Source organism: Acinetobacter modestus (assembly GCF_014636095.1).
In the GTDB taxonomy this organism is placed as follows: domain Bacteria; phylum Pseudomonadota; class Gammaproteobacteria; order Pseudomonadales; family Moraxellaceae; genus Acinetobacter; species Acinetobacter modestus.
In genome coordinates this window covers 115,344-230,686 of record NZ_BMDV01000004.1, presented here as the reverse complement: position 1 = coordinate 230,686, position 115,343 = coordinate 115,344, and the positions used below count along the sequence as shown (strand labels likewise).

Annotated in this window: 105 protein-coding genes, 6 tRNA genes, 1 pseudogene and 1 riboswitch (1 of these 113 only partly in view); of the genes and pseudogenes, 61 read left to right on the top strand and 51 right to left on the bottom strand. The window is 38.5% G+C overall.

Going from position 1 to position 115,343, the window contains the following annotated elements; translation table 11 throughout:
• Positions 1 to 30: 30 nt before the first annotated feature.
• The 3 genes from IEV17_RS11260 to IEV17_RS11250 all read right to left on the bottom strand — a co-directional run bounded on the left by IEV17_RS11260 (position 31) and on the right by IEV17_RS11250 (position 3,371).
• Entirely contained in the window at positions 31 to 612 is a 582-nt protein-coding gene (locus tag IEV17_RS11260; protein WP_034602056.1) for a L,D-transpeptidase family protein, read from the bottom strand.
• A 10-nt stretch (positions 613 to 622) separates the two neighbouring features.
• Positions 623 to 2,065, bottom strand: coding sequence for a protein adenylyltransferase SelO (locus IEV17_RS11255; RefSeq protein WP_004664795.1), 1,443 nt, complete (start codon positions 2,063 to 2,065; stop codon positions 623 to 625).
• A gap of 136 nt (positions 2,066 to 2,201) precedes the next feature.
• Positions 2,202 to 3,371 carry an acyl-CoA desaturase gene (locus IEV17_RS11250; protein WP_004664794.1) on the bottom strand — a complete coding sequence of 390 codons (1,170 nt, stop codon included), beginning with the start codon at positions 3,369 to 3,371 and terminating at the stop codon, positions 2,202 to 2,204.
• 211 nt (positions 3,372 to 3,582) lie between these two features.
• Between IEV17_RS11250 and IEV17_RS11245 the strand changes: the two genes are divergently transcribed.
• Positions 3,583 to 4,110: an META domain-containing protein gene (locus tag IEV17_RS11245; protein ID WP_004664793.1), complete on the top strand. Its 528-nt coding sequence runs from the start codon at positions 3,583 to 3,585 to the stop codon at positions 4,108 to 4,110.
• A gap of 29 nt (positions 4,111 to 4,139) precedes the next feature.
• Here the strand turns inward: IEV17_RS11245 and IEV17_RS11240 are convergent, their stop codons facing one another.
• The 3 genes from IEV17_RS11240 to IEV17_RS11230 form a co-directional block, all read right to left on the bottom strand.
• Positions 4,140 to 4,859 (bottom strand): glycerophosphodiester phosphodiesterase, encoded by a 720-nt coding sequence (locus IEV17_RS11240; protein WP_004664792.1) that lies wholly within the window; start codon positions 4,857 to 4,859, stop codon positions 4,140 to 4,142.
• Between the two features lie 21 nt (positions 4,860 to 4,880).
• Positions 4,881 to 5,468, bottom strand: a complete 588-nt coding sequence (locus tag IEV17_RS11235; RefSeq protein WP_004664789.1) for a cob(I)yrinic acid a,c-diamide adenosyltransferase — start codon at positions 5,466 to 5,468, stop codon at positions 4,881 to 4,883.
• 94 nt (positions 5,469 to 5,562) lie between these two features.
• Entirely contained in the window at positions 5,563 to 7,422 is a 1,860-nt protein-coding gene (locus IEV17_RS11230; RefSeq protein ID WP_004664787.1) for a TonB-dependent receptor plug domain-containing protein, read from the bottom strand.
• Between the two features lie 37 nt (positions 7,423 to 7,459).
• Positions 7,460 to 7,672, bottom strand: a riboswitch (cobalamin riboswitch).
• 117 nt (positions 7,673 to 7,789) lie between these two features.
• On the opposite strand from IEV17_RS11230, the gene IEV17_RS11225 reads away from it, so the two are divergent.
• The 5 genes from IEV17_RS11225 (at position 7,790) to IEV17_RS11205 (ending at position 12,459) form a co-directional block, all read left to right on the top strand.
• Positions 7,790 to 8,449, top strand: coding sequence for a phosphoribosylanthranilate isomerase (locus IEV17_RS11225; protein WP_004664783.1), 660 nt, complete (start codon positions 7,790 to 7,792; stop codon positions 8,447 to 8,449).
• The gene (trpB, locus tag IEV17_RS11220; protein WP_004664781.1) at positions 8,430 to 9,674 is read left to right on the top strand and encodes a tryptophan synthase subunit beta; all 1,245 of its coding nucleotides are present in this window, start codon (positions 8,430 to 8,432) and stop codon (positions 9,672 to 9,674) included. Before IEV17_RS11225 ends, trpB begins: the two co-directional genes overlap by 20 nt.
• A gap of 246 nt (positions 9,675 to 9,920) precedes the next feature.
• Positions 9,921 to 10,946: a GGDEF domain-containing protein gene (locus IEV17_RS11215; protein WP_227554471.1), complete on the top strand. Its 1,026-nt coding sequence runs from the start codon at positions 9,921 to 9,923 to the stop codon at positions 10,944 to 10,946.
• 19 nt (positions 10,947 to 10,965) lie between these two features.
• Positions 10,966 to 11,961: a DUF2804 domain-containing protein gene (locus IEV17_RS11210; RefSeq protein WP_004664778.1), complete on the top strand. Its 996-nt coding sequence runs from the start codon at positions 10,966 to 10,968 to the stop codon at positions 11,959 to 11,961.
• 60 nt (positions 11,962 to 12,021) lie between these two features.
• Positions 12,022 to 12,459 (top strand): DUF6985 domain-containing protein, encoded by a 438-nt coding sequence (locus tag IEV17_RS11205; protein ID WP_004664777.1) that lies wholly within the window; start codon positions 12,022 to 12,024, stop codon positions 12,457 to 12,459.
• A gap of 202 nt (positions 12,460 to 12,661) precedes the next feature.
• Here IEV17_RS11205 and IEV17_RS11200 read toward each other — a convergent pair whose 3' ends face one another.
• Entirely contained in the window at positions 12,662 to 13,537 is an 876-nt protein-coding gene (locus IEV17_RS11200; protein ID WP_004664775.1) for a metal-dependent hydrolase, read from the bottom strand.
• 118 nt (positions 13,538 to 13,655) lie between these two features.
• Between IEV17_RS11200 and IEV17_RS11195 the strand changes: the two genes are divergently transcribed.
• Entirely contained in the window at positions 13,656 to 14,678 is a 1,023-nt protein-coding gene (locus IEV17_RS11195; RefSeq protein ID WP_004664773.1) for an AraC family transcriptional regulator, read from the top strand.
• Between the two features lie 35 nt (positions 14,679 to 14,713).
• On the opposite strand, the gene IEV17_RS11190 is transcribed toward IEV17_RS11195, so the two are convergent.
• Positions 14,714 to 16,045: a Na+/H+ antiporter NhaC family protein gene (locus IEV17_RS11190; protein ID WP_004664770.1), complete on the bottom strand. Its 1,332-nt coding sequence runs from the start codon at positions 16,043 to 16,045 to the stop codon at positions 14,714 to 14,716.
• A gap of 275 nt (positions 16,046 to 16,320) precedes the next feature.
• Between IEV17_RS11190 and trpA the strand changes: the two genes are divergently transcribed.
• The 5 genes from trpA to IEV17_RS11165 all read left to right on the top strand — a co-directional run bounded on the left by trpA (position 16,321) and on the right by IEV17_RS11165 (position 21,421).
• Positions 16,321 to 17,124 carry a tryptophan synthase subunit alpha gene (trpA, locus tag IEV17_RS11185; RefSeq protein ID WP_004664768.1) on the top strand — a complete coding sequence of 268 codons (804 nt, stop codon included), beginning with the start codon at positions 16,321 to 16,323 and terminating at the stop codon, positions 17,122 to 17,124.
• Complete coding sequence (gene accD, locus IEV17_RS11180) at positions 17,121 to 18,017, top strand: acetyl-CoA carboxylase, carboxyltransferase subunit beta (RefSeq protein ID WP_004664767.1); 897 nt, start codon at positions 17,121 to 17,123, stop codon at positions 18,015 to 18,017. The genes trpA and accD overlap by 4 nt, the downstream gene beginning before the upstream one ends.
• Positions 18,014 to 19,300, top strand: coding sequence for a bifunctional tetrahydrofolate synthase/dihydrofolate synthase (gene folC / locus IEV17_RS11175; RefSeq protein WP_004664765.1), 1,287 nt, complete (start codon positions 18,014 to 18,016; stop codon positions 19,298 to 19,300). The genes accD and folC overlap by 4 nt, the downstream gene beginning before the upstream one ends.
• Positions 19,291 to 20,397: an SPOR domain-containing protein gene (locus IEV17_RS11170; protein WP_004664763.1), complete on the top strand. Its 1,107-nt coding sequence runs from the start codon at positions 19,291 to 19,293 to the stop codon at positions 20,395 to 20,397. Before folC ends, IEV17_RS11170 begins: the two co-directional genes overlap by 10 nt.
• An 88-nt stretch (positions 20,398 to 20,485) precedes the next feature.
• The gene (locus tag IEV17_RS11165) at positions 20,486 to 21,421 is read left to right on the top strand and encodes a DUF6929 family protein (RefSeq protein ID WP_004664759.1); all 936 of its coding nucleotides are present in this window, start codon (positions 20,486 to 20,488) and stop codon (positions 21,419 to 21,421) included.
• A gap of 153 nt (positions 21,422 to 21,574) precedes the next feature.
• Here IEV17_RS11165 and IEV17_RS11160 read toward each other — a convergent pair whose 3' ends face one another.
• From IEV17_RS11160 to IEV17_RS11150, 3 genes are all read right to left on the bottom strand, one after another.
• Entirely contained in the window at positions 21,575 to 22,162 is a 588-nt protein-coding gene (locus tag IEV17_RS11160) for a dual specificity protein phosphatase family protein (RefSeq protein WP_004664757.1), read from the bottom strand.
• A 1-nt stretch (position 22,163) separates the two neighbouring features.
• Entirely contained in the window at positions 22,164 to 22,973 is an 810-nt protein-coding gene (locus IEV17_RS11155; RefSeq protein WP_004664756.1) for an MBL fold metallo-hydrolase, read from the bottom strand.
• A gap of 300 nt (positions 22,974 to 23,273) precedes the next feature.
• Positions 23,274 to 23,909, bottom strand: a complete 636-nt coding sequence (locus IEV17_RS11150; RefSeq protein ID WP_004664755.1) for a peroxiredoxin — start codon at positions 23,907 to 23,909, stop codon at positions 23,274 to 23,276.
• 337 nt (positions 23,910 to 24,246) lie between these two features.
• Between IEV17_RS11150 and secA the strand changes: the two genes are divergently transcribed.
• Both secA and IEV17_RS11140 read left to right on the top strand, forming a co-directional pair.
• Complete coding sequence (secA, locus tag IEV17_RS11145; RefSeq protein WP_004664754.1) at positions 24,247 to 26,982, top strand: preprotein translocase subunit SecA; 2,736 nt, start codon at positions 24,247 to 24,249, stop codon at positions 26,980 to 26,982.
• A 144-nt stretch (positions 26,983 to 27,126) separates the two neighbouring features.
• Positions 27,127 to 27,501 (top strand): hypothetical protein, encoded by a 375-nt coding sequence (locus tag IEV17_RS11140; RefSeq protein WP_004664752.1) that lies wholly within the window; start codon positions 27,127 to 27,129, stop codon positions 27,499 to 27,501.
• A gap of 54 nt (positions 27,502 to 27,555) precedes the next feature.
• On the opposite strand, the gene lpxO is transcribed toward IEV17_RS11140, so the two are convergent.
• The 3 genes from lpxO to trhA all read right to left on the bottom strand — a co-directional run bounded on the left by lpxO (position 27,556) and on the right by trhA (position 30,629).
• Positions 27,556 to 28,461 (bottom strand): lipid A hydroxylase LpxO, encoded by a 906-nt coding sequence (lpxO, locus tag IEV17_RS11135; protein ID WP_004664749.1) that lies wholly within the window; start codon positions 28,459 to 28,461, stop codon positions 27,556 to 27,558.
• A 112-nt stretch (positions 28,462 to 28,573) separates the two neighbouring features.
• Complete coding sequence (locus tag IEV17_RS11130; protein WP_004664746.1) at positions 28,574 to 29,884, bottom strand: MFS transporter; 1,311 nt, start codon at positions 29,882 to 29,884, stop codon at positions 28,574 to 28,576.
• A gap of 103 nt (positions 29,885 to 29,987) precedes the next feature.
• A complete protein-coding gene (gene trhA / locus IEV17_RS11125) occupies positions 29,988 to 30,629 on the bottom strand; it encodes a PAQR family membrane homeostasis protein TrhA (RefSeq protein ID WP_034602052.1) in 642 nt (213 codons plus the stop codon).
• A 101-nt stretch (positions 30,630 to 30,730) separates the two neighbouring features.
• Between trhA and IEV17_RS11120 the strand changes: the two genes are divergently transcribed.
• A complete protein-coding gene (locus tag IEV17_RS11120; protein WP_004664742.1) occupies positions 30,731 to 31,948 on the top strand; it encodes a class I SAM-dependent methyltransferase in 1,218 nt (405 codons plus the stop codon).
• A 17-nt stretch (positions 31,949 to 31,965) separates the two neighbouring features.
• Positions 31,966 to 32,391: a GNAT family N-acetyltransferase gene (locus IEV17_RS11115; protein ID WP_004664741.1), complete on the top strand. Its 426-nt coding sequence runs from the start codon at positions 31,966 to 31,968 to the stop codon at positions 32,389 to 32,391.
• 70 nt (positions 32,392 to 32,461) lie between these two features.
• Here the strand turns inward: IEV17_RS11115 and IEV17_RS11110 are convergent, their stop codons facing one another.
• The 3 genes from IEV17_RS11110 to IEV17_RS11100 all read right to left on the bottom strand — a co-directional run bounded on the left by IEV17_RS11110 (position 32,462) and on the right by IEV17_RS11100 (position 34,114).
• Positions 32,462 to 32,701 carry a hypothetical protein gene (locus IEV17_RS11110; RefSeq protein ID WP_004664738.1) on the bottom strand — a complete coding sequence of 80 codons (240 nt, stop codon included), beginning with the start codon at positions 32,699 to 32,701 and terminating at the stop codon, positions 32,462 to 32,464.
• A 270-nt stretch (positions 32,702 to 32,971) separates the two neighbouring features.
• Positions 32,972 to 33,826, bottom strand: coding sequence for a patatin-like phospholipase family protein (locus tag IEV17_RS11105; protein ID WP_004664736.1), 855 nt, complete (start codon positions 33,824 to 33,826; stop codon positions 32,972 to 32,974).
• 66 nt (positions 33,827 to 33,892) lie between these two features.
• Positions 33,893 to 34,114, bottom strand: coding sequence for a hypothetical protein (locus IEV17_RS11100; protein WP_004664735.1), 222 nt, complete (start codon positions 34,112 to 34,114; stop codon positions 33,893 to 33,895).
• 267 nt (positions 34,115 to 34,381) lie between these two features.
• On the opposite strand from IEV17_RS11100, the gene IEV17_RS11095 reads away from it, so the two are divergent.
• A complete protein-coding gene (locus IEV17_RS11095; protein ID WP_004664733.1) occupies positions 34,382 to 34,669 on the top strand; it encodes a hypothetical protein in 288 nt (95 codons plus the stop codon).
• Between the two features lie 90 nt (positions 34,670 to 34,759).
• Here the strand turns inward: IEV17_RS11095 and IEV17_RS11090 are convergent, their stop codons facing one another.
• On the bottom strand, positions 34,760 to 36,895 hold the full coding sequence (locus IEV17_RS11090) for a 3-hydroxyacyl-CoA dehydrogenase NAD-binding domain-containing protein (protein ID WP_004664732.1): 2,136 nt from the start codon (positions 36,893 to 36,895) through the stop codon (positions 34,760 to 34,762).
• Between the two features lie 10 nt (positions 36,896 to 36,905).
• Positions 36,906 to 38,111 (bottom strand): acetyl-CoA C-acetyltransferase, encoded by a 1,206-nt coding sequence (locus tag IEV17_RS11085; RefSeq protein WP_004664730.1) that lies wholly within the window; start codon positions 38,109 to 38,111, stop codon positions 36,906 to 36,908.
• Positions 38,112 to 38,330: 219 nt separating this feature from the next.
• On the opposite strand from IEV17_RS11085, the gene IEV17_RS11080 reads away from it, so the two are divergent.
• Positions 38,331 to 39,428, top strand: a complete 1,098-nt coding sequence (locus IEV17_RS11080) for an agmatine deiminase family protein (RefSeq protein ID WP_004664729.1) — start codon at positions 38,331 to 38,333, stop codon at positions 39,426 to 39,428.
• An 83-nt stretch (positions 39,429 to 39,511) separates the two neighbouring features.
• On the opposite strand, the gene IEV17_RS11075 is transcribed toward IEV17_RS11080, so the two are convergent.
• Entirely contained in the window at positions 39,512 to 40,525 is a 1,014-nt protein-coding gene (locus IEV17_RS11075; RefSeq protein WP_004664725.1) for an AraC family transcriptional regulator, read from the bottom strand.
• Positions 40,526 to 40,738: 213 nt separating this feature from the next.
• Between IEV17_RS11075 and IEV17_RS11070 the strand changes: the two genes are divergently transcribed.
• The 7 genes from IEV17_RS11070 (at position 40,739) to IEV17_RS11040 (ending at position 49,842) form a co-directional block, all read left to right on the top strand.
• Positions 40,739 to 41,857, top strand: a complete 1,119-nt coding sequence (locus tag IEV17_RS11070; RefSeq protein WP_004664721.1) for a CaiB/BaiF CoA transferase family protein — start codon at positions 40,739 to 40,741, stop codon at positions 41,855 to 41,857.
• Between the two features lie 146 nt (positions 41,858 to 42,003).
• The gene (locus IEV17_RS11065; protein WP_171062477.1) at positions 42,004 to 43,224 is read left to right on the top strand and encodes a carbohydrate porin; all 1,221 of its coding nucleotides are present in this window, start codon (positions 42,004 to 42,006) and stop codon (positions 43,222 to 43,224) included.
• Positions 43,225 to 43,311: 87 nt separating this feature from the next.
• Positions 43,312 to 45,717, top strand: coding sequence for a glucose/quinate/shikimate family membrane-bound PQQ-dependent dehydrogenase (locus tag IEV17_RS11060; RefSeq protein ID WP_004664718.1), 2,406 nt, complete (start codon positions 43,312 to 43,314; stop codon positions 45,715 to 45,717).
• A gap of 173 nt (positions 45,718 to 45,890) precedes the next feature.
• The gene (locus tag IEV17_RS11055) at positions 45,891 to 47,534 is read left to right on the top strand and encodes a nitrite/sulfite reductase (protein ID WP_004664717.1); all 1,644 of its coding nucleotides are present in this window, start codon (positions 45,891 to 45,893) and stop codon (positions 47,532 to 47,534) included.
• Positions 47,527 to 48,012, top strand: coding sequence for a DUF934 domain-containing protein (locus IEV17_RS11050; RefSeq protein WP_004664714.1), 486 nt, complete (start codon positions 47,527 to 47,529; stop codon positions 48,010 to 48,012). Before IEV17_RS11055 ends, IEV17_RS11050 begins: the two co-directional genes overlap by 8 nt.
• Before the next feature lie 81 nt (positions 48,013 to 48,093).
• Complete coding sequence (locus IEV17_RS11045) at positions 48,094 to 48,447, top strand: DMT family transporter (RefSeq protein WP_004664712.1); 354 nt, start codon at positions 48,094 to 48,096, stop codon at positions 48,445 to 48,447.
• Between the two features lie 69 nt (positions 48,448 to 48,516).
• Positions 48,517 to 49,842 (top strand): hypothetical protein, encoded by a 1,326-nt coding sequence (locus tag IEV17_RS11040; protein WP_004664710.1) that lies wholly within the window; start codon positions 48,517 to 48,519, stop codon positions 49,840 to 49,842.
• 141 nt (positions 49,843 to 49,983) lie between these two features.
• On the opposite strand, the gene IEV17_RS11035 is transcribed toward IEV17_RS11040, so the two are convergent.
• The 3 genes from IEV17_RS11035 to IEV17_RS11025 form a co-directional block, all read right to left on the bottom strand.
• Positions 49,984 to 50,424 (bottom strand): VOC family protein, encoded by a 441-nt coding sequence (locus IEV17_RS11035; RefSeq protein ID WP_004664704.1) that lies wholly within the window; start codon positions 50,422 to 50,424, stop codon positions 49,984 to 49,986.
• 133 nt (positions 50,425 to 50,557) lie between these two features.
• Entirely contained in the window at positions 50,558 to 51,733 is a 1,176-nt protein-coding gene (locus IEV17_RS11030; protein WP_004664699.1) for a thiolase family protein, read from the bottom strand.
• 111 nt (positions 51,734 to 51,844) lie between these two features.
• Positions 51,845 to 52,357 carry a GspH/FimT family pseudopilin gene (locus IEV17_RS11025; RefSeq protein ID WP_004664697.1) on the bottom strand — a complete coding sequence of 171 codons (513 nt, stop codon included), beginning with the start codon at positions 52,355 to 52,357 and terminating at the stop codon, positions 51,845 to 51,847.
• 388 nt (positions 52,358 to 52,745) lie between these two features.
• On the opposite strand from IEV17_RS11025, the gene omp38 reads away from it, so the two are divergent.
• The gene (omp38, locus tag IEV17_RS11020; protein WP_004664695.1) at positions 52,746 to 53,804 is read left to right on the top strand and encodes an outer membrane protein Omp38; all 1,059 of its coding nucleotides are present in this window, start codon (positions 52,746 to 52,748) and stop codon (positions 53,802 to 53,804) included.
• A 146-nt stretch (positions 53,805 to 53,950) separates the two neighbouring features.
• Here the strand turns inward: omp38 and IEV17_RS11015 are convergent, their stop codons facing one another.
• The 5 genes from IEV17_RS11015 to IEV17_RS10995 all read right to left on the bottom strand — a co-directional run bounded on the left by IEV17_RS11015 (position 53,951) and on the right by IEV17_RS10995 (position 59,486).
• Positions 53,951 to 54,109 (bottom strand): hypothetical protein, encoded by a 159-nt coding sequence (locus IEV17_RS11015; protein WP_004664694.1) that lies wholly within the window; start codon positions 54,107 to 54,109, stop codon positions 53,951 to 53,953.
• Positions 54,110 to 54,113: 4 nt separating this feature from the next.
• Positions 54,114 to 55,319: an RtcB family protein gene (locus IEV17_RS11010; RefSeq protein ID WP_004664693.1), complete on the bottom strand. Its 1,206-nt coding sequence runs from the start codon at positions 55,317 to 55,319 to the stop codon at positions 54,114 to 54,116.
• A gap of 253 nt (positions 55,320 to 55,572) precedes the next feature.
• Complete coding sequence (locus IEV17_RS11005) at positions 55,573 to 57,030, bottom strand: amino acid permease (protein WP_004664692.1); 1,458 nt, start codon at positions 57,028 to 57,030, stop codon at positions 55,573 to 55,575.
• 18 nt (positions 57,031 to 57,048) lie between these two features.
• Positions 57,049 to 58,065, bottom strand: coding sequence for a methyltransferase (locus tag IEV17_RS11000; RefSeq protein ID WP_004664691.1), 1,017 nt, complete (start codon positions 58,063 to 58,065; stop codon positions 57,049 to 57,051).
• 62 nt (positions 58,066 to 58,127) lie between these two features.
• Entirely contained in the window at positions 58,128 to 59,486 is a 1,359-nt protein-coding gene (locus IEV17_RS10995; RefSeq protein ID WP_004664690.1) for a uracil-xanthine permease family protein, read from the bottom strand.
• Positions 59,487 to 59,662: 176 nt separating this feature from the next.
• Between IEV17_RS10995 and typA the strand changes: the two genes are divergently transcribed.
• The 3 genes from typA to IEV17_RS10980 all read left to right on the top strand — a co-directional run bounded on the left by typA (position 59,663) and on the right by IEV17_RS10980 (position 62,663).
• On the top strand, positions 59,663 to 61,498 hold the full coding sequence (typA, locus tag IEV17_RS10990) for a translational GTPase TypA (protein ID WP_004664688.1): 1,836 nt from the start codon (positions 59,663 to 59,665) through the stop codon (positions 61,496 to 61,498).
• Between the two features lie 245 nt (positions 61,499 to 61,743).
• Positions 61,744 to 62,172 (top strand): large conductance mechanosensitive channel protein MscL, encoded by a 429-nt coding sequence (mscL, locus tag IEV17_RS10985; protein WP_004664687.1) that lies wholly within the window; start codon positions 61,744 to 61,746, stop codon positions 62,170 to 62,172.
• A gap of 152 nt (positions 62,173 to 62,324) precedes the next feature.
• On the top strand, positions 62,325 to 62,663 hold the full coding sequence (locus IEV17_RS10980) for a gamma-glutamylcyclotransferase family protein (RefSeq protein WP_004664685.1): 339 nt from the start codon (positions 62,325 to 62,327) through the stop codon (positions 62,661 to 62,663).
• 41 nt (positions 62,664 to 62,704) lie between these two features.
• Here the strand turns inward: IEV17_RS10980 and IEV17_RS10975 are convergent, their stop codons facing one another.
• Both IEV17_RS10975 and mutM read right to left on the bottom strand, forming a co-directional pair.
• The gene (locus tag IEV17_RS10975; protein ID WP_004664683.1) at positions 62,705 to 62,995 is read right to left on the bottom strand and encodes a peptidylprolyl isomerase; all 291 of its coding nucleotides are present in this window, start codon (positions 62,993 to 62,995) and stop codon (positions 62,705 to 62,707) included.
• 33 nt (positions 62,996 to 63,028) lie between these two features.
• Entirely contained in the window at positions 63,029 to 63,850 is an 822-nt protein-coding gene (gene mutM, locus IEV17_RS10970; protein WP_004664682.1) for a bifunctional DNA-formamidopyrimidine glycosylase/DNA-(apurinic or apyrimidinic site) lyase, read from the bottom strand.
• Between the two features lie 206 nt (positions 63,851 to 64,056).
• Between mutM and IEV17_RS10965 the strand changes: the two genes are divergently transcribed.
• Positions 64,057 to 66,186 carry a TonB-dependent receptor domain-containing protein gene (locus tag IEV17_RS10965; RefSeq protein WP_004664681.1) on the top strand — a complete coding sequence of 710 codons (2,130 nt, stop codon included), beginning with the start codon at positions 64,057 to 64,059 and terminating at the stop codon, positions 66,184 to 66,186.
• Between the two features lie 45 nt (positions 66,187 to 66,231).
• On the opposite strand, the gene IEV17_RS10960 is transcribed toward IEV17_RS10965, so the two are convergent.
• From IEV17_RS10960 to ygfZ, 5 genes are all read right to left on the bottom strand, one after another.
• Positions 66,232 to 67,035 (bottom strand): tetratricopeptide repeat protein, encoded by an 804-nt coding sequence (locus IEV17_RS10960; RefSeq protein ID WP_004664680.1) that lies wholly within the window; start codon positions 67,033 to 67,035, stop codon positions 66,232 to 66,234.
• 216 nt (positions 67,036 to 67,251) lie between these two features.
• Positions 67,252 to 67,983 carry a DsbC family protein gene (locus IEV17_RS10955; protein WP_034602050.1) on the bottom strand — a complete coding sequence of 244 codons (732 nt, stop codon included), beginning with the start codon at positions 67,981 to 67,983 and terminating at the stop codon, positions 67,252 to 67,254.
• 74 nt (positions 67,984 to 68,057) lie between these two features.
• Positions 68,058 to 68,378, bottom strand: coding sequence for a low molecular weight protein tyrosine phosphatase family protein (locus tag IEV17_RS10950; RefSeq protein ID WP_004664677.1), 321 nt, complete (start codon positions 68,376 to 68,378; stop codon positions 68,058 to 68,060).
• A 12-nt stretch (positions 68,379 to 68,390) separates the two neighbouring features.
• Positions 68,391 to 69,083, bottom strand: a complete 693-nt coding sequence (locus IEV17_RS10945) for a DsbC family protein (protein ID WP_227554469.1) — start codon at positions 69,081 to 69,083, stop codon at positions 68,391 to 68,393.
• Between the two features lie 161 nt (positions 69,084 to 69,244).
• Positions 69,245 to 69,967 carry a CAF17-like 4Fe-4S cluster assembly/insertion protein YgfZ gene (gene ygfZ / locus IEV17_RS10940; RefSeq protein ID WP_004664674.1) on the bottom strand — a complete coding sequence of 241 codons (723 nt, stop codon included), beginning with the start codon at positions 69,965 to 69,967 and terminating at the stop codon, positions 69,245 to 69,247.
• Positions 69,968 to 70,146: 179 nt separating this feature from the next.
• Here ygfZ and IEV17_RS10935 point away from each other — a divergent pair, with 179 nt between their 5' ends.
• From IEV17_RS10935 to IEV17_RS10915, 5 genes are all read left to right on the top strand, one after another.
• The gene (locus tag IEV17_RS10935) at positions 70,147 to 70,599 is read left to right on the top strand and encodes an SRPBCC family protein (RefSeq protein ID WP_413772440.1); all 453 of its coding nucleotides are present in this window, start codon (positions 70,147 to 70,149) and stop codon (positions 70,597 to 70,599) included.
• A gap of 62 nt (positions 70,600 to 70,661) precedes the next feature.
• Positions 70,662 to 70,997: a DUF2004 domain-containing protein gene (locus tag IEV17_RS10930; protein ID WP_004664670.1), complete on the top strand. Its 336-nt coding sequence runs from the start codon at positions 70,662 to 70,664 to the stop codon at positions 70,995 to 70,997.
• A 29-nt stretch (positions 70,998 to 71,026) separates the two neighbouring features.
• On the top strand, positions 71,027 to 71,383 hold the full coding sequence (locus IEV17_RS10925; protein ID WP_004664668.1) for a DUF488 domain-containing protein: 357 nt from the start codon (positions 71,027 to 71,029) through the stop codon (positions 71,381 to 71,383).
• Between the two features lie 51 nt (positions 71,384 to 71,434).
• The gene (locus IEV17_RS10920; protein ID WP_004664666.1) at positions 71,435 to 71,779 is read left to right on the top strand and encodes a zinc ribbon domain-containing protein YjdM; all 345 of its coding nucleotides are present in this window, start codon (positions 71,435 to 71,437) and stop codon (positions 71,777 to 71,779) included.
• 147 nt (positions 71,780 to 71,926) lie between these two features.
• Positions 71,927 to 72,262: a YegP family protein gene (locus IEV17_RS10915; RefSeq protein ID WP_004664664.1), complete on the top strand. Its 336-nt coding sequence runs from the start codon at positions 71,927 to 71,929 to the stop codon at positions 72,260 to 72,262.
• Positions 72,263 to 72,316: 54 nt separating this feature from the next.
• Here IEV17_RS10915 and IEV17_RS10910 read toward each other — a convergent pair whose 3' ends face one another.
• Both IEV17_RS10910 and IEV17_RS10905 read right to left on the bottom strand, forming a co-directional pair.
• Entirely contained in the window at positions 72,317 to 74,032 is a 1,716-nt protein-coding gene (locus IEV17_RS10910; RefSeq protein WP_004664662.1) for a proline--tRNA ligase, read from the bottom strand.
• Positions 74,033 to 74,222: 190 nt separating this feature from the next.
• Positions 74,223 to 74,879, bottom strand: coding sequence for a hypothetical protein (locus IEV17_RS10905; RefSeq protein ID WP_004664660.1), 657 nt, complete (start codon positions 74,877 to 74,879; stop codon positions 74,223 to 74,225).
• 280 nt (positions 74,880 to 75,159) lie between these two features.
• On the opposite strand from IEV17_RS10905, the gene pilG reads away from it, so the two are divergent.
• From pilG to IEV17_RS10875, 6 genes are all read left to right on the top strand, one after another.
• On the top strand, positions 75,160 to 75,543 hold the full coding sequence (gene pilG, locus IEV17_RS10900) for a twitching motility response regulator PilG (protein WP_004652356.1): 384 nt from the start codon (positions 75,160 to 75,162) through the stop codon (positions 75,541 to 75,543).
• Positions 75,544 to 75,562: 19 nt separating this feature from the next.
• Positions 75,563 to 75,925: a response regulator gene (locus IEV17_RS10895; protein WP_004664659.1), complete on the top strand. Its 363-nt coding sequence runs from the start codon at positions 75,563 to 75,565 to the stop codon at positions 75,923 to 75,925.
• Between the two features lie 39 nt (positions 75,926 to 75,964).
• Complete coding sequence (locus IEV17_RS10890) at positions 75,965 to 76,501, top strand: chemotaxis protein CheW (RefSeq protein ID WP_004664657.1); 537 nt, start codon at positions 75,965 to 75,967, stop codon at positions 76,499 to 76,501.
• A 47-nt stretch (positions 76,502 to 76,548) separates the two neighbouring features.
• Positions 76,549 to 78,636 carry a methyl-accepting chemotaxis protein gene (locus IEV17_RS10885; RefSeq protein ID WP_004664655.1) on the top strand — a complete coding sequence of 696 codons (2,088 nt, stop codon included), beginning with the start codon at positions 76,549 to 76,551 and terminating at the stop codon, positions 78,634 to 78,636.
• A 156-nt stretch (positions 78,637 to 78,792) separates the two neighbouring features.
• Entirely contained in the window at positions 78,793 to 83,802 is a 5,010-nt protein-coding gene (locus IEV17_RS10880) for an Hpt domain-containing protein (protein ID WP_004664653.1), read from the top strand.
• Positions 83,803 to 83,813: 11 nt separating this feature from the next.
• Complete coding sequence (locus IEV17_RS10875) at positions 83,814 to 84,269, top strand: hypothetical protein (RefSeq protein WP_004664651.1); 456 nt, start codon at positions 83,814 to 83,816, stop codon at positions 84,267 to 84,269.
• A 50-nt stretch (positions 84,270 to 84,319) separates the two neighbouring features.
• On the opposite strand, the gene dapE is transcribed toward IEV17_RS10875, so the two are convergent.
• From dapE to IEV17_RS10860, 3 genes are all read right to left on the bottom strand, one after another.
• Positions 84,320 to 85,453: a succinyl-diaminopimelate desuccinylase gene (gene dapE / locus IEV17_RS10870; protein WP_004664650.1), complete on the bottom strand. Its 1,134-nt coding sequence runs from the start codon at positions 85,451 to 85,453 to the stop codon at positions 84,320 to 84,322.
• Positions 85,454 to 85,577: 124 nt separating this feature from the next.
• Positions 85,578 to 85,721, bottom strand: a complete 144-nt coding sequence (locus IEV17_RS10865) for an entericidin A/B family lipoprotein (RefSeq protein ID WP_017196706.1) — start codon at positions 85,719 to 85,721, stop codon at positions 85,578 to 85,580.
• A 100-nt stretch (positions 85,722 to 85,821) separates the two neighbouring features.
• Positions 85,822 to 86,703: a DUF1853 family protein gene (locus IEV17_RS10860; protein WP_004664646.1), complete on the bottom strand. Its 882-nt coding sequence runs from the start codon at positions 86,701 to 86,703 to the stop codon at positions 85,822 to 85,824.
• A gap of 100 nt (positions 86,704 to 86,803) precedes the next feature.
• On the opposite strand from IEV17_RS10860, the gene IEV17_RS10855 reads away from it, so the two are divergent.
• The 9 genes from IEV17_RS10855 (at position 86,804) to IEV17_RS10815 (ending at position 89,457) form a co-directional block, all read left to right on the top strand.
• On the top strand, positions 86,804 to 87,169 hold the full coding sequence (locus IEV17_RS10855) for a YbaN family protein (RefSeq protein ID WP_004664644.1): 366 nt from the start codon (positions 86,804 to 86,806) through the stop codon (positions 87,167 to 87,169).
• Between the two features lie 306 nt (positions 87,170 to 87,475).
• Positions 87,476 to 87,985, top strand: coding sequence for a cell wall-recycling L,D-carboxypeptidase ElsL (gene elsL, locus IEV17_RS10850; RefSeq protein WP_004664642.1), 510 nt, complete (start codon positions 87,476 to 87,478; stop codon positions 87,983 to 87,985).
• Positions 87,986 to 88,148: 163 nt separating this feature from the next.
• Positions 88,149 to 88,224, top strand: a tRNA-Val gene (locus IEV17_RS10845).
• 23 nt (positions 88,225 to 88,247) lie between these two features.
• Positions 88,248 to 88,324: transfer RNA gene (locus IEV17_RS10840), tRNA-Asp, on the top strand.
• Between the two features lie 45 nt (positions 88,325 to 88,369).
• Positions 88,370 to 88,446: transfer RNA gene (locus tag IEV17_RS10835), tRNA-Asp, on the top strand.
• Between the two features lie 103 nt (positions 88,447 to 88,549).
• Positions 88,550 to 88,625, top strand: a tRNA-Val gene (locus IEV17_RS10830).
• A 38-nt stretch (positions 88,626 to 88,663) separates the two neighbouring features.
• Positions 88,664 to 88,740: transfer RNA gene (locus IEV17_RS10825), tRNA-Asp, on the top strand.
• 82 nt (positions 88,741 to 88,822) lie between these two features.
• Positions 88,823 to 88,898 (top strand) — tRNA-Val (locus tag IEV17_RS10820).
• An 88-nt stretch (positions 88,899 to 88,986) separates the two neighbouring features.
• A complete protein-coding gene (locus tag IEV17_RS10815; protein WP_004664639.1) occupies positions 88,987 to 89,457 on the top strand; it encodes a DUF2750 domain-containing protein in 471 nt (156 codons plus the stop codon).
• A 32-nt stretch (positions 89,458 to 89,489) separates the two neighbouring features.
• On the opposite strand, the gene IEV17_RS10810 is transcribed toward IEV17_RS10815, so the two are convergent.
• The 4 genes from IEV17_RS10810 to yccS form a co-directional block, all read right to left on the bottom strand.
• A complete protein-coding gene (locus IEV17_RS10810) occupies positions 89,490 to 90,275 on the bottom strand; it encodes a YdcF family protein (RefSeq protein WP_004664637.1) in 786 nt (261 codons plus the stop codon).
• Positions 90,276 to 90,398: 123 nt separating this feature from the next.
• Entirely contained in the window at positions 90,399 to 92,936 is a 2,538-nt protein-coding gene (locus tag IEV17_RS10805) for a PepSY domain-containing protein (protein WP_004664635.1), read from the bottom strand.
• Positions 92,937 to 93,095: 159 nt separating this feature from the next.
• Positions 93,096 to 93,680, bottom strand: coding sequence for a YcxB family protein (locus IEV17_RS10800; RefSeq protein ID WP_004664633.1), 585 nt, complete (start codon positions 93,678 to 93,680; stop codon positions 93,096 to 93,098).
• 79 nt (positions 93,681 to 93,759) lie between these two features.
• On the bottom strand, positions 93,760 to 95,934 hold the full coding sequence (yccS, locus tag IEV17_RS10795; RefSeq protein ID WP_004664632.1) for a YccS family putative transporter: 2,175 nt from the start codon (positions 95,932 to 95,934) through the stop codon (positions 93,760 to 93,762).
• Positions 95,935 to 96,076: 142 nt separating this feature from the next.
• Here yccS and IEV17_RS10790 point away from each other — a divergent pair, with 142 nt between their 5' ends.
• A complete protein-coding gene (locus tag IEV17_RS10790; RefSeq protein WP_004664630.1) occupies positions 96,077 to 97,294 on the top strand; it encodes a multidrug effflux MFS transporter in 1,218 nt (405 codons plus the stop codon).
• A 21-nt stretch (positions 97,295 to 97,315) separates the two neighbouring features.
• On the opposite strand, the gene IEV17_RS10785 is transcribed toward IEV17_RS10790, so the two are convergent.
• Entirely contained in the window at positions 97,316 to 98,023 is a 708-nt protein-coding gene (locus tag IEV17_RS10785; protein ID WP_004664628.1) for a nitroreductase, read from the bottom strand.
• 421 nt (positions 98,024 to 98,444) lie between these two features.
• Between IEV17_RS10785 and IEV17_RS10780 the strand changes: the two genes are divergently transcribed.
• The 5 genes from IEV17_RS10780 to sbmA all read left to right on the top strand — a co-directional run bounded on the left by IEV17_RS10780 (position 98,445) and on the right by sbmA (position 105,348).
• The gene (locus IEV17_RS10780) at positions 98,445 to 99,791 is read left to right on the top strand and encodes a DcaP family trimeric outer membrane transporter (protein ID WP_004664626.1); all 1,347 of its coding nucleotides are present in this window, start codon (positions 98,445 to 98,447) and stop codon (positions 99,789 to 99,791) included.
• 181 nt (positions 99,792 to 99,972) lie between these two features.
• Positions 99,973 to 101,208 (top strand): sodium/glutamate symporter, encoded by a 1,236-nt coding sequence (gene gltS / locus IEV17_RS10775; RefSeq protein WP_004664624.1) that lies wholly within the window; start codon positions 99,973 to 99,975, stop codon positions 101,206 to 101,208.
• A gap of 94 nt (positions 101,209 to 101,302) precedes the next feature.
• Complete coding sequence (locus tag IEV17_RS10770) at positions 101,303 to 102,778, top strand: alanine/glycine:cation symporter family protein (RefSeq protein WP_004664622.1); 1,476 nt, start codon at positions 101,303 to 101,305, stop codon at positions 102,776 to 102,778.
• A gap of 163 nt (positions 102,779 to 102,941) precedes the next feature.
• Complete coding sequence (locus IEV17_RS10765; RefSeq protein WP_034602047.1) at positions 102,942 to 103,919, top strand: patatin-like phospholipase family protein; 978 nt, start codon at positions 102,942 to 102,944, stop codon at positions 103,917 to 103,919.
• Between the two features lie 229 nt (positions 103,920 to 104,148).
• Positions 104,149 to 105,348, top strand: a complete 1,200-nt coding sequence (sbmA, locus tag IEV17_RS10760) for a peptide antibiotic transporter SbmA (protein ID WP_004664618.1) — start codon at positions 104,149 to 104,151, stop codon at positions 105,346 to 105,348.
• 56 nt (positions 105,349 to 105,404) lie between these two features.
• Here sbmA and IEV17_RS10755 read toward each other — a convergent pair whose 3' ends face one another.
• Entirely contained in the window at positions 105,405 to 106,154 is a 750-nt protein-coding gene (locus IEV17_RS10755) for a DUF4850 domain-containing protein (protein WP_188363583.1), read from the bottom strand.
• Between the two features lie 125 nt (positions 106,155 to 106,279).
• On the opposite strand from IEV17_RS10755, the gene IEV17_RS10750 reads away from it, so the two are divergent.
• The 4 genes from IEV17_RS10750 (at position 106,280) to IEV17_RS10735 (ending at position 110,240) form a co-directional block, all read left to right on the top strand.
• Positions 106,280 to 107,353, top strand: coding sequence for a DUF1176 domain-containing protein (locus IEV17_RS10750; RefSeq protein WP_004664612.1), 1,074 nt, complete (start codon positions 106,280 to 106,282; stop codon positions 107,351 to 107,353).
• Positions 107,354 to 107,389: 36 nt separating this feature from the next.
• Entirely contained in the window at positions 107,390 to 108,160 is a 771-nt protein-coding gene (locus IEV17_RS10745) for a hypothetical protein (protein ID WP_004664610.1), read from the top strand.
• A 122-nt stretch (positions 108,161 to 108,282) separates the two neighbouring features.
• Positions 108,283 to 108,804: a hypothetical protein gene (locus IEV17_RS10740; RefSeq protein ID WP_004664608.1), complete on the top strand. Its 522-nt coding sequence runs from the start codon at positions 108,283 to 108,285 to the stop codon at positions 108,802 to 108,804.
• Positions 108,805 to 109,034: 230 nt separating this feature from the next.
• Positions 109,035 to 110,240 (top strand): toll/interleukin-1 receptor domain-containing protein, encoded by a 1,206-nt coding sequence (locus IEV17_RS10735; RefSeq protein WP_004664606.1) that lies wholly within the window; start codon positions 109,035 to 109,037, stop codon positions 110,238 to 110,240.
• Positions 110,241 to 110,293: 53 nt separating this feature from the next.
• On the opposite strand, the pseudogene IEV17_RS10730 reads toward IEV17_RS10735, so the two are convergent.
• Positions 110,294 to 110,398: pseudogene (locus IEV17_RS10730) on the bottom strand (hypothetical protein); the annotation flags it as partial.
• 14 nt (positions 110,399 to 110,412) lie between these two features.
• A complete protein-coding gene (locus tag IEV17_RS10725; protein ID WP_004664602.1) occupies positions 110,413 to 111,279 on the bottom strand; it encodes a metal-dependent hydrolase in 867 nt (288 codons plus the stop codon).
• 112 nt (positions 111,280 to 111,391) lie between these two features.
• Here IEV17_RS10725 and IEV17_RS10720 point away from each other — a divergent pair, with 112 nt between their 5' ends.
• A complete protein-coding gene (locus IEV17_RS10720) occupies positions 111,392 to 112,012 on the top strand; it encodes a TetR/AcrR family transcriptional regulator (protein ID WP_004664600.1) in 621 nt (206 codons plus the stop codon).
• Between the two features lie 42 nt (positions 112,013 to 112,054).
• Here IEV17_RS10720 and gatB read toward each other — a convergent pair whose 3' ends face one another.
• The 3 genes in view from gatB to gatC are tightly spaced (at most 53 nt apart) and all read right to left on the bottom strand, a layout consistent with a single transcriptional unit that may run on beyond the window.
• Complete coding sequence (gene gatB, locus IEV17_RS10715) at positions 112,055 to 113,524, bottom strand: Asp-tRNA(Asn)/Glu-tRNA(Gln) amidotransferase subunit GatB (protein ID WP_004664598.1); 1,470 nt, start codon at positions 113,522 to 113,524, stop codon at positions 112,055 to 112,057.
• Positions 113,524 to 115,002 (bottom strand): Asp-tRNA(Asn)/Glu-tRNA(Gln) amidotransferase subunit GatA, encoded by a 1,479-nt coding sequence (gene gatA, locus IEV17_RS10710; RefSeq protein ID WP_004664596.1) that lies wholly within the window; start codon positions 115,000 to 115,002, stop codon positions 113,524 to 113,526. The genes gatB and gatA overlap by 1 nt, the downstream gene beginning before the upstream one ends.
• Positions 115,003 to 115,055: 53 nt before the next feature.
• A protein-coding gene (gatC, locus tag IEV17_RS10705; protein ID WP_004664595.1) for an Asp-tRNA(Asn)/Glu-tRNA(Gln) amidotransferase subunit GatC crosses the window boundary here: on the bottom strand, positions 115,056 to 115,343 show its 3' portion. The gene runs 30 nt beyond the window's last position; 288 of the gene's 318 nt are visible here — the last part of the coding sequence; its start codon lies beyond the right edge, outside the window — the gene reads right to left on this strand; its stop codon occupies positions 115,056 to 115,058.

Genomic DNA, 115,343 nt, shown 5'->3' with positions numbered 1-115,343 from the left:
TCCACAGAAAATGTGGATAGTTTTAAAAAATTATGGATGAATATTGATCTTTATATAATTGGAGACGAGTGCCCATATTTCATCCATATCTGAATTAGTGACAGCAATACAGCCCAAAGTCCAATCTTTACGAGGCATATATGTCGCACTTGAAGGCAATGAAGCTGCCCATGTAGGCACTGTTCCATGAATCATAACGTCTCCACCTGTAGATTGATGCTGCTGTTTGGCGAAAGCAAGATCATTTTGATTTGGATAGGAAATATGCAAGGATTTATAGTAAGCACTTTGGGAATTACGCCAGTCGATTGAATAAGTCCCTTCAGGTGTTTTGCCATCACCTTCAAATTGTTTATGCCCGATTGGGTTAAAGCCTAAACGAATCGGATAACTTCGAATCACTTCATCTTGATGTTTCAATTGTAGAAGTCGTTGGCTTTTAAATACTTCAATTGAAGTCACGGGTTTAGTTTCATTGAGCTGTTGTATCACTTGTGCTGAAAGAGGTTCATGTGTTGGTGTGAATGTAGGCAGAAACTTTCCATACTGATAAAAAGCCAGCCCACTGAAAAGAATCAGTATTATAAATCCAACTACAAACCTGAGTTTCATCATTGATTTTCTACGATGAACAACTTACTGAAATTTCAGGCATATCACTTGGTAAAGGTGCAGTATCTTGTTCAGATTCCAAATCAGGCTGTTTTTGATAAGGCTGATTGAGGAGCTTAAATAAACGATCAACTTCACTAAAATCACCACGTTCAGCTTGTTCAATCGCTTTTTGTGCCATATGGTTGCGTAAAATATAATGAGGATTAGCGCCTTGCATAACTCGATCTAACTCGTTTGTATCTTGAGTTTTGCGAATCTCCTGATATTGATGTAGAAAAGCATCAAACTGACGTAGATCTAAGCAATCATCACGGAGTGTTTTATATTCCTTGTTCTGTAGGCGAATAAAACTTTGCGTATAGTCGAGTTGTTCCGTTTGCAAAATCCGCAAGAATGCAAAACTACAATCTAAACTGTCTTTATGGAAATGGGGGAGTCCCATCTTCTCGCAGAGTCCTTGACCATAATGATGTAAAAAGATTGGTTCAAATTGTTCTAAGCAAGTCGCTAAATCTTGTTTGAATTGTTCTTTATGCTCAGGCTTAGCTAAAGGAATAAGATTGTTCAACCATGTCCACAAATTCCAATGTCCAATACTCGGTTGGTTTTGATAGGTATAACGACCTTGGTAATCGGAGTGGTTATTAATCCAGTTTGGTCGAAAGCGTTCCATAAATCCATAAGGACCAAAATCTAAGGTTGAGCCTGTAATATTTAAATTATCGGTATTCATTACACCATGTGCAAAACCGACCAATTGCCATTTGGCGATCATGATTGCTGTACGTTCAATGACAGCTTTAGCGAAAGCCAGAACAGGGTTCTCAGCTTCTAGGCATTCCGGATAATGCCATTCGATACACTTTTGCGTAAATTCAGTTAAAAGTTCAGGTGCATATTGGTTGATCCACTCAAAATGCCCTAGGCGAATATGACATTCAGATGTGCGTAATAACATTGCACCAAGTTCAAGAGTTTCACGTTGTACACCTTGTGTAGATGTGGTGAAACCAACGGCATGGCTAGATGCTACGCCAAGAGCATTGAGTGCATGTCCAGCTAAGTATTCTCGAATAACTGAACGAAGCACGGCACGACCGTCCCCCATACGAGAGTAGGGGGTTGAACCAGCACCCTTGAGGTGTAGATCAATGGTTTGTCCATGTTGATTTAGAATTTGTCCAATCAATAAACCACGCCCATCACCTAATTGACCTGCCCATTGACCAAATTGATGACCTGCATACACCATCGCCAATGGAGTGAATTCAGCAAAAGTTTTTTGCCCACTACAAATCTCGACCCAATTGGCTTTGTCTTCATCACTCCATTGCAACTCATTTGCCAAAGCCTCATTGAAATGACCTGCTTTTGCACCACGTAAAGGACTTGGTTGTTGCTGATGATAGAGCTTTGAATTGAGAGATGAATAGCGAGGATTGAAATGCATAGGTCAATATCATGGCAAGAAGCTGAATGATGACTATAACAAAGATAGGTCTAAAATAGTGAATTGTGGTCATGAACTGAATATTTAAATAGGCATAAAAAATGGCCTCTAAAGAGACCATTTTATTGAGTGTTTTTTATTCTGAAACTGGTGCCTTTTTGATATTACGCACTAATGTTTCTAAACATTCACGATGATGTGCAAGTCGATGTTCAAGCAGTTGAAAATCGACTTTAAGCTTATGATCCATTTGATGGATTTTTTCAGCCATTGCTGCTTTTTTTGCTTGTAGCTCTTGCTCTTTTAACTTCGCCCAATCGTTTAGAGTTAATGTAAAAGCTTCATATTCTTGAGCAATACGTTGTTTCATCTGAGCAATATCAGTGTTCACATCGTGACCATAAATCGCGAGATCTTGTTCAGCATATTTAAACTTCATCGCAAGTTCTGCTTTTTGGATATTAAAGCTTGGGATACGACGTAAATTTTTTGCTAAGCCTAACTTTGCACTCGTCCAAATTAACCATTTTGTAGGGTCATATTGCCACCATTTAACGCCATTACGGTAATCGTATTGGAAAATATGGTGATAGTTATGATAGCCCTCACCCCAAGTGAGAATCGCTAAGATAAAATTATCACGTGCGGTATTTTCGTCAGTATAAGGGCGTTTACCCCACATATGACATAAAGAGTTAATGAAGAAGGTGACATGATGGCTAAGGAACAAACGAACTAAACCACCTAAAAGTAATACACCCCAGATATCACCAACCAACCAACCAACAGGCAACAAAATACCTGCATGGACAGCAATGACTAAAGGAACATAATATTTATCTTGGAACATGACTAATTTGTCATTTAACAAATCAGGTGCGTTTTTATAATTCGGTTCAGCAGCAGGGTAGTTACGTAACATCCAACCCATATGTGCATACCAGAATCCATTATTAATCGAATAAGGATCTTGATCGATATCATCAACATGACGGTGATGTGTACGGTGACCTGAAGCCCAAAATAAGATACTATTTTGAACCGCAAAGGTACCCATAATCATAAGAATGATTTTTAAAGGTAGGGTTGCTTCATAAGCACGGTGTGCCCATAAGCGATGATAGCCAGCAGTGATACCTAAACTGCTTACACCTAGTAAGACAAACATGCTAATCCATGCGCACATACTAAAGTCATGATAATAGGTATAAATTGGAATCGAAATGAGTGCAACAACTGGTAAAAATACCAATGCGAAAATTGCAATCCAATTAATGGGTGCTTTCTTGAGTGGGGCGGAAGTCATATCCGTCAGCGCTCCTAAAAACCTTGTTTACACAAGATATAAAAACCAAACGAGATAGCAAAACCAATCATGACGATATATTGCTATTTTATGCTCGATATTAGCATGCTCAGATTAGATAACACTAGTATTATTCTACAGTTGTACTGAAAGAACAGTAACAGAATTCGTTTGTTGAATTAATCAATAAATTAAAAGGCGAAATAAATCAATGTCAGAACAAATAAACGTGAAAAATAAAATTTATTCTTTGAATAAGTTTTTTCACAAAACTTTAATATTATCTTGTGCTTTGCTACTTACTGCATGCCAAAGTCAGCCGACACAGATCACTAAAAATAGCTTACATCCCAAACGTGTAAGTGAATTGCCTCCTATGCAAGTTCGTAAAAGCAACGATGGCATTCAAGATGTGAATTGGCAAATTATCATGATTCAAAATAAACGTGCTTTATTCTTCAATCAATACCCAAGTTTTATACTGAATTCAGTGACTAAAACCATTTCAGGTCATACGGGCTGCAATAATATTTATGGAAGTTATCAATATGATCTTAGCCAAAGGAAAATGAGTTTTGATGTGAGAGCGCAGCACTTTAGTTGTGATAAAGCATTAGCACAAGAAGCAGATCTGATGGATGCGATGCAGCGGATTGAACGTTTTCAAATTGAAGGGACGAATTTGTATTTATTAGATGCAAAAGGGCAGCGTTTAATTCAGGCGCAATCTAAAAAATAAAATTAGTTGTCGGAATAAATTCCATACTTTTATAAAGTTAGATGTTGCAACATGGTGCTCGGGAAATCAGTGATTAACCCTTGAATGCCCAATTGTTGTAGATGTTTGGCACGTTCAACGTCATTAACTGTCCAAACACTCACAGCAAGTTCAGCTTGCTGTGTAAACTGAATGATTTGATCGGTTGCCAGTTGATCTTTCCAACCAATTTGGTGGCACTCATACTGTTGAGCAAGCTCAATTGCGTATTCCCCAATTGGAATTTCAACCAACAGACCACGTTTAAAATGACTTTGGTGTTGTTGTAATGCCGCTAAAATTTTTACATCAAAACTCGTAATGGTGGCAGTTTGTTCAAAGCGGACTAAATCTTGGTGTAATTGTAGAATTAAACGCTCAGCCGCTGCTTCATCTGTAACTGCTTTAATTTCAACTTCAATATGTTCAAAAGCAGTTAAACAACCCATTACATGGGGCAGGCTAGGTGTGTATTCTTCAAATCTCCACGCCTGCCATTGATGGCGATGATCAAATTGCTGAGCTTCAGATAAATTACAGCTTTCAACATGATGTGATTTACCCGTAGTACGAACAAAATCATCATCATGAATCACAACCAATTGGTCATCTTTGAGTTGACGCACATCAAACTCAACTGCACGTACACCTAAATTATGTAGATAACGGAAGCCTCCTAAAGTATTTTCAGGAGCTTCACCACGTGCACCACGATGACCAATGATTCGCATTTTGATTTACCTTAAAAATAATTATGCTTGATCAATACTATCATTAATGTTTTTTTGCCAAAGCACTTCACTACCGCCTTCTGCACGTTGCAAAGCACGTGAGGCAACAAATAACCAGTCGGATAAACGATTCAAAAGCTGTAAAGCAGTAGCTTGAATATTTTGATCACGATTGTGAACTGACAATAACGCACGTTCTGCACGGCGACATACAGCACGAGCTTGATGTGCATAACTACATGCTAGGCTACCCGAAGGTAAGATAAACTCTTTGAGCATTGGCAGAGATTTATTCATGTGATCGATTTCTTTTTCGAGAAATTCGATACAAATCGGTTGGAGTAAATGATAGTTCGGAATACAAACCTCACCGCCTAAATCAAATAACCAATGTTGAATCAAGCTTAAACTTTTATCCCAATCAGCTTTATTTTCAATTTGAGATGCGCTGATTTGTGCTCTTAATACGCCAATCGTGGCATTGAGTTCATCTACATCACCTAGCGCATTAATTCGTAAGTCATCTTTAGCGACACGTGAACCATCCCCAAGCCCTGTTGTACCTGAGTCACCTGTACGTGTATAAATTTTACTTAAACGATGTCCCATGAAGCTGTCCTACAAATAAAAAGGGGATAATGTCGGTCAGAACATTACCCCGAAATTGGAGTTAAGAAAATATTTTATTGTCTAGATTGCACGATTAATAACGAAGAGTGACACCCACAGAAGCTTGGCGACCACCGTTGATGTAGTAACTACCACTACCAAAAGCGGTACGATATTGTTTATCGCCTACATTTTGAATATTGGTAAAGAGTTTAATGTTCGGGTTTACATTGTAATATGCATTAAAGTCGATACGTGTAAAACCTGGAATTTGTACGGTATCATATCCACTATTGTCACTATCACTTTTTGCAATCACTGTGGTTGAAATGCCATAAGTTGCATCAGCCCATCCTGCCGTGAGAGATGCGGATTGACGAGGACGACGACTTAAATCTTCGTTATTTTTTTTGTCTTTCGCACGAACATATTGATAACCTAAATTTAGGTAAAGATTATCACCTTGCCATTTAATATAACTTTCAGCACCTTCGATTTTAGCTTTAGCAATATTGATGTTTTGGTAGACAGGGAATGTTGTTTCCCCGTCACCATCACATACGGCAACACATTCAGATGAAATCAGATTTTTAACCTTGGTTTGATATATAGATAAACCTGTAGATAAACCATAGTTAAGTTTTTGATCCAGACCTACTTCATAAGAAATACTTTCTTCTGGTTTCAGGTCAGGATTTCCACCAAAAGCATACATATCATTTAAAGTTGGTGCTTTAAATGCTGAACCGATATTTGCATAAACACTGGTTAAAGGTAGCACTTGATAACGAGCAGATCCTTGAGCAACAGTATGTGTACCGAATTTTTCATTGTCTTCTACACGGATACCAACCTGAGTGTTTAATCCTGCTTGATCATATTTGTGTTGGATATAATAACCTGTTGAATCAATATCTTCTTGATATGGTGTGCCATAGGAGATCACATCACCATCAATATTTCGATGTGTTGCACCAACTAGAAGCTTTTGATTTGGTGTAAAGCCCCATTGACCATAGATTTCAGATTCTTGCGTTTTACTATGGACAAAATCTGTTGAATTATTTTGATCTATTTCATCTTTGAATTGAGAAAAACGGGCATGTAGAGCTAAATTCTCAAGAATATTTAAACGTCCTTTAATGTTAATGATTTCATTTTTAAAATCTTGAGAAACGAGTTTGCCAGAGCTATCGTAATCGCTATAACCTTGGTTCTCACTATAATCAACAGAAGCTGCGTACTGTTCTTTTTCTATACCAATTTTTGCACTATAGCCTTTTTGATCAAATGAGGCATCGGCTGCATTTTTTATATCTTTGACAGGTGTTCCATCAGTTTCAAGGCGTTGACCGCGAATCTGTGCATAGAAACCATTTTCAGCCAGATCTGCACCGACTACAGATTTATAAGTTTTATTTTCACCAATTTCACCTGTTACAAAAGCAGCGGTTTTCTCTGGTGTTTTAGAAATCAATTGAACTACACCTGAGATTGCATCAGTACCATATAAAACTGATGCAGGACCTTTTAATACTTCGATCTGCTTAATATCAGTTGTATCAATAAATGGTAATGATGCTGTACCAGAAGTATTTGAATTTAGACGGACGCCATCTCTTAAAACAAGCGTTTGGTTTGAATTACCGCCACGTAAGAAGATAGATGCAGCTTGTCCATAGCCACCGCTTTGTACCATATTGATCGAAGCATCTGTTTGAAGCAATTGCGGTAATGATGCAATTGGAGATTGCTCAAGAATTTTTGGTTCAATAATATTGATACGTGCTGGAACATTCTTTAATTTTTCTTCAGTACGAGATGCCGTCACAACAATCGTATCTAGCGTCACAGTTTTATCGCTTGATTGATCTTGAGCAAAAGTAGTTGAAGAAAACCCCATCGCAATAGCGATAGCACCAACTAAACGTGTCGGTTGAAAAATAGTAGACATGATGTCGCTCCAGACATTCACCCATCGTGAATGTTAAAGTGGAAATAAACAACAAGCAGGTCTCCGGACTTCACTATATCATCACAATGGTGATGCTATTAATCATCTTCCCACATCATTCAGATGCAGTGATTTGGCGTTTAGCTGAGATTAATAATTCGGTGTTACCGTTGCGAGGGCAGTGTTGGACTTACACCAACTTCCCTATAAGCAAAAGAATTTGCTTTAGACTTGTTGCGAGATGACGCGAAGTATAGAGTGTTAACGTTTTTTAAACAATTGCATTTGGAAATGAACTTTGACCAAAGTATGTCAAATTGCTTTACAATGTAAGAGTAGTAAATAGCCATCTCAAATTGGACATCAAATGCGCCAAACTCAACTCCGAACTCGTGCCAAAATTTGTGGGATCACGCGGACTCAAGATATTGATGCTGTTGTGCAAGCAGGAGCAGATGCGATTGGTTTTGTATTCTTTCCCCCAAGCCCACGTCATGTCAGTATTGAACAAGCGCAAATCTTGGCAAGCTCAGTACCCGCTTATGTTCAGTTGGTCGGTTTATTTGTAAATGCAAGCGCAGAAGAAATCCAAACAGTGCTTGATTCAGTTCCGTTGGATGTATTACAACTACATGGTGATGAAACACCTGAACAATGCCAACAAATTGCGTTGCATTGCAAACGCCGTTGGTACAAAGCCATTCAGGTTAAACCTGATTTAGATATTTTGACCGAAATTCAACGCTATCAAGCTGTGGGAGCCAGTGCGGTTCTACTTGATGCGTGGCATCCTGATTTAAAAGGTGGAACAGGCCACTGTTTCGATTGGAATAAATTTCCAAAACTTAATATTCCACTAATTTTGGCAGGGGGATTAACCCCTGAAAATGTGAGTGACGCTATTGATACTACAGCAGCTTTTGCTGTGGATGTCAGCGGAGGCGTAGAGTCCGCTAAAGGTATAAAAGACCAACAACTCATTGAAAAATTTATGCAAGGAGTCCAACGTGGATCAGCAAAACCTTAGTCAACAAAATCAGGCGATTGACTACACCCAGTTTCCAGATGCTCAGGGGCATTTTGGTATTCATGGTGGGCGTTTTGTGTCAGAAACGCTTATGGCTGCACTTGAAGACTTAGAAAGTCTTTATGGTCGTATGAAAAATGATGCTCAGTTTTTAGCAGAGTTTGACCGTGATCTTGCGTTCTATGTTGGTCGTCCAAGTCCACTTTATTATGCTGAACGATGGTCTCAGCACCTCGGCGGTGCGCAAATTTACCTGAAACGTGAAGACTTGAATCATACAGGTTCACATAAGGTCAACAACACCATTGGTCAGGCTTTATTGGCAAAGCTTTCAGGTAAGAAGCGCATCATCGCGGAAACAGGTGCAGGTCAACATGGTGTTGCGACCGCAACGATTGCTGCACGTTTAGGTATGGAATGTGTGGTGTACATGGGTGCTGAAGACGTAAAACGTCAAGCGATGAATGTATATCGTATGCGTTTGCTTGGAGCGACTGTAGTTCCTGTGCAAAGTGGTTCAAAAACATTAAAAGATGCTATGAACGAAGCAATGCGTGATTGGGTTACCAATGTTGATACGACTTATTATGTCATTGGTACGGTTGCAGGCCCACATCCATATCCACAACTCGTTCGTGATTTCCAATCAATCATTGGTCGTGAAGCACGTCAACAGATCCAAGCACAAGCAGGGCGTTTACCTGATGCCTTGGTTGCTTGTGTTGGCGGAGGCTCAAATGCAATGGGCTTGTTCTATCCATTCCTGAATGACCAAAATGTGAAAATGTACGGTGTTGAAGCCGCAGGTTATGGTATTGAAACAGGTAAGCACTCTGCACCATTAAATGCAGGGCATGTTGGTGTATTACATGGTAACCGTACTTATCTCATGTCGGATGAGCAAGGTCAGATCATTGAAACACATAGTATTTCAGCAGGTTTGGACTATCCAGGTGTTGGTCCAGAGCATAGTTTCTTAAAAGATATGCATCGTGTTGAATATGTGCCGATTAAAGATGATGAAGCCTTACAAGGTTTCCGTGATTTAACTCAGATTGAAGGCATCATTCCTGCACTTGAAAGTTCACATGCGATGGCATATGTCACTAAACTTGCTCCAACGATGTCGAAAGACCAAATCATTATTGCAACCGTTTCAGGTCGTGGCGATAAAGACTTAATGACTGTTGCAAAAATTGATGGTATTCCGATGGTCGACTTATAATATCGAATATTTGTATGATAGTATTTTATGAATAGTGTACCTAAACAACATTGATATTTATTATGTTGTTACAGGTTGTACATGGATGTATAACACGACAATAATCATACAGGATTACGGAGGATGAAATACTCCTTACCCATATATATAAGTAAAGCTTTTCTTGTCATTTTGGATTGGGATTTAGTTAAAAAATCCCAATCTATATTACTTTATGCTAGTTTTACTGCTGTGATCATCTATTTTATGCAAATAAAATATATGTATCATCCTTTAGCAAATACTGAGTTATTAACTAAATTTCTGTGGTTGTATCCTAGTATATTTGTTTTAAATGCATTTTTAATTCTGTTTGGCTTTTTTATTAAAAATAAGCCAAATACCCATATTTATTATGTATTATTTTTATCTGTTTATTACCCATTTTCATTGTTAGGCTTGCCGATTGGTGTTGGTTTGCTCAATATTCTCAATGGAATTATTTTTATGGGAATTGCCTTCACGGCATTATTGTTATTTCCTCGTTTTGTTGTCTATTTTGGTCTAATTTCTTACGTCATTGTATATTATCTTTTAGCAGGACTAACGGTTGCTGGGTATTTGGATTATGCAATTGCGTATAAACCTTATACCTTGATGCATAAAGATGTGCAAAATGCTCAGATCATTTATTCCATGTTTTATACAACATTATATGCAGCATTTACGATTACTTTATTTGATATTAGTGTAGAGCGTTGGCGCAGATATAATTCAAAAATACAAAAGCTAAGCTGTACCGATGAGTTGACAAGTTTGCTTAATCGTCGGGGGGTGAATCAAATTATTGATTTACAGATGCAACAGGCACAAATTACCCATCGAGAAACATCATTGATTATGGTGGATATTGATAATTTTAAAAATATTAATGATCAATATGGACATCATCAAGGAGATTTGGTTTTAAAACATGTCGCAAATATACTGCGGAAAAATTTACGAGCCAGTGATGTGATTGGACGTTATGGTGGTGAGGAATTTGTCATTTTATTACCATTTACCTCTATTGGAAATGCAGTGTTGGTCGCAGAGGTATGTCGTAAAGCATTAGAGCAAACCGCAGTTGAAGTGAAAGAAAATGAAATGCTTTATATCAAGGCGTGTTTTGGGGTAAGTAGTACAGCTTTTAGTGGGTTTGATTATACAGGCTTGTTTGAGCAAGCAGATAAGGCGTTGTACGAGGCGAAACACAATGGTAAAAATCAGGTCAGAACGGCATTTACGTTATAATTGAGTTGGGGATAATCTTGTGAAATTGATACAGAAAAATGGTCAGCCTCGTTATGGGCGTTTTGATCAGATACCTTCACAAATCAATTTGGATGACTATATTTATAAAACGCCTTATGGCCAAGTACTAAAAGGTTGGCGCAAGCAGCTTAAATATAAAAAATTTAAATTCTGTGGTTTACAACATGAGCATTACAGCATTGGTATTGCGATTGTCGATTTATCATGGGCGGGGCATGGTTTTTTCTATGTTTATGATCATCTTTCTAAAAAAGTAATCGAATGGAATGCGATTCAGCCATTGGCGTTGAAAACTCAACTTGATGAACAACCTTTATTTAGTCAAAGTTATTTTAAAAAATCAGCTTATCAATTTGATATGCAGCATGCCAATGGTGTGCGTTATATCCAAGTGACCAAACATGGTGAAGTACAACTGAAAGCACGTATTTTTTGTGCAGGTACGGATGCCTTAAGTTTATGTAGCCCAACAGGAATTAATGGTTGGACATATACACAAAAACAAACCACTTTGGCAGTAGAAGGCTTTTTCATTAGTCCAGATCAACAGCAGATCGAATTTAATTCTCACAGCCTAGCTGCACTCGATGATACCTGTGGTTTTTTACGACCTGAAACCGCTTGGTTTTGGTTGTCGTGTCAATTTCGAGATGCAAATGATCGCCGTATTGGCTTGAATTTAGCTTCAGGTGTGAATGAAAGTTTTGGTAATGAAAATGCGTTGTGGGTTGATGGACGCTTATATCCTTTAACTGATATTTTATTTGAGCAACAAAATGAAAATTGTTGGTCAATTCGTTCTTTAGACGAGCGATTGAATTTGCTAGTTGAAACAGGTTGGTGTCGTTTTGAAAATATTAACTTACGTTTGATCGGTAGTCAGTTTAATCAATGGCAAGCTAAAGTCAGTGGTACGATTGAACATGAAAATGTTGAACTGGTGTTATTAGATAATGAATATGGATTACTAGAACAACATTACGCGAAGTGGTGAAATTCACATATATGTTCTTAGCTTTTAGGGACGGATCAATAACAGTGATACGAGGGGAAAATGAACTTAATTAATGATCAAGTTTTTGCTACTTTGCATAATGAAGAATCGTTGTGGATGCGTGAATATAAAATAGAATTATTTAATCGATTAAATATAATTGGGTTAATAGTTTATACGTATGAAGATGATGGTAGTGATATCACTGATAATCAAAGGAAAACATACATACATTTTGAAGATAACAAGGAAAATGTTTTAAAAGATGTAGAACAAACTCTTATAAAATATTGTAGAGAAGATATTGGAATTGTAGAAACAGATCGTATAGAAAGTTTAATCACCTTAAAATATATAAAAATCATGCATACAGAAAATGGAGAAGATAGAAGAATAGGTTTTATTTTTGATACTTTATTTGATTCAGAGCTCGGTGTTGGTATTCTGGTGTCAAATGAGAAGGTAATTGAAGTTGGAGTTCAAGATATTGTACTGTAGTGATATTTCTAGTTTTTTAACCAAGATGAGTTGTAGAAAATAAATAAGACTAAAAGCTCGTTTGATAACTTTTAACTATTTTGTAATTCATGCTTGAATCAAAAAACAGTTATTTATAATTTAAGGCTTAAACTTCAAAAGTTAGATGAAAAGTGCCCAACTTTTGAAGTACAATTTAAATGGACTTCTTTTAAGAAGCGTATCAAAGCCCCGCTTGCCAAAAAGCTTCACCCGCAGCAATTGGGTCATTGGTTTTAGCCAAAGTATCAATCCAAACATCATATTGACGAATCACTGGATGTTGATTTGGATGGAAATCCTTTTTAAACCAGTCACTATATTGAGACCTTTTTGCAGTCAAAATACCATTGCGACCGAAGAACCACGGCAAACCTTTACGCGCCATATCAAAGCGTTGTCTTAAATTAAAACCGTCAGTTTTTAGCATTACATCCGTACGATACAAAGTAAAACCAAACATCATGAAGGTGGTGAAGAGTAGCGCAAAGCGTCGAGTTGCTTCAGGTACATCACCGACTTGCTTCATCACATCAAAAGCAACATCACGATGTTCCATTTCTTCAATCGCATGCCAAGCAAATAGCGCACGAACAAATGGATCTGCTTCAGCCAAAGTTTCCTTTTTACTATAAAAAGTATCTGCCATTAACGCGGTTAAATGCTCTGCTGCTGCGGTCATGGCAATATTGTATTGAGCTGAACGGTTTTTTAATTCAAATCTAAAAATCTTTTTCAACCGTGCAGTGAATTGATCTACAGGCATACCTTGCTCTTTCATGATCTGATTCATTTTGTCATGTGCAATACCATGCTGTGCTTCCTGACGGATAAAATCAGCCACACGTTCTTGCAAGTCAGGATCATTAATTTTGTCACGGAATAAACGCACACATTCAATAAAATAGCGTTCGCCATCAGGGAAGGTTAGGCTTAATGCATCAAACATACGAGTACGAAATGGATCACCACCAAACCAAAAACGTGGCGCCTGATCTAAATGGAAATCTAGTTTTGTTCTAACAACTGGCTCAACTTGATAGGAAACATGTGCATTCATTTTTTGCTATTCCTTGTCTTTTCTTCATGAACTCAGTATGGAAAAAGTCCGATGAAATGTTTTGACAGTTACAGCCAAGTTTTATACAAATAACGACAGATCAGGATGAGATCGGCATATGTCAGTTAAAATTATTATTGGATACCTGCGATTATTTAATCGTGTTTTACAACAAGAACAAATTGATTTGTCTAAAGTTGTTGCGCCTGAGCTTTGGCAAGCTTTTCTTACTTGCTTGGAAAATCCAGATGAGCATGATTTTGATGTTGAACGTTATGCATTGCTTTTGCAATCGGCACAAGCCTATTTCCCTCGACCGATTACATTAGTATTGGCTGAACATGCCAATTTGCAAGATTTGGGTTTAATGGGATATTTGGCTTCAACCAGTTTAGATCTGCAACAGGCGTTACAGCTTTTACAACGTTATTATTCTTTGGTTTTTAAACAGACCAATTTAGAACAACTGAATGTTCAGCAGTTTTCTGAATATATTCAAATTGTTTGGGGGGCATCTTATCGTGATTATCGGGAAATGTATGAGCTAAATCTGGCGCTGATCTTTAAAATTGCGCAGTCAATTGTGCAAGATGCCCTCGTTCCGCCACAAATGATTCAATTTGGTTACGCACCACATACAGCTTTATATCACTTTGAAAAATTTTATGGTTGTCCGATCCAAATTCAAGCTGGGCAATATGCAATTCGCTTTTCAAATCAAATTTTAAAAGCAAAAAGTATCGCGGCAGACCAACAATTAAACTATGTACTCTCTACTCAAGCTCAGCAATCCCTGAATAGCATTACTTCTTTTGAGATTCAGCAACAACAGTTCCGTCAAAAAGTACAAACGCATATTGAACAAGGACTTTTACAGCAAGAAGAACTACTGCTCAGTTATGTTGCTAAGCGTTTGCATTGTTCAGAACGAACATTGCAACGTCAACTCAAAACCTATCAGCTTAATTTTCAAGATATTTTAGATCAGTATCGTTTGGAACAAAGTAAATTATATTTGCAACAAGGGAAATCATTCTCTGAAATTGCTGAACGCTTGAATTATGCAGATCAAAGTGCGTTTGGGCGAGCGTTCAAACGCTGGACAGGAATTACACCCAAGCAGTTTTTGAAATCTCTTTAACTTTAAAGCAAACTAAAGAGATTTATGGATTGCTTTTAGCGTGTTTTTAAATGTGGATAATTAAAAACAATTGCAAGGATTGCGCACACTGCAAGAATCCAGCAATAGTAGATATTGCCAATCAGTTCAATCGGCGAAAGTTTGGCAATTGAACAAGCAAGCAGTAATTGAGCACCGTAGGGAATAATCCCTTGAATTACGCAAGAAAAAATATCAAGCAAAGCTGCGCTTCGCTTAGGGTCAACATCATATTCTTTCGCTACTTCACGTGCCATATCTCCTGATAAAATAATGGCAACGGTATTATTGGCGACAAATAAATTTGAGAATATGACCAGAAAACTAATGCCTAATTCACCTGCACGCTGTTTGCCAAATTTGAATAGACGCGTAATCGTATAAATACGTTGAATAAGCCATTGCAAACCGCCTTCTTTTTGCATCAGGGTAGACAAACCACCTAGCAACATGGAAAGTAATGCCACCTCAAACATGCCAACAAAGCCATCATAAATTGAGTTATTGAGTTTTAATAAATCAAATTCAGATTTTTCAATAAGACCAATCACACCTGACAAAATAACACCAATCATTAATACAGCAAGTACATGTAAGCGTGTAAAGGCAAGAAAAAAAACAGCTAAATAAGGCAAAATAAGCAATAAATCATAAGGTTTTGATGGAATTGACTCTGTTTGGTGACTCATCATTACATAAAGCATCAATGTAATGATTGCAGCAGGAAAGGCAATCCACACATTCACCCTAAATTTATCTCGAAGTTCAACATTTTGGCTACGTGTGGCAGCGATCGTTGTATCCGAAATCATAGATAAATTATCACCAAACATAGCGCCTCCCACCACAGCACCTATGGCATAGAGAGGTGCTATCTCTGTTGCTTGGGAAAAACCGAATGCAATTGGTGCACAAGCTGCAATGGTGCCCATAGACGTTCCCATTGCTGTTGCAATAAATGCAGCAATAATAAATAACATGGGTAACACAAATTCAGGCGAAATCAGCGAAAGTCCCAACTGTACTGTCGCATCGACACTGCCTATGGCACTGGAGACACTTGCAAAAGCACCTGCCAACATAAATACCATAAACATTAAAATCAAATTTGGATGACTAGCGCCTTGTAGGAATTCTTCAATCGCCGTATTTAGTTTCTGTTTATAAAGTAGTAATGCCAGAATAACAGCTGGAATCGCGGCAATAGGTGCTTTGACTTGATAGAATGCAAATTCTGTCCCGATCATTGAATGATAGAGACCACTCCCGAGAAAGATGATCAAAAATACCAATAGTGGTAGCAAAGCAAGGACATTGCTTTGTACTTTTTCCTGAGTGTGGGCAGACATAAAATAAAAAGAAAACTTAAAAATTGCGGGTAGTATAAAGGAGCTGAGCTCATTTCTAAAATCAGCCTCGATGAAGCTAAAATTAGGAAGCTTTGATCATTGAGAAAAAGCTGAAAATATAGATAAATGTAGCAGGGCAGTTGTAAGTAGTAACATTCACTGTTGCAATCACGTCAAACTCTGTTCAATGAACAAAAAATAGCGTTACAATGCAGTGTTCTTGTATGACTACAAACAACTCCTCAATTTATATAAATCAAGGAAAGCATAATCCTATGTCACGTCTTGCCACTCGTTTTGAACAGCTTAAATCTCAGCACCGTAAAGCGCTTGTTTCTTATGTTATGGCAGGAGATCCGCATCCACAAGTCACAGTTCCACTGCTTCATCAAATGGTTGAAGCAGGCGTTGATGTGGTTGAGTTGGGCTTGCCATTCTCAGACCCAATGGCGGATGGTCCAGTGATTGCCCTAGCTGCTGAACGTGCTTTAGCAGGTGGAACGAGCACACTCGATGCTTTGAATATGGTGAAAGAATTTCGCGAAAAAGATCAAACGACACCCGTTGTTTTAATGGGGTATTTAAACCCTGTTGAAGTGATTGGTTATGAAAAGTTTGTTGCTTATGCGAAAGATTGTGGTGTTGATGGTGTACTTTTGGTGGACTTACCGCCTGAAGAATCAAAGCAATTTGGCGATGTCTTAAAACAAAATGAGATGGATCAAATTTTCTTACTCGCACCAACATCAACAGATCAACGTATTCAGCATGTTGTAAATCAAGCTAGTGGCTTTGTTTACTATGTGTCGTTAAAAGGTGTGACAGGTGCAGCAACACTAGACACCTCTGAAGCAGCAGCTCGTATTGCGAAAATTAAGAGCATGACCAACGTTCCTGTTGGGGTTGGTTTTGGGATTAGTGATGCAGCTTCTGCAAAAGCAATGGGTCAAGTTGCTGATGCCGTAATCGTAGGAAGTGCTTTCGTTAAATCTTTTGCGACATTGCCAGCAGACGAAGCTGTGCAACAGACGGTGAATAAAGTGAAGGAGCTTCGAGCCGCGCTCGATGAGTTAGTATGAGTCAAGAGTTAACAGCAGGGAAGGTTCTGAACCCATCAACGCCTTGGACAGAGCGTCAAGTGCCCGGTATTCAAGTTGCGAATGAACAACAAACATTCAAAGCAACATTTACGGAACCAACCATTGAATGTCCTGAATGTCATGCCTTAGTAACACGTACGGCAATGTCATTTAATGCCTATGTATGCCCACAATGCGATGAGCATTTGCGTATGCGTGCACGTGATCGTTTGAATTGGTTCTTTGATCAAGTCAATGCAGAGTTAGGTCAAGAATTTAGCGCGAAAGATCCATTGAAGTTTGTGGATAGCAGACCTTATCCAGAGCGTATGCGTGAAGCACAAGATAAAACAGGTGAAACTGAAGCGTTAGTTGTAATGCAAGGTTCATTAAAAGGTTTGGACTTGGTGGCTTGTGCATTTGAGTTCGATTTTATGGGTGGTTCAATGGGGACCGTTGTTGGTGATCGTTTTATCCAAGCGGCAGAACGAGCAATTCAACTACATCAACCGTTAATTTGTTTTGCTGCTTCAGGCGGTGCTCGTATGCAAGAAGGTATGTTGTCTTTAATGCAAATGGCGCGTACCTCTGCTGCGATTCAAAAAATGAAAGAAGCTCGTGTTCCATATCTTGTTGTATTGACTCATCCCGTCTATGGGGGGGTAACCGCATCATTAGCGATGTTAGGTGATGTACATATTGCTGAACCGAAAGCGATGATTGGTTTTGCAGGTAAACGCGTCATTGAACAAACAGTTCGCGAGAAGTTAGAAGAACCGTTCCAACGTGCAGAATATTTGCTTGATCATGGTGTGGTCGATCAAATTGTTCATCGTCATGCATTACGTGATACTGTATATCGACTCGTAGCTAAACTGATGAATTTACCTTGAAACTGGACGCACCACATTCTACAGATACATTAACAACATGGCTCGATTATTGGGGCCATGTTCATGTTACAGGCATTGATTTAGGTTTAGAGCGCGTAATTCCCGTTGCTGAAAAGTTGGGAGTTATGCAACCTCAGGCAAAAGTTTTTACTGTGGCAGGAACGAATGGTAAAGGCTCAACAACAACGACACTCGCTGCAATTTTAAATGCACAAGGTTATAAAGTCGGGTTGTATCAATCACCACATATTTATCGTTTTAATGAGCGCGTAAAACTTGCTGGGATTGAAGTTGATGATCAAAGCTTAGTTGATGCATTTGTGTTGGTTGACCAAGCTCGTCGAGAATGTGGTTTATCATTGTCCTTTTTTGAAGCAACCACTTTGGCTGCTTTTCTTATTTTTAAACTAAAACAATGTGATGTTTGGGTACTTGAGGTTGGCTTAGGTGGTCGTCTGGATGTCGTGAATGTGATTGATCCTGATATTGCCGTGATTACCAATATTGGTTTAGATCATGTCGATTGGTTAGGTGACACGATAGAAAAAATCGCCTTTGAGAAAGCAGGGATTATTCGTCCGAATATTCCAGTGGTATTTGCTGGTCAACAACAATTACCTCAAGCGATTCAAGATAAAGTAGCTGAAACCCAAGCAAATCTATATGCGCTGAATCGAGATTATTTTTATCAACTCAATGATGACGGTCAAACATGGTCATTTGCATCGTCAGGTACAACGCTAAAATTGCCAATTGGTCAGCTTGCTTTAGACAATATTTCTACAGCTGTGGCTGCTGCTTTAGTGAGTGGCGTAGAGATTTCTCAAGCATCGATTGCCGCGGGTATTCAGCATGCACGTTTGCAAGGCCGTTTTGAAATACGACAAATTCAAGATAAAACCGTTATTTTTGATGCTGGACATAATCCACATGGCGTCGAATTTTTATTGAATCAGTTGCGAAAATTCTTAAAATACAATAAACAGTACACAGATGTTGTCGCAGTATTTTCAATGCTGGCAGATAAAGATATCTCGTCTGTCACCGATTTACTAAAAACAACAGTAAAAGATTGGTTTATTGCTAGTTTAAATGTACCTAGAGCAGCGCCATTGCATCAATTACATGATGCATTACAAGGTCAACAGGTATATGAGTACGGTAATATCCAGCAAGCCTTTGAAGATGTGCTGAAGCAAAGTAATAACAATCAGCTGATTTTAGTCTGTGGATCGTTTCATACCTTAGAAGCGGTTTGGGAGTATTTAGAACAATGTCAATGAATAACAAACAACGCTGGATGGGAGGCGTTGTTCTATTGGGTGGAGGTGTTTTATTGGCAGCATTACTCCTTAAAGGTAATGACGAAATAGGACATGACAAAACGCAAACGGCAATTACACACCCAATTCCTAAAACAGAACCTAAAACTCAAACAGCTCAATCGACCCAAGAAGGTGAAATGGTTTCGTTACAACCATTAGCCGTAGATGTTGAGACAGAAAAAAGATTGCTTGAAGAACAACGCCGTTCTCGTGAGAAAGCGGTTGCTGAACAAGAAGCACGTGCAGCTGATTTTCTAAAAATGCAACAAGAAGCTGAAGCTGCTGCTGCGCGTAAAGCAGCAGAAGAATACGCTGCGATTAATGCACGTCGTCTAGCTGAACAAGAAAGTTCTGATAACATTCCACCAGAGCTTGCTGAAGATGATAAAGCTAAGACACAACGAGCGACTGAAGAAAAAAATAAATTAGATGAAAAGAAAAAAGTAGAACAGCAAAAAGCAGATCAGCAGAAAAGCGATACGGATAAAAAGTTAGCGGAAGAAAAGCGCAAGGCTGAAGCCGAAAAAAAGTTGGCAGAAGAGAAGCGTAAGGCAGAAGCTGAAAAAAAGGCTGAAGAAGATAAACGTAAAGCTGACGCTGATAAAAAAGCGTTAGAAGAAAAGCGTAAAGCTGAGGCAGATAAGAAAGTTGCCGAAGATAAACGTAAAGCCGAAGCTGAGAAAAAAGCAGCTGAAGAGAAGCGTAAAACTGAAGCTGAGAAAAAATCGGCTGACGAGAAAAAGCGTAAAGCTGACGCTGAGAAAAAAGCCGAAGCTGAAAAGGCTCGTGATCTCATGGAAAATGGAGATAAAAAGTGGATGGTACAAGTGGCATTGGCTGCTAACCAAGCCAATGCAGATGCAGTTGTATCTAAATTGCGTGCCAAAGGCTATAAGGTTACAACAAGCCCGACTTCAAAAGGAATTCGTATCATGGTTGGGCCATCGAAGGATCGAGACGTTGCAGATGCCGCACGTAAAAAAATTACCTCTGATGAAAGTTTAAATATGAAATCAGCGTGGGTGATTGATTGGGTTCCACTTGATCAGCGATAACAAAAGATAAACGACTAGATCAAAGCTGGAAAGCGTCTGGTTTTGAACTTGTTACAAGTGTTCTATTTCTGCGGGCAGTGAGTACAATATGAGTAGCGGCTTTAAGATATTAGAACACTTTATATTTTCAGAGGATTCGAGTGTTAGTGCACTTTCTGGCGTGGCTTGTGTGGGAGATGATCTCTACTTGGTTGGAGATGATGTGGGTTACTTACTCAAAACCGATCGAAAAAATAACATCAATCGTGCGACTAATTTTGAAAAAATTCCATTATTTGAACAGCCTAAACATACGACACTAACGGTATTTAGTAAAAAAACTAAACCAGACTTTGAAGCGCTTAGCTGTATTCGCTTTGATGGACAGTCTCAGTTACTAGTGATGGGTTCAGGTTCTACAGAAAATCGAAAAAAAGCATTATTGTATAATCCAGCTGATCATCAGGTTCATGTTTTACTTGATACCCCGGATTATGATTTTTTAGAACATTGTTTGGCGTTGACTGGTGGCGCTGATCTCAATATAGAAGCAGTTTGTTCAAATCAAAACAATTTATACATTTTTCAACGTGGCAATATTAATCGTTTTCATGGTGTTTTAGTCTTTGATTTAATAAAACTTCAAAATGGGAAATCATTAGAAAGTGCGCTGAAAAATTCACTCAATCTGACATTACCAGAGCTTGAAGGGGCAGCAAGTGGTATTTCTGATGCTTGTTTTTTGTGGGATAAAAATCTAATTGTTGCAACTGCTGCGGTTGAGCAAACATTAAATACTTATGATGATGGCGCGGTGCTAGGCAGTTTTATTTTGGTGTTATCGCCAGAGGGAAAAATTTTATATACACATCTGATTCAGGATTCGAAAGGACAAACTCTTGCTATTAAAGTAGAAGGAATTACATGGCTAGAGTCGACCTCTGATGGTGAGGTATTTTTATTGGTCACGGATAGCGATGGTGGTGATTCTGAAGTTTTTAAAATATTACTTAGCAACTCTGTTTTTGCCAATTCTTCAGGTTAGTTCGTATTTCTTAACTTACCATTCAGCTTATAAAATTAGGTTTTTAAAGCCCAATAAAAAATGCATAAAACCCAAAAATTAAAGAAACAAATCTTACACGTCCAACATCTAGCTCTCTAAAAATTGGATTTAATCTAAAGCTCATCTCGCAAACTAAATAGCTGCTGGATTCGAAAGTTGTTGTTGAATCCATTTTACATTTTCAGGGGTGAAAAGATGGTCAATATTTTTCCAAATGATATGATAGCCGTATCCTCCTTGTTTCATTTCTTTAACCGCATCTTCAATTGCCCAATGCTCAAAAATAATTCGATACATAGCAATTGTGGCACCAGTTCGATCTGAGCCATGATAGCAATGCACTAAGATTTTCTGGTTTTGTTGTTTAGCAGTTTGAATAACACGCATTGCTTCTAACAAGTCTTTACGATTGATTGCCCAAGTATTGATTGGAATGTGTACCAGATTAAAAGGCTGATCTTTTAAAACTTTGGCATCTTCATTTCTAGCTCTCAAATTGATAATCGTATTAATTTGATGAGCTTCAAGGCTTGGGATCAAATCAATACTCGGCTGTTCGCTACGAAAAACATCTGAACTAATTTGATAAAAATTATGGGTGTTAGAAATAAGAGTTCCCCAATTTTGAGGACGTTGGTCTTTTTCTAAACTCGAATGCTGTATACACCCAGAAACATTAAGCGTTGATAAAAGAACAACGGTGATAAGTGCTTTTTTCATATTATTGATAACGATCAAATTCAACAGGATCATGCGCACAAATTAACTCAATACTCGGTTCATGTTGAGCGAGATATTGTAACTGTTTAAGGTTATGTAACCTTTGTCGATTATCTTCTGCCAACAAACGTTCAGTAAGATCTAAGGCTCTCAATTTGTTTTTTGGATTGAGTTCTAAATGGGTGTAATACGCATCACCACAGAATAAAATCCAGCCTTCAGATTTTTTAATTGCAATACCACAATGTCCAGCAGTATGACCAATCAATGGAATCATTAATATTTCATCTTGGAAAAAAGGAAGACCTTGAACCCTTTTTAAATTAAACCAAGCTTCACCATTTGTATGTTCAGCAAAATTCCAATGACGATGTTGTTTAAATTGTTCAGTTTTATAACGAAGTTTACCTTTGGCTGTTAATGTCTGTGTTGCATTAAACTCAGAAGCTAAAATATGCACAGTTGCATTAGGAAAATCTGAAATACCACCTGCATGATCAAAATCAAGATGTGTGACAAAGATATGTTGCACATCTTCAGGGCGTAAGCCTAATTTTTGAATTTGTTCGATAGCACTTAATTTGAGATTGGGCACAATCGAACCAAATTGAGTCAGTAATGACCCTAGACGTTGTTCAGTGTGCAAATAGTCCTGTGTACCTAAGCCTGTATCAATTAAAATCAGGCCTCGATCAGTTTCAATAAGTAGGCAATGACAAACTAGATGTGCTTTCCAGCCTTTTTGTCCAAATAGGGGAGCACAAACAGGGCAGAAGCTTCCACAATGGAGATGATGGATGTTATAAATCATCGTGATTGTTATTCTATTTTGAAGATAATTATTTTTATAACGTATCGATTAAAAAATACCAACAAGTTTTTATTTTGCGATTTAAAAAGCCTATCGGATCGATAGGCAATGAAGTTTATTATTCAGATTCAATAGTTTTTTACTGTTCGACTTATGTTCGTAAAAAGTATTGTTTGTTTTGTGTACGACGCACTTCGTTTGTCTTGCGCTGCGCTTGAAGCCTTTCGTCGGCTTCAATCTTTTAACTCACAGCATAGCTGTTTCGATTTGCGTTCGTAACGAGTGTTGCTCGTTTGATCCTCACTCAGGTTGTGGTGTTAGGCGTAGATAAGGTTTCACTGCGGTATAGCCTTGAGGAAAACGTTGTTTAATTTCCTCTTCATCTTTCAACGACGGTACAATTACGACATCTTCACCATGTTGCCAATTTGCAGGTGTTGCGACTTTATGTTTATCCGTTAGCTGTAATGAATCCACCACTCGTAATACTTCATTAAAGTTACGACCTGTTGAGGCTGGATAAGTAATAATCAAGCGGACTTTTTTATTCGGATCAATAATGACCAGTGAGCGAACAGTTAAAGTCTCACTCGCATTTGGGTGGATAAAACCATATAGTTCTGAAACTTTACGATCTTTATCTGCAATAATTGGAAAGTTGACCGTAGTATTTTGTGTTTCATTAATATCTTGAATCCAGCTTTTATGGGATTCAACATCGTCGACTGAAAGCGCAATTGCTTTGACGCCACGCTTTGTAAATTCATCTTTCAGTTTAGCGGTAAAGCCAAGCTCAGTGGTACAAACTGGGGTGAAATCCGCTGGATGTGAGAATAAAATGCCCCAGCTGTCGCCTAAAAATTGATAAAAATCAATATGACCATCGCTAGAGTCTTGTTGGAAATTCGGGGCGATATCACCTAAACGTAATGTCATTTAATTAGTCCTCAATACATTATTGATGTTTTATGTGTGTATTTAATATGCAGGAATCACTTTATAAATAAAATTATTGTTTTTTCATTTTGTTATGAGAATTTAAGATAATTGAATGTAGTGAAGCTAAAAAATTGATCATAAATTCACACGCAAAGCGATGTAAGTTAAATCCAAATTTGCTACATTAACGCTCTTTAGTTGTGTGATGTCAGAATCGCCTCGCAGTTTTTTTACCTGTTTGGATGCAAAGCCCTTGTAGTTCTTATTTCTGACTCCATAATAACAGCTAAGAAAAAATTACTTATTTAAACAAACAGGATTAGAGAGTTTATTCATGTTGGCAAGTCTGATCGGAGGTATCTTCGGTACAAAAAATGAGCGTGAGCTCAAACGCATGCGTAAAATTGTTGAACAAATTAATGCGCTTGAACCGACGATATCTGCTCTTAGCGATGCAGACCTCTCTGCAAAAACTCCAGAATTCAGACAGCGTTTTAGCAACGGTGAAAGTTTAGATAAATTGATGCCTGAAGCCTTTGCAGTCTGCCGTGAAGCAGCAAAACGGGTTATGGGTATGCGTCACTATGATGTGCAGTTGATTGGTGGTATTACCTTACATGAAGGTAAAATTGCTGAGATGCGTACAGGTGAAGGTAAAACCCTCATGGGTACTTTGGCTTGCTATCTCAACGCATTGAGTGGTCAAGGTGTTCATGTGATTACGGTGAATGATTACTTGGCACAACGTGATGCTGAGCTGAATCGCCCGTTATTTGAATTTTTAGGTCTCAGCATTGGCGTGATTTATTCAATGCAAATGCCAGCCGAAAAAGCTGAAGCTTATTTCGCCGATATTACTTACGGTACTAACAACGAATTTGGTTTCGATTATTTACGTGACAACATGGTGTTTTCTCTACAAGAGAAAAAACAACGTGGCTTAAGCTATGCAATCATCGATGAAGTTGACTCAATCCTGATTGATGAAGCACGCACACCACTCATCATTTCTGGACAAAGTGAAGATTCATCTCATTTGTATCAGTTGATTAATAGTATTCCGCCAACATTACGCCCACAGAAAGAAGAAAAAGTGGCTGATGGTGGACATTTCTGGGTAGATGAGAAACAACGTTCAGTTGAAATGACCGAAGTGGGTTACGAGACTGTTGAACAAGAATTAATTCGTATGGGATTGTTGGCTGAGGGTGAGAGTCTTTACTCTGCGACCAATTTGAATTTAGTTCACCATGTTACTGCTGCAATTCGTGCGCATTACTTATATCAAAAGAACGTACATTATATTATTGGCGTAAATCCACAGACTCAAAAAGAAGAAGTCATTATTGTGGATGAAAGTACTGGTCGTACTATGCCGGGTCGTCGTTGGTCTGAAGGTTTGCACCAAGCAGTTGAAGCCAAAGAGAACATGGAAATTCAACCAGAAAACCAAACTTTGGCAACCACTACTTTCCAAAATTATTTCCGACTTTATAAAAAGCTTTCAGGTATGACGGGTACAGCAGATACTGAAGCCGCGGAAATGAAAGAAATTTATGGTTTGGATGTAGTACTAATTCCAACGCATCGTCCAATGGTACGCCAAGATCATAACGATTTAATTTATTTAAATCGTAATGGTAAATACAATGCCATTATTGAAGAGATCAGTAATATTCGTCAAAAAGGTGTTGCGCCTATTTTGATTGGTACCGCAACGATTGAAGCGAGTGAAATATTATCTTCAAAACTGCTACAAGCAGGGATTCATCATGAAGTTTTGAACGCAAAACAACATGAGCGTGAAGCCGATATTATTGCGCAAGCCGGTAGCCCAAATGCGGTCACGATTGCAACCAACATGGCGGGTCGTGGTACGGATATTTTGCTCGGTGGTAACTGGAAAGCAAAGCTTGCCAAAATTGAAAATCATACCCCTGAAGACGAAGCTCGTTTACAAGCACAATGGGAAAAAGATCACGAAGATGTCTTAAGTTCTGGTGGTTTACATATCATCGGTTCTGAACGTCATGAATCTCGTCGTATTGATAACCAGCTCCGTGGTCGTGCAGGTCGTCAAGGTGATCCAGGTGTATCACGCTTCTATTTATCACTTGAAGATGATTTGATGCGTATCTTTGCGGGCGATCGTGTCGTTGCGATGATGCGTGCAATGGGCTTGCAAGAAAATGAAGCCATTGAGCACAAAATGGTGAGTCGTTCGATTGAAAATGCACAGCGCAAAGTTGAAGCACGTAACTTTGATATTCGTAAAAATCTATTGAAGTACGATGATGTAAATAATGAACAACGTAAAATTATTTATACTCAACGTGATGAAGTATTGGCTGAAAGCACTTTACAAGACTATATCGAAGAAATGCATCATGAAGTGATGAAAGGGGTGATTGCTAACTTTATTCCACCTGAATCAATTCATGATCAATGGGATATTCAAGGTCTAGAAAATGCACTACGTACAGATCTAGGTATTGAGCTTCCTGTTCAGCAATGGCTTGATCAAGATCGTCGTTTAGACGAGGAAGGCTTAGTTGCACGTATCTCTGACGAAGTAATTGCACGTTATCGTCAACGCCGTGAGCAAATGGGTGATGAGTCAGCTGCAATGCTTGAACGTCACTTTATGTTGAATTCACTTGATCGTCATTGGAAAGATCATTTAGCAGCGATGGATTATTTACGTCAAGGCATCCATTTACGTGGTTATGCTCAGAAAAATCCTGAGCAAGAGTATAAGAAAGAAGCGTTTAATTTGTTCGTGAATATGCTGGGTATTATTAAATCAGATGTTGTAACTGATCTATCCCGCGTTCACGTACCGACAGCAGAAGAGTTAGCTGAATTAGAAGCTCAACAACAACGTCAAGCTGAATCTATGCGTCTTTCTTTTGAACATGATGATGTTGATGGTTTAACAGGTGAAGTGACGATTTCTGAAGAGAGTGGTAGCTTATCTGGAAATGCAGTATTTCCAGTACCAGAAAGCCGTAATGCGCCATGCCCATGTGGTTCAGGTTTAAAGTATAAACAATGCCACGGTAAGATTTAAAATTTACCTTAGTTTATATTTAAGTAAAAAGCAGAGTATTCGCTCTGCTTTTTTACGAGAAGTAACTTGTGTCTAGAGCAACTTTGTAGTTTTATTATGAGAATTATCCTCCTTAATTGGATTTGCATTAAAAGCGGGAAGACAATGAAAAAGCCATTACAAATTTTAATTTTAGCGAATGTTGCATTATCTGGCGTTGCACTTGCAGACAACGTTCCTCAAACGACTACGGTCGATAAAGTGCTTGCAGCAAAAGGAGCGACTACTGCTGAGGCACAGGTTAAACGTGAAGTTACCACTGTGATTAGCCCACGTACTGGTATTCGTTATACTCTCGGTGACACAGGTAATCGTCCAATCGTATTACAAACTGTGGCAATTGCACCTGCAAACTCTGCCAATATTAATCGTATCGTTGCATCTAATCCTGCTTTATCAGCAAGAAGCCAAGAGAAAGCAAAAGTTGCTTTAATCGGTGAAGCGGCAGTGCAAACGGCGAGTGCTCAGCCACCCAAATAAATATTTAATGTCAAAAAAAGAGATGCTCAGCATCTCTTTTTTTATAAAAACTGATTATAAAAAGCTAGGTAAAAGTATTAGACCAATAATAATGCCGAATAATAACCATTTAGACACATAATACAAACGACGATTACGTTGTTTTAATTCACGACCATAGGCGTGTACAGCATAGCCATATTTGAAGATACGGTTAATGAAACCAGTTTTATCTTGATCATCATTGGGTGAACTTGCAGCAGACATCACGTTTCGTCCGAACCAATAATTTACTTTTTGTGCCCAATCCCATTTCATTGGACGTTCAATATCGCAGAATAAAATAATACGTGTTTCATCTGTTTGATTATGCGCCCAATGAACATAAGTTTCATCAAAAACAGTTGCTTCACCATCTCTCCAAGAATAACGCTCTTGATCAACTTCAATGAAACAGCCATCGCTATTCGGTGTGACTAAACCTAAGTGGTAGCGGACAGAACCTGCATATGGGTCACGATGTTTACCAAGATAACTACCAGATGGTAGTTCAGTAAACATGGCTGCTTTTACTGAAGGAATACTTTCCAACAGAGCGACTGTTTTAGGGCAGAGTTGTTGTGCTGATGGGTGGCTATCTTGATACCATTTCAGATAAAAGCGTTTCCAACCGCGTTTAAAAAAAGTATTAAAACCAGCATCATTATTTTTTTCAGAAGCTTTAATTTGATTTTGAAGTTGGATAGCTTCTTCTCGAATCACTTGCCAGTTATCTTGTAATGGTTTGAGTTCTGGGAACTGTGCCACATCAAAGAACGGTTGGTTTGGCAGTTTAGAGAAACCAGTCATAAACATGTTAACTGGGGCTAGGAATGTAGAATGGTCGAATAATTGTCGAGATGCTTTTAATCGTTCCTTGCCACGATAATAAGTGTATAGGAAGCTGAATAAAAATACGGCAACGATAATCACTGCGTACATAAATACAGTCGTCTAAAAAAAAGGAGTGAAATATTTTAGCACAAAAAATATTTCACAGAATGTTGTTGTCAGATCAACAGTAAATGGTTTGAAATGAAAATAACAGAGATGGCTAAATTTGGTTATTTACATCATCATTTTTGGTTTCACGAATCAGTAAGAATGCAATTAATGATAATGCAGAAGCTAAGCTTAGATATAAACCGACAGCACCTAAACCATAATTTTCTGCAAGCTGAGTTGCGATATATGGTGCAAATGAAGCACCAAAAATTCCAGCTAAATTAAAGGTTAATGCTGAACCTGTATAACGTACTGATGTTGGAAAAATCTCTGAAAGCACAGTTCCAATGGGTCCATAGGTCAACCCCATGATTGAAAGTCCAATACACAAGAATAAAAACACCAATATTGGGCTACCAGAACCAAGCAATGGAGCGAAACATAAGCCAAATAGTGCTGATAATACACAGACAGCGATTGATGTGGTTTTACGTCCAAACTTCTCTGCTAAGATCGCTGAGACAGGAATAAAGGCTGCAAAACACAAAGTTGCGGCTAGTTGAAGTTGTAAAAACTCCCCCCTTGCATAGCCTAACTTAGTCGTACCCCAGTTTAATGCAAATACAGTGGTTAAATAGAACACTACAAATGTACAAATTGCGGCAATTGTACCCAACACAAGCATAGGAAAATGCTTGGTCATCACTTCTTTAAAAGGTACATTCACTTCTTTTTGTTTATTCAATACCTTTTGAAATGCTGGTGTTTCATGTAATTTCAAACGGATATATAGCCCAACAAGCACTAAAATTGCACTTGCAACAAATGGAATACGCCATCCCCAAGTCATAAAATCTTGCTCGGACATAAAGGCATTCAGTAATAGAAATGAGCCTGTGGCAAGGATAAAGCCAATTGGTGCTCCCAATTGTGGAAACATCCCATACCAAGCACGTTTACCTTCAGGGGCATTTTCAGTAGCGAGTAGAACAGCACCGCTCCATTCACCGCCTAAGCCTAAACCTTGTCCTAAACGACATAATGCGAGCAGTAGTGGTGCTGCAAGACCGATTTGTGCATAGGTCGGCAAAAGACCAATACAAACCGTTGAGATTCCCATGGTAAGCAATGCCGCAACGAGCGTTGCTTTACGCCCAATTCGATCCCCTAAATGTCCAAAAATGGCTGCACCAATTGGACGAGCAATAAAAGCAATTGCAAAGGTTGCGAGTGATTTAAGTACTGCGGCACCATCACTACTTTCAGGGAAGAAGAGATGTGGAAAAATCAATACAGCTGCGGTTGCGTAGATATAAAAGTCGAAAAACTCAATCGTAGTACCAACGAGGCTGGCAAATAATACCCGTACTTTTGAGTTGCTAGCCACTGCTGTAGTGACTGTCGTAGTACTTGACGACATACATAACCTTAATTTTATTTATTCAAGATGCAGAGCGATCATGACCTTGAAAAGCCCTTTTGAATGCGGGGTTTACTTAACAAACTAGATGTAATGTATAGCTTTATAGTACATAACAATAGATCGCCAAAAAGTGTAAACCTGCCCCTAATAGCACAAAAACATGCCAAATTGCGTGGGTATATCTTACCTTTTTTAACGCATAAAACAATGTGCCAACGGTATAGGCAAGCCCACCTGCAATTAACAGTTGAATTGCTTCTTTTGAAAGGTAGCGTTGCATATCATCCATGACCAAAACTGCCAACCATCCCATCACAAGATAAGCGGCTAATGAAACTTTTTGAAAGCGATGAATAAAAACTAACTTAAATAGCGTGCCAATCAGTGCAATTACCCATAAAGCAATCAGTAAATAGTGGGCTTTAGCTGTCGGAATCGCGATACTCAGAAAGGGGGTATATGTACCTGCGATGAGATAATAAATCGCAGTATGGTCCAGTTTTTTATACCAATAGCGTTTACGCTCATCTTGAGCAAAATGATAAATCATTGAGCTACTCAGTAATAAGACTAAGCTAAAACCATATACCCATAAACTGCACCATTGTCCTAAAGGCAGATGTTGACCTTTAACAATGAGTAAGATAGAAGCAATCAGTGCTAATACAGCTCCAATACCATGACTATAAGCATTAATTCGTTCTTCTTTCGGGTCATAGCTCAACAGGGTATTTACGGTCATCAGATTTATTGTTTGCATAAAAATACAACTGTATCGTAATGCAATTTCCCTTTTAAAGTAAGACGCTTTAAAATTTAGTTTCTATTTGTCAGGTTTTCATTATGTTTGCGCCGAAATTTTCTTTTGAACAAGAACAGCAGTTTTTCTTGGATATCCAGCAATCTATTGAAAATAAAAGCTTTGATCGGCTGATACTCAGTCAATACAAAGGTGAGTTGGCAGAATTAGAAAAAATGACTTTTCGTATGATTGAATTACAAGGACAGGCAACACTGTCTTGTTTATATCATCACACCACTCAGGATGTGACTAAAAATTATACTTTAGTTGATGGGGTAGAAAAGATTGCTGAGTTACTGAATCTATCTAAACAAGCCAATTTATTCACTTTGAATCAAGATATTCAATTAAAGAAAAATAAAAAGAAAGCGATGTTAAATCGTCAGAAAAAGCAAACATCAGCACTTAAAGTTGAACAACAACAGCACAATCGTGAAAAGCAACGCTATGTACAGCAGCAAAGTCCTTTTTTAAGACATTTGGGCATTACTGATGAAAAAGGTCAGATTGTCCCAAGTATGGCGCGTAAGTGGAAGCAGATTAATAAATTTATTGAAATCTTTTCAAATGCCTATGAACAGATTGATGCATCTCAACAAGAATTAAATATTGTCGATTTTGGTTCAGGCAAAGGCTATTTAACTTTTGCATTGTATGATTATTTACAGTCACAACAAAAAACACCATTGATCACAGGAGTGGAATTGCGTTCAAACTTAGTTGAGTTTTGCCAGAATGTAGCTGATCAGGTAGGTTTCAATCATCTTGATTTCTTTGAAGGGGATGTACGTAGTTATCAGCCTGAAAAACTAGATGTGATGATTGCTTTACATGCTTGTGATATTGCCACTGACTTTGCTATTCATACGGGTATTCGTCTGAATGCTTCAATGATTATGTGTGCGCCTTGTTGTCATAAAGAACTTCGTCCACAATTACATAGTCCAGAAGTATTACAGCCAATGCTGCAATTTGGTATTCACGCGGGACAACAGGCTGAAATGCTGACGGATACCTTACGTGCTTTATTACTCAAAGCATATGGTTATGAAACTAAGGTGTTTGAGTTTGTTGCCTTAGAACATACCAGTAAAAATAAAATGATTTTGGCGACGAAACGTAAAGCACTTCAACAGCCTGATCCAAAAATCATGCAACAAATCCAAGCCTTAAAAACGATGTATGGTATTGAAAAACAGAGCCTAGAATTATTATTACAAGACCAAATGCCGATTGAAAATATTGGTTGTAAGTGTTGATCAGGTTTTAACGCCATATGTATAGAATCAAACAAGGACATTGGGATCAATTACAGCAAGATGCTAAATTGATCCGAACGCAGGTTTTTATTTGTGAACAAGGCATCACTGAAGCAGATGAGTGGGATGATCAAGATCTGATTTCTCAGCATTTTGTGATCTATGATCAAGACCAGCCAATCGCGACTGCACGTTTACTCGAAAATAATAGTGTAGGGCGGGTTGCTGTACTAAAAGCCTATCGGGGGCAAGGTCTTGGACAAATGATTATGCTAGAAATTATTAGCTATGCTCAAAAGCAACGTCGATCAGTACTGACATTATCCTCTCAAGTCCATGCGATCTCATTCTATGAAAAGCTAGGTTTTATTGTTCAAGGTAATTCATATGATGAGTGCGGAATTCCGCACATTGAAATGACGATGAGTCTAAATACTTTATAGATTAAAATCGTGTTGAGAGGGCTTACTCAACGGATCGTGATCAAGATTATCTAAGCATCATATTTTGATGCTACTTTTGTTCGTTATGCTCAATAACTTCTGATGCAGCAGAAGCATGTTCATGTTGAGCAAGTTCTTTCTCTTGTTGGGCTTTACGTTGTGCACCAGGCATGTAATCAGGTTCTTGAGACATTGCTAAATAAAAAAAGCTGAGAAATATGGTACTTAATACGCCCACAATAATGACAAACTTCCATCCTAATACCGTTTCTTCATTTGAGTTTTTTTGTGGTGATGGTTGATTGCTCATAATAAATTCCAAAAATTAAAATTTTAAGGTTGCAGCATTAATCAATAAAATTAATAAAACCTTAAATATTATATGGTTTTAAAGTTACTTTGGGGAATTTATTTATATTTTGTATTGGATTCAATGCGTAAGAGTCTGCAAAAGTCAGTTGAAAAAATCGCATTGTAGATATTAAAAATAGAAAAAAGCATAAATGATTGAATAATTGGGGATAGAAATAACCGAATTATTCAATCATGATTCATTCAAGATTTGGTCGTGTAGACAGACTCAGAGGTTCTTCCAATCCTCAATCGCTTTTAAACCCGTTTCTATACCCACATCGTAGCTATAGCGAATTTTTGCTTTGTTTTTAGAAAGTCGACCTGCCATGTTTTTTAAATCAGGGGGGCAAACTTCAAGAATTTGTTGTTTTGACGCTGAGCGAACAAATTGCACCGAATCATTGTAACGTTGAGTTCTATTGAGCAAGCTTTGTGCAAAACCACGTTTTTGTTTAAACACATATTTAGCGAGCAACTGATCACCTTTGCTGCTAGCTTTATAATAATTCTTTGGTCGTGTTCGTAATACCATAAGTTTCGAAACATCATGCTGCTGAGCAGCCCAATGTATTGGGAGGGCATCCGCAACACCGCCATCAAAGTAGGGTTCACCAAATACGTCAACTGCTTGACGTGTGAGTACGGGGATAGAACTAGATGCTCTTAATCCATCTAAAATATTGTCTTTAGATGCTCTGATATAAGTGGCTTCACCTGAAATCGCATGGGTGAGCACCATATAAAATTCAGGATGATTTTCAAATAGATGTGTCTGATTTAAAGGATATTCTTTTTCAACTACATCCCACATCCATTTTAAATCCAATAAATCACCGCCTTTAAAGAAGCGACCGTAATGGATAAATTCAGAGCGAAGGGAATGATCTAAATAGATTTGTAGAGTGCGACCTTGCTGCGCAGCTAAGTAATTTGCGACATTGGTTGAACCAGAAGAAACACCAACACAAAGGTCAAAAGGATTAAATTGTTGCTGTAAAAATGCATCTAAAACACCGCTGGTAAATGCACCGCGCATTCCACCGCCTTCAACAACCAGTGCCTGACGATTTTGGTGAAGCATTGAAAATCTCGAATAACATGATAAATCCCTGTTTAACACGGATTCATCATGATCGACAATAATATTTTAGTGATGATGTTCATGCTCAGCATGCATTGTTTCGGTTGTCATCGATGACTCTGACATTTCAGATTGAGCTGCTGCTTTCTTCTGATTCATTGGCATATAATCTGGTTCGTTGTTCATCGCCAAGTAAAAAATCACCATAAAAAGAAAACTTAAAATACAGGTGATAATGAGTGCTTTCCAACCCCAAGGAGAGGTTTCTGGACAGAGTTTTTCAGACATAGGATTTTTCCTAAAGAGAGAAAATAAATAGCCTTATAACATAAAAGTATAATCCACTCCGTGTGCAGATGTTAATAAGCAAATCAAAAATCGACTTTTGTCCAATATGGATTACAGGATTGGATTGTTAAAATAGCCATAGTATTCAATACAATGAACACAGATTCTTTCAAGGTAGATAAGAAGCTGAGTCTTTTTTTAAGGGCAATTATCTATTTTGAAGATCATAACAATATTGATGAAAAACAAAATATGATGGAGAAAAGAATGATTTTGGATTCAACGGATACGGATGTTTTTGCAGCTGTTACGCAGTTTTATGTGCGTTTAAGACGGGTAACGGGTCGTGTGGTTGATGTGCTTTATATGGTGGAAAATCAAGAATATGCACAGCATCTCATTGATTATGCTAAAACAATAGATGATACCGAGTTGCAAAGCCATGTGAATCATCTCACACGATCTTTTAATATCGTGAAAGCGCCAGTTGTAGTAGAACAACCTGAGCAAGTCGTGGAACGACCTGTGCCTCAAAGAGTTTGGTTCTTAGGTTAAACCTTAATTTTTAAAGGTCTAAAATAAATATTCCTCCCCCTTTGATCAAAGAGGGAGGGCATATAAACAGCTTAGTGTAAAAGCGTCATACTATTTAAATATTTCACCTGATTCAGCATGTTTTCTAAGTAATGCGGGTGCTATAAAGCGTTCTCCGTATTTAGCAGCTAATTCTTCTGAACGCTGTAGAGATTGCTTAACGCCGTTTTGATTGAGGAACTGAATCGCTCCACCTGTCCACGGTGCGAAACCGATTCCAAAAATCGAGCCGACATTAGCATCAATGACTGATTCCAGAACGCCTTCCTCATAGCAGCGTAAAGTATCGAGTGCTTGAACAAACAAGAAACGATCAATCATATCTTGTTCAGAAATATCATTGGCTTTTGTCCAACGGCTGAGCCCATCCCACAAATGTTTTTTGCCATTTTCTGGATATTCATAGAAGCCTGCACCCGCTGCTTTACCTTTACGATTCAGCTCGTGAATCATGGTGTGAACCACTTCATCTACAGGAGTTTTCGGTAAGTCTTTACCTTCAGCTTGTAGAGCTTTGCGTGTTTCGCTTGCAACATGCTCAGTCAGAGTCAAAGAAACTTCATCCTGAATTGCAAGAGGCCCCACAGGCATACCTGCTTTGAGTGCTGCCATTTCGATTTTCGCTGGGTGCACGCCTTCAGCAAGAAGACGCATACCTTCCTGAATGAATGTACCAAAGACACGACTAGTGAAGAAACCACGGCTGTCATTCACCACGATTGGTGTTTTCGCAATTTGTTGTACAAAGTCATAAGCCTTCGCCAATGTTTCAGCAGAAGTTTCTTTGCCTTTGATGATTTCTACCAATTGCATTTTGTCTACAGGGCTAAAGAAATGTAAGCCAATAAAGTTTTTGGCATCTTTACTTGCTGTGGCTAGACCTGTGATTGGCAGGGTAGACGTATTCGATGCAAATATTCCACCTTCAGCTAAATATTGTTCAGCTTCTTGAGTCACCTTGGCTTTGAGTTCTTGATTCTCAAATACTGCTTCAATAATTAAATCACAGCCTTGTAAATCAGCTGCATCAGCAGTAGCCGTAATAAGTGCTAACACTTGATCTCGTTTTTCGGCTGCCATACGACCCTGTGAAACACGTTTATCAAGTAGCTTTTGCGAGTAAGCTTTACCTTTCTCTGCATTTTCTACAGACACATCTTTGAGTACTACAGGAATGCCTTTGATTGCGGTTGAGTAGGCAATACCTGCACCCATCATACCTGCACCTAAAACACCGACTTTCTTCGCTTGCCATTTTGCAACATCAGCAGGGCGGCTTGCACCTGATTTAATTGCATTTAGACCATGCCAGAATGTACCGATCATGTTCTTCGACACTTGACCGACAGTTAGTTGTGTAAAGTAACGTGATTCAATACGAAGCGCGGTATCTACATCAACTTGAGCACCTTCAACTGCCGCAGCCATGATCGCTTCAGGCGCAGGGTAACAACCTTTTGTTTTGTCACGTAGCATAGCAGGAGCAATTGCAAGCACTTGCGCAACCGCAGGCGTTTTAGGATCGCCACCTGGAATCTTGTAGCCTTTCACATCATATGGTTGCTGTGATTTTGGATTAGCTTTGACCCATGCAATTGCTTTGTCTAACAGCTCTTGTTCATTCTCAGCCGTGTCATGTACTAAGCCGAGAGATTTTGCTTTATCAACTCCAAATTGCTTACCTTCCATCAAGAAAGGAAACGCATTTTGTAAGCCTAGCAAACGCACCATACGCACGATACCGCCACCGCCTGGCAGTAAGCCCAAAGTCACTTCAGGTAAACCAAATTTAGTTTTTGGATCATTGAGGGCAATACGATAATGACAACCTAAAGCGATTTCCCAACCACCACCAAGCGCTGTACCGTTTAAAGCGGCAACGACAGGTACACCTAAAGTTTCAATTGTGCGTAAGTCACCTTTGAGTTTTTCAATCATTTTGAAAAATTCAGTCGCATGTTCTGGTTGTACTTGAATCAGTTCATCTAAGTCACCGCCAGCAAAGAAGGTTTTCTTAGCTGAACGGAAAATAATACCTTTCAGATCAGTTTCAGCTTTCAGCTTTTGACTGACTTCATCTAAAGCATCACGGAACTCTGCATTCATGGTATTTGCAGATTGACCCGATGAATCCAGTGTAAGAATTACAATATTGTCAGCGTTTTTTTCGTATTTAATAGCGCTCATGTTGCTCTCCTTACACCAACTCGATAATGGTAGCGATACCCATACCACCACCGACACATAATGTTGCTAGACCGCGTTTTTTACCTTGACGCTCTAATTCATCCAATAGTGTTCCTAAAATCATGGCACCTGTTGCACCCAATGGATGTCCCATCGCAATTGCACCACCATTGACGTTGACTTTCTCAACAGGAACTTTCAGTTCTGTCATAAAACGCATCACCACAGCTGCAAAAGCTTCGTTGACTTCAAAGAGATCGATGTCCTCGATGCTCAAGCCTGCTTTTTCTAATGCTTTACGTGCAGCAGGGGCAGGGCCAGTCAACATAATGGTTGGATCTGCACCCACTAATGCAGTTGCAAGTACCTTGGCACGAGGTTTTAAACCTTGCTCTTTGACTGCTTTTTCAGAAGCCAATAACACCACCGCAGCACCATCGACGATACCTGATGAGTTACCTGCATGATGAACGTGATTAATTTTTTGCGCTTCAGGATACTTCTGTAAAGCAACAGCATCGAAGCCCATTTGACCCATCATTTCAAAGCTAGCATTCAGTTTTGCTAAACCTTCAATAGTGGTATTTCCTTTGATAAATTCATCTTTTTCTAAGATTGTTACACCTGCATGATCTTTCACAGGCACCACGGATTTATCGAAATAACCATTTGCTTGAGCAGCAGCGGCCTTTTGTTGTGAACCAACTGCAAAAGCATCTACATCTGCACGGCTATAACCATCTAAAGTTGCAATCAAGTCTGCACCAACACCTTGTGGCACAAAAGACGATTTTAAGTTGGTTTCAGGATCAAGTGCCCATGGTCCACCATCTGAACCCATCGGGATACGTGACATAGATTCTACGCCACCCGCAACTACAACATCTTCCCAACCTGAACGAACTTTTTGTGCTGCCAAGTTTACTGCTTCTAAACCAGAAGCACAGAAGCGGTTGATTTGGACGCCTGCAACATCATCATTCCAACCTGCAGCAATCGCAGCAGTTTTGGCAATATCCCCACCTTGATCACCAATTGGTGTCACACAACCGAGAACGATATCATCGACTTTAGACGTATCGAGTTGATGGCGTTGTTGTAATTCATTCAATAATGTTGTGAGTAAAGTAATTGGTTTTACTTCATGTAATGAGCCGTCTTTTTTTCCTTTTCCGCGTGGTGTGCGAATGGCATCAATAATATAGGCCTCGCTCATAGCTGTTCCTTGTATTGCCTTAAATTAAAAATCATTGTGCTTCGAGTGTACTCAATTTAAGTGCCAGTGCAATGATGATAAACATTGGCAAGTTTGATGTTTTTCGCCAATGGGAAAACTCGTTAATTCAATCGTTAATTTTGGTGTCGTTGTATATGTCTTACCGTGTCTTGAATTAGACTAAAGCAAAATGATGGATAGAATAATAGGCGAACATACATGATAAAACTAAAGCCTTACTATGTAGTGGCGGCATTGATCTTGTCACTTTTGGGATGTGATTCATCTGGGCGGGATGTTGAAAACAGAACAGCAAAGGAGGATAAAAACAAGATGAGTCAAACGTATTCTAATCAAGTTGCTGATGACAAAATGTTGTTGGTACTGTCTGCACCTTCAGTGCATGATCCGTATTACAAATCTGCTTTTCAACGGATTGTCGATTTCCAGATCGATTACGCCAAGTCCATTTTGGGCAATGATAATGTGGTGATTCTGGTTGATAAAGACACCAAACCGTATTTCATTGGCAAAGTGCCAGAAGACATTTTACTGGTGGGTGATGTCCATGATATCTGGATGCGTGATTTTACTACCGTTAATCCAATGCAGCCCGTGCAATTTACCTATACATGGGCATCTATGACCCAAAAGCAAAGTAAAGAAGTACAAAAAAGTTTTAGTCAGTTTGCTGATCGTTATCAAATTCAAAGAGCCAAAGCTGATTTGATGCTTGATGGGGGGAACTTTGTTGATGATTATGCGGGTCGAGTGATTACCACCACACGTTTTATGCAAGATAATGAGCTGAGTTATAGTGAAGCCAAACAGAAATTAAAAAATACATTGGGAGCGAGAGAGGTTGCTATCTTAGAGCCTGATGAAGAAGTATTGGCACATTCAGATGGCATGGTCAGTTGGGTAGATCAAAATACCTTGCTTGTGAATGACTATTCAAAAACACCATCATTTAGAACAACCGTAATGAATGAGTTGAAAGCTTCATTTCCAACTGCGAAAATTGTCGAAGTTCCTGTTGAATATAAAACCAATCCAAAAGGTGAGTGGGATGGCTTTGAATCGGCATGTGGCGTGAATCTCAATGCCACAGTCACGCATAACAATATTTATGTGCCAACCTTTAATATGGCACATGACCAAAAGGCATTAACAATCATCAAGCAAAATACTTTTAAGAAAGTCATTCGAATCAATGCTGAGAGTGTTTGTCCAATGGGTGGTAGTGTACGTTGCCTCACTTGGCAGGTGACGGGGGACAATGCTGTGAAACTTATTCAAGCCGCACGAGATCGCTAATAATAATAGATGTTTAGATTAAATTGAGTGATTGAAATTTCCAAGATAGCCTGAGCATGGTCAGACTAACTTGGAAATATGATTTATGAATGATGTCCGTGCAATTGACGATATAAACCAGGAGTAACACCTGTCCATTTCTTAAAGGCACGATGGAAGGTGCTGGTTTCGCTGAAGCCGACCTGTTGAGCTACGTCTTCAAGGGTAAGATTTGGTGTTAATAATAAATGGATTGCAGCATCACGACGTAAGGCATCTTTGACACCTTGATAGCTTTTACCTTCCGCAGCCAAACGACGACGCAATGTTTGAGGTGATAAATACAACATTGATGCAACATCATTCAAGGTTGGCATTTCTTCACCAATTTGGCTCTTCAATACATCTCGGATACGTGAAGTTAATGAGTTGGTATTTTTAAATTTCACCAATAATTGCGCAGGTGCCGCTTTCAAAAACTCTTCTAAGGTTTTGTCATCTTGGCGTATTGGTAAATCCAGATAATCAGCAGCAAAAGTGATTTCTGTACGCGGTGCATCGAATTGCATCACTGGTGCAAAAAATAGCGCATCATATTCATCGGCGTGGTTAGGGCGCTCATAGCCAAAATGAACACGTTCCAAAGGTAGTCGGCGTTCGATTAACCATGATGCAAGTCCATGCCAAATCATCAGCATACTTTCAGTAATGAAATGATCAGGGTCTAAGGCCTTAGGAATATGTGGAACTAAACGCGCTTCATGCTTGTCACGTTCCAAGCTTACCGACCATTCATCTCCAAACAGTTTATAGAATTGAGATGAGAGTTCGAGTGCCTGTCCTAGAGTCTTAGAATGGATAATCAATTGGCACATAATGGCAAATGTACCTAAACGACGAGGCTGTACATCAAAACCTACGTGTTCATCTTGAGTGACCATCCATAACATTTTGACAAAGCGAGTATATTGCTCAGGGGAGATTCGAGCTTTGGGTTGACGCAGCAGTTCTGCCTCAATTCCGACATGTGAAAGTAATGTTTCAACGTCCATGCCTAGGCGTTTAACACCTGTTAAAGCCGCATTCACGAAGTGGATGCTGATCGTATCACGGCTCATATTGAATCCTTCAGTTTCTTTACTGTTCACGATAATTGACCTAAATAACCGTCTAAAATATCAAATTGGGCAATTGACAAGAAAAATAATTGCTCATTCTGTACATGTTAAATTGCCGAAACTATCAAGGTAAATGGCTGAACATGACATTGTTTTTGTGTTTATCCGAACCTAGTATAAAAGAAAATTTGAACAAATCGAGTAAAAATTATTATGCCATCTGCTTTAAAAGGATTGAAAGTTCTAGATTTTTCTACTTTATTGCCTGGTCCATTTGCAAGTATGTATCTTGCGGATATGGGTGCAGAAGTGATCCATGTGGAATCTCCAACTCGTCCAGACTTAGTAAGGATTATGCCACCCTATGCCAATGGACAAGCCACAGCACACAGTTATCTGAATCGAAATAAACAGTCGATTGCGCTTGATTTAAAAGATTCAAGCAATATTGAACTGATCAAAACTAAAATTTCTGAATTTGATATTGTCTTGGAACAGTTCCGTCCCGATGTGATGCGCCGTTTAGGTTTGGACTATGAGACCTTAGCTGAGATTAATCCGCGTTTAATCTATTGCTCGATTACGGGATATGGTCAAACAGGAAGTTATAAAGATCGTGCTGGGCATGATATTAACTATCTCTCATTAGCGGGTGTTTCAGGTCACAGTGGCCGTCAGGATAGTGGGCCACCACCGCTTGGAATTCAAATTGCTGATGTGGCAGGTGGTTCTCTGCATGCAGTGATTGGTATTCTTGCCGCAGTGGTTGAACGTCACCGCAGTGGTCTTGGTCAATATATCGATATTTCCATGACGGATTGTGTGGCGAGTTTAAATAGCATGGCTGCTTCAGCGAGCTTGGCAGGTCAGACGCCACAAGCACCAGAACAAGGAATGTTAAATGGTGCGAGTTTTTATGATTATTATGAAACCAAAGATGGGCGTTATTTCTCTGTCGGAAGTTTAGAACCACAATTTATGGCGGGTTTATCAGCAGCTTTGGAATTGCCAATCTTAATGGCAAAAGGTGCTTCATTTGACCCTGAAGACCGCCAAGCAGTCAAACAAGCATTGCAAGAAAAGTTTAAGAGCCAAAATTTTGCGGAATGGCAACAGCTTTTTCACCACTTAGATATTTGTGTCGAACCTGTTCTCAGTCTTGATGAAGCATTGGTTTCACCAATTGCTGAACAACGTGGCTGGGTTGTGGATGTACCATTGTCAGAGAATTCTGAGCAAACAGAAGCACAATTGGCATGTCCAATTAAATTCTCTCGTTCACAAATTAAATATGCCTTTATTGGTCAAGGTTTAGGTGAGGGAAAGTGGTAGACAATATGTGAGATTCATCACTGTATTGTTAAGATGTTGTACAGATCTTTAACATTTTAAATAAATTGTTATCAGAAAAATCAGAGTAACCTTTTATAAATAAGAATATAAAAGGTTACACAAACATGACAATCTCTCATTCACGGATTGTTTCTTGTTTATCCGTTCTATCATTAAGTTTATTTATTCAACAGACTCAGGCAGCTTCTGCTTTTGATCCGAATGGTCAATGGCTGCTTGGTGATTGGAACGGTCAACGCTCTGCGTTAGAACAGCAAGGATACAATTTTTCTGCAGATTACACTGGTGAGTTTGCAGGTATTTTAGACTCAAAACAACATTCAAGTCATGGCAGTGAATTTACTGGACAATTGGCTTTGGGTAGTCATTTCGACTTAAATAAAATTTTAGGTTGGCAAGATACTGAGGCGCAGATTACGGTAACTTATCGTGATGGTCAGTCCTTATCTCAAACTGCTGAAGGCTTACAAGGTCACCAAAGTTCTGTGCAAGAAGTTTGGGGACGTGGTCAAACTTGGCGTTTAACCGATCTATGGATCAAAAAGAAATTTTTAGATCAAACCTTAGATATTAAAGTCGGTCGTTTTGGTGAAGGTGAAGATTTCAATAGCTTCGCCTGTGATTTTCAAAATCTAGCTTTATGTGGTTCTCAAGTGGGTAATTGGGTCGGGGATCAATGGTATAACTGGCCTGTGAGTCAGTGGGCATTACGTATCAAATATAATTTACAACCAGACTTCTATGCTCAAATCGGGGTATATGAATATAACCCAGAGAATCTTAAACGTGGTAAGGGCTTTAATTTAAGTACAGATGGCTCACGTGGTGCAATCATTCCATTAGAACTTGTTTGGTCACCAAGACTAAGTCAGCAATCCCTTTCTGGTGAATACCGCTTTGGATATTACTACAGTACAGCCGATGCAGTTGAGATAAGTAATCCTACAAAAAGCTCACATAAACAAGGTGGCTGGTTTACAGCGAAGCAACAGCTTATTCGTCAAGATATTGACTCAGATCGAGGGTTGAGTGGTTTTATAAATATCACAGTACATGATTCAAAAAATAATGCGATCAAAGATATGCAAAATATTGGTTTGATCTATAAGGGATTATTACAACAACGACCACAAGATGAACTTGCTTTGGGGTTAGCACGTATTCATGCCAATGATGAAAATAATCATTTATTAGATGAAGAATACAATACGGAATTGTATTACGGCATTCATGCAACAAATTGGTTGACTATTCGACCAAATATTCAATATGTACACCACGTTGGTGCATTGAAAGATGGTGATAAGACTTGGGTTGGCGGTATTAAATTCCAAACGATTTTCTAAGTTTCAGTTTTGTTATGTAACTGACTGTTGGGGAGATTGATCATCTTCTCAATGATTCTAAAAATATAAAAGAGGTAAGGTGATCGTATGACTCAATCTTCTTCAAAATCAGGGCTTAGGACATTAACGGTAATTATTTTTATAATTACTGCTTTGTACTTGCTTATTGGTGGTATTTGGCTCGCGGTCATCGGAGGGTCAATTTATTATGTAGTTGCTGGTGTTCTTCTGCTAGTCGTAGCGGTGCAACTGCATAAACGTGCATCAGGACCTTTATGGGTTTATGCCGCATTGATGTTAGGGAGTGTGATTTGGGGTGTTTGGGAAGTCGGAACCGATTTTTGGGCCCTCGCACCTCGTCTCGATATTCTTGGTATTTTGGGATTATTATTGCTGATTCCGGCAGTTACACGTGGTATTTATAATCTGACATCGAGCAAAGTTGCTTTGTCATCGACACTAGCTATTGCGATTGTGGTGATGGTGTATTCAATTTTTAATGATCCCCAAGAAATTAACGGTGTAATTCAAACGCCGCAACCTGCACAAGCCAAAGCTGTTACTGGTGTTGCACCAGAAGATTGGCCTGCCTATGGTCGTACTCAGGGTGGTGAACGCTATTCTCCACTAACCCAGATTAATGATAAAAATGTCAAAGATCTTAAAGTCGCTTGGACATTTCGTACAGGTGACTTCAAGACAGGGAATGATTCGGGTGAAACCACAAATCAGGTCACACCAATCAAAATTGGCAACAATATGTTTATGTGTACACCCCATCAGCATTTGATTGCGATTGACCCTGCAACAGGTAAAGAGAAATGGCGTTTTGATCCTAAACTCAAAACTGATAAAACCTTTCAGCACTTAACCTGTCGTGGTGTAATGTACTACGATGCCGCTAATACCAGTGAATTTGCAAGTAGCCTACAAAGCAAAAAATCAGACTCTAGTGAATGTCCACGTAAAGTGTTTGTTCCTGTCAATGATGGTCGTTTAGTCGCTGTTAATGCAGATACGGGTAAAGCATGTTCTGACTTTGGTCAAAATGGTGAGGTGAACTTACAAGAGTTCATGCCGTATGCGTATCCGGGTGGCTATAACCCAACTTCACCTGGTGTAGTTTCTGGTACGACTGTGGTCATTGCAGGTTCAGTCACGGATAATTATTCTAATAAAGAACCCTCTGGTGTCATCCGTGGTTATGATGTGAATACAGGGAAATTGTTATGGGTATTTGATACGGGCGCAGCCGATCCAAATGCAATGCCGGGTCAAGAAACCACATTTGTAAATAACTCACCAAATGCATGGGCGCCTCTTGCCTATGATGCAAAATTGGATATTGTCTATGTGCCAACAGGTGTAGGTACACCAGATATCTGGGGCGGTGATCGAACTGAGTTAAAAGAGCGTTATGCCAACTCGATGTTGGCGATCAATGCGACAACGGGTAAGTTAGTCTGGCATTTTCAAACCACACATCATGACTTATGGGATATGGATGTACCATCACAGCCATCTTTAGCGGATATCAAAGTTAAATCAGGTCAAACGGTTCCTGCAATTTATGTGTTAACTAAAACGGGGAATGCTTTTGTTTTAGACCGTCGCACTGGGCAACCCGTAGTTCCAGTCACTGAAAAACCAGTACCACAAACTGTGAAGTGGGGACCACAAACTAAAGGCGAACATTATTCAGCAACACAACCATTTTCTGATTTTAACTTAGCACCAAAAGATAAATTAACTGATAAAGACATGTGGGGCGCTACCATGTTTGATCAGTTAATCTGTCGAGTAAAATTCAAACGTTTGAACTACGATGGTATCTATACGCCGCCTTCAGAAAATGGAACTTTAGTTTTTCCAGGTAATTTGGGCGTGTTTGAGTGGGGAGGGATGTCTGTAAATGCTGATCGCCAAGTTGCGGTGACAAATCCGATTGGCTTACCATTTGTCAGTCGATTGGTTCCAGCTGATCCTAATCGTCCTCAAACTGCAAAAGGCGCAGGAACTGAACAAGGGATGCAGCCAATGTATGGCACGCCATATGGGGTAGAGATTAGTCCGTTTCTTTCACCATTCGGATTACCATGTAAGCAACCGGGTTGGGGCTATGTTGCTGGCGTTGACTTAAAAACACATGATGTGGTCTGGAAAAAACGTATTGGTACCATTCGTGACAGCTTGCCGCAATTGTTCCAATTACCGCCAGTTAAAATTGGAGTACCGGGTTTAGGTGGTTCGATTTCGACCGCAGGGAATTTGATGTTTGTCGGTGCAACACAGGATAATTATCTACGTGCCTTTAATGTATCGAATGGTGACAAGTTATGGGAAGCACGTTTACCTGCGGGCGGACAAGCAACACCAATGACATATGAAGCGAATGGCAAACAATATGTGGTGATTATGGCCGGCGGACATGGCTCATTTGGAACAAAAATGGGTGATTATCTCGTAGCTTATGCATTGCCAGATAAGAACTAATTTCATTTAGAAAATGATTGTAAAAGCTCAGATTCGTCTGAGCTTTTTCTATTTGTGGTAATTAGATAGGCTTATCAATAAAATCGTTATTAAATATGCAAAAAAAGCATTTTGTTGATGAATAAAAGCTCGCTATGCTAGTCGCCTTTATAATGAATGACTAGCCATACGCCATGTATTTATATACGGATTTCGATCAACAACTGATTAACCAACGTGTTGCTCAGTTTCGTGATCAAACAGAACGCTATTTAGCAGGAAAATTAACAGAAGACGAATATCGTCCATTACGTTTGCAAAATGGTCTGTACGTGCAACGTTATGCACCTATGCTCCGTATCGCTGTGCCGTATGGCTTGATGAATACTAAACAACTCAGAAAAATTGCTGAAATTGCGACTGAATATGATCGTGGTTATGCCCATGTTTCAACTCGTCAAAATATTCAGTTGAACTGGCCTGCTTTAGAAAATGTACCTGATATTCTTGCTGAGTTAGCTACAGTACAAATGCATGCAGTACAAACCTCAGGTAACTGTATTCGTAATACCACGACTGATCAGTTTGCAGGCGTGGTTGCTGGTGAGATTGCAGATCCACGTCCAACGTGTGAATTAATCCGTCAGTGGAGTACTTTCCATCCTGAGTTTGCGTTCTTGCCACGTAAGTTCAAGATTGCAGTTTCTGCTTTAGAAGAAACAGATCGTGCTGCAACAGCTTTCCATGATATTGGTGTTTATATCGTTCGCAATGAAGCAGGCGAAATCGGTTATAAAATCATGGCGGGTGGTGGTCTAGGTCGTACTCCAATTATTGGTAGTATAATCCGTGAGTTCTTACCACGTGAAGATTTGATTGCTTATTTAGAAGCGACCTTACGTGTGTATAACTTGCATGGTCGTCGTGATAACAAATACAAAGCACGTATTAAGATTTTGGTGAAAGCATTAACACCACAGGTATTTGCCGAAAAAGTTGAAGCCGAATTTGAACACACACGTGAAGCGTTGAAGATTCAGCCTGAGATCTTGAAAAAATTAGATGAAGAATTCACTCCATTTGACTATCAAGATTTAGAAGATCAAGATTTTACAGCTTTATTTGCTGAATATCCAAAATTCAAACAATGGTTCAACGTCAATACCAATGCACATAAAGTCAAAGGCTATCGTATTGTGACGATTTCTTTGAAACGTGCAGGGGTAGCTCCTGGTGATGTCACCACTGAAGAAATGAACTTAATCGCAGACTTAGCGGATAAGTACACTTTTGGTGAGTTCCGTACCACACATGAACAAAATATTTCACTTGTGGATGTACCACAAAAAGATTTATTTGAATTGTGGCAAACCTTAGAACAGAACAATATGGCACGTGCGCATATTGGTTTTATTACCGATATTATTTGCTGTCCGGGTGGTGATTTCTGTTCATTGGCAAATGCGAAATCAATTCCAATTTCAGAAGCGATTAGCCGTCGTTTTGATGATTTAGATACGATCTATAATCTTGGTGAACTTGATTTAAATATCTCAGGCTGTATGAATGCTTGTGGTCATCACCATGTGGGTAACATTGGTATCCTTGGTGTAGATAAAAAAGGTGCAGAATTTTATCAAATCACGCTAGGTGGTAACGCTAATCATGATGCATCTATTGGTGATATCTTAGGACCATCTTTTGCTGCTGATGCAGTACCTGATGTCATTGAAGAAATCCTAAATACTTACCTTGATCTACGTACTGAAGGTGAGCGTTTTATTGATACGTATCGCCGTGTTGGCATCCAACCATTTAAGGAGCGTGCTTATGCTTAATACATCGCTACAAGTGCTGTTCAAAGATGGCACGATTGCTGATAATACTTATCAAGTGATTGCTGAAGATGGCGTAATTCCACAAGGCGATGTGGTTGTAACAACTGCTCAGTTAGATCAATTGGTAAATGTACAAGCTAAAAAAGCGTTATACATTACTGTTAATGATTCACCTGAAACTCATCAATTTCCATTAAATGAATTAGATGCGATCTTCATTGAGTTCGCTGGTTTCAATGATGGACGTGGTTATTCATTTGCAGCATTATTACGTCGTCAAGGTTACCAAGGCGAGTTACGTGCTGTCGGTGATATCTTTAAAGATGTTTTAAACTATTTAAAACGTTCTGGCTTTGATAGCTTTGTGGTTAAAGAAGGTAAGGATATTCATGAAGCCGCTGCTGGACTTCAAGATTTCACCAATCCATATCAAGCTTCAACTGCTGTGCCACAAGCGAGTTACCAAACAGGTGCTTAGACTCGTTTAAGTAAAAAAGCTGAACTCAGGTTCAGCTTTTTTATTGCGTATTATTTAAAATTTATAGATTGAAGAATAACAATGCTGACCTTTATTGCAAAAATAAATCCTGGAGTGATTTGGTTGCTTTTCGCCATCGCAACTGATGTGCTCTCAACTTTTTTTTCTGCCAAAGCAAATGGTTTAGTCAATAAGTTTGACCAAGGAATCGCTTTGGTTCTGTATCTTGTTTCTTTTACTTGTGCTGCGATCGCATTGAAGTATATGCAGGCTGGGATTTTATATGTGCTTTGGTCTGGGCTAGGTGTTATTGCGACAGCCGCTTTAGCAAAAGTTTTTTTAGGACAGCATATTGATGTAGCAGGGTGGGTTGGGATTGGATTTATTACGATAGGTTTGATGATTATTGCTCAGTATTCTAATATTGATGTTTAAGAAGGAATATAAAGTGACAGCTATTTTTAAATTTGTTATAAAAAATTAAAGCATTTATTTAGAAAGAACATGTTTAAATTTTTAAAAAAGATATTTTTTTCATCTGAGCCATATATAAATACAACCGAAATATTGGCAGAACGCCAAGCATTTGAGCAAACACATATATCGAATATTCCTCAGCCTGAACCAGAAATCGTAGATATTCCATTTATTAAAAAGAGTTTGGATGAGTTACTACAGTCATTGAGATATTATGATGGTTATGCGCGACAACGGACATTAGAACATTTAAAGGATTGCTACGAACAAGAACTGTTTCCTGCCTTATTATTTCGTTTAAGTGATTATGTGGAAATCAATCGAGAGTTGGCAGCACAGCATATTCAACGTTGGAGTCAGCGTCCTGAATTTGCTCAATTGTGTATAGCGCATTTTTTACAGATTGCCGCAGTACAACAACGTGTACGCACTGTCCCTGAAATTGAAAATTTATTATTGAATACCATCGCGGAAAATACAGATTATTTGCAGCGCACTGTTATTTTTGAACAAGGTCAATTACCTCGAATACTATTGAATTATATTTTAAAATATCAATGGATTAAGCAGGAGCAATTACTTGAATTATCTAAAATTGCGAAAGATCAAATCGTGCGTAAATTTTGGTTAGATCATATTACTCAAAATGAATCAGACCAGAAATTATTATTTGAGTTAAAAAATAGTCAATTTAGAGATGTGCAATATTATTTATTTGATGTTTTATATCAAAGAAAAATTTTAAATACTGATGATATTATTGAACTATGGCATAGTCGTTTTTTATCCGTGATGGATTATGCTTATTTTGCATTAAGACAGCAGAATTTTAATTTTAAAAATTATTTTAATCAGTATCCGATCGAGTTGCTCAGTCCACAGCAGGTGAAAATTCGAGCATATCAATCGGTTTTATTTAAAGGGGAGCAAGCACAGTTTTTTGAGATCATTGAAAAAATTGAAATTAAAACGATTGCGAATGCTTTGGTTTTGTTTGCGTTAAAGCAAAAGTTTATTCAATTTCACCAGTATTTAGATTATTTTGCATTAACCCAACAGAAGTTATTACCACACAACTTTATTAAAGCAAAAGTATATAGTGATACTCAACCAACTTTGGACGAACTCAAACAGTACTTATCTTTAGTTAAAGATAATCTGTCATTACTGCAGAGACTCGACTTAACACAAGGCTATAGTTTATGGGATCAGCTATATTGGTTTGTTACTCAACAAGAATATATACAGACTGAAAAAGATCGGCAGGATTTTTATTATCATTTACGATGCCGTCTACAGTTTCTAAGTTATGAAATCCATCCGCCGCGATGGACAGTGATTCAGAAAGACTAAATGAAACAGCAATTACCAGTTTTTATGAAGCAATATTCTGAAATTTTTGAAGATGTTGGTGTCAAGAAAATACTCGGAAATCTTTAAGTGAATAATATGGCTGATGCAATATAGGCTTTATATTGCATCAGCAAAATGATCTTATTCTTCAAGCTGACAATTGACCATCCACTTGATTCCGAACTGATCAGTGAAAGCACCATACAGTGCGCCCCAAAAGGTTTTTTCTAATTGCATTTCAATATGACCACGTACAGAAAGCTGGTTGAATAAACGTCGTGCCTCCATTTCATCGTGTTCAATATTGATTGAAATATAATGATTGTTGCCTTGGGTGAAAACACTATTCGGAGAGCAGAACTGATCATTAACGTCTGAACCCATGAGCACGGTATACTCATTAATAGGTAAGGAAACATGCAGAATTAAGCATTTATCTGCTTCTGATAACATAACCCCTTCTGTAGGTGGCATATCACCATAGCGACTGATCATTGCGAATTCACCGCCAAAAACAGATTGGTAAAAAATAAATGCTTGTTCAGCTTGTCCTTTAAAATTTAGGTAATGGTTGAGCTGCATGAGGGAACTCCTTGTTGTTTTTTTATACAGTGCATAACTTATCGGGATTTTAATAACAGGTGCATTATTTTTTGTAATTATGAAAATAAAAAATCCTGCACTTGGCAGGATTTTTAGTTAATCGAATTAATGCTTAGATCAATTCGATTGCAACTGCTGTTGCTTCACCACCACCAATACAAAGCGCCGCAATACCTTTTTTACCACCAGTGCGTTTAAGTGCATGAATTAATGTAAGAATGATACGTGAACCCGTAGAGCCAACAGGATGACCAAGTGCACAAGCACCACCATTGATGTTCACTTTTTCTGCATCTAATTTGAAGTCATCAATTGGGCACATTGTAACCATTGCAAAAGCTTCATTGATTTCCCAAAGATCAACGTCTTGTGCATCCCAACCAGCTTTTTTCAAAACTTTTTCAATTGCCCCTACAGGAGCAATCGTAAATTCAGAAGGATGTTGAGAATTTGATGCGGTTGCAACAATTTTCGCTAGAGGTTGTAAGCCACGTTGAGTAGCGACTTCACTTGATGTTAATACTAAAGCAGAAGCACCATCAGAAATCGAACTTGCGTTGGCAGCAGTAATCGTACCGTCTTTTGCAAATGCAGGTTTCAAACTTGGGATTTTGTCAATTTTTGCATTTAATGGCTGTTCATCTTGATCAACAACAACATCACCTTTACGGCTAGACACTGTTACTGGAACGATTTCATCTTTGAAATAACCTTCAGTAATTGCTTTCTGCGCACGTTGTAGAGAACGTATAGCGAAATCATCCATTTGTTCACGCGTATAGCTGCGTTTATTTGCCATATCTTGTGCAAATGATCCCATTAAACGACCAGTTTCTGCATCTTCTAAACCATCAAGGAACATATGATCCTTAATTTCACCATGACCCATGCGATAACCTGCACGTGCCTTAGGTAAAACGTAAGGAGCATTGGTCATTGATTCCATACCACCCGCAACCACGATTTCAGCACTACCAGCTTTGATCATATCTGTAGCTTGCATCACAGCTTTCATGCCAGAACCACAAAGTTTGTTAATGGTTACTGCACCAGTTGAATCAGGCAAACCTGCTTTACGCATAGCTTGACGAGCTGGACCTTGTTTTAAACCTGCTGGTAACACACAGCCCATGATTACTTCTTCTACATCAGTAGGCTGTAATCCCGAACGAGCAATTGCTTCTTTAATGGTGATTGCACCTAATTCGGGTGCAGTTGCGCTTGATAATGCGCCTTGGAAGCCGCCCATTGCTGTACGAGCGCCGTTGACAATTACGATGTCAGTCATTATGTGTCTCCAGACTTATAATTTGCAGAGAATGTTCAAAACCTATGCAGTATATTAAAAAAAGCATGCGAATAAAGTATTTTACGTCGTTTAAGCTAGACTGAAGAGTTTTTAACACGTGGTGATTTCCTTACTACGTATTTGTCCCATATTGCTGAGAATGAGTTGGGTATGATGATTAGAATCATTCATACAATAAAAGAAGCTTCCATTTGAGCCTCTTGGTAGCCCTGTATCACCTTGGAAAGTAAGTGAATTTATTCTTAATGTACCTCTCCAATCTAATCGTCCATACTTATATTTAAATGCTTCGGAATACAATAAAGGATCATTTGAATCACGTTGCCGATTAGCATTTAAATCAAGAAATCCGATTAGCCCACTGTTCCAATCAGAATCACAACTAATTAAATCTTTACTTGCGCACAAAGTCACATTTTTATGATGAATCTGTGCGTCAGATTTGGATTTTTGTATGTAAATTGTGAGTGTTCTTTTTATTTGATTTACTTCATTTGAAATCAATAATTGATTCAAAAAGGGTAAACTAAGGCATACAAGAATCGCACAAATAGCAAGCGAGACCATTAATTCACTGAGCGCGAATCCTTTAACTTTTAACATTTTTTTACCTTTTGATCATTTTGTAATTTTTTTATTAACAAAGTGTTAAGTAATTACTGTATTTATTAAATTAAGTTTAGTATTAGAAAAACTAGCCATTACTTCATGAAGCAAATACTGCTAAAATTGAAGAAAGCGAACAATAAGCTATTCGAACTTTAAAGTTGAATTGAAAATTTACTGAACTACAACGGAAATTGTAAGAAATTTTGTCAATAATTTACGAGGTTAAAGTTATCAAGCACTTGGAAAAATCATCAAGTGTTTGTATGATTCAAAGTGAAGTGAATAGCTTAAAAATAATACTGTAAACATTTTTATGTTCGCAGGGCCAAAAATCATAGGCTAAGCTTGAACAACAAACAATTGTTATCTCTGGAGGATATCCATGAAATTGAGTCGTATTGCACTTGCTATGCTTGTTGCTGCTCCTTTAGCTGCTGCTAATGCGGGTGTAACAGTAACTCCATTATTGCTTGGTTACACGTTTCAAGATACTAAGCATAACAACAGTGCTGAAAATTTAACGAGTAGTGCTGAGTTACAAGACGATTTATTCGTTGGCGCTGCATTAGGTGTTGAGTTAACCCCGTGGTTAGGTTTCGAAGCAGAATATAACCAAGTTAAAGGTGATGTTGATAGCCTTGCTCCTAACTCTGAGTACAAACAACAGCAAATCAACGGTAACTTCTATGTTACTTCTGATTTAATCACTAAAAATTATGACAGCAAAATCAAACCTTATGTATTGTTGGGTGCTGGCCATTATAAATATACGTTTACTGATGCAACTGCTGCTGACTTAGGTCGTACTGATCGTGGTTTGAAAGAAGAAGGTACTTTAGGTAATGCCGGTTTTGGTGCTTTCTGGCGCTTAAATGATGCTTTATCTCTACGTACAGAAGCTCGCGGTACTTATAATATCGATGAAAACTTCTGGAACTATACAGCACTTGCTGGTTTAAACGTAGTTCTTGGTGGTCACTTGAAACCAGCTGCTCCAGTAGTAGAAGTTGCTCCAGTTGAACCAACTCCAGTTGCTCCACAACCACAAGAGTTGACTGAAGATCTTAACATGGAACTTCGCGTATTCTTTGATACGAACAAGTCTGATATCAAACCACAATACAAGTCTGAAATCGCGAAAGTAGCTGAGAAATTAGCTGAATACCCGAATGCGACTGCACGTATTGAAGGTCACACTGATAACACTGGTCCACGTAAGTTAAACGAACGTTTATCTTTAGCTCGTGCTAACTCTGTTAAATCAGCGCTTGTTAACGAATATAACGTTAACGAATCTCGCTTGACTACTCAAGGTTTTGCTTGGGATCAACCGATTGCTGACAACAAAACTAAAGAAGGTCGTGCTATGAACCGTCGCGTATTTGCTGCGATCACTGGTAGCCGTACTGTTTTAGTACAACCAGGTCAACAAGCTCAATAATTTGAGTTTTTGAACTGAATAAAAAAGCGACTCTGATGAGTCGCTTTTTTATATGGGTTTGTATACAAGTGATTTGAATATATAAACATTTTGATTACTCCTGCAAAATAATTTGACTGATGTGTTTAATTAATATTTTCTAGAAGTTACCAAACTTCTTTTCTAAGCTGTTGTTTGGTATTTTGTCTTTCTCGACGGTGCTGAGCTCTAGGTTTTTCTGTTTCGTGGATTCCTCCTTTTTGTAGTAAAGGGGAGAGCGCAACAGGATTACGAACTTTGATTTTAGGTATTGCTTTAAGTTTCATCTATTTAACCTTTTATACATAGAACTTGTTTAAGGGTGTGCACGATTTCGATTAAATCTGATTGGTTTGCCATGACTTGATCAATATCTTTATATGCACTTGGTATTTCGTCAATTACACCACTGTCTTTACGACATTCAATACCTTGGGTCTGCTGAATCAAATCCTCTTGACCAAAAAGTAATTTGGCTTTACTACGGCTCATTTTTCTTCCTGCACCATGCGAACATGAGCAGAATGATTCAGGGTTAGCTTTGCCCTTCACAATATAGGAGCGAGCCCCCATTGAACCAGGAATAATGCCTAATTCATTTTGACCAGCACGAATTGCACCTTTTCGAGTAATCAGGAGATCTTCACCAAAGTGATTTTCTTGGCTGACATAATTGTGGTGGCAGTTAATCGCTTCTTTAGTCAATTGAAAGGATGGGAGTAGTGGTCGAATTGCTTCTAAAATGAGACGCATCATTTCACGTCTATTCTCAAAAGCATATTCCTGTGCCCATTCCACCGCTTCAACATAGTCATTAAAACTATTTGAGCCTTCTGCAAAATAACTCAAGTCCTTATCTGGGACATGCCCAAATCGATGTTGAGCTTCTTTCTTTGCTAGCTCGATAAAATAAGTTCCAATCACATTACCTAAACCACGGCTACCAGAATGTAGCATCACCCAAATGTCTTGATTTTCATCTAAACAGAGTTCGATAAAGTGATTGCCACCGCCTAAGGTACCGAGTTGTTTTTGCCATGTCGCATCAAACTTTCTGAGCATCCGAACTAAGCCAGGGTGCTTTTTAATGATCGGCTGCAAGCGTTTTTCCAGTGGAATAATGCTTGAGGCTTTCGCCTTGATTTGTTTGTGTAACTCAAAGCCTACAGGGACTTTACGTTCAATTGCATGGCGTAAAGGTGCGAGATTATCTGGCAACTGTGATGCTTTGAGATTGAGTCGAATAGCATTCATGCCACAACCGATGTCGACACCAACAGCAGCGGGAATAATCGCGTGTTTTGTTGGAATGACGCTACCTACGGTCGCACCTTTACCGACATGTACATCAGGCATCACGGCGATATGCGAATACACAAATTGCAGTTGTGCCATTTTTTTTAGTTGTTCAATGCTTTCGCTATCAATATCATTGGTGAATATTTTTACTGGAACACCATATTCAGCATTAGCATTAAGTATTTTTTGTATGCCCATTTTCTTATCTCAGGTATTTTAATTTTTCGTCCGAATAGGCATAAAAAAACCTAGCGAATGCTAGGTTAAATAGAGCATTCGGACAAGTGATTCTGATTTGTACACTTGTCCGTGAGTCGACAGTGCCAAATCTTAAGTTGTTGTTCCTTGTATTGCTGGCATGATGTCGTCCTCCTATATAATAGTGCAGCTGAAAATATGAGCTGCTGATTTTACTCATATTTACTTAAGGGTCAAGTGAATTTTTGGCTTTTTATTCGCCTTCTTTCACGTTCATATCTTTATATGCAATCAATTTGGTTTTGTACTTCCATTTATAACCCAACCAAATCGCCAAAAATAATGGAATACTGATATAGGTTGAAACTAAGCCTAACCAATCAACTTTACCACCCAGCACAGCTTGATAGTTTTGTCCTAAAATAATGATAGAGCAGAGAACAAAGGCAAACCAAGGTGCAAATGGGAAAAACTTGGCACGATAAGCAAGATCTTCAAGTTTATGCCCCTGAGCAATATAGCCTTTACGGAAACGATAATGTGAAATGGCAATACCCAACCAGACGATAAAACCACACATCCCAGACATATTTAACAACCAGTTAAACACTTGTTTTTCGCCGATAAAGGTGGTCAAGAAACATAATGCAGCAACTGCTGTTGTTGCATAAAGTGCATTCATGGGTACGCCACGACTATCAAGTTTTGAGAACCATTTAGGCGCTCGTCCTTCTTTTGCCATATCGAATAGCATACGCGTAGATGAGTACATCCCAGAGTTACCTGCAGATAAAATCGCACTGAGAATAACGGCATTCATCAAACTTGCAGCAAAGGCAAAGCCTGCTTTTTCATACAGTAAGGTAAATGGTGAGAGAGCAATATCTTCACTTTGTGCCGCTTTTAATAGAAGTGGGTCATCGTAGCTCACCAATGTACCAATGATAAAAATACACAAAATATAAAACAGTAAAATACGCCAGAAGATTTGTTTAATCGCTAAAGGAATCGTTTTCTTTGGATCTTTAGATTCACCTGCGGCAACGCCAACCATTTCAGTTCCTTGGAAGGAGAATCCAGCGATCATGGCAACACCGATCAGGGCTTGTAAGCCACCAACAAACGGTGCATCTTTATAATGCCAGTGTTGAAAGGTTGATACATTCGGTGTCATCATAATTTTAGCAATCATCCAGATACCGATGATGATAAACACAATAATTGCAATCACTTTAATCAAAGAAAATAAGAATTCACTTTCACCAAAGCCTTTTACCGTCAATGCATTAATTGCAAAAATAATGGCAAGGAAGATTGCACTCCAGTAAAACCCAGGAATATCTGGAAACCAGAATTTCATGATGAACTGAACTGCGACCAATTCAAAAGCAACAGTGATTGCCCAGTTATACCAATAGTTCCAGCCTAAGGCGAAACCAAAACCATCTTCGACATAACGACTGCCATAGGTGAAGAATGCACCTGAAGTTGGATTGTGTGTTGCTAATTCACCGAGACTCGTCATCAAGAAATAAATCATGATTCCGATAAGGGCATAGGCCAATAACGCACCACCAGGACCTGCTGTTGCAATCGTTGAACCTGAAGCAAGGAATAAACCTGTACCAATTGATCCACCAATGGCGATCATATTTAGATGGCGTGCTCCGAGCTGACGCTGAAGGTGTTGAGGAGCAGATGTATCGCTCATAAAAATTCCTTAAACTGTTTATTTCGCACAGGCATATAACACTTTGAATCCCTCTTGATCTGCCTTCACAAGACATTGACCAAAGCTCTGCTCAATCAGAGGTGGATAATTTAGAAAACGATTAGCCACGATCCATAGTTCACCTGAACTTTTCAGATGCTTTTTCGCCAATTGGCAGAGTTCTTCACTTGCATCGTAATTGGTATGAATGCCTTGATGAAAAGGTGGATTACTTACGATGGCATCTAGATCTTTAGGTGCATCAACAAAACCTGTGACAGGCTGTAGATGTAGCTGTGCTAAGTTCAGATCATTTTTTTGAAAAGTGAACTCAGTAGACCGTAATGCAAATGCATCCACATCAAGTGCAAAAATGTGCTGGTTTGCATTTATTTTGGCTAAATAAGCACTAATAATTCCAGCACCGCAACCAAAGTCGGCAATCTTACCTGATTTTACTTGGCTCAGGTAAGGGAGTAATACGGCTGTTCCAATATCTAAATGATCTTGACTAAATACACCAGGCAAGGCACAGATATTTAACTGTTCTTGATCTATTTGAACTGTATAAGTTTTTAACCAGTGTTCAAGTGGTTTTAACTGCTCTGTTCTTTCGATCTTCATTTGCCAAAGTTGGCAGTGACGTGCACTGTCAAGTTTTAGTGTTTTGCCATATTGCAATAATTGTTTTGCTGCCCGCTCAACGCCCCCTTTTTTTTCACCAACCAGAAAAATATTGTGATCAAGTTTTAAATGGCTAACGACAACGTGCAGAATATAATTTAGTAATTCTTTCGACTTGGGAACGAAAATAACAACCTGATCAAACGTTGCTTGTGGAAACTCAACTGAGAAATGTGAATTTATACCACTGCTTTGAAAACCTTGATGATCAGCATAATTCCAAGTCCAGACAGACGCTTGTACTTGGCTAGGTAAATTTTTGGCGAATTGATCGTTGGGCGCATTAATCAGTAAAACTTGCCCATTTAAATAATCTTGTTGTCGTATAACGACTTCACTACGTGGATCCATTTTGATCTCTCATCAAAAACAAAGCCCAGTGGTGAAACTGGGCAATTACGATGGTTAAAAGACTATTTTTGAGTTTCAGGTAAAACAATATTTAAAATCAACGCGGCAATACCACCCGTTGCAACACCTGAGCTGAAAATGTTTTTGAATAATTCAGGAAGATGTTCAAGGATTTGTGGAACTTGTGCTACACCTAAACCTAATGCAAGTGAAATCGCAATAATCAGTAAAGCGCGGCGGTCAAGATGGATACTTGAAAGAATATTAATTCCAGATGCAGCCACCGCACCAAACATCACCATTACCGCACCACCTAGCACTGCTTGGGGAACAGCTTGAATTACAGCCGCTACAGCAGGGAAGAGACCTAAAATGATCAATAAGATTGCAATCCAGATCCCGACATAACGACTTGCCACACCAGTGAGTTGAATCACGCCATTGTTTTGTGCAAATACTGAACTTGGGAAGGTGTTGAAGATACCTGCTAAAAATGAGTTAGCACCATTCACAAGTACACCACCTTTAATGCGTTGCATCCAAATGGGGCCGTCTACAGGTTGGTTAGAGATTTTGCTGGTCGCTGTCACATCGCCAATGGCTTCAAGTGAAGTAACGAGATAGATGAATGCCATTGGAATGAACAAGCTCCAAGAGAAGCTTAGACCAAAATGCATCGGCGTAGGAATCTGAATTAATGGGGCGTCTTGCAATACGGAAAAGTTTAAATGACCCATAAAGCCTGCAAGAATGTAACCAATCACCAATGCGATTAAAATTGCTGAACTTTTTACCCAAATAATTTGAACACGATTCAATAAAATAATGACCGCCAGTACTGTACAGGACATGATCAGATTGTCTGTATTGGCAAAAGTATGATCTTGCATAGCCATATAACCGCCTCCCATGCTAATCAGACCTTCTTTAATCAGTGTTAAACCAATTAAAAGAACAACGATACCTGTAACTAAAGGGGTAATTAATTGTTTTACCCAAGGTAAAATCCGAGACACGCCCATTTCAATAAATGAGCCTGCAATTACCACACCGAAAATAGCAGCCATCACTTGCTCAACAGGCGTACCTGCAGCAACCATGGCGCTACCAATACCAATAATTGGGCCAATAAAGTTAAAACTTGTACCTTGAACAATCAATAGTCCTGCACCGAAAGGACCAACCTTTTTACACTGTAAAAAGGTTGCAATTCCTGAGATGATCAGAGACATTGAAAGGATCATATTGGTGTCTTCACGAGATACACCAAGTGCTAAGCAAATTAATAATCCTGGAGTAACAATTGGGACTAAAATTGCTAAAAGATGTTGTAAAGCCGCTAAAAATGCGATGAACGGTTTTGGACGATCATTGAGTCCGTAGACGAGATCAAGTGGCTGTTGGGGTTGAGAATTTGACATGGGAGTATAAGAAAAGCGATAAGCAATAGTGGAATATTCTAATAGAGTTAGCCTACTTTACCAACGATTCTGAAACAGTTCGTCCGAAAAAAAGTTTCATGTCAACAAACTGTCACTACTAAAGTTTAGGATTTTTCTATATAATCTGCCCTCAAATTTTAAGCGTATCGAATTCTATGTCTGATATTAAGAATCTCCGCAATATCGCAATTATTGCGCACGTCGACCACGGTAAAACCACGCTTGTCGATAAATTACTTCAACAATCTGGTGCTTTGGGTGACCGTGCAGGCGAGATTGAGCGTGTCATGGACTCGAATGCGCTTGAAAGTGAACGTGGTATTACTATTCTTGCAAAAAATACGTCAATTACGTGGTTAGATCAACGTACTGACACAACTTACCGTATCAATATCGTAGACACCCCAGGACACGCGGACTTCGGCGGTGAAGTTGAACGTGTAATGTCGATGGTTGACTGCGTATTGCTTCTTGTTGACTCTCAAGAAGGTCCAATGCCACAAACTCGCTTCGTAACGCAAAAAGCATTCGCGCGTGGTTTGAAGCCAATCGTAATTATCAACAAAGTTGATAAGCCAAGTGCACGTTGTGACTGGGTAATCGATCAAGTATTTGACTTGTTTGATAACTTGGGTGCAACTGATGAACAGTTAGATTTCCCAATCGTTTACGCTTCTGGTTTACGTGGTGTAGCTGGTCCTTCTCCTGAAGAATTAGCGGAAGATATGACACCATTGTTCCAAACTATCGTTGATATCGTTGAACCACCAGCAGTTGATGTTGATGGTCCATTCCAAATGCAGATTTCTTCACTTGACTATAACAGCTTCGTTGGTGTTATCGGTGTTGGTCGTATTCAGCGTGGTGGTGTAAAAACGAATACTCCTGTGACTGTGATTGATAAAGAAGGCAATACACGTAACGGTCGTATCTTAAAAATCATGGGTTACCACGGTTTAGAGCGTATTGATGTTGAAGAAGCATCAGCAGGTGATATCGTTTGTATCACTGGTATTGATGCACTCAATATTTCTGACACAATTTGTGATCAAAAAAATGTAGAAGCTTTGCCACCATTGTCTGTAGATGAACCTACGGTTTCGATGACATTCCAAGTAAACAACTCACCGTTTGCTGGTAAAGAAGGTAAATTTGTAACTTCACGTAATATTCGTGAACGTCTTGATCGTGAATTGATTCACAACGTAGCATTACGCGTTGAAGATACTGACAGTCCAGACCGTTTTAAAGTTTCTGGTCGTGGTGAACTTCACCTTTCAGTATTGATTGAAAATATGCGTCGTGAAGGCTTTGAAATGGGCGTATCACGTCCACAAGTGATCATGAAAGAAGTCGATGGCGAAAGACAAGAGCCATACGAAAACGTAACGTTTGATGTTGAAGAACAACATCAAGGTTCAGTAATGGAACAAATGGGTCACCGTAAAGGCGAAATGACCAATATGGAAGTTGACGGAAAAGGTCGTATCCGTATTGAAGCAACTGTACCTTCACGTGGTTTAATCGGTTTCCGTTCTGAGTTCTTAACCATGACTTCTGGTACAGGGATCATGACATCAAGCTTCTCTCATTACGGTCCTGTTAAGCAAGGTACTGTTGCGAAGCGTCAAAACGGTGTATTGATTTCTATGGTTCAAGGTACTTGCTTGGGCTATGCATTATTTAGTTTACAAGACCGTGGTCGTTTATTCGCTAAACCTCAGTTAGAAGTTTATGAAGGTATGATCGTGGGTATTAACTCTCGTTCGGACGATATGGTTGTTAACCCAACTAAAGCAAAACAATTAACCAACGTTCGTGCGTCTGGTACTGATGATGCTTTAACTTTGACGCCTGCAATTGAATACACGCTTGAACAAGCACTTGAATTCATTGAAGATGATGAGTTAGTTGAAGTAACACCAAAATCGATCCGTATTCGTAAACGTTACTTAACTGAAAACGAACGTAAGCGTAACCGTGATAAATAATTTTTCTTCACTGAAAAATGACAAAACCGCTAAATTTATTTAGCGGTTTTTTATTGCATAAATTTCAGGGTCGGGACATGCTTAAACACATATTTTTATTAAAATAAAAAGTGTTGTTAAAGTGTGAAATAGCTTTCTTTTTTTGATAAAAATATTAAATTATCAACATTATGTGGATAGCCGCACCTGTGTAATAAACAATGCAAAAATGGGTTGCGATTAAGTTCAACTCTGGAGAGTTATAAATGAGTATTATTCAAGAATTTAAAGAATTTGCCATCAAAGGCAATATGATGGATCTTGCCATTGGTGTCATCATTGGTGGTGCATTCGGTAAAATTATTGATTCATTGGTGAAAGATATCATCATGCCACTTATTTCAGTTATTACTGGTGGGGGTGTTGATTTTACGCAGAAGTTTATTGTGCTCGGAGACAATCCAAATAATTTACAGTCTTTAGATCAATTGACGAAAGCAGGTGTCAATGTTTTGACCTATGGTAATTTCTTAACGATCTTTATTAATTTCATTATTTTGGCATGGGTTGTGTTTCTTATGGTGAAAGTAATGAACCGTATGCGTAAACAAGAAGAAGCAGCGCCAGCTGAACCAGCAGCAACGCCTGAAGATATTCAATTATTACGTGAAATTAGAGATTCTTTGAAAAAATAAGTACTCATTATTTTCATAAAAAACGGCATTTTAAAATGCCGTTTTTTATGGGGTATCTGAATCATATTTAGTGAATAATGCATCGTTTTACATAGAAAATTTAATGCTTTCATTTTAAGATGCTGTACAAACTCAAAGAGGGATTAACCAATATGAATCGATTATTTGTATATGGCACATTATGCCCAAATCGAGAAAATGCGCATATCCTTGCAGCGATTGATGGAGAATGGAATAAGGGATCTGTTCATGGAACTGTGCATATATTAGATTGGGGACCAGACAAAGGTTTACCTGCCTTAGTTTTAGCTGAACAAGATCCATTAATCATGGGATATTTATTCAGCACGGAAAAATTAGAACAAAACTGGCAAATGTTAGATGAGTTTGAAGGATTCCAATATGAGCGAGTTGTTGCTGAGGTTGTCTTGGAATCTGGTGAAAAAATAGATGCATGGACTTATGTGATGAAACCGCAGGAATTAAAATAACTGAGAAGAGGAGAGAGCTTAAAATAATTAAGCTCAAACCATTATCTTAAGCCATCCATGCGAAATTTCACTTCAATTAAGTGAAAACCAAATTGGCTTTTGATCGGGCCGTGTAAGATTCGTTCTGCTGCTGTAAAAACTAATTTATCAATAACAGGGACCAATTGCCCCTTTTTCACTTCACCGAGTTCGCCCCCACGTTTAGCTGAGTTGCAAGTGGAGTATTGTTTGGCGATTTTGCTAAAATCAGCACCAGACTGAATTCGTTTTTTTAGCTGTTCGGCTAAGTCTTTATCTTTGACGAGAATATGTCGAACAATTGCGGTTTGCATAAGGTTGTTCTCCTTGATTGCATCTTAAATGATCTATACTTTGCTTAGATTCAAAGGTTGGCATTGTGGACAAAATACACTAGCACGTTGACCTAACTTTAAGTTTTCTAATGTAGTTTCACAATTAACACACATCTCACCTGCGCGACCATAAGCTAAAAGTGTCTGCTGAAAATAGCCATTTTCACCCATGGCATTACTATAGTCACGCAAAGTTGATCCACCTAAATCAATTGCTTGTTTTAAGATGCGTTTTACTTCGGTGACTAACTTTTCCACTTGTGCTTTGCTCAGTGTCGAAGCAGGTTGTGCAGGATGAACTCCAATGTTGAATAAACTTTCAGTTGCATAAATATTGCCAACACCAACCACTACATGGTTATCCATTAAAGCAATTTTGATGCCGACATTTTTTTTAGCTAATTTTTCATACAAATATGTTGGATTAAAATCTTGAGTTAATGGTTCTGGGCCTAGCGTATCAATCAATTTACTTTGATTGGTTTCATCTAACCACAGGATACACCCAAAGCGCCGTGGGTCATGGTAGCGGAGTTGCTGATTTTCAAATTCGATCACAAGATGGTCATGTTTTTTTAATTCATCACTGGATTGACATAGGCGAAAGCTTCCTGACATACCTAAGTGCCAAAGCATTTGATCTTGTTCAAATTCGGCCAGAATATATTTGGAACGACGTTTGAGTTGAATTAAACGTTGACCAATTAATTTTTCAAGATCATCAGGAATAGGCCAGCGCAAACTAGGATTGTGTACTCTTACAGCTTGTACACGTTGCTCTAAAAGCGGCAGTAAACTGGTTTTTGTGGTTTCAACTTCAGGAAGTTCGGGCATAGTGAGCTCAAGTTGTTTCAACAACAATACAATGAGGGCAAATGTTTAACTTACAATTATGAAGATATTTAATTTGATTAGCTAATCATCATTAAAATTGATTTTTGGTTTTTTTAGCTAAGGTTAAAGATGTAATCTAATTATAAAATAATGAAATACTTACTTTAAAAAGCTTGCCCTTAAATTCTGTGAAACAAGGAATTTTCATGCCTTTAGTAAAAACAAATTTTTTATACGGTTGTGTTGCAATAAGCATGGGTTTAAATGGTTCTTTTGCTTGGGCTGTTGAATCAGAAGTCAATAAACCTATACAACTTCCGACAATCAAGGTCGAAGCAACTCGTACTGACACAGCTTATATGGAAACACCAGCATCAATTTTTAGGGTGGATATGCCTAAAAATGATCAGAGCTTAGAAGTTAATTTAACTGAGGTTGTGAAGGGGATACCTAGCGTTCAACTGCGCAATCGAGAAAATTATGCACAAGATTTACAACTTTCTATGCGTGGTTTTGGTGCGCGTTCCACATTTGGAGTTCGTGGAATTCGTTTATATACCGATGGTATTCCTGCCACGATGCCAGATGGACAAGGGCAAACCTCAAATATTGATTTAAGTAGTTTAAGTCATCTTGAAGTATTAACAGGTCCATTTTCTTCGTTATATGGAAATTCTTCAGGAGGTGCGATTCTAGCAACAACAAAGGAAGGACAGGGCAAAGATTCGATAGAGATGAGTTATGCGGGCGGTAGTCATCACAAAAATCATGCTGGTTTAGTTTTACAAGGCGGTTCAAAAAATCAAAATGAACCAAGCTATATGATTAGCTCATCCTATTTTGATACAGATGGTTATCGCGATCATAGCGGTGCAGAAAAAGTCTTAAACAATGCAAAACTCACATGGAATTTAGATGATGGTAGCAAAATTAATTGGATCACAAACTATGTGAACATTGATGCTGATGATCCAGGTGGGTTAACTCGTGTAGAAAAGGAAAGTAATCCTAAACAAGTGGCTAAAAATGTTTTGGATTACAATGCTCGGAAAAAAATTGACCAAACCCAAACTGGGGTCACATGGTCAAAGCCCATAAATGATCAAAATGAAATTTACGTAATGAGTTATATAGGACAACGTCATGTAACTCAGTATCAATCTATTCCGCAAATAACTCAGACTAATCCTAATACGCCTTATCAAGCGGGCGGAGTCATTGATTTTAAACGTGACTATTATGGTGCCGACTTTCGTTGGACAGGAAAAGATTTGTTGCCACGTACCCAATTCAGTGCAGGGCTTGCAATTGATGGGATGAATGAGAGTCGACAAGGATATCTGAACTTTAATGACACTGGTGAAAAAGGTATTAAAGGTGCTTTACGTCGAGATGAAAGAAACGCTTTGTGGAATATAGATCCATATTTACAAGCTGCTTGGTACTTTTTACCTGCGATGCGGCTTGATACTGGTGTTCGTTATAGTAATGTGCATTACCAATCCAACGACCATTATATTGTTGGATTGAATGGTGATAACAGTGGAAAAACGACTTACCAAGAGGTTCTACCTTCAATCGCTCTGAGCTGGCAGATTATCCCTCAAGCCTTAATCTACGCAAGTTATGCCAAAGGTTTTGAGACCCCGACATTTACGGAGATGGCTTATCCTGCACAAGGTGGAGCAAGTAGCTTAGATTTAAAACCCTCTAAAAGTGATAATTATGAGCTAGGCTTAAAATCATCAAATGTATTTGGTGATTTTAATTTGGCAACATTCTATATTCAGACCAAAGACGATATCGTCGCTGCAGAAAATATAGGTGGGCGAGCAACCTTTCGTAATGCCGAAAAGACTTTACGTAAGGGCGTTGAATTTGCATGGAATAAAAAGTTTTGGAAAGATTTGGTTGTTAATGCAAGTTATGCCTATTTAGATGCAACTTTTGACTCTACAGTACCCGCGATTGGAAAAGTTGCTCAAATTCCTGAAGGTAATGTCATTCCTGGTATTGCAAAAAACCAAGCTTTTATTGGTTTTTCTTGGAAACCAGAACAGGGGTTTTATGCAGGGCTTGATACCCAATTCATGGATAAAGTTTATGTGAATGATATGAATGGTGATGCAGCAGAGAGTTATACAATTGCATCGGCTTATACAGGATATACATTTCACTATACGGATTGGAGTTTAAATGGATTTGCCCGTATAGATAATTTATTTAATAAACAATATGTCGGTTCAGTGATTGTGAATGAAGGAAATAATCGTTTCTTTGAACCTGCGGATGGACGAAATTGGAGTGCTGGGATTAAGTTAAGCAAACAATTTTAAATAAAAAGCAGCACTCTATAGAATTGCAGTGCTGCTGAATTGATTTTAGTTCTTTGTTTTTACTGAAGCTGCTTTTTTTGCAGCAATTGCTTCTTCAACTTTAGCCAATGATTCCTTCGCATTTGGATAGTTAGCTGCTGCTAAGCGAGCAAAAATATTTTTTGCTTGCTCTAAATCTTGGTCAACAATACCTCCATTTGCTAGCATATTACCGAGAACCATTAAAGATGGTGCATAACCTTTTTTAGCTAATTCCTTAATAGTATCAATTGCTTGAATTCTCATGATCGGATTTTTATTTTTTACACCAACACTCAGATCATAGATCGCTTTTAAATGTTTCGCTGGATAATAATCCTTTCGTAGCAATGGTAATAGTTTCTGAACAGCAATCTGATCATATTCAGGTTTGCCTTGCTCAAATAATATTTTTGCTGTTTCTACTATTGCTTCATCAGAGCCTTGATTCGAGGCTTTATCTAAATACTCTTTATATTTTTGATTATTTTTAGTGATGCCCAAATCACCATTGTGATAAGCCTGCGCTAACGTATAACTGGCTTGAGCAAAGCCTTTATTTGATGCATCTTGATAATGTTGTACGGCTTTCTTTTCATCCTTTACTGTGCCTTGACCAACTTGAGTCATATAACCTAGGTTATAAATTGCTTGGGCATTCCCTGTATCGGCGAGACGTTGCATTTCTTGAAACGCAGCAGGGTAGTTTTTTGCTTCGTATAGTTTAGTTGCTTGAGCAAATGCATCTGGTTTTGCAGTTACTTTACTATCAGCCGCAAATGTTGAATGACTTGTAGCAAGAATTAAGCTGGCAATCAGCAACTTTTTCATTTTATTTATTCCTTTCACAGATATCTGCTTTAATCCATTACATGGCAGTTTTTAATGCCTTCATCATAAAAGTTTGGTGTGAAATGTAAATATAGATTTTGTATAAATCTTGCTTAATTAATTTATTTTAATTTTTATATTATTAATATAAATCAGAATCTTATGTTGTAAGTGGTGGCTTGTTAATCAACTGAAAAGCCACCACTTAATTAGATACTATTTTTTAGTTTGTGCTTCTAATAGAAGTTGTTCAATTTGTTGAGCATTTTGTGGTAAGCCTGCGACTCTAGTGCCATTTTCAAGGAAGATTGTAGGTGTCCCACTAATTTCTAGATTTTGTCCTAAAGCAATATTTTTCTGTACAGGTGTTTCACATGTACCTGAATTTTGAGCTAACTTACGATGTAGCATGTAATCTTCCCAAGCCTCATATTGGTTTTTTGCACACCAAATTTTATTTGCTGCAGTTTCAGCTTGTGGATGCAGTTTCTTAAGTGGGAATAAAAAAATGTAGACCGTTACATTGTCGATAGAGGTCATGTATTGTTCAAGTTTTTGACAATATGGGCAATCGGGATCGGTAAAGACATATAAAGTACGTTCGCCTTTACCTTTAATGTGTTTAATGGCTTGCTTGAGAGGTAGTTGTTTTACATCAATTTTACTCAGTTCAGAAATACGATCTTCTGTTAGGTTTTTCTGATTTTTTACATCGAGTAAATTGCCAAAGAAAAGATATTTAGCATTTTCATCTGTATAGATAATCTTGCCAGACACATAGACTTCATAAATTCCATTTAATGGAGATGGGGTGACTGAAGTAACGGGAATATCTGGATAATTTTGTTTAAAGTTTTGTTCTAAGGTTTTGCTATCAGCATGTACTATTTGTAAGCTTAATAGACTCAGTGATAAGGCTGATAGCCAAGTTTTGATGGTTATTTTCATTTGAGAGAGATATTGTTGAGAATAGTCGAACAATAGCGCTCATTTATATTTTCGACAAGAAGTGAAATCAGAATTTATTTTAAATATGGTCGTATTGCCAATTGCAGTAATTCAATCAGCTCGGGATCCATATAGTGGTATTCATCTGGTATATCGAGCACGAACAGTTTTTTATGTAGCAATTGTTTGGAAAATTGTTCTGTGATCTGTTGTTTGTGTCGAGATTCCATAACAAAAATTTGTTCAGCCCATAGAATATCTTTGATTGAAATCGTATGTTTAGCATTACGACTGGTTCCTGCTGAACGGGTATGTAGACCATACCCGTTTGCGAAAATACGTTCTGCTGTTGGACTACGCCATTGATTGCGACTGCAAATAAAGAGAGTATTCAATTAAGCACCAAATTAATGATCAGTATTGTTAATAAAATCTTCTAAACTTTCGAGTTGAGGTACTCCTACAATTCTATGACCTTTAGAATTAAATATCGTTGGTGTTAGATTAATCCGATATTTTTTAGTCATTATCATATTTTGATCTATAGGCTGATCACATGAGTTATTTCTTTGATTGGGTTTAGCGCCATCTAATAAATAGGTTTTCCATGCTTTAACCGGATCTGTTGAGCACCAAATATTCTTAGATGTTTCAATCGCTGAGGGGTGTAGATGTGTTAAACCCATAGGGAATGTATAGATCGTTATGTTATCCACTTCTTCAAGAATACCTTGTAAGGCCTGACAAGCAGGACAATCTGGATCGGCAAAAACATATAAAACTCTTTCACCATTTCCTTTGATCTCTTTTAATGCATTTGCAGTGGGTAGTTGTTTGGGGTTAATTGCATAATGCTTTTGATAGTTGAAGTCCGCTATGTTCTGCATATTTTCAAGATCAATAATATCTCCAGAAATTAAATATCGACCAGAAGCATCTATCCATATAGAGCCTCTGATGTTTGAAAGCGTATAAAGATCTGGAATAGGTGTTTTATCTATAAATTCTGGTTTTAATTCATTAGGGAGATTTTGGATTCTTTGATTAATTTTTTCTGTGTTAGCAAAACTAGATTGCATATTAAATAAAGCGGTAGCCATCGTAATCATAAAAATTAATATAGATTTAAGCACAGATAATTCCGATAAATTGAATAAAATAAAAAAGTATTTGTTTTAAATAAGAGTATATGCTTAATTTTAATTAAAGGATCTTATTTATACTTAAAAAGCCCTAGTAAAAGGGCTTTTGTTTAAAATGATTATTGTGGTCGTGCTACATCACCATTTAATACTTCTGGTAAATCCAAAACCTTTACACCAAGTTCTTCTAAAGCAGCTGGTTTTGCAATTACAAGTGCGATATAGCCATCTTCAAATGCAGCACTATTCACAACCTCAACATCTTTACTTAGCTGGCTAGCAGGAGAAGGAACAGTATCTTTGGCTTGGATTAAATGTAACCAATGTTTTGGTTTGGCTTTAAACCATAGACGTGCCACAATTTCCTGACCTAAATAACAACCTTTATCAAAATGTACACCATCACGTTGATGCAAACGTAGTTCTTGTGGTTGAAAAAGGTGTTCTGTACTTTGACTAATCCATGCTTGACCTGACTGAATCGCTTGAATTTGCCAAGCATCGATGTCTGTCTCTACAGGAGAAAACTCAGTCTGAATGCCATTTAATGAAGGAAAAACAGATCCTATTTCTTCTAATGTCATTTTTGAAAAAGCACCAAACTTTTTAATGTGTTTGGAAAATTCTTCGGCTTGATCTTGGGTGGTTACAAGTTCAAAACTTTCTGGATTTAATCTTTTAATCCATAGCCCAAAATGAATACGTCCTTTTAAGTCACAAATAGCGGTATAGCGATTTTCATTTTCAGGGAGACGTTCTACATGAACAGTCACTTGACCCTGTAGAAATTTTTGCGCATCTACACCATTTAAGCTAAAAGCAGTAAAAGCAAGCTGACTCATAGATTAATCCTAAAGCTGCGTTCTTATCACTAAATATGGAGTGCTATTTTGCGCCATTTTTTACAAAAAAGCAGCTTTAGATTCTAGATATTCGGGTTCAATTGAGCGATTGAAGGAATAGTATTTCATGACTAAATCGCTATGATAGAGGCACGAATTAAAAATAACTTAGTCGGAGAATAATAATGAGTGGAACAGTACAACTACATCGTGTGTTTAATGCACCGTCAGCTCGTGTTTTTAAAGCATTTCTCGATCCAGATGCCTTAGTAAAGTGGATGCCACCTCATGGATTTACCGCCAAAATTCATCACTTAGACCCGCAAGAGGGTGGAACATACAAAATGTCATTTACTAACTTTTCAACTGGACAAATTCATTCATTTGGAGGGACGTACATTGAGCTTATCCCGAATGAATTATTACGCTATACCGATAAGTTCGATGATCCTAATTTACTAGGTGAAATTCAGGTCACAATAAAATTAAAATCGGTTTCAGTAGGAACCGAAGTGCATATTACTCAAGAGGGAATACCTGATGTTATTCCTGTTGAAGCGTGTTATTTAGGTTGGCAGGAATCTCTGTATTTATTGGGGTTGCTGATTCAAGCTGAAATTCCAAATGAATAACAACTCTTTAGCTTAATTCAAACTAGCTAAATTTTTAATATTTAATCATATTGGGGAATATTATGTCTGAAGAAATTCTTGAACACAGAGAACAATTAGCTCGTGTTGCCATGCGCGAAGCTTTAGAAAATCAACAAGCAGAAGATAGTGTGGAGTTATTTATTCAACATCATCTTGAAGAAGTTGAACCTGAATATTGGGAAAAATATTTTGACACATCAAAACCTAATTTATTACAAATTTTAGAGTTGCTAGTATTAGATTCACGTTGGGATGAGGGTGATCTGGAAAGTTATGAAATTTTAGATTTCACCTTACCAGATGAGATCACAAATTACGTTATCTGCGTTAGTTTTGATTCAAAAGGGCAGGTTGTTAATATTTCAATGGAAAGCTGAAAAATTTGTGAGATGTGGGGTAGGCTGATGTGAAAATTGAGATTAAACGTATTTATGATCCTGTAGAAGCGACTGATGGACAGCGTATATTAGTAGATCGGTTATGGCCAAGGGGAATATCGAAACAGCAAGCACATTTAGATTTATGGCTTAAAGATATTGCCCCCTCAGCCGAATTGAGAAAAGCATTTTGTCATAAGGTTGAACATTGGCTGAGTTTTCAGGAAGGGTATTATAAAGAGCTTAAAGAAAACCCTTATGTAAATCAGCTTAGAGACATGGCACAGCAGCAGCAAGTAACGCTCATTTACGCAGCTAAAGATCCTAAGCTTAATCATGCCCTAGTACTTAAAAATTATTTAATTGGACAAGCGATTCAAGCTTAAATTTTGAAAAAATGCGTCTATCGATCATAATAGTGCTTTTGAGATGTTTTTATGTCTTTTCCACACTGCCCAAAATGCCAATCAGAATATACTTACCAAGATGGCGACTTATTGATTTGCCCTGAATGTTCACATGAATGGAAAGAAGGGGAGGCATCTGCTTCAGAACAACAAGAGATTATTAAAGATGCCAACGGTAATATTTTAGTTGATGGTGATAGCGTCACTGTCATAAAGGATTTAAAAATCAAAGGTTCATCATCTGTAGTTAAAGTCGGGACGAAAGTGAAAAGTATTCGTTTATTAGTCGATGCGAATGATGGACATAATATTGATTGTAAAATCGATGGGATCGGTGCAATGAAATTGAAATCTGAGTTTGTAAAAAAGATTTAATTCAACTAATTTAAGGGGGCATGTCAGTGCCCCTTTGCTATTCAAAAACTTACCAAAAGTGAACAATAAATCATTTTCTATTGGTATAAAAAATAATCTATAAATATGGCTATAACAATCAAAACAACTCAAATAAAAGAGGTATTTATGGCAGGATGGTTTGAGGTAAATCAAGCAAGTGATGGTCAATATCGTTTTATACTTAAGGCTGGGAATGGTGAAGCTATTTTGAATAGTGAACTTTACAAAACTAAAGCATCCGCTTTAAATGGTATTGCATCCGTTCAAAAAAATAGTTCAGATGAAGCACGCTATGAAAAACTAACTTCAAAAAATGATAAAGCTTATTTTAATTTAAAGGCGGCTAATCATCAGGTGATTGGTACAAGTCAGCTTTATGCAACTGAGCAATCTCGTGATAAAGGGATAGAATCTGTTAAAAATAACGGCTCTTCAGAAACAATCAAAGATCTGACAGTTTAAGTTTTCAATAAAAAAGCCGTTTATTAAACGGCTTTTTTATTGCTAGGATGAAGATTAGCCTATAAGTTTAGCTAAGAGTTCTTCTTTACCTAAATTGCTTGCTTCAAGATCGCGACGACCTTTGTACTCAAAAGTGCCTGCATCAAGACCTTTCTCACCAATAACAATACGGTGAGGAATACCCATTAATTCAAGATCAGAGAATTTCACACCAGGGCGTTCATTACGATCATCAAGCAATACATCATAGCCTTGAGCCTGTAATTCAGTATAAAGTGCTTCAGCTGCTTCAAGGGTGCGAGGTGATTTATGCGCATTCATTGGCACAATCGCAATGTCGAATGGAGCAATCGCTTGAGGCCAAATAATTCCTTTGTCATCAAAATTTTGTTCAATTGCTGCTGCAACCACACGTGTTACACCAATTCCATAACATCCCATTGTAACAGTGAATGGTTTGCCATCTTCACCGAGTACTTTACACCCTAAAGCTTCTGAGTATTTTGTACCGAGTTGAAAGATATGACCGACTTCAATACCACGTTTGATTTGAAGTGTACCTTTACCATCTGGAGAAGGGTCGCCTTCAACAACATTACGTAAATCATAAACTTCGGTGAATTTTGCATCACGCTCCCAGTTCACACCTGTCGCATGTTTATCGACTTCATTTGCACCCGCAACAAAGTCAGATAATACGGATGCAGCACGATCCACAATCACGGTTAAGCCTTTTTCAACTAAACCTTGTGGACCGCAGAAACCTGCTGTTAAACCATGTTGTTCTAATTGTGCTTCAGTTGCAAATGCCAAAGGTGCAGCAATTAAAGGATGCTTTTCAGCTTTAATATCATTTAATTCGTGATCACCACGTAAGAATAGAGCAACAACTGGTGTATTGCCATTTTCATCTGTTTGACCTTGTACAAGTAAAGCTTTTACAGATTGTTTTGCATCACTGTTTAAAAATTGGCAAACATCGGCAATTGTTTTCTGATTTGGTGTATCGACTAAGGTCATTGTTTGAGCTGGCGCAGGACGCTCACCGACTAACAAAGCTTCTGCCATTTCAACGTTAGCAGCATAATCAGATTCAGTTGAAAATGCGATATCATCTTCGCCACTTGCAGCAAGTACATGAAACTCGTGTGAAGCAGAACCACCAATAGAACCTGTGTCTGCCTGTACTGGACGAAAATCTAGCCCAAGGCGTGTAAAAATACGGCTATAGGTGTCATACATGACATCATAGGTTTCTTGTAGCGATGTTTGAGTTGCATGGAAAGAATAAGCATCTTTCATAATAAATTCACGAGATCGCATTACACCGAAACGTGGACGAATTTCATCACGGAATTTAGTCTGGATTTGATAGAAATTTACTGGTAATTGCTTATAACTTTTCAGCTCATTACGCGCCAAATCTGTAATGACTTCTTCATGAGTAGGACCAAGCACGAATGGATTATCATGACGATCTTTGAAACGAAGTAATTCTGGACCGTATTGTTCAAAACGACCAGATTCTTCCCAAAGCGCAGCAGGTTGAGTGACGGGCATAAACACTTCTAATGCGCCTGAACGGTTCATTTCTTCCCGAACAATCGCATCTACTTTCTTTAAAACACGTGTTCCCATGGGCAACCAAGAGTATAAACCAGAAGCTAATTTACGAATCATCCCCGCACGTAACATGAGCTGGTGTGAAATGACTTCAGCATCATTTGGGGTTTCTCTTAACGTTGCAAATAAAAAGCGGCTTGCGCGCATGGAAACTGTCCTAAAGTTAAGTGTTATTTAGAAATACTTAAACGAGCAAAATCATCTACTCAGTTTTAAGCAGTCGGCATTATGACATGAATCATTGAATTTCGTGTAATCTAAAGCAAACTGAATGAATTAAAACTATGAAAATTTAGATTTAATATTTTTGAGAGATCATGCAAAAAAAAATTTAAGTCTATTGTGCTTCTTGTTCAAGATTTTTTAAACGGTTAATAATATCAGCATAATCTGTTTCAGTTTTATGATATGCATTGCGTAAACTTTCCACTGTTCTTTTTACATTTTCAATATTCTTGGCATTATTGTCTAAATTGTTTTTGAGTTGAGCGGGGAGCGTTTCTCCCTTACGATGATATTCCATCTCTTGTCGCTTAAATCCAATTTTGTCTTGTTGTAGCTGTTGTAATTGTTCTTGTTGATAATTAAGTTGCTTTTTCAAATTAGCCAAAATTTGATCTCTTTTGGTTGCCGCTATTTTTGTATTTCCATAAGCACGTTTTAATCTCATATCTTGTTCGCGCTGACGTGCCATAGATTCGCGACGAGAAGATTGTTGTACATCTACTGTTGCATTATAAGCACGGTTGCGCTTGATTACTTGCATATTGCGATCAAGTGCTTCATAACCATAACGAATATGTTCAGGTGTAACTGATGTACTCACATTAGCTACACCATTTTTATCATAATAACGATACCATACAGCTCTAGGCTGCTCTGTAGCTGCAAAACTTGAACTGCAAAAAATCAATAAAAAAAACGCGCAAATGTAATTACGAGCAATCGTTGTAAAGTGGCTAATGCCGAAACCGCACTTTAACGAACCAGTCATTACATTCCCCGGAAAAAGTTAACTAAATCACTTATTTTTAAATAATAATCAGTTGTATATTAGTAGCTATTTAGATAATTAAAAATAGTTAGTATACAAAAAATTTAGGAATTTGACGAAAAGTGTGAGCAATTTGTTATTGTTGTTGAAAACTGATAGGTTGGTTCAAAAAACTTCATTGATAATGCAAGTAAAGATATGTTAAAAATATCAACTGATCTGTATAAAACAAATTAAACCAACCATAATTTGTATTGAGTGAATGGGGCAGGACAATTAAATGGAAGATAAATTTCAAAATTTGAAGGTAATGGTGATTGACGATTCAAAAACGATTCGTCGTACAGCTGAAACGCTTTTACAACGAGAAGGTTGTGAAGTGATCACCGCTGTTGATGGTTTTGAAGCATTATCAAAAATTGCAGAAGCAAATCCTGATATCGTGTTCGTCGATATCATGATGCCTCGTTTAGATGGTTATCAAACCTGTGCACTGATTAAAAATTCTTTAAATTACCAAAATATCCCAGTGATTATGTTATCAAGCAAAGACGGTTTGTTTGATCAGGCTAAAGGGCGCGTTGTGGGTTCGGATGAATATTTAACTAAGCCATTTAGTAAAGATGAGCTATTAAATGCGATTCGTAATCACGTTAGCGCATAAAATTTAAATTGAGGAAAAAATGGCTCGTATACTTATTGTAGATGATTCACCTACTGAAACATTTCGCTTTAGAGAAATTTTGACTAAGCACGGTTATGAAGTTTTAGAAGCAACGAATGGCGCTGACGGTGTCACGATGGCGCAAGCAGAACTACCAGATCTTGTATTAATGGATGTGGTAATGCCAGGAATGAATGGTTTCCAAGCGACACGCCAAATTAGCAAAGGTAAAGATACGCAGCATATTCCTGTTGTGATCGTAAGTACCAAAGATCAGGCAACAGATCGTGTTTGGGGTAAGCGTCAAGGTGCTTGTGATTATTTGACCAAGCCGATTGATGAGCAACAGCTAATTGATGTGATTAAACAATTATTAAGTTAATTCGTACGAGCCTTTTCATTACTCAATACGGGATAGGGTATGGCAGCAAATGGATTTATCGAATTGCTTCGCTTATCCAAGCGAGGCAACAAACAATATGCTTCAACTCAAAATGAAGTCAGCCGTTGGTCTGGTATCGCATTTGAGATGTTAGGGCAATATTTTGTTGCACCATTAGGGGAAATTTCGGAGGTGATTTACCCTCCAAAATATACCCCTGTTCCTAATACTCAGGCATGGGTACGTGGTTTGGCAAATATTCGTGGTCGATTGCTTTCAGTTTCTGATTTAACACATTTTATTTCAGGACAACGGAGTCAGTTTTCACCAACACAAAAAGTAATATGCATTAGCCATCAAGACCATTATGTAGGCTTGGTTGTTGACCAAGTTCTTGGAATTCAGCACTTCAATAAAAAGAGTTTTTTTTCACAAAGTGCTGATCTAGATAATAAATTGAAAGATTATTGTCAGGGATACTTCCATCAACATAATCAGCAATGGCATGTGTTTTTACTGAGTCGGTTGTTGCAAAATCCTCAATATATGAATGCATCAATAAAATTTATAAACTAATTTGATACGCTACGGAAAATAAACGCGTATTCAGGGGAGAAGCTGACATGGGCTTTAAACTTAAAAAGAAAAATGGTAGTAGTGCTGATAGTACTGGTCTTAAGAATGGTGGTGCATTTTTAGAGAATGCTCGAACGCAAATTGATCAGTTTTCTCGCTTATTTGGTGAAACTGAAAAGTCGAAACCAATTCTATACCGTGCGATTGGTGCTTTAGCTCTTGCAGTTATCCTCTTAATTTATTTATTCGTGAGTGTTCCTCGTCATAACCAGTTAACTCGTAGTTTGGGTGAGTTACGCTTGTTATCTCAGATGATTTCTCGTCAGGCAACCGAGGCAACGGCATCTGGTACACCTGAAGCAATGAAAAGCTTAGTTGAATCTGAAAAGCGTTTTGCTGAGAATTTAGAGACGGTTGAAAGTGTATATGGTACTGGTTCAGAAGAGTATAAAAAAGCAAATGCACTTTGGACGAGTGTTTCTAAGAATATTGAGTTAATTGCTTCACAACAAAAAGTCATCAATCAATTATACGATACAAATATCTCGATCAGTGAAACGATTCCTGAAATTCAGGCTGAATATAACTTGATGGTTGATCAGATGGTTCGTGAAAATATGCCAAGTAGTCAGGTAATTATCACGAAAAACCAAGTGTTTATTGCTGAACGTATTTTACGTTCGATTAACTCTGTTTTAGTCGGTACCGATAATTCAAACGTTTCAGCTAATGACTTTGGAGCGGATATCGATACCTTTGGTGTTTATTTAAATGCACAATTAAATGGTAGTACAGAACTTGGCGTAGATCGTATTGCATCTCCTGATTTACGTGAGTCTTTAGATAGTATTAAATCTGATTATGATGCAGTATTGAAATCAGCTGCAGCAACAGTATTACAAAACGCAAACCAAATTGTTCGCGTACGCCAAGCATCTTCGCAAATCTTTTCTCAATCTGATGCCTTATTAACGTCATTAAACGATTTATCTAACAAAGCAGAGGGTGGTTGGGGTAACGTTATTGCGGGTGTTGTATTAATTGGTGCGTTAGGTCTATTGATTTTCTCTGCACTACAATTACTTGCTTTACGTAGTAATACAGATAAAGAGCGTGTAACTCGTTTACAAGATGAATATGACCGTAACCAAAATGCAATTTTACGTTTACTCGATGAAATTGCCGACTTAGCAGATGGTGATTTACGTTCATATGCAACAGTATCAGAAGATTTTACTGGTGCGATTGCCGACTCGATTAACTTCGCAATCGATCAATTACGAGACCTTGTATCTCGAATTACTGAAACATCTCAAGAAGTTGCTCGTTATACCCAAGATACTCAAGATATTACCAACCAATTAGCAGAAGCTTCTGAACATCAGGCGCAAGAAATTGCAGGTGCATCAGCAGCGATGAACGAAATGGCATTGTCGATTGACCAAGTATCTTCGAATGCATCCGAGTCTGCTGAAGTAGCACAACGTTCTGTACAAATTGCATCGAATGGAGCAGAAGTTGTAAACCGCTCGATCGAAGGTATGGATCACATTCGTGAACAAATTCAAGAAACTTCAAAGCGTATTAAGCGTTTGGGTGAGTCTTCTCAAGAAATTGGTAACATCGTATCCTTAATTAACGATATTGCCGACCAAACTAACATTTTGGCATTAAACGCAGCGATTCAAGCATCCATGGCTGGTGAAGCAGGTCGTGGTTTCGCAGTCGTAGCCGACGAAGTACAACGTCTTGCAGAACGTTCTGCATCTGCAACGAAACAGATTGAAAGCTTAGTAAAAACCATTCAAACAGATACGAACGAAGCCGTTATTTCAATGGAACAAACGACGTCAGAAGTTGTTCGTGGTGCGAACTTGGCAAAAGATGCGGGTATTGCACTTGATGAGATTCAAACCGTATCTGGTGACTTGGCTAAATTAATTGCGAGCATTTCTGATGCAGCAAAACTTCAGTCTGCATCAGCAAGTCACATTGCAACGACGATGAATGTTGTACAAGAAATTACGTCACAAACGACTACAGCAACGTTTGATACAGCTCGTTCGGTTTCTGAATTGGCAAATATGGCTGAATCATTACGTGAATCTGTAACTGACTTTAAGCTACCTGAATAAGCAGCAAAGGGGAGGCAGAGTATATCTGTCCTTTCCCTTTTTTGAAGAGATGTAGAATATCTCTACAAGATGATGACTAACATGGAGCTACATCTTGTGTGATAGATACACGTAATTTTTAGCCACAATTAGTGGATAAAAACGAAAGAAGCCGCTATGAAAGAAATATTAAAAACGTTAGTTGAAACGATGACGCTTCCTGAAGATAGTTATCTTGAGCAAGATGCAGAAATTCTTGAAATTTTTATTGAAGAATTAGATGAAATCTTTGTTGAATTAGAGCCATTAATCGTTCAATGGATTGAACAGCCAAATCAACAAGATGTGCTCACAGATATTCGCCGACATTTCCATACCTTAAAAGGTTCTGGAAGGATGGTTGGTGCCAAATCTTCAGGTGAGTTGGCGTGGACGGTTGAAGATACTTTAAATCGAGTACTTGCAGGGACAGTGTTGTTGAATTCAGATATTCAACATTATGTAAAAGCGATTTTTAATATCTACCGCTTTAAACTTGTACATGATTTTAAATTGGTTCAAAAACATCAGATAGATTTAAAACCTTTGGTTTTATTAGGTCAGCAATTACAGCAGCAACTTAGTATAGAACCAGCGCTAGCTGAGTTATTACAATTATCGAATATGCTGAATGATAACGCTGCAACTGGTCTCGAACTGATATCTGTAAGTATGGATACTGTCGATGTCGCAGATTCAGAATCTGTATTTATAGGTCATCCGCTAGATGATGAAGCGTTAATCAAAGAAACATTATCGATTTTCTTGGAAGAAGCAGAAGATCATTTGACTACGATTGATCAATTTTTATTAAATGATCGCCCGACAAATGATAATTATAATACGCTAATTCGAGCGCTTCATACTTTACGTGGCAGCTCTGCTATGGCGCATGTTGAGCATGTGTTTGAAGCAAGTTCGAAAGTTGAGAATTTATTCAAAACATTATTGCAAGAAGAGCTTGATTCAAGTTCTGATGAAACGGCACTTTTGACACACTATGCACAGTTTGTTCGTGACTATTTGCACACGTTGAAACACCAAGGTTCACAGCAGAAATTTGAAGAAATTTATAATACTTTTAATGTTGCATGGGATAGCTACGATTTCCAATTAGAAGAAAAACAAGGCGAATCTTTACGTCCACAAGGTTTAGTTTCACAATTACTAGAATTGAATATCAATGATCTTCTTGACGTTGAGTTTGATTTTGAGAAGCGTGCACGTACTGAATTTCCTCAATATATCCAACTGTTAAGTCAGCAAACTGAAACTTTATTAGAACATACTCATCATCATGCGACGATTGGTATGTATCAATATACAAGTTTGTTACGTTCTAGTTATCAAGATCTATTATTTAAGCCAAATTTACTGAATCTTGATTATGCTTTTGAACTGTATTATCAAGTACATCAACAGTTCATTCAATTGTTTGATACCTTGGCTGCAGGGCAGCGTGTGACTTTGACAAAGGCACATGAACTTGTATTAAATGAATTGAGTTCATTTACGCAGCAAAATATTGAGTTCTTGGAAGCTCCTGTAACTGAGCAACAAGCAGGTATAGTTGAAGCACCGATTGTTGAATTTGAGCCGTCTAGTAATAAAGTTGATGTGAGTGATTTAGCTGCACAATTCGCTTTAGATAAACAAAGCTTACAATCAAGTGATTCAAATCGTGACTTTGATCCAGACTTGTTAGATATCTTCCTTGAAGAAGCTGATGAGTTATTGGTTGGTATTGATGCTGATCTAAATACATGGACGGCTGATCAACAAAATGTAGGTGCATTGAAAAACTTGATGCGGTATTTGCACACCTTAAAAGGTGGTTCAAATATGATTCAAGCACGTCATATTGGTTTAATTGCACATGAATTGGAAACAATTTATGAGAAATTAATCAATCAGCAGTTACAACCGAACCCACAATTAATCGCAGTCATTCGTGCAGTACAAGATGATATTGCAGATCGAATTCAAACCATTCGTGATAAACAAGTCGATTATCCTGCTACACATGCGTTGAATGTATTAGCAAACCAAGATTCAGCAAGTGTTGCATCAGTGGTTATTCCTGTTGACGACGTTGAAGAATTGGATAGTTTGAATACAGCCACAGTGGAAACCACGGTTGATTCGACTGTTTCTGTAAATACGTTAAGAACTGAAACACATCATGCTGTTGATGTGAGTGATTTAGCTGCACAATTTGCTTTAGATAAACAAAGTTTACAATCGAGTGATTCAAATCGTGACTTTGATCCAGACTTGTTAGATATCTTCCTTGAAGAAGCTGATGAGTTATTGGTTGGTATTGATGCTGATCTAAATACATGGACAGCTGATCAACAAAATGTAGGTGCATTGAAAAACTTGATGCGATATTTGCACACCTTAAAAGGTGGTTCAAATATGATTCAAGCACGTCATATTGGTTTAATTGCACATGAATTGGAAACAATTTATGAGAAGTTAATTAATCAGCAGTTACAACCGAACCCACAATTAATCGCAGTCATTCGTGCAGTACAAGATGATATTGCAGATCGAATTCAAACCATTCGTGATAAGCAAGTCGATTATCCTGCTGCACACGTACTTCAGTTGCTTCAGGAAGCAGATCAATCTATTGATTTTACTCCGTCATCACCTGTTACTTTTGAGCCTGTAGCCGAAAATCATGTTGCCGCTGTGGTCGAAACGGATGATCTCATGGACTTATCAATTGATGAGTTCTCATTGATCGAAGCTCAAGAAGTTCTAGAAGATACTTCAAATGCGGAGATTGTTCGTGAAGTTGCCCTTGATGATGATGTTCGTTCTCTTGTTGAGCAAACATTCTTAGAAGAAGCAGAAGAACTACTTGAACAAGCCAAAGGTCTATTAAGACAGTGGTTTGATCAACGTGGTAATCGTAGTTTGCTCTTACAGTTACAACGTAATGCCCACAGTTTAAAAGGTGGTGCACGTATGGCTGAGTTAGATGCAATTGCGATTGTTGCTTATCATCTCGAGAATGCATTTGAACAGTTTGGTGTACATCATTTCAATTCAAACGTTTATGATAATCTTCTTAATACAGCACTGGCTTGGTTGAATGATGCGATTTTCAAACGTCAGTATGCAAACTTTGATGGCTTAAAACAAAGTTTAGAGAATATGGAGTTTGTGGATGTTTCAGCACAACTTCCACAAAAGCTCTCAGCTAAAGATATTTTCACTCCAGAATATACAATGGAGTTTGTTCAAGGTGATGGTACAGAACCTCCATCAATGTTAGGTGAGTGGGAAACGACTGAACGTATTGAACAAAATAATGAGATGATTCGTGTCTCTGCTGACGTCATTGAGAAAATGATTGACTTGTCAGGTGAGAATGCGATTAACCGTTCGCGTATCGAAATGGACCTTGGTCAATTGGGTGGTACGCTAACGGAGATGGAGCTCGCGATCAAACGTTTGGCAGATCAGTTACGCCGAATGGAAGGTGAGTTAGAAAGTCAAATTATTGCACGTCATGGTGGTGAGAACTCTCGCTACGCAGATTTTGATCCATTAGAGATGGACCAATATTCATCTTTAAATCAGTTGTCAAAATCTCTTGCGGAATCCGCTTCGGATTTGGTTGACTTTAAGACGACACTTTCTGAGAAGATCCGTGATACGGAAGGCTTGTTATTACAACAATCTCGTATTCAAGCAGAAATTCAAGAAAGTTTGATGCGTACCCGATTGGTACCATTCTCTCGATTATTGCCACGTTTACAACGTATTGTTCGTCAAACAGCATCGACTTTAAACCGACCAACAGAATTAATTGTTAACAATACTGAGGGTGAATTAGACCGTAGTATTTTGGAAAAATTGGTTGCGCCATTTGAACATATGTTGCGTAACGCGATTGACCACGGTATTGAAGACAGAGAGCAACGTTTACAAGCGAAGAAACCAGAAACTGGACATATCGCTTTAGATATTGGTCGTCAGGGTACTGATATTGTTGTGACGTTCAGTGACGATGGTAAAGGTATCGATGTGAATCGCATTAAAGATAAAGCGATTCAAACAGGTTTAATGACTAAAGAGCAGAAACTTGAACATGAAGAAATTCTGCAATTTATCTTCCATCCAGGTTTTAGTACTGCTGCACAAGTTACACAAATTTCTGGGCGTGGTGTTGGTCTAGATGTTGTTCAGAGCGATATTAAAGCGCTTGGCGGTCATGTGAGTGTTAACTCTGTTTTAGGTAAGGGAACAACATTTACCATTCGAGTACCGACTACAGTAGCTGTAAGTGATGCCTTAATGGTAAAAGCGGGCGATCAACAGTTTGCCTTCCCACTTGCACAAATTGACCGTATTGTTCGTATTTCACCTGCAGCATTAGAACAATACTTTGAAAGTAAAGACGATTATTTCAAGATCGATCAAGAAAGCTATCGTTTACGTTATTTATCTGAGTTTGTTGCTGGGCAGCCGATTCCTCGTTTGCATGGCGTTGTTCATTCATTGCCTGTATTGTTGGTTAAAGGTGCGCAGGGACAAACGACAGCATTACTTGTTGATCAGTTAATTGGTTCTCGTGGACAAATTGTTGTAAAACCTATTGGACAACAGTTCTCAAGCATCGGGGTGATTGCTGGTGCGACGATTATGGGTGATGGTCAGGTATGTTTGATCTTAGATGGTCAAAATATTGCTCGACAAGCACAGTCTACAGCACGTAGTAAACAGGCTGATGAAACTTATACCAAACAGCGCTATGATGAACGTCGCTTGATTATGATCGTCGATGACTCAGTAACTGTACGTAAGGTAACTTCGCGTCTATTAGAGCGTCAAGGTTATGATGTTGTGACTGCGAAAGACGGTGTGGATGCGATTGAGCAGCTTGAAACCATTAAGCCAGACTTGATGTTACTTGATATTGAAATGCCGCGTATGGATGGTTTCGAAGTAACAAACCTTGTTCGACATCATGAATTACATCGCGACTTACCAATTATCATGATTACATCACGTACGGGTGAAAAGCATCGTGAACGTGCTTTATCACTTGGTGTAAGTCAATATATGGGTAAACCGTTCCAAGAAGAAATGCTCTTGGAAAATATTGAAAGTTTACTAACAGTGCGCTCATGAGGTAAAAATTAATGGTAAAAAAAAGCGCAAACTCCGGTTTGGGGCAAATTGACCAACAAGAGTTACAACATTTAATTACGGTATCAACAGGGTTTATTGACGCTTATATCATTAAATGTCATGAAAAAGTTCCAATGCTGCTACCGCAGAATATCGTGTTATCAGCGATGGATACACAAACCAATATTGATCATGTTGAATGGCATGATCTCAAGCTTCCTATTTATGCTGTAAATGATCCAGCGAATAAAAATGGGGTAGCGTTGGTGGTTGAAGGTGATGACGTTTCAGAACGATTTGCTTTGGTTTGTAATGAAATGCCTGAATCTATTCGTTTACGTATTTCTGAAATTGTAGATGAAGAAAAAGACATTGATGACAATAATGTATTTAAATATGTCAAGATTGGGGAAAAACAATTTTACGTCCCTCATCTACAAAATATTCAAACCCAACTAGGGTTATAAATAAAAAAGGAACTCAAAAGAGTTCCTTTTTTATTGTCTCAACTTGTATGTTAAGCAAGTAATTCAACTAAAATTTGCTCATAAATCTCAGCAAGTGGCTCTAAATCATCGACATTTACATGTTCATTGATTTGATGGATTGTTGCATTTAATACGCCTAATTCTAGAACTTGAGCGCCCGTAGGTGCAATAAAGCGACCATCTGAAGTTCCTCCACTTGTTGATAGAACAGTTTCAACACCAGTCACATTTTTGATCGCTGTTTTTGCAGCATTCACTAACTCACCCACAGGGGTGAGGAATGGTAAACCTGATAGTGTCCACTGAATATCATAAGTTAAATTATATTTATCTAAAGTCTCAAGTACGCGTTGTTTGAGAATTTCAGCTGTCACTTCAGTTGAGTAGCGAAAGTTAAAAGTAACTTTTAGTGTACCTGGGATTACGTTGGTTGCACCTGTTCCAGCTTGTATATTTGAAATTTGGAAAGAGGTCGCAGGAAAATATTCATTACCATTATCCCAAACAGTATCGCACAGTTCAGTTAAAGCCTTTGATGCTGAATGAATAGGATTTTCTGCTAAATGTGGATAGGCCACATGTCCTTGTTTGCCATGGACAGTCAAAACAGCATTCAAAGAGCCACGACGACCATTTTTGACAATATCACCTAGTTGATGTGTGCTCGATGGTTCGCCTACCAAGCACCAGTTCATTTTTTCGTTACGTGCTTCTAAAGTTTGAATGACCTTCACTGTCCCGTTGATTGAAGGACCTTCTTCATCAGATGTAATCAAAAATGCAATAGAGCCCTTATGATTCGGATGCTTCGCCACAAAACGTTCAGATGCAACCACCATTGCAGCTAGCGCTGTTTTCATATCTGCTGAACCACGACCATATAATTTACCGTCACGGATACTTGGTAAAAATGGATCTGAATTCCAAGCATCTAAATGGCCTGTAGGAACGACATCCGTATGACCTGCAAAACAAAAAACGGGTGCTGTAGTGCCTCTGCGTGCCCATAAGTTATCAACATCTTCAAAACGCATGTTTTCGATATTAAAGCCAATTTTTGCTAAACGCTCGGCCATAATATTTTGACAATCATGGTCAACAGGGGTGACAGAAGGTTGGCGTAGGAGCTGTAAACTAAGTTCAAGAGTATCGGAATGGTTCATGCGAGATGTGGTTAAATCTGGTGAAATCTGAACCGATATAATAGGGGAATATGATTGAGAAAGGTATGCAAAAATAAACCTTATCTATGTTTAGATAAGGTTTTGCGAAGGGTGTTCACTAAAATTACATTTTATCCTGAGTTTTTTCAGCAGTTTGAGTAACTTTGTCACCTGCTTTAGATACATCCTGCCCAAAACCCTTAAATGTATTACAACCAGTTAAAACAAAAGCAGTCATGATTGAAGCAACTAAGATTTTTTTCATCATCTTCTCCGTTTAAATGTAATTATGATGTTCTTAGAGGCTAAGAAAAAATGCAGAAAATAAACATAATGGTTTGATAGTAGAAGTGTTATAAAATGTTACTTTATAAAAAATAATCTGATGAAGACGATCTAATGAATAATAAAGAGGGTTGGCGAAACATATAAAAAGAGGGACTAGGTGTGTCATGATAATAAAGACCATTTGTCCACCATGTTGCATTTTTTGAGGATGCTTGTTGATTAGGGCATAACCATTCATGACGTTGTAATCGATAGTAATCTGGTGTGGGAATATTAGTTCCCCATAATCCCAAACGTCGTGACGAGTTGATCCAATTCGGGAGTGCTGACTGATTCAAATCAGTTGGCAAATATAATTGCCCTTTCATAACTGCAAATTTTCGTTGAATCTGATGATGATTTGCATTCGTAAACTGAAATTGACGTTGAGTAAAGTGCTTCAATTTTCTTTGTAATGTGTCTTCTCGATTTAGCCCATACCATTGCGCTAACTCTAAGTTACTTTCGCCTAGGTAATACTTTAGCGCAACTTCCCAATGTTCAATTTCTTGCGTGTCTTTATTTAAAATGACGAAATCTAGTTCACCTAGCGTAATCGCTCCTGCAATTTTTTGAATGCTATGACCTAAAAGTTGATAGGGATGATACTCATCATCTAATAACCAAAACCAAAGTAAGTTCTCGAATCGTAGCCCAAGACGAGTACTTTTGAGCTGAGCAAGAAAATCAATGAGGGCTTGGGGATGTTGATCAAGTTGTTTTAAGCGTTCTTCATAGCGTTCATAATGAGTTTGCCAGCTTTGATCAGAATGGAGCTCAAAAGTATGCTTTATCTCTAAATCTGGCGGGATTCGAGCTAAAATATTCGGACTCGCGATGCAAAAAGCCAAGTGACGTACTATAGGATTCTTAAACTGCAACCAAGGTTCAAAAAAAATGGTCGTACTCATTAGGCTAGACATGCTGTTACTCAATCATGGAAATAATAAGTTAAGTTTAAGAAAGAGCAATAAAAACAATTTATACTAGCATGGTTGTAAACATGTGTTGGTTAATTACTCAATGAAAACATTGTTCTGGCGTAGTTTAGTTGTGATTTTTATTATTTTAGGAATCATTGGAGCAATTTTACCAGGTATGCCAACCACTGTGTTTTTAATCCTTGCAGCATGGGCTGCATCGAAAGGATGGCCTGAAATGGATGCTTGGCTCTTGAATCATCCTAAATACGGACCAACCTTACGCAATTGGCGTGAAAATGGAACAGTACCGCGTAAAGCAAAATGGATAGCCAGCATTATGATGCTAATCAGTGGTATTTTAATGCTGTTTACCAAGGCTCCATTACTTGTCAAAATTTTTACAGATTTCACTATGTTTATTGTTGCTGTGTGGTTGTGGTTACGCCCCGAGCCTGAGCGAGGATAAACAAAGCAACGCTTTGTCCGAGCGCAAGATGAGAACTATGTTCGAGTAAACGCATTAAGAAAAGCAACGCTCTTGCGGAATATAATCCTGATAGGCAAGATGATAAGCTTAAGAAAAGTAATCCTTTGCCCTGAGAGTTGATTAAAGCACTACTTTTTGCTGATCTAAAACAGCATGTTTGATCTTATTATGCTGTTTTGTTTTTTATATTTAAAATCAATCAACAATCAAAACTACCGAAAAATACAAGAAAAAGCTTTTGGTCTATGTTGAAATATCTGTGTTCTATCATCTGTTGAGATAAAAATGACTTATACCCTTGATCAGGCAGACATCGTCATAGATTTAGCACAACAAATTCTACATTTGCCAAAGCACAATAAATTTTATGTGATCTCTTCTGGCAAGAATGGTATTGGTGAGCAAGAGAATAGTGGTAAGACGCCAAGAGGTTGGCATCAAATCGCACAAAAGATTGGTGCAGATCTAAAGAAAAATACGGTATTTATTGCACGTCAGCCGACAGGAGAAGTGTATAACCAAAAACTCGCACAACAATTTCCACAAAGAGATTGGATTTTGTCACGAATTTTATGGTTGGATGGTTTAGAAGATGGATTCAATCATGGGAATGGTTGCGATACATTTAAACGATATATCTATATTCATGGCACGCCTGATAAAGAACCGATGGGCATTCCGATGTCACATGGCTGTATTCGGATGAAGAATGATGAGATTATTGAGTTATTTGAGCTGATTTCTGAGCAGGCGCTGGTTTATATTTCAGAACATACTTTAGAAAATGAAGGATGAAAATATGAATAAGTGCTTAAATAAAATACGGAAATCTTGATTTTTTCAATGAATTACTTATTTTTTAATCATTCGTACGCTTTTTTCAGAAAAGAATGGCAAAAGCGTTTGACAGGCTGTAAAGATTCTCTATAATGCACCTCACAAACGATGAAGACGTTAAGGGCGCTTAGCTCAGTTGGTAGAGCGTCTGCCTTACAAGCAGAATGTCGGCGGTTCGATCCCGTCAGCGCCCACCAAGCCTTTACGTTAAAACTCAAGTGCAGCGGTAGTTCAGTTGGTTAGAATATCGGCCTGTCACGCCGAGGGTCGCGGGTTCGAGCCCCGTCCGCTGCGCCACTTAAGTTTTAATATCGTTTTACCCTATAATTGCAAAATTATTGTGCAGCGGTAGTTCAGTTGGTTAGAATATCGGCCTGTCACGCCGAGGGTCGCGGGTTCGAGCCCCGTCCGCTGCGCCACTTTAAGATTGCAAGAATAGATAGAGTTAAGTAAATTAGAGTCTAAATTCTTTGATACTTAAACAATATTTAAAGCATTGCTTTAAATTTGTTACCTAGCTCAGGGCGCTTAGCTCAGTTGGTAGAGCGTCTGCCTTACAAGCAGAATGTCGGCGGTTCGATCCCGTCAGCGCCCACCATAATTAGTGACATATACTTCTTAATAGAAGTAAGCAGTGCAGCGGTAGTTCAGTTGGTTAGAATATCGGCCTGTCACGCCGAGGGTCGCGGGTTCGAGCCCCGTCCGCTGCGCCATTCTCTTAATATATTTTTTGAGAATGTTTGTTTTAACAAGTATACTCATACTTGACCTCTGATACGAGTTTACTCTCGCTCAGGGCGCTTAGCTCAGTTGGTAGAGCGTCTGCCTTACAAGCAGAATGTCGGCGGTTCGATCCCGTCAGCGCCCACCATAATTTCTCTTCTAGTTCAAATCCTTGTAATTTATATAGAATTATTTTATTATTAGCATTAATAATGATTCTAATATTGAACTATTTTATGAAAAATCCATATCAACGCAAGGCTGCGTCGAAATCACAAACAACAAATTCTAGTTCCTCACCAAAAGATATTTATCGTCAATTTATTCAAAATATTATTATACAAAGGCAAGTTATTGCGCTTTATCATGATGGGTGGGCCTTATGTTCAACCCCATCTGGTCAACACGCATTATCAATTTGGCAAAATAAAGGTTTGGCAAAATTACTGATTAAAGATAATTGGGCTAAATACGAGATTCAGGAAGTGTCACTTTGGGTTTTCATTGAAAAGATGATCCCTTTTTTAAAAGAAAATAATACCATTCTATCTTTAGACCTTACCCCCGAGGGTAACAATCTATTGGTTTCACCTGATACTTTTTTATTGGATATTAAAAACTTTCTTTACCAAATTTATTTACAACGACCAGATGTATTTGCTGAGTTAAAGTTACCTTTGCCTAGAGATATTCGTCTACACAATTAAATGAGATAAATTGATTGGGGGGACAACCCCAATCAATATTCATTCAGAAGCCAACCGCTGGCGTAAGCAAAGTACTCTCTCAACCATGCATTATAGCGTGTCGTGACTGGTGTCGTTGAGCCAAGCATAATGATATTACGATAGCCTTGTTTCTTTGCAATGGCGGCAGCGCGTAATGTGTGGAAATCGCTAGTCACAATCGCGATCGGTTGATGGATGTCAATCTGTTGTGCCTGTAATAAGTGTTGGCTATTTCTAAGATTCAGCTCAGTACTCGTGCTCTTATCTTCCAAGATGATCTGTGAGGCAGGAATATGATAGTGCTGCTGTACATAACGTGACATGACAATCGCTTCACTATCAGTTTCACCAAAATCAATACCACCTGTCATGACTAATTTGGCATGAGGTTGTGCTAAAGCTAGAGGGGCAGCACGGTCTAAGCGTTTCGCCAATGTGGCAGAAGGTTGTCCATTTTCAACACCACTGCCTAATACAATAATGGCTTTAACCGCAGGGATATTTTGAGTTTTGGTATTATTGTCTGAAATGTAGTTAAAGAAATAGCTTAAGCTAACAACCCAAATCCAGAAACATAACCAGCCGAAGCGCCAAATCGAATGCAGACGGAAATGATAGAAGAAGAAACGCTCGATATGATAATAGAAATAAGCATAGAGGCAAAAAAATAGCCCGAGTAGTAGCGGTAGTACTGTTCCAATATGAATCTTTTTAAAGGCGATCAGAATAGCGCCATCTAAGAACAGAACTGAACCGATAAGGGCTAAAACAAGACGAACCCATGAACTTATTTGCATAATCTTAATTGTAGTCAATTTGAATCGTGCTCAGTGTATGCAAAATTCTAAGAAAGGCAAATTCTCTTATGGTTTGATGAAAAAAACGAGTGGCTGGCACTCGTTTTTAGATCTAAAAAGGGCTTAATAAACGTCTCGACGATAACGTCCAGCCTGCCTGAGTTGATCCATTTTTTCTTCACTGAGAATATCTATTAAAGCTTGATCGACTCCTGAAGCCATGCCTTCGATGCTGCCGCAGACATAAATCACCGCACCTTGCTCAATCCATTTGATCAATTCATCAGCATTGCTTCGCAAAATATCTTGTACATAGATGCGTTGTTCTTGATCACGAGAGAAGGCGAGGTCCAAACGTTGTAAGCTTCCCATATTCAACCACGCTTGAATGGTTTCCTGATAGAAGAAATCATGTCTGCGTTGGCGTTCACCGAAGATCAGCCAATTGGCTGTATAGTTTTGTCGATTACGTTGCTGTAATAAACTCATCAAGCCTGCAATGCCTGTGCCGTTACCGATACAAATAATTGGACGGTTATCGTCAATCAGATGGAAGGACTCATTGGTCCGAATACGCAGGGCAATGGTCTGCTGCAACTGAGCAAATTCAGTGAGCCAGCCTGAACCAAGACCAAGTTGATCCTGTTCATCACGTTTTTGACGAACCACCAGTCTTAGGAGTTGTTGTGAAGGAATACTGGCAATCGAATATTCACGTGTAGGTAGGGTGGGTAGTTGTTCGAGTAAATCTTCAAGCGTACTAAATGGCTGAATCTCAACTCGTAGGTTTTTATTCCAAAGGACCTGTTCAATCTCTTGGTTCAATGATTCAACGACACTGTGTGCTGGAATCTGATATTTGATTAAGAAATCCTGAATGTCGGCCAAGCAATTGGCAGGCTGAATTTCTGCAATATCGCCAGCATGCCAAGTCATATCAGAAGTGGAACGAAGTTCAATATTATAGGCTGCTTGTCCTAAGCTATTAGGGTTGAGCAATGTGCGTTCAGCGAGAGTCCACTGGTCAAACACTTTCTCTATATTCATGGCATGTAGTTCATGCTGAGTCACCACCGAAAGCGCTTGATTCCAGCATTGAATATCATTGCTGTTGGCATTATCCACTTCGATCAAGTCGAATAAGGGGTGCGCATGACATTGCTTTAACCATGCATCAACGGCATAACCAAAGCTGCAATAGCTGTCAGGATATTCTCTTGATCCTAGTGCAAGCACTGCGTATTGCATATGAGCTAACTCTAGCTTTTGTTGCATCAGTTTCTTATTAAAACTCGCTGCAAGATCGGGTGCTTCCCCTGTGCCATACGTACTGATTACAAATAAAACCTGTGATGCTTGTTGTAGGTCTTGTTCAGTCAGTTGCTGAATCGGTTTAACCGTCGTTGGTTGTTGCGCTTCCTGCAAGCTGGTCGCAGTACGCCATGCCAATTGTTCAGCCACACCTGTTTGCGTCGCATAAGTGATCAGCCAAGGCTTGGTATTTGGATCAATCTGCTGTGCGTTGAGTGATTGACGTGCCGCTTGGGTCAGCTTTTTCTGCTTACGACGTTTTAGATATAGCATCCAACCCGTTACAAAGAACAGAGGCATGGCCAATGATGCCAGCATGGCAATAAATTGATAAGTCGAACCAAAGAAGCTGCCGCGATGCACAGGCAACATGCTGCTCATGATTTTTTCATTAAGTTTCTTGTCTTCATACAGTTCAAATTTTTCGAATTTATTGTCTTGATAGTTATAAACCACTTGGTTACGTGCACGTTCATGTTGAGGAATGGCATCGACAAAAGAGAGTTCAACTTTGGTATCCGCATTTTTGGGAATATTCAGGGTTAAACTTGAGTATTCACGACCAATCTGGGCATTTACCCCAGTCCATGTTTGCATCAAGATAGTATTAAGCTGTGCGTTTGTCAGCTTAGGTTGTTTATCTTTGCCACGCTCATTATTTTGTTGATTACGTTGTGGCTGTTCAACGCCCATGACCTTGAACATACTTGCGCGCCACCAGTCATAAGACCAATATAAGCCAGTGCAAGCAAACAGTAGATAAAACACAATGACCCAAGTTCCCACCACTGCATGTAGGTCCCAAATAAAATTACGACCTTTTAGTTTTGGCTTAATAAACAACCATTGTTTAATGCTATGTTTCTTTGGAAAGCGCAGATAGATGCCACTCAATACAAAGAAAATCAGCATCAGTGTAGAAGCACCTGTGATTTGCGCTCCAAATTCCCCAGCAGTTAAATTACGGTGTAAACGCTGAATAAATTGTAAAGTATCACGACCTTTAATGTCAGGTAAGACTTCGGCTGTATATGGATTGACCATCATGTTATAACCACGACGCGCACCTTCTTTTTTAATATTAACGGTTGACGATTCGGTGGGATTAGCAGCAATAGTAATGCTGTTAATTTGAATCTCGGGTTGTTGCTGATTGAAATGTTGGTATAACTGGGCAGGGCTAAGTTTTGGTGTTTGAGCAGCCTCAACGACATAGCTGTCTTGGTTAAGCCATTTTAAAATTTGCTGATCATAAGAATAAATTGCACCGGTTACTCCCATTAAAGAAAGTATAAGCCCCGCAGTAATCCCTAAAAACCAATGGATTTGGAAGAAGACTTTTTTAGACATGGTCAAAAATGAAAAGATAATGAAATTTATGTCAAAAATTATAACTCAAGAATACGAACATAATATGGATTTTGTAGGTAATATTGATTTTGATTCTCATTTATTTTTGTGAAGTTTAAAAAAACCTCTCATTTCGAGAGGTTTTTAGAATCATAGGTGTTAAATTGACTTTGGTGCGCCTACAACTTCATTTAAATGTTTACGTACTGTGTTAAAAGAGAAATTCTTAGAATCCATACGCTTAGGTAGGATGTAAGCACCTTGTTGTTGTTCGCCTTTTGGTGTTTTTACTTTGAAATTGACTAAAATAAACTCTGGAGAGTTGTACCATTCGTAAATGTCTTTCCAGCCAATGGTCGCAGTACCTTCTTGTAATCCAACTTTCTGGCGCATCACGATACCATGGGGTTGTACGCCTAAACGAAGACCTTTAATCTCTTGAACCGGAAATTCTGTCATTTTGCGTTTAACGTACCACTCAAGACCAAATTTTTTCACAAGATAAAAAAGGATAACAGCAATGATCACAACCCAACACAATACAGTTGAGTAGGTTGAATAATACTTAATCAGTCCTGCTGAAACTAATGAAAGCACCACAAGTGCAATCATAATCATCCATGCTTTTTTACTGAATTTATTGGTACTACGCCAAATCATCAGTTGAGCTTGACGTTGTTCAGCTTCAGAGACTTCATAAGGAACAGGTTGTAGCGTATAAGCGTATAGCGTTTTGGCGGTCATAGTTTAAAAAATGAGTTTAGAACTGAGTTAAGTTTAACACCAATTGGCACTCAAAGATATTATGCCAATGGCGGATAAATTAAAGAGAAGCAAACTCAGTGCCATCTTCATTCGGTTCATGACTGAGACTTTGTTTGAGCATACTTAAACGGGTCAATATGCTAAGCATAAGCGAAAGCTGCTGTAAAATAATCAGAGATTTTTGATTGTTTTCATCATTGCGATTTAAATGCTCGCGTATGGTTTGCATCATATTTTGTGCAGATAAATCAGGGACTTCATCTCTGAGCAGAGCACCTTGAATATCATCTAATGCTTGATCGAGTAGGGCTAGAACCTCTTGATCTTGAATTTGTTCACGATGAGCTCCAAGTGCTGCGATATAACTTAAAAAAGTATGACTTAAGCATAGAAACTCAAAAGCCAAAGTTTTCTGAGTAGATTCAATATTGGGTTCTGTGGCAAGTGTGGAAATGAGAGAAGCAACTTCTGCATCAGTATTGTGCGCAGCGCGCCGAACTACACGATAATTTAATGCATTATTACGACCTTGGTGATATTGCTCAATTACTTCTGCTAAATAGGTACATTGGGCTTGCAAAGAGCGTTGAATCGAGCGGGGTAGCCTGCGGAATTTCCAATCTGGCCAAATGAAACTGACCCCAAACCATGCCAAGGCACAGCCGATCAAGGTATCAATAAAGCGTGGGAATCCTGCTGCAAAGGCAGAACCATCTAGATTAAAGTTAATTAAAGCGAGAATCGTGATAAAAGCTGTTGCTTGAGCATACTGTTTACTACGAAGTTCTAAAAATAATACGCCACTGAGAACTAACATCACTAGTTGCCCTTCAACCGAAGGAATAAAATAGATGATGGTTAGCCCCACGATAATACCGATTAGGGTTCCAACAATTCGCAAATATAAGCGGCGTTTGGTAGCATTAAAGTTAGGTTGGCAAACAAACAATGCTGTGAGCAAAATCCAGTAACCGTAAGCAATGTGGGTTACTTGAATAAAGACATAACCAATAAACAAGACGATTGAGAGTCTAACCGCATGGCGGAATAACACAGACTCAGGGGTTAAATGTTGTTTAACACGGACTAGAATATCATTCCAACCTTTTAAATCATCATCTTTTAATTGATTTTCTGCTTGTTGTGCATTGATTAATTTCAGATTTCTTTCCGTTTCTAAATTCTGTAATTGTGCATCAATCGATTTAAGATTTTGATAGAGTGCAAATAATGCATTGATGCGAACTTGATCATAAAGTCCATCTTCTCTTAATTTTTCTAAGGAAACTCTTAAATTTTCAAAGCTGTGTTTAAAGCGTTTATTATGCACGTAAGGGGTACGGCTTAAAATTGATTGGGCTAAATCCTGACAGGCTTTACCCTGAATCGTGAGAATGCGTTGAAAACGGAATAAGATATCGCTGTGTTGAAATACTTTTGCTAGCTTTTGATAATCAATATGTGCGGAGTCTGCACGTTCATGAATATCTTGTGCGACAAAATAGTATTGTAGACTGCGACGTGTATCTTTCTGGCCGCGGTCACCTTTTAAGCGCGTTAACAGTGACATTCGCATATCATTAAAAATCGCCACCAATTTGCCATTTTCTAATGCAATATCAATCATACTTTGTTGATAACTGGATGGGGTCATGTCTACATCAAATAAGTTTGATTTAGCAAATAGAAAACTACCTAGAGCATTATAGGATGCATAAAGTTGGTCTTGTACTTTTCGTACAGGGAAAAGCAAGAAACTGATTGTTGAAAGTAATCCATACCAAGCGGCTCCCAAAACTAACAATGCTGGTTGTAAATACCATTGTTCAAATAAGTGTACACCGAGCATGGTATAGACAGAAATCACTAAACATCCGTAAGCGATGGTCGCATAACGCCGCCCCAAAGAACCTAATAAAATCCATCCAATACAGGAAACAATTAATCCAACTGCAAAAATAATTGGGTAGGGGAATAACAATTGAACCGATGCAGCTGTGATAAAAAATCCAATATAGGTATAAATCTGATTCTGAATACGGACAGAAAAGCGATCATCAATATCACTAATTGCTGCCGCAACAACGCCTAAAGTCAGTGGAATCGTCGCAAGTTGAAAATTTAAAAGATAAGGAACGAATGCTGTACCTGCGAAAGCGATCAGCATGCGCACGTTATACATTAACGTGGTGTTATAGGTGGTTTGTTTTAAACGTGCGAGCCAAGGATTCAATGGTTGTCCTTTTATATTCGGCAATCAATTTATGATCATGCCTGTTAACATTTTTTAGGTATCAGCAGACTCTAATATTATGCACAAATATGGTGAGGATGCTAAGCTTAGAAAAATAAATAAACTTGAAAAGTAGAGTATTATGCAGGTAGAACAATCGAATCAGCGTCAGTATTCAACAGCATGGATTTTGTTACTTGCTTTGTTGACAGCACTCGGTCCATTGTCAATTGATATGTATTTACCCGCATTGCCCCAAATGGCAAATGAGTTTGGGGTAAGTACCCAAATGATTGCAAATACATTACCTGCTTACTTTTTGGGTTTAGCCATAGGTCAATTAATTTATGGACCTGTGAGTGATCGTATTGGGCGCAAGCCTCCCTTATATTTTGGGCTTAGCCTTTATGTGATTGCAAGTTTGGCTTGTGCGTTTACAACAAATGAATGGGCTTTGATTGCTGCACGAATTTTTCAGGCTTTAGGTGGTTGTGTTGGTGTTGTGATTGCGAGAGCTGCTATACGTGATCGCTTAGACATGCAAGGTTCAGCTCAAGCCTTTTCAAGCATGATGATCGTAATGGGGCTTGCGCCTATTCTAGCCCCGATGTTTGGTGCATGGATTCTGACATTTTTCCCATGGCAGGCTATTTTTCTGACGCTGGCAATGATTGGTGTGATCTGCTGGTTGTGTATACATTTCTTCTTTAAAGAATCATTACCTCTTGAACGCCGTTTAAAATTATCGACTTATCAAGTCACCACACTTTATGCTGCAATTCTAAAAGATGACAGTTTCAGAGTGCCAATGTTTGCAGGTTGTTTAACTGGCGCAGCATTATTTTGTTATATCAGCTCTGCTTCAGCCGTTTTTATGGGGCAGTATGGATTGTCTCAGCAACAGTTCTCTTATGCATTTGCATTTAATGCAGCTGGGATTATGTTGATGTCTTCAATCAATAAGCACTTAAATACTCGAATGGGTATTTTTCAGCGGTTACGATTAGGTGGTTCGATTCAATGCTTTGGAGCAGTTGTTGTCATCAGTGCAGGGCTGATGGCGAATGCACCATTGTGGTTATTAATGTCTGGGCTTTTTTTAGTTGTGTCAGGTATTGGATTAACTGGTCCTAATGCAATGGCTTTGGCGATGTCTAAGCAGGGTGCGCGTGCTGGAACTGCGAGTGCGATTATGGGGAGTATGCAGTTTGCATGTGGTTTGTTGGGTGGCGTAATTTTAAATTTCTTGTTATGGAGAGCGAGCCTCAATATGGGCATTATGATGTTGATGTTTACTAGCGCAGGTTTGTTTGCAATTTTAAAAGTTGGAAAACAGCTACAAAACAGTACCTCTGCATAGAGATACTGTTATTTAAACAATTTACTGGTCTAAAAATACTGTAAAGTTTTCAACGGGTTCACGGGGAGTAATGAAGGTATTGACGATATGATCAGGATCAGCATATCCCAAGGCAATTGTACAAACCAACTCTTCATTTTCTGGAGCACCCAAAACATCTAAAACGATGGGGTGAAAATGATTCCATGCTGCTTGTGGGCAAGTATCTAAACCACGTGCTTTTGCCGCAATCATTACATTTTGGATCATCATGGAAATATCCATTTTTGAGCCAATTCCCATTGCTTTATTGACTGTAAAATAAAGTGCGACAGGCGCATCAAACAATTGATAGTTGCGCAATTGTTGCGCCGCCATTTTTTCTTTTTCGCCTTTTTGAATACCTAGCAAACCATATAGTCCCCAACCATTTTCACGACGACGATCAATAAATGGTGAAATCCATGTTTCAGGGTAGTAGGCGAAAGTTTCTTGATATTGTTCAGCGAGTTCTGGTTGTTGAAAAAGTGCTTGTTGAGCAGCACAAACTCGCTCAATCATCTCGGCGCGTTTTTGGCCTGTCACCACATAGACTTTCCATGGTTGAGTATTCGTACCTGATGGTGCACGAGCAGCAACATTTAAAATATCTTTGATTGTTTCTGTTGCAACTGGTGTATCTAAAAATGCACGTACAGAATGACGGGTTGTAATCGCATCATCCACATAACGGATTTGTTCCATGTTCATCTTAAGGTTCCTAAGCTTATTGCTCTTTCTCATGTGGTGAGACTATAAAGTAATAAGATAGATTTGAGGATGGATTTTTAGTCGTAGATTGAGATTTGAGTAAAAAATAATCGAGTAAAGATTAACGAGATGAGATTGTCCATAAAATTTTTAATTTGTTATCTTTATGTGAAAAAGAAATATATTTGTAACGCAATGAAATAGAAATAGTATTTATTGATACACGCTGAAATCGTTATGATGATTGGAATAAAAAAATACACACAATAATCTAAATTTATGCATAATACGCCCTTTTTAAAAATTGATTAGGCTTTTCTGACCAAGAAGGTGAGGGAAGTTTTCTATGATAAGCATATTTATTTACCCAATTTTATGCTTATGGAAAATGTTGAAATATACACGAATACAGGAGCTTCTCATGAGTTTACCTCTCATCCGTAAGCCGTTCATAGTTCAGGGATTGGCGTTTACCATTGCTGTCTTCATGATGAACAATGCGCAGGCTGCTAGCGAACAAGAACAAATTCAACAACTTCGAGATGAAGTAAAAGAATTAAGAGCTTTATTGGAACAATATGTTCCTCAGTCAAAACAAAAAAATAATGTACCGCAGTACGATACCCAGCGATCTACTACTGTTGCTTCAGTATCCACTCAAAATATTTCAACAAATACCCAGCAAGCGGCTCAAAAATCGCCTTTGAGTTTTAATTCTGCTTCGGGTACGCAAGTTCAGCTATACGGTTTTCTACGTGGCGATGCCTCGTATCAGGCAAAAGGCGGCGATGCTATTTTTAACCGAATCAATAAAGTTGATCTTGAAGGCAATGAAAAAAATAGTGATCGTTTTTATAGTACGGCAACAGTTACGCGATTAGGTCTAGATTTTAAAGCACCCATTCAAGAAGCGGATGTTGGTGGGAAATTAGAAGTTGATTTTCGTGGTGGTAGTAGTAACGATACGATTCGTATCCGCCATGCGTATATGACTTTAAATAATTGGTTATTTGGTCAAACCACATCTACGTTCTTGGCGACAGATTTACAGCCAGAAATGATTGATTTCAATTCTCCTTTAGGGGGCGGTACTTATCGTACTCCGATGGTTCGCTATAGCGGAAAATTTAATCCAGACACCAGTTATATGCTTGCTTTAGAAAAAGGCAATGACGATAACCGAGCTCCAGCTTTGACCTCTAAGTTAAAATATGATTTTGATGATGGCAAAGGTACGGCTTCAGCCCGTGTTTTAGTAACAGAAGCGCGTAGCAGAGCGAGTTACGACAAGAATAATAATCAATTAACAGCTGATGATGCTGGTCTAGGGTGGGGTATTGCCGTAGGAAGTAAGTATAAATTCACTGATTCTTTACAAGCGATGATCGATTATTCGCATGTGAAAGGTGATAGTAAGTTTTTGCTTTATACCAATAGTGCTTTTAATGTAAATCCCAATAATTTTGAGTTGAATCTGAATGAGTTTGATGCACTCACCGTTGGTACAACTTATCAAGTTAGCCCTAAATTGCGCAGTACTTTAGCGTATGGCGCAATGTTTGCAAAAGATAATAATCAATTTGCACAACAAGCATTTGCGGATACAACGCAGAACAAAACCTTACAACAAGGTTGGTGGAACATCATGTATTCACCAGTTACTCCGATTACGTTTGGTTTGGAATATATCTATGGCGAACGTAAAACCTTTAATGGTCTAAAAGGTAAGGATAACCGCGTAGGGGCAATGGCTCGCTACAACTTCTAGCCTAATCCTATAAACGTAATCATCCGTGGAAACCAATCGCTTCATTTGGTTGAGTTCTTACAAAGAACTGTATGCTTTTTATTAAGTTGATTGAGTTTTCACTCATTTTGAGAGTTACTATTTTATTAGCTACACGATGGAAAAACCGTCTAAAAGACTAATAAAATAAACGGAAGAAGATATGGAATTTACTTTTAATGGTTTTTATACCCTGATTTCAGCCGTCATTGTGCTGCTGTTAGGGCGTTTTCTTGTTAATCAAATTGATTTCTTGCGTCGTTACAATATTCCTGAACCTGTAGCTGGTGGTTTGGTTGCAGCTGTTGTTTCGCTATTGGTACATTCAATGTGGGGTTATAGCATTGTTTTTAGTAGCCAATTACAAACGAGTTTTATGCTGATTTTCTTTGCTTCAATTGGTTTGAGTGCCAATTTTATGAAGTTGAAAGAAGGTGGACTTGGGCTGGTTATTTTTCTGGTTTGTGTTGCTTCGTTTATCGTGGTTCAAAATGCTGTCGGCATGAGCCTCGCAACGCTTTTAGGTATTGATCCTTTGGTCGGATTGATTGCAGGCTCAATCACTTTAACAGGTGGACACGGTACAGCAGGCGCGTGGGGTGAAATTCTTGAAACCCAACATGGAATTCAGGGTGCATTAGCGCTAGGCATGGCAAGTGCAACTTTTGGTTTGATCATTGGCGGCATCATTGGTGGGCCACTTGCAAAACTATTAATCAATCGTTATAGCCTCGCTCAAGAGCAATCATCCACTGCAATTAAGAATCGTGATACCCATTTAGATCAACACCCTGATGAACTCGCACCATTTGAAAATCCACATCAAGTGCGTTTAATTACGGCCGATAATGCGATTACCACATTGGGTATGTTTGCGGCGTGTCTAGCATTTGCTGAGTTTATGACAGGTTATAGCAAAGGCACATGGTTTGAGTTACCAACCTTTGTATGGGCATTGGGTGGTGGTGTCATCCTGCGTAATATTTTAGAAAGCGTATTAAAAGTTGATATTTTTGATCGTGCAATCGATGTGTTTGGTAATGCATCTTTGTCACTTTATTTAGCGATGGCATTGTTGTCATTAAAGTTGTGGCAATTAGCCGATTTGGCTGGCCCGCTGGTTGTAATTTTGGGTGCGCAAACCATTACCATGGCATTGTATGCAGCATTTATTACTTTCCGTGTCATGGGCAAAAATTATGATGCAGCAGTTCTTGCTGCTGGTCACTGTGGTTTCGGTATGGGAGCAACGCCAACAGCTGTTGCTAACATGCAAGCAATTACCAACATGTATGGACCATCACATAAAGCATTTTTAATTGTTCCGCTTTGTGGTGCGTTCTTTGTTGATTTAATTAATGCAACAGTAATTCAATTAATTTTGAAATTCTTTGCCTAAGTCGGATCAAAAGCCCCATGTGGGGCTTTTTTGGTTCATCCATTGTTATCGTATATGTACGGGCGTACATAAAATATTTAAAAGCGAATAAGTGATGAATGAAAAATTAAATGACACCCTGATGGCTTGGGTAAGTTTTTTTAATGATCCTTTATGGGACTTTCTGGTCATTTTCCTACTGGCAGTAGGAATTTTCTATACTGTTGCAACGAAAGCAGTACAGATCAGAATGTTCTTTCATAGTATCAAAGTCATGAAAGGCAGCCGTAAAGGCGAAAAAGATACGCACGGATTGACACCATTTCAGGCGTTTGTAACGGGCTTAGCCAGTCGAGTTGGGGTGGGTAATATTGCTGGTGTAGCAATCGCAATTGCGATTGGTGGTCCAGGTGCTGTGTTTTGGATGTGGTTTACCGCAATTTTGGGTATGAGTTCAGCGTTTATTGAATCTTCACTTGCTCAGTTATTTAAAGTTAGAGATAGTAATAGTAAGCAATTCCGTGGAGGACCTGCTTATTACATTACTCAAGGCTTACACAGTAAAACCTTTGGTGTGATCTTTGCGCTTGCTCTCATTTTTACTTATGGTTTTGTTTTTAACTCAGTTCAAATCAATGCGATTGCCAATGCTTCTTCTCATGCGTGGGGTTGGGATAAAGCGAATCTGATTGCACACTTGGGTGGCGTTGATCTCGAAATTTCATGGGTAGGTCTTGCACTTGTCGTTATGGTTGCATTAGCAATCTTCGGTGGTATCAAACGTATCGCTAAATTTGCGGAAATGTTTGTGCCATTAAAAGCAGGTCTCTATTTGGCAGTTGCTTTATATATTGCGATTAGTAATTACGAGTTGTTGCCAGGCATTTTTAAACTCATTTTCACCGAAGCATTCCAGTTTAATGCAGCTGCAGGTGGTTTCTTTGGTGCCATGATTTCTATGGCTATGATGCAAGGGATCAAACGTGGTTTGTTCTCAAATGAAGCGGGTATGGGTTCTGCGCCGAATGCTGCCGCGGCATCAGATGTAAAACACCCTGTGAACCAAGGTTTGGTTCAAATGCTGGGTGTGTTTGTCGATACCTTCATAGTATGTACAAGTACTGCGATTATTATCTTAGTTTCGGGTGTCTATCATGATGCTGGATTTGTTGGGGTTGAACTAACACAGCGTGCTTTAGAAACTCAGGTCGGAAGTTGGGGCGGTGATTTCCTCGCAATTTTATTATTCTTATTCTGTTATTCGGCTGTTTTAGGTAACTATGCTTATGCCGAAGGTAATATGCAGTTTATTAATAATAATCCAAAAGTGATGTTCATCTTCCGAGTGCTCGTATTAGTGATGGTGTACTTTGGTGCAATCGGTAGCGTTCCACTGGTTTGGTCATTAGCAGATTTGTTCATGGGTATTATGGCGACCATTAACTTGGTAGCAATCTTACTATTAACACCTATAGCACGTACTTTATTGAAAGACTACACATCTCAGTTAAAGAAAGGCATTCAAGAGCCTGAATTTAAGATTGATAATTATCCAGAATTGAAGAAAAAAGTAGATTCTGATATCTGGTAAGTTATTGAATTGATAAAGGCTTATTTCATCAAATTAAAGCTCCTTTCGAGGGGCTTTTTTTATGAATATATTGTGGATATATACATAAAAATTGATACAGCATTTCACGAATAATGGCGTTAAAATTAAAAGATAGAACCACGTAGATATGGCAAGACAGCATATGAAACAGCTTAAATTATTGACGCTTGGACTTTCAATGGTGATTTTGGCGGGTTGTCAAACGACTTCGCATTTAAAACCTTTAGTTGAAGATGCCCAAGTACAAGCAGTTGTTCAGCCTTTTGCACATATTAAACAACAAGAAAAAAGACCTGTTGTTGCGTTAGTACTCGGCAGTGGTGGGGCACGTGGATACGCTCATATCGGCGTACTTGAGGTGTTGGAACAGCAAGGCATTCGCCCTGATTTTATTGTAGGTACAAGTGCAGGCAGTATTGTAGGTTCAATTTATGCAAGTGGTAAATCCGCTGCAGAGTTGAGAGATATTGCGCTTAAGCTTAAGGCTACCGATGTAAGAGAAGTGAATGTCAGTTTAAAAGGTTTCTTTGATGGTAAAAAAGTTGAGGATTATGTGAATGAGCAAGTCCAAAACATTCCTTTACAGAAGTTAAAAATCCCGATGTATGTGGTTGCAACGGAACTAAAAGACGGCACCAAAACTGTATTCAATTATGGTAATACAGGCCAAGCAGTACGCGCATCTGCTTCGATTCCGAGTATGTTTGTACCAACCAAGATCCGTAATGTGGAATATGTTGATGGTGGCCTAGTCAGTCCTGTACCTGTGCAGGTTGCACGGGATTTAGGCGCAGATGTGGTGATTGCAGTGGATATTTTGGCACAACCTATTCATACCGAAACCAGTAATGTTTGGGGGCTATTCAACCAAAATATCAACATTATGCAAGGACGTTTAGCTGAAGAAGAATTGAAAAATGCAGATATTATCATTCAGCCTGATCTACGTGAAAAAGCGCATATCTTTGATATCAAAGGTCGTGAAATGACTATGCAAGCGGGTATTGATGCTGCAAAAGAAAAATTGGCTAATATTCAATGGGTAATTAAAAGCAAAACAAAGCAAGTTGATTTAAATCAACAGGATTTAGCTTTAAAAATGAGTAGCCTTGAGCCATAGTTTCCGCAAAATATTGAATTAAGGATAGGCAACGATAAGGTTTAAGTTCGTCTATCCAGTCGATGTTTATTAAACAAATTGTAAATACGCTACAAAAAGCTATCAAAAAATTGAGAAAACAGGTAAATAACTACCATTCATTAAACTTTTTTATCAGACAAATTTAAGTTTGAAATTATAGGATGACGTTCTAACGTCAATAGCAACACTACAAGGATTGTTAAACGCGATGTTTAAATCTTTTTTTCCTAACCCACGCTTGTTCTTTATTTCAGTCGTTGTGTGGTTAGCCCTGAATATGCTGCTTTGGTATACAGGTGGTCATAGTTGGGGTGAATATCTTGGTTTTCCTAAAGGGTATGCCGATGCTGAACTTTCGGTCGGGGTCAGCCGTTTTTGGGAATCGTCATCACTCTGGTTCTATTTGTGGTTTATAGTTGCTACAGGGTTATTTGCAGGGTTCTGGCGGTTTTTTTCTGATAATAAATGGCAAAACTGGTCAATATTGGGATCTGCATTCATACTGTTTAATATCTGGTTTGCAGTACAGGTGAGTGTTGCTGTCAATGCTTGGTATGTTCCATTCTGGGATTTGATTCAGAGAATGTTGACTAATGGTGGTGGGAATATTGCTGATTTATATAGAGAATCAATGGTGTTTCTATATATTGCAATGGTTGCAATTACTCTTGCCGTCGTAAATTCTTTTTTTACCAGTCATTATGTATTCCGTTGGCGGACAGCAATGAATGAATATTATACTGAACACTGGCAGCAGTTACGTCATGTAGAAGGAGCAGCGCAACGTGTGCAGGAAGATACCATGCGGTTTGCTACGATTGTGGAAGATTTAGGGGTTGAGTTTGTCAAGTCTGTGATGACACTGATTGCTTTTTTACCCTTATTATTTCAGCTTTCAAAACATGTTCCTGTGATTCCATTGGTTGGAGAGTTACAATATTCTTTGGTCTGGGCTGCCATTACATGGGCAATCTTCGGTACAGTTTTACTCATGGTGGTAGGTGTTAAATTACCAGGACTACAGTTTAATAATCAAAAGGTTGAAGCAGCATACCGTAAAGAATTAGTTTATGGTGAAGATCATGCTGATCGTGCACAACCTGCAACGTTAAAAGAGCTTTTTGGACGTGTTCGTAAAAACTACTTTCGATTATATTTTCACTATACGTATTTTAATTTAACAGCCTCATGGTATGGTCAACTCGATGTACTCTATAGTTTAGTCGTCTTATTTCCTGCAATTGCGGGGGGATTATTAACACTCGGTTTAATTAATCAGATTCGTGGTGTCTTTATACAAGTTGGGACATCTTTCCAGTATCTTGTTAGTTCATGGAAAACGATTATTGAACTGTTATCGATTCGAAAACGTTTAAAAGCGTTTGAATCCATTCTTGATAGGGATTAAGTTCTTTATCAATAAAAAACCTGCAACTAGCAGGTTTTTTTGTGCTTATGATTTGATTAGTGAGTCGCGTTGTAAAAATTTAGAATGGTTCCAACCAAATGCTGTTGTGATTGATCAACGGTGACTTTGATTTCTCTAAAGTTAAACGTGTCTTCATCTTGATATTTTGCTACGCCATGTGTTCTATTCTTCAGCTTAGGAATTTGATAACTAAAGAAAGCGATTTGTTTTGAAGGGTGTACGATCTTCAGTAATTTAAGCGGATCTTGATAACCGCCGTATTCATATTCCACACTTTGTTTTAAAAGATGCGGAAAATAAAGCGTCGCATTTGGCATGCCGCAACCTACACAAAACGATGAATCATAAAGCTGAATTGCTTGTTTCTGATTTGGACTCATAATTAAGGCAGATCCAGTACCATTCGCTCCTGCATTTGATTGTATGTCTTGCCAATCTCTAGGTACAAGCACAATTCCTATTTCTGGAATAGCCCATAACTTGAGTTGTTCAGCTTGTTTAGCATCTAATTTAAAATCGAAATGACAGCTTTTTGCGGAACATGATTTAAAGTCTTTTAATAAACCATCTTCCACAGGGTTGAGCGCGGTTATCCCGTAAAAAGGCACTCGAACATTATTTGCAAAAGAAGCTTCACCGAGAGGGTAAATTTGATTTTCTGCTTTTCGTTCTTTTGCACTATTTGAAAACTGAGGGAAATTTGCATTAAATAGCGTAATTTCAGCATGAGTGGCTGAGGAGAACATACTCATTAAAATCGTGGGAAATAAAATTGTTCTTTTCATTTTTAAATTTGACCAAACTCAGTTTGCTTTAAGCTAGTATCTTCTGCAATAAAATGACATATGACAAGTGTAGATCACCGCTTTAAACTGTTTTCAAGTTTGATAATAAATATGAGTAATACAGAATGATACCAGTGAAGAATATACTTTCAGTTTGCTGCTTTATGGTACTAAGTTCTACTAGCTTCGCACAAGAAATCAAAGGTATTTCATTTTCACATCAAGATTGGGAAATTTACTGTAGTAATACAGGAACATGTCGTGCTGCTGGTTATCAAAATGAAGACGGACAAAATGAACCTGCATCGGTGTTATTAACGCGCAAAGCTGGAGCAAAGCAAACAGTCAGTGCTGAGTTCGCGCTTGCAAATTTTGAGCAAGAATCACTGCCAGCAGCTAAACTCCAAAATATTCATTTTTATGTGAATGGAAAAGATTTGGGACAAGTCTCTGTTGATGGCACTGAGTTCCCAATCATGGGGAAACTTTCTACAAATCAGGTGAATGGCTTATTGCAACAAGCCAAACAAAAGACAGATATTGTCTTTAAAAATTCAAATGTCGAATGGCAAATCTCTGATGCAGGTATGACAGCTAGTTTATTGAAAATGGATGATTTTCAAAAGCGAGTCGGTACGGTTGGGGCATTGATTAAAAAAGGCAATGCTGATGAATCTAAGGTTCTGGCTGCTCAACCTAAACTGGTTGTGAAAAAGGTGAAAACAGCCGATAAACCTTATCTCACGCTACAACCTAAAACAAAACAGTATCAATCCGTATATCCACTTTTAATGGCAGCACAACCGATCCCAAAAGAGGAGGGATTCTGTGAGGGTATCTATAATGGTGATGGAACAGAATCGCAACCAATCGAGCTTTATAAGTTAAGTAACAATAAAGTATTGGCGATGACTTTGTGTTGGCGAGCAGCCTATAACGAAGGTCATGGTGCATGGATACTCGATCAATCATTAACAGGAAAAGCGACTTTGGTGACGGAACATGCCTCTGACTTTGGTTTAGGAGTGATGAGTAGTGCACAAAAAGGTCGTGGCATAGGAGATTGTTGGTCAAGTGATGAATGGGTCTGGGATGGTCAGAAATTTGTACATACCAAAGATATGTGGACAGGCATGTGTAAAGGGCTTGCTGCGGGTGGGGTTTGGGAACTTGATCAGATTGAAGCAGTTGTAAAATAGCATTTTGAATAAATAAAAATAGCCTAAGGAAATATCATGCTGAATAATAAAATTCATTTACGTGGGCTGATTTTAACTGTTTCATTCAGTTGTTTTAGTTCCTCAATTTTTGCTGCACCGTTGCAGATTTTAGAGTTCAAAAAGGGGAAACTCAGTCAGGTTGAGCAAAGTCAAATTTGTGAACAACTTAAAGGTGTCTGTCCACAGCAAGCACAATGGCGCAGTTTGAAAACTACGGATCAAAATCTATGGTTATTGTCAGGAAGTGATATTGCTCAATTTCATCTATCGCAAACTGGACTGAAATTAACTCATCAGTGGCATATACAATTAGCACCCACTGAGGAAATGGTACGGACTAGCCAATATATTTTTCCTAAACTATTTCCCATGACTGAAAACCGTTATGCGATTGCGCAGATTGATACCTTTTCAGAAATGTATTCTGGTGGTGGCGCGGGGATTGAGCGTGCTAGTTTTTATGAATTAAAGGATTCAGGGCAGACACATCGTTTTATTGAAAATTATCCTTTTAGTTTTAGTCGCATGATTCGGGCATGTTTCTCTGAACAAGATTATGAAACTTCTAAAGGTAAATGCCATGATGAAGATAGTTTGAGTCTAGAGATTCATCTGATTAAACCGATGTTGTGGCAATTCCGTTATCGTTACAGTTTAGAAGTATCACCTGCATCGGATTCAGGTGAAAAATCATTTAATGGTAGTCGCAATCTCAATATTGATTTAAACAATGTGCCAAAACAGCCAAATATTCCTGCAAACTGGGATTATCAAGGACAAGGTTAAGTTCGAGTTTTACATTTTGCCAAAGCTTTAAGGGCGTGGACTTACGCAATTTACAGCGTCATAACAGATGATCTAGACAGAGCGTGGTACAAAGGGAAAGATTGCAATTTGGAACTGTGCTTATGTCTCGAGTTTATACTTCTGCCCGCCGTAAATTTTCTCATTTGAGTCGTTCTGTGTTGATGGCTGCGGCTGTGTTGGGAACAACCCAAGTGGCGATGGCAGGGCCAACAGTCGATCAACTCAGTGATTGTTTGGTTAAAGCGACTACCGCAGCAGATAAGACTACGGTGTTGCAATGGACGTTTACGGCTTTGGCTGCACATCCTGATTTAAAATCTTTTAGTAATGTTACACCTGAGCAGAAAACTCAGTTGGATCAGAAATTGGCACAGGTGTTACAGCGTGTGATTGTGGCGCAGTGTTCAACACAGACTAAGGCCGTGATTCAAGCTGAAGGAATTCAAGCAGTTGGACAGGCTTTTCAGCAGTTAGGTCAAAGTGCGGGTGAGGATATTGTGAAAGACCCAGCTGTCAGACAGCAGTTGCAAGGCACGTTACGTTATATTGATTTAAATAGATTGGTTACGACTTTTTTGACACCTGATATTTGGAATAAGTTGGGTGTTTTAAGAGGTGATTAGTTATTTTAGATTGATTACTGGCATGTTAAATATGTCATTAATAAAAGCGCGTTATCCTTTTATATATTAGCTCGAGGTGAAATAACTGAAATCTTGAACAACGGAGGTTATTAGGCGTATTATTTCTAAGTCCATAATTTTCTGATTTGAAAGTTAGATGGTAATTTTTTAAGTGTAGCTATCCTAATAATCTTGTATATTTATACAGTCGTAATAATAAATTATATTTTATGAGCAAAATTCCAAAAGTATTTATCAGTTATGCACATGAAAGCGAGATGCTAAGTGATCAGGTGCTAAATTTTTCTAATGAATTGCGTTCATTGGGGATTGATGCAGAAATTGATCAATATGAAGAAGCCCCACCCCAAGGTTGGGCTAAATGGATGCTTCAACAAATTGATGAGTCAGATTTTGTTTTAGTAGTTGCCTCACCTATATATTACGCTAGAAGTAAAGGTTCTAATAGTGAGCCTAAGGGCTTGGGTGCTAAATGGGAAACCACCCAAATTATTCAAAATGTATATGAGAGTGTTAATAATAATACAAAATATATTCCTATTCTTTTCGAAAGTGATAGTGAACAATATATTTTAGATCCTTTAAGACCATATACATATTACGATTTATCAAATGATAAGCAGAAAACTAAACTAATTAATAGATTGTCTGGTAAAACCCAGAATTTAAGACCTGAGTTAGGTAAAGAGCCTGTAGCAGAATTCAAACTAATGCCATTAGAACAAAAATCTCGTAAAACATTATTTGTCTCAGGCCTTATAGATATTGAATTGTGGAATAAAGCTAAATGGAAAGGTACAGCTTTTGCTTATAATATGCTTGATGAAAATGATATTCCTATTTTAGGTTTTGGGTTTGAGAATCCTGATAGTGGTAAGCTTATTTTTGATGCTATTAGTAATCGTATAGGTAATAATGATATTTTTGAAAAAATTAGAATATCAATTATAACTGAAGTTGATAAAGAAAATGCTGCACACTATAAGGTTATGATTGGACCTAATGTAAGTTACTTAGATGAACTTTCAGAAGGAACAGATTTACAAAATGAAGAAAAACTTTTTATGGCAGTTTCTCGTGTAAATCTAATGACTCCATCAAGTAGTATTAACTTAGATAATTTTTTAGAGCGCTATAAAAAGGTTGGTAAGTTTTATATAACGAATATTCTAGAAATGCCTAATGGATTTGGATTTAATCCAAATGCAATAGATAATGATAATTTAATTTTGAAATCTGAATTAATAGTGAAAACTTTAAAAGATGTTCTAAAGGAAAAAAATAAATCTCTAGAATGGGCTGCAATAGTTCCAAAAAAAGTGAAACCTAGTAAAGATGTTTTTAAAGCGATACAACAAAAGCATGAAAAAGAAAAACGTAGGAAAAAAGCCAAAATCCAGAAAAAAAAGAAATAATTTAAATAAAGAAATCCCGCTCTAAAGCGGGCTTTCTTTCGAAATTAGATGATTTAACCAATCAATTTTTTCATCAATTCTTTCACTTGAGCTGGGTTGGCTTTACCTTTTTCTTCAGCTTTCATGACTTGACCTACAAAAACTTTAAAGGCACTTTCCATTTCAAACTAACTCAGCTTTTAAGTGCACTTTTTAAGATTCCATTTTCTCCAAATAGTTTTTCACGGTATTCAGCTTCGAGTTGTTCTGTCTGCATATCCAATGGATCAAAATGTTGATCTCTGACATCAAGCATTTCTATAAATGTGCGAGAAAAAATACCTAAACGATTTACACCACCAAATGCCAAATAAAATGCATCTTTCAGTTCTTTGGCTGAAAATTTAATATCCTTACGTTTTAAAATCTGTATCCAATAATCAAAGGTTATCGGGGCAATAAAGCGAGCTACTCGAATCAAAGCAATTTTTCTATTTCTAACCGTATTACCACCAATCGCTTTCAGCGCATCAAAAGCAACAGTTTTATGTTCTAGTTCTTCCAGCGCATGCCATTCCCAAAGATTTCGACTTTCTTGAGTAGTTTTCTGTTTGATTAATGGATCAGTTAACAGCAAACGAGCAAGAGTAGCTGTGAAATGTTCCATTACTACAGTTGCCGCTAATTGCTCAACTTTGGGAAGTTTACGAAATTTATCCAATCTTGCTTTGGTTAAGGCTTCGATTTTGACTACCTCTGGATAATTTGATTGAATCAGATGCTCATTCAGAGATTTATGTTCTCGACTATGAAAGGCTTCTTGCGCAATAAAATTACGAATATTTTCGAGTAACTTTTCATCCGCAATTTGATCACGAACATTACGCACGCTCTCGATGAAGAACATTTCACCCGGTGGAAACATCGCAGATAAAACGACAAAAAGAGAGGTCACAACAGAATTATCTTCATAGTAAAAAGAAAATTTTTTGTTTTTGTCTAAAGGAATAACCACATTACGGCGAACGATTCGTTGTAGAGACTGCACTGCTATATTCATCTTTTTTCCTTGTCATCTATTGAATACAATTTGAACAAAATTTAGTATGTATATAGAATCTATCAGTGAATTTATACGGGAAAAAGACGGATTTAAGGATGAGATTTTTATAATGGTAACTATAAGAAAACCAAAACAAAGTAGGTCTAAAAATACTTATAGGTCTATAGTTGATGCAGGATTTATATCAGTAAAAAATAATGGATTGGACCACACTACCGTGTTGAAAGTCTGTGAGATTGCAGGCGTAGGCTCTGGAAGCTTTTATGAATATTTTAAAAATAAAGAAGCCTTGTTTGTAGAGATGCAACAACACTTTATTGCTGAGCTTGCCAAAGTGATTTACGAGGTCATTCCAACCATTCAGGAAATGGAAATTCCCGAAGCGATTCGATCTATTTTCTTACATATTGGTGAGTTTTTAGCAGCAGATGAGAATAAATATTTTTATTGGCTGAGTGTATCGAGTAAATACAGTACCGAAGCCAGTCATGTAAAAGCAGTCAAGGCGATCAATACATTAGCGATTGAATACGCGGTGAAACATCCTGAAGTGCTCAGAATAAAAAATCTGAAATTGATGGTTTATGTTTTAATTAATTCCAGTGTGGCACTGACCATGAATTTCTTTTCATCTCAAAATATGGGTTTTACTTTTGAAGAATTAATTGATTGTCTGATTGATATTACAATGTCTTATATTGATGATGATCGTAATAAATTAAAAATATAAAAAACCCGCTCTAAAGCGGGTTTTGTTAGAAATTAGACTAGTTTAGCCAATCAATTTCTTCATTAATTCATTCACTTGAGCTGGGTTGGCTTTACCTTTTGCAGCTTTCATGACTTGACCAACCAGACCGTTAAAAGCTTTTTCTTTACCAGATTTGTACTCTTCAACCATTTTTTCATTGGCTGCAAGTACATCTTTGATAATCGCTTCAATCGCACCTGTATCGGTTTCTTGCTTTAAGCCTTTCTCAGCAATAATGTCATCCGCAGATTTTCCTTCTGCTTCCCACATAAAGCCAAACACTTGCTTCGCAATTTTACCGTTAATGGTGTTATCCACGATACGCGCGATCATGCCACCCAATTGCTCAGCAGAAACTGGAGAGTCCGCCAATTCTAGGCCCGCTTTGTTTAAAGCGCCAGAGAATTCACCCATCACCCAGTTTGCAGAGACTTTACCTTGCTTTGCACCGCCAGCAGCAGCCACAACTGCTTCGTAGAAGTCCGCCATTTCGCGTGACAGCGTCAATACATGTGCATCGTACTCAGTCACACCGAAATCAGCAGTAAAACGTTCACGACGTGCAGCAGGCAATTCTGGAAGGGCAGCGCGTGCCGCTTCGATCTGCTCATCCGCAATGATCACAGGCAACAAGTCTGGATCTGGGAAGTAGCGATAGTCGTTCGCTTCTTCTTTTGAACGCATTGAGCGGGTTTCCATCTTGTTCGGATCGAACAAACGGGTTTCCTGATCAATTGTGCCGCCATCTTCCAAAATTTCCATTTGGCGTTCAATTTCAACATTGATCGCTTGCTCAATGAAACGGAATGAGTTGAGGTTTTTCAACTCGCAACGTGTACCGAAAGGTTGACTCGGACGACGGAGTGACACGTTACAGTCGGCACGGAACGAACCTTCAGCCATGTTACCGTCAGAAATCCCTAACCAACGCACGAGGGTATGAATCGATTTGATATAGGCAACTGCTTCTTCAACTGAACGCATATCTGGCTCAGATACGATTTCAAGCAATGGCGTACCCGCACGGTTTAAGTCGATACCTGACATACCTTCGAATTGGTCGTGGATCGATTTACCAGCATCTTCTTCAAGATGGGCACGAGTCACGCCAATACGCTTCACAGTGCCATCTTCGAGCTGGATGTCGATATGACCCAAGCCCACAATCGGATTGTCCATCTGGCTGATCTGGTAGCCTTTTGGAGAATCTGGGTAGAAGTAGTTCTTACGTGCAAATACAGACGCTTGATCGATATAGGCATCAATCCCCAAACCGAAGCGAATCGCAAGATCAACCACTTCCGCATTCAATACAGGCAATACGCCCGGCATCGCCAAATCAACAAGGCTGGCTTGTGTATTTGGGTCTTGACCAAATTCAGTCGATGAACCTGAGAAGATTTTAGACTTGGTCGCCAACTGAGTGTGGATCTCGATCCCGATAACGACTTCCCAACCGTCAATTAACTTTAACTTTTGAGCTTCAGTCATTACGCATTCTCCTCAGCAATTGCCGCACGTTTGGTATGCCAGTCTGTATTTTGTTGATATTGATGCACAATCGAAAGCAATTGTGATTCTGACCAATAGTTACCAATCAACTGTAAGCCCACAGGCAAGCTGTCTTTATCGAAACCAACAGGTGCGTTGATGGCTGGTAGACCTGCCAAGTTCACAGCAAGGGTATAGATATCACCTAAATACATTTCAGTCGGGCTGAGGTTGGCACCGATTTTGTAGGCAGTGGTTGGGGCTGATGGCGCAGCAATCACATCAACATTTTCAAATGCTTTCAAGAAATCTTGCTGAATCAAACGACGTACTTTTTGTGCTTTCACATAATAGGCATCGTAGTAACCCGCAGAAAGAGCATAAGTCCCGATCAGGATACGACGTTGTACTTCAGCACCAAAACCTTCTGAACGTGAGCGTTTGTACAAGTCCATTAAATCCACTGGATTTTCACAACGGTAACCATAGCGTACACCGTCAAAACGTGACAGGTTCGAAGAAGCTTCCGCAGGTGCAATCAAGTAGTAAGTTGGTACGTAAGCTTCAGTCATGTTGAGATCAATCTCAACCAAGATCGCACCCATCTCTTCAAGCTTTTTCAATGACTCTTCAACGCGTGCTTTCACATTTGCATCTAAACCTGTCACATTGAAGTATTGCTTTGGAATACCAATGCGTAGACCTTTCACCGCAGTGCCATTTAGGTTAGCAACATAGTCATCCACTTCTTTGTTGATCGAAGTTGAGTCTTTGGCATCATGACCCGCAATGACATTCATCAAATACGCACAATCTTCCGCAGAACGCGCCATTGGACCGCCTTGATCCAGTGATGATGCATAGGCAATCATACCGAAGCGAGACACACGACCATAGGTCGGTTTTAAGCCTGTTAAGCCGCAGAATGAAGCTGGTTGGCGAATTGAACCACCAGTATCCGTACCTGTTGCAATCGGCGCGAGATCAGCCGCCACAGCCGCTGCGGAACCACCTGATGAACCACCTGGCACATGATCTAATGCCCAAGGGTTACCTGTTGCACCAAAGTAAGAACTTTCAGAGGTTGAACCCATAGCGAATTCATCCATGTTCACCTTACCTAAAGTCACGAGACCCGCAGCTTTGGCTTTTGCAACGACAGTCGCATCGTAAGGTGAAATGAAGTTATCCAACATTTTTGAACCGGCAGTGGTTTTAATGCCTTGGGTACAAAAAATGTCTTTGTGTGCAAGAGGAATGCCTGCCAACGCATGTGCATGACCTGACTTAAGTGCAACATCAGCAGCATCAGCTTCAACAAGTGCATGTTCTGCTGTAACCGTCACATAACTTTTTACTTTTGGGTCAATTTTGGCAATACGTTTTAAATAATGTTCAGTCAATTCACGTGATGAAAATTGAGCTTGTTTTAGCCCTTCAGAGAGTTCACGGATTGATAAGCGATGTAAATCTGTCATATGAAAAATTTCTTTACATTCTAAATATAAAATATTGACTAATCGAATAGAAATTATTCAATTACACGAGGTACAAGGTACAAACCTGCTTCAGTTGCAGGGGCTACCGCTTGATATTCATCACGATGGTTGCTTTCACTTACAATATCAGCACGTAAAGGTTGCGGATTATCAAAAGGACTTTTCAAAGGCTCAACATTATCGGTATTAATGCCTTTTAGGCTTTCCATCATGCCAAGAATTTTATTTAAACTTTGAGCATATTCAGTAGATTGCGTGTCATTTAGAGACAGGCGAGCAAGATGTGCAATCGCTGAAACGGTCTGTGCATTTAAGTCCGT

What these genes read in the sequence shown, in the direction of transcription:
- IEV17_RS11260 (WP_034602056.1), bottom strand. Translation starts at nt 612, where the DNA reads ATGAAACTCAGGTTTGTAGTTGGATTTATAATACTGATTCTTTTCAGT.
- IEV17_RS11255 (WP_004664795.1), bottom strand. Translation starts at nt 2,065, where the DNA reads ATGCATTTCAATCCTCGCTATTCATCTCTCAATTCAAAGCTCTATCAT.
- IEV17_RS11250 (WP_004664794.1), bottom strand. Translation starts at nt 3,371, where the DNA reads ATGACTTCCGCCCCACTCAAGAAAGCACCCATTAATTGGATTGCAATT.
- IEV17_RS11245 (WP_004664793.1), top strand. Translation starts at nt 3,583, where the DNA reads ATGTCAGAACAAATAAACGTGAAAAATAAAATTTATTCTTTGAATAAG.
- IEV17_RS11240 (WP_004664792.1), bottom strand. Translation starts at nt 4,859, where the DNA reads ATGCGAATCATTGGTCATCGTGGTGCACGTGGTGAAGCTCCTGAAAAT.
- IEV17_RS11235 (WP_004664789.1), bottom strand. Translation starts at nt 5,468, where the DNA reads ATGGGACATCGTTTAAGTAAAATTTATACACGTACAGGTGACTCAGGT.
- IEV17_RS11230 (WP_004664787.1), bottom strand. Translation starts at nt 7,422, where the DNA reads ATGTCTACTATTTTTCAACCGACACGTTTAGTTGGTGCTATCGCTATT.
- IEV17_RS11225 (WP_004664783.1), top strand. Translation starts at nt 7,790, where the DNA reads ATGCGCCAAACTCAACTCCGAACTCGTGCCAAAATTTGTGGGATCACG.
- IEV17_RS11215 (WP_227554471.1), top strand. Translation starts at nt 9,921, where the DNA reads ATGCAAATAAAATATATGTATCATCCTTTAGCAAATACTGAGTTATTA.
- IEV17_RS11205 (WP_004664777.1), top strand. Translation starts at nt 12,022, where the DNA reads ATGAACTTAATTAATGATCAAGTTTTTGCTACTTTGCATAATGAAGAA.
- IEV17_RS11200 (WP_004664775.1), bottom strand. Translation starts at nt 13,537, where the DNA reads ATGAATGCACATGTTTCCTATCAAGTTGAGCCAGTTGTTAGAACAAAA.
- IEV17_RS11195 (WP_004664773.1), top strand. Translation starts at nt 13,656, where the DNA reads ATGTCAGTTAAAATTATTATTGGATACCTGCGATTATTTAATCGTGTT.
- IEV17_RS11190 (WP_004664770.1), bottom strand. Translation starts at nt 16,045, where the DNA reads ATGTCTGCCCACACTCAGGAAAAAGTACAAAGCAATGTCCTTGCTTTG.
- trpA (WP_004664768.1), top strand. Translation starts at nt 16,321, where the DNA reads ATGTCACGTCTTGCCACTCGTTTTGAACAGCTTAAATCTCAGCACCGT.
- accD (WP_004664767.1), top strand. Translation starts at nt 17,121, where the DNA reads ATGAGTCAAGAGTTAACAGCAGGGAAGGTTCTGAACCCATCAACGCCT.
- IEV17_RS11170 (WP_004664763.1), top strand. Translation starts at nt 19,291, where the DNA reads ATGTCAATGAATAACAAACAACGCTGGATGGGAGGCGTTGTTCTATTG.
- IEV17_RS11165 (WP_004664759.1), top strand. Translation starts at nt 20,486, where the DNA reads ATGAGTAGCGGCTTTAAGATATTAGAACACTTTATATTTTCAGAGGAT.
- IEV17_RS11160 (WP_004664757.1), bottom strand. Translation starts at nt 22,162, where the DNA reads ATGAAAAAAGCACTTATCACCGTTGTTCTTTTATCAACGCTTAATGTT.
- IEV17_RS11155 (WP_004664756.1), bottom strand. Translation starts at nt 22,973, where the DNA reads ATGATTTATAACATCCATCATCTCCATTGTGGAAGCTTCTGCCCTGTT.
- IEV17_RS11150 (WP_004664755.1), bottom strand. Translation starts at nt 23,909, where the DNA reads ATGACATTACGTTTAGGTGATATCGCCCCGAATTTCCAACAAGACTCT.
- secA (WP_004664754.1), top strand. Translation starts at nt 24,247, where the DNA reads ATGTTGGCAAGTCTGATCGGAGGTATCTTCGGTACAAAAAATGAGCGT.
- IEV17_RS11140 (WP_004664752.1), top strand. Translation starts at nt 27,127, where the DNA reads ATGAAAAAGCCATTACAAATTTTAATTTTAGCGAATGTTGCATTATCT.
- lpxO (WP_004664749.1), bottom strand. Translation starts at nt 28,461, where the DNA reads ATGTACGCAGTGATTATCGTTGCCGTATTTTTATTCAGCTTCCTATAC.
- IEV17_RS11130 (WP_004664746.1), bottom strand. Translation starts at nt 29,884, where the DNA reads ATGTCGTCAAGTACTACGACAGTCACTACAGCAGTGGCTAGCAACTCA.
- trhA (WP_034602052.1), bottom strand. Translation starts at nt 30,629, where the DNA reads ATGACCGTAAATACCCTGTTGAGCTATGACCCGAAAGAAGAACGAATT.
- IEV17_RS11120 (WP_004664742.1), top strand. Translation starts at nt 30,731, where the DNA reads ATGTTTGCGCCGAAATTTTCTTTTGAACAAGAACAGCAGTTTTTCTTG.
- IEV17_RS11115 (WP_004664741.1), top strand. Translation starts at nt 31,966, where the DNA reads ATGTATAGAATCAAACAAGGACATTGGGATCAATTACAGCAAGATGCT.
- IEV17_RS11110 (WP_004664738.1), bottom strand. Translation starts at nt 32,701, where the DNA reads ATGAGCAATCAACCATCACCACAAAAAAACTCAAATGAAGAAACGGTA.
- IEV17_RS11105 (WP_004664736.1), bottom strand. Translation starts at nt 33,826, where the DNA reads ATGCTTCACCAAAATCGTCAGGCACTGGTTGTTGAAGGCGGTGGAATG.
- IEV17_RS11100 (WP_004664735.1), bottom strand. Translation starts at nt 34,114, where the DNA reads ATGTCTGAAAAACTCTGTCCAGAAACCTCTCCTTGGGGTTGGAAAGCA.
- IEV17_RS11095 (WP_004664733.1), top strand. Translation starts at nt 34,382, where the DNA reads ATGATTTTGGATTCAACGGATACGGATGTTTTTGCAGCTGTTACGCAG.
- IEV17_RS11090 (WP_004664732.1), bottom strand. Translation starts at nt 36,895, where the DNA reads ATGAGCGCTATTAAATACGAAAAAAACGCTGACAATATTGTAATTCTT.
- IEV17_RS11085 (WP_004664730.1), bottom strand. Translation starts at nt 38,111, where the DNA reads ATGAGCGAGGCCTATATTATTGATGCCATTCGCACACCACGCGGAAAA.
- IEV17_RS11080 (WP_004664729.1), top strand. Translation starts at nt 38,331, where the DNA reads ATGATAAAACTAAAGCCTTACTATGTAGTGGCGGCATTGATCTTGTCA.
- IEV17_RS11075 (WP_004664725.1), bottom strand. Translation starts at nt 40,525, where the DNA reads ATGAGCCGTGATACGATCAGCATCCACTTCGTGAATGCGGCTTTAACA.
- IEV17_RS11070 (WP_004664721.1), top strand. Translation starts at nt 40,739, where the DNA reads ATGCCATCTGCTTTAAAAGGATTGAAAGTTCTAGATTTTTCTACTTTA.
- IEV17_RS11060 (WP_004664718.1), top strand. Translation starts at nt 43,312, where the DNA reads ATGACTCAATCTTCTTCAAAATCAGGGCTTAGGACATTAACGGTAATT.
- IEV17_RS11055 (WP_004664717.1), top strand. Translation starts at nt 45,891, where the DNA reads ATGTATTTATATACGGATTTCGATCAACAACTGATTAACCAACGTGTT.
- IEV17_RS11050 (WP_004664714.1), top strand. Translation starts at nt 47,527, where the DNA reads ATGCTTAATACATCGCTACAAGTGCTGTTCAAAGATGGCACGATTGCT.
- IEV17_RS11045 (WP_004664712.1), top strand. Translation starts at nt 48,094, where the DNA reads ATGCTGACCTTTATTGCAAAAATAAATCCTGGAGTGATTTGGTTGCTT.
- IEV17_RS11040 (WP_004664710.1), top strand. Translation starts at nt 48,517, where the DNA reads ATGTTTAAATTTTTAAAAAAGATATTTTTTTCATCTGAGCCATATATA.
- IEV17_RS11035 (WP_004664704.1), bottom strand. Translation starts at nt 50,424, where the DNA reads ATGCAGCTCAACCATTACCTAAATTTTAAAGGACAAGCTGAACAAGCA.
- IEV17_RS11030 (WP_004664699.1), bottom strand. Translation starts at nt 51,733, where the DNA reads ATGACTGACATCGTAATTGTCAACGGCGCTCGTACAGCAATGGGCGGC.
- IEV17_RS11025 (WP_004664697.1), bottom strand. Translation starts at nt 52,357, where the DNA reads ATGTTAAAAGTTAAAGGATTCGCGCTCAGTGAATTAATGGTCTCGCTT.
- omp38 (WP_004664695.1), top strand. Translation starts at nt 52,746, where the DNA reads ATGAAATTGAGTCGTATTGCACTTGCTATGCTTGTTGCTGCTCCTTTA.
- IEV17_RS11015 (WP_004664694.1), bottom strand. Translation starts at nt 54,109, where the DNA reads ATGAAACTTAAAGCAATACCTAAAATCAAAGTTCGTAATCCTGTTGCG.
- IEV17_RS11010 (WP_004664693.1), bottom strand. Translation starts at nt 55,319, where the DNA reads ATGGGCATACAAAAAATACTTAATGCTAATGCTGAATATGGTGTTCCA.
- IEV17_RS11005 (WP_004664692.1), bottom strand. Translation starts at nt 57,030, where the DNA reads ATGAGCGATACATCTGCTCCTCAACACCTTCAGCGTCAGCTCGGAGCA.
- IEV17_RS11000 (WP_004664691.1), bottom strand. Translation starts at nt 58,065, where the DNA reads ATGGATCCACGTAGTGAAGTCGTTATACGACAACAAGATTATTTAAAT.
- IEV17_RS10995 (WP_004664690.1), bottom strand. Translation starts at nt 59,486, where the DNA reads ATGTCAAATTCTCAACCCCAACAGCCACTTGATCTCGTCTACGGACTC.
- typA (WP_004664688.1), top strand. Translation starts at nt 59,663, where the DNA reads ATGTCTGATATTAAGAATCTCCGCAATATCGCAATTATTGCGCACGTC.
- mscL (WP_004664687.1), top strand. Translation starts at nt 61,744, where the DNA reads ATGAGTATTATTCAAGAATTTAAAGAATTTGCCATCAAAGGCAATATG.
- IEV17_RS10980 (WP_004664685.1), top strand. Translation starts at nt 62,325, where the DNA reads ATGAATCGATTATTTGTATATGGCACATTATGCCCAAATCGAGAAAAT.
- IEV17_RS10975 (WP_004664683.1), bottom strand. Translation starts at nt 62,995, where the DNA reads ATGCAAACCGCAATTGTTCGACATATTCTCGTCAAAGATAAAGACTTA.
- mutM (WP_004664682.1), bottom strand. Translation starts at nt 63,850, where the DNA reads ATGCCCGAACTTCCTGAAGTTGAAACCACAAAAACCAGTTTACTGCCG.
- IEV17_RS10965 (WP_004664681.1), top strand. Translation starts at nt 64,057, where the DNA reads ATGCCTTTAGTAAAAACAAATTTTTTATACGGTTGTGTTGCAATAAGC.
- IEV17_RS10960 (WP_004664680.1), bottom strand. Translation starts at nt 67,035, where the DNA reads ATGAAAAAGTTGCTGATTGCCAGCTTAATTCTTGCTACAAGTCATTCA.
- IEV17_RS10955 (WP_034602050.1), bottom strand. Translation starts at nt 67,983, where the DNA reads ATGAAAATAACCATCAAAACTTGGCTATCAGCCTTATCACTGAGTCTA.
- IEV17_RS10945 (WP_227554469.1), bottom strand. Translation starts at nt 69,083, where the DNA reads ATGGCTACCGCTTTATTTAATATGCAATCTAGTTTTGCTAACACAGAA.
- ygfZ (WP_004664674.1), bottom strand. Translation starts at nt 69,967, where the DNA reads ATGAGTCAGCTTGCTTTTACTGCTTTTAGCTTAAATGGTGTAGATGCG.
- IEV17_RS10930 (WP_004664670.1), top strand. Translation starts at nt 70,662, where the DNA reads ATGTCTGAAGAAATTCTTGAACACAGAGAACAATTAGCTCGTGTTGCC.
- IEV17_RS10920 (WP_004664666.1), top strand. Translation starts at nt 71,435, where the DNA reads ATGTCTTTTCCACACTGCCCAAAATGCCAATCAGAATATACTTACCAA.
- IEV17_RS10915 (WP_004664664.1), top strand. Translation starts at nt 71,927, where the DNA reads ATGGCAGGATGGTTTGAGGTAAATCAAGCAAGTGATGGTCAATATCGT.
- IEV17_RS10910 (WP_004664662.1), bottom strand. Translation starts at nt 74,032, where the DNA reads ATGCGCGCAAGCCGCTTTTTATTTGCAACGTTAAGAGAAACCCCAAAT.
- IEV17_RS10905 (WP_004664660.1), bottom strand. Translation starts at nt 74,879, where the DNA reads ATGACTGGTTCGTTAAAGTGCGGTTTCGGCATTAGCCACTTTACAACG.
- pilG (WP_004652356.1), top strand. Translation starts at nt 75,160, where the DNA reads ATGGAAGATAAATTTCAAAATTTGAAGGTAATGGTGATTGACGATTCA.
- IEV17_RS10895 (WP_004664659.1), top strand. Translation starts at nt 75,563, where the DNA reads ATGGCTCGTATACTTATTGTAGATGATTCACCTACTGAAACATTTCGC.
- IEV17_RS10890 (WP_004664657.1), top strand. Translation starts at nt 75,965, where the DNA reads ATGGCAGCAAATGGATTTATCGAATTGCTTCGCTTATCCAAGCGAGGC.
- IEV17_RS10885 (WP_004664655.1), top strand. Translation starts at nt 76,549, where the DNA reads ATGGGCTTTAAACTTAAAAAGAAAAATGGTAGTAGTGCTGATAGTACT.
- IEV17_RS10880 (WP_004664653.1), top strand. Translation starts at nt 78,793, where the DNA reads ATGAAAGAAATATTAAAAACGTTAGTTGAAACGATGACGCTTCCTGAA.
- IEV17_RS10875 (WP_004664651.1), top strand. Translation starts at nt 83,814, where the DNA reads ATGGTAAAAAAAAGCGCAAACTCCGGTTTGGGGCAAATTGACCAACAA.
- dapE (WP_004664650.1), bottom strand. Translation starts at nt 85,453, where the DNA reads ATGAACCATTCCGATACTCTTGAACTTAGTTTACAGCTCCTACGCCAA.
- IEV17_RS10865 (WP_017196706.1), bottom strand. Translation starts at nt 85,721, where the DNA reads ATGATGAAAAAAATCTTAGTTGCTTCAATCATGACTGCTTTTGTTTTA.
- IEV17_RS10860 (WP_004664646.1), bottom strand. Translation starts at nt 86,703, where the DNA reads ATGTCTAGCCTAATGAGTACGACCATTTTTTTTGAACCTTGGTTGCAG.
- IEV17_RS10855 (WP_004664644.1), top strand. Translation starts at nt 86,804, where the DNA reads ATGAAAACATTGTTCTGGCGTAGTTTAGTTGTGATTTTTATTATTTTA.
- elsL (WP_004664642.1), top strand. Translation starts at nt 87,476, where the DNA reads ATGACTTATACCCTTGATCAGGCAGACATCGTCATAGATTTAGCACAA.
- IEV17_RS10815 (WP_004664639.1), top strand. Translation starts at nt 88,987, where the DNA reads ATGAAAAATCCATATCAACGCAAGGCTGCGTCGAAATCACAAACAACA.
- IEV17_RS10810 (WP_004664637.1), bottom strand. Translation starts at nt 90,275, where the DNA reads ATGCAAATAAGTTCATGGGTTCGTCTTGTTTTAGCCCTTATCGGTTCA.
- IEV17_RS10805 (WP_004664635.1), bottom strand. Translation starts at nt 92,936, where the DNA reads ATGTCTAAAAAAGTCTTCTTCCAAATCCATTGGTTTTTAGGGATTACT.
- IEV17_RS10800 (WP_004664633.1), bottom strand. Translation starts at nt 93,680, where the DNA reads ATGACCGCCAAAACGCTATACGCTTATACGCTACAACCTGTTCCTTAT.
- IEV17_RS10790 (WP_004664630.1), top strand. Translation starts at nt 96,077, where the DNA reads ATGCAGGTAGAACAATCGAATCAGCGTCAGTATTCAACAGCATGGATT.
- IEV17_RS10785 (WP_004664628.1), bottom strand. Translation starts at nt 98,023, where the DNA reads ATGAACATGGAACAAATCCGTTATGTGGATGATGCGATTACAACCCGT.
- IEV17_RS10780 (WP_004664626.1), top strand. Translation starts at nt 98,445, where the DNA reads ATGAGTTTACCTCTCATCCGTAAGCCGTTCATAGTTCAGGGATTGGCG.
- gltS (WP_004664624.1), top strand. Translation starts at nt 99,973, where the DNA reads ATGGAATTTACTTTTAATGGTTTTTATACCCTGATTTCAGCCGTCATT.
- IEV17_RS10770 (WP_004664622.1), top strand. Translation starts at nt 101,303, where the DNA reads ATGAATGAAAAATTAAATGACACCCTGATGGCTTGGGTAAGTTTTTTT.
- IEV17_RS10765 (WP_034602047.1), top strand. Translation starts at nt 102,942, where the DNA reads ATGAAACAGCTTAAATTATTGACGCTTGGACTTTCAATGGTGATTTTG.
- sbmA (WP_004664618.1), top strand. Translation starts at nt 104,149, where the DNA reads ATGTTTAAATCTTTTTTTCCTAACCCACGCTTGTTCTTTATTTCAGTC.
- IEV17_RS10755 (WP_188363583.1), bottom strand. Translation starts at nt 106,154, where the DNA reads ATGAAAAGAACAATTTTATTTCCCACGATTTTAATGAGTATGTTCTCC.
- IEV17_RS10750 (WP_004664612.1), top strand. Translation starts at nt 106,280, where the DNA reads ATGATACCAGTGAAGAATATACTTTCAGTTTGCTGCTTTATGGTACTA.
- IEV17_RS10745 (WP_004664610.1), top strand. Translation starts at nt 107,390, where the DNA reads ATGCTGAATAATAAAATTCATTTACGTGGGCTGATTTTAACTGTTTCA.
- IEV17_RS10740 (WP_004664608.1), top strand. Translation starts at nt 108,283, where the DNA reads ATGTCTCGAGTTTATACTTCTGCCCGCCGTAAATTTTCTCATTTGAGT.
- IEV17_RS10735 (WP_004664606.1), top strand. Translation starts at nt 109,035, where the DNA reads ATGAGCAAAATTCCAAAAGTATTTATCAGTTATGCACATGAAAGCGAG.
- IEV17_RS10725 (WP_004664602.1), bottom strand. Translation starts at nt 111,279, where the DNA reads ATGAATATAGCAGTGCAGTCTCTACAACGAATCGTTCGCCGTAATGTG.
- IEV17_RS10720 (WP_004664600.1), top strand. Translation starts at nt 111,392, where the DNA reads ATGGTAACTATAAGAAAACCAAAACAAAGTAGGTCTAAAAATACTTAT.
- gatB (WP_004664598.1), bottom strand. Translation starts at nt 113,524, where the DNA reads ATGACTGAAGCTCAAAAGTTAAAGTTAATTGACGGTTGGGAAGTCGTT.
- gatA (WP_004664596.1), bottom strand. Translation starts at nt 115,002, where the DNA reads ATGACAGATTTACATCGCTTATCAATCCGTGAACTCTCTGAAGGGCTA.